The organism is Streptomyces sp. NPDC033165 (assembly GCF_055577965.1).
Window position 1 is genome coordinate 172,347 of the sequence record NZ_JBVIPK010000008.1, and the last position, 114,292, is coordinate 286,638.

Annotated in this window: 100 protein-coding genes, 1 tRNA gene and 2 pseudogenes (2 of these 103 only partly in view); 48 read left to right on the forward strand and 55 right to left on the reverse strand. The window is 72.1% G+C overall.

The annotated features are described in order from the left end of the window. From ACZ5WC_RS20570 to ACZ5WC_RS20635, 14 genes are all read right to left on the reverse strand, one after another. Positions 1-585: the 5' portion of an arsenate reductase/protein-tyrosine-phosphatase family protein gene (locus tag ACZ5WC_RS20570; protein WP_468542147.1), read on the reverse strand. It extends 57 nt beyond the left edge of the window; only the first 585 of its 642 coding nucleotides appear in the window; the start codon lies at positions 583-585; its stop codon lies off the left edge, out of view. Further along, positions 582-1,229 carry an L-threonylcarbamoyladenylate synthase gene (locus ACZ5WC_RS20575; protein ID WP_468542148.1) on the reverse strand — a complete coding sequence of 216 codons (648 nt, stop codon included), beginning with the start codon at positions 1,227-1,229 and terminating at the stop codon, positions 582-584. Before ACZ5WC_RS20575 ends, ACZ5WC_RS20570 begins: the two co-directional genes overlap by 4 nt. Before the next feature lie 52 nt (positions 1,230-1,281). After that, entirely contained in the window at positions 1,282-2,127 is an 846-nt protein-coding gene (gene prmC / locus ACZ5WC_RS20580; protein WP_096626842.1) for a peptide chain release factor N(5)-glutamine methyltransferase, read from the reverse strand. A gap of 54 nt (positions 2,128-2,181) precedes the next feature. Beyond that, on the reverse strand, positions 2,182-3,258 hold the full coding sequence (gene prfA, locus ACZ5WC_RS20585) for a peptide chain release factor 1 (RefSeq protein WP_096626843.1): 1,077 nt from the start codon (positions 3,256-3,258) through the stop codon (positions 2,182-2,184). 102 nt (positions 3,259-3,360) lie between these two features. Beyond that, positions 3,361-3,585: a 50S ribosomal protein L31 gene (gene rpmE / locus ACZ5WC_RS20590; RefSeq protein WP_019764351.1), complete on the reverse strand. Its 225-nt coding sequence runs from the start codon at positions 3,583-3,585 to the stop codon at positions 3,361-3,363. 167 nt (positions 3,586-3,752) lie between these two features. Further along, positions 3,753-4,856: an LCP family protein gene (locus ACZ5WC_RS20595; protein WP_468542149.1), complete on the reverse strand. Its 1,104-nt coding sequence runs from the start codon at positions 4,854-4,856 to the stop codon at positions 3,753-3,755. A 256-nt stretch (positions 4,857-5,112) separates the two neighbouring features. Beyond that, complete coding sequence (locus ACZ5WC_RS20600) at positions 5,113-6,882, reverse strand: trypsin-like serine protease (RefSeq protein WP_468542150.1); 1,770 nt, start codon at positions 6,880-6,882, stop codon at positions 5,113-5,115. Between the two features lie 205 nt (positions 6,883-7,087). Then, entirely contained in the window at positions 7,088-9,145 is a 2,058-nt protein-coding gene (rho, locus tag ACZ5WC_RS20605) for a transcription termination factor Rho (RefSeq protein ID WP_468542151.1), read from the reverse strand. 390 nt (positions 9,146-9,535) lie between these two features. After that, the gene (thrB, locus tag ACZ5WC_RS20610; protein ID WP_096626847.1) at positions 9,536-10,453 is read right to left on the reverse strand and encodes a homoserine kinase; all 918 of its coding nucleotides are present in this window, start codon (positions 10,451-10,453) and stop codon (positions 9,536-9,538) included. Positions 10,454-10,884: 431 nt separating this feature from the next. Continuing rightward, positions 10,885-11,955 (reverse strand): threonine synthase, encoded by a 1,071-nt coding sequence (gene thrC / locus ACZ5WC_RS20615; RefSeq protein ID WP_468542152.1) that lies wholly within the window; start codon positions 11,953-11,955, stop codon positions 10,885-10,887. A gap of 6 nt (positions 11,956-11,961) precedes the next feature. Further along, positions 11,962-13,251, reverse strand: a complete 1,290-nt coding sequence (locus ACZ5WC_RS20620; RefSeq protein ID WP_468542300.1) for a homoserine dehydrogenase — start codon at positions 13,249-13,251, stop codon at positions 11,962-11,964. A 99-nt stretch (positions 13,252-13,350) separates the two neighbouring features. Continuing rightward, entirely contained in the window at positions 13,351-14,742 is a 1,392-nt protein-coding gene (gene lysA / locus ACZ5WC_RS20625) for a diaminopimelate decarboxylase (protein WP_468542153.1), read from the reverse strand. 33 nt (positions 14,743-14,775) lie between these two features. Continuing rightward, positions 14,776-15,873, reverse strand: coding sequence for an ArgS-related anticodon-binding protein NrtL (gene nrtL / locus ACZ5WC_RS20630; protein ID WP_468542154.1), 1,098 nt, complete (start codon positions 15,871-15,873; stop codon positions 14,776-14,778). Between the two features lie 136 nt (positions 15,874-16,009). Further along, positions 16,010-16,423 carry a response regulator gene (locus tag ACZ5WC_RS20635; protein WP_468542155.1) on the reverse strand — a complete coding sequence of 138 codons (414 nt, stop codon included), beginning with the start codon at positions 16,421-16,423 and terminating at the stop codon, positions 16,010-16,012. Positions 16,424-16,608: 185 nt separating this feature from the next. Between ACZ5WC_RS20635 and ACZ5WC_RS20640 the strand changes: the two genes are divergently transcribed. Further along, positions 16,609-16,680, forward strand: a tRNA-Arg gene (locus tag ACZ5WC_RS20640). A 121-nt stretch (positions 16,681-16,801) separates the two neighbouring features. Here the strand turns inward: ACZ5WC_RS20640 and ACZ5WC_RS20645 are convergent. From ACZ5WC_RS20645 to ACZ5WC_RS20675, 7 genes and pseudogenes are all read right to left on the reverse strand, one after another. Then, positions 16,802-17,326, reverse strand: a complete 525-nt coding sequence (locus tag ACZ5WC_RS20645; RefSeq protein WP_468542156.1) for a hypothetical protein — start codon at positions 17,324-17,326, stop codon at positions 16,802-16,804. A gap of 158 nt (positions 17,327-17,484) precedes the next feature. Further along, positions 17,485-20,496, reverse strand: coding sequence for a trypsin-like peptidase domain-containing protein (locus ACZ5WC_RS20650; protein WP_468542157.1), 3,012 nt, complete (start codon positions 20,494-20,496; stop codon positions 17,485-17,487). Then, entirely contained in the window at positions 20,486-20,797 is a 312-nt protein-coding gene (locus ACZ5WC_RS20655) for a trypco2 family protein (RefSeq protein ID WP_468542158.1), read from the reverse strand. The genes ACZ5WC_RS20650 and ACZ5WC_RS20655 overlap by 11 nt, the downstream gene beginning before the upstream one ends. A gap of 79 nt (positions 20,798-20,876) precedes the next feature. Continuing rightward, positions 20,877-21,581 carry a RibD family protein gene (locus ACZ5WC_RS20660; protein WP_468542159.1) on the reverse strand — a complete coding sequence of 235 codons (705 nt, stop codon included), beginning with the start codon at positions 21,579-21,581 and terminating at the stop codon, positions 20,877-20,879. 9 nt (positions 21,582-21,590) lie between these two features. Continuing rightward, positions 21,591-21,989: a 6-pyruvoyl trahydropterin synthase family protein gene (locus ACZ5WC_RS20665; protein ID WP_468542160.1), complete on the reverse strand. Its 399-nt coding sequence runs from the start codon at positions 21,987-21,989 to the stop codon at positions 21,591-21,593. Between the two features lie 77 nt (positions 21,990-22,066). Next, positions 22,067-22,930 (reverse strand): annotated as a pseudogene (locus ACZ5WC_RS20670) (zinc-dependent alcohol dehydrogenase); the annotation flags it as partial. A gap of 372 nt (positions 22,931-23,302) precedes the next feature. After that, a complete protein-coding gene (locus ACZ5WC_RS20675) occupies positions 23,303-24,625 on the reverse strand; it encodes a serine hydroxymethyltransferase (protein ID WP_468542161.1) in 1,323 nt (440 codons plus the stop codon). A gap of 309 nt (positions 24,626-24,934) precedes the next feature. Between ACZ5WC_RS20675 and ACZ5WC_RS20680 the strand changes: the two genes are divergently transcribed. Next, complete coding sequence (locus ACZ5WC_RS20680; RefSeq protein ID WP_468542162.1) at positions 24,935-26,623, forward strand: hypothetical protein; 1,689 nt, start codon at positions 24,935-24,937, stop codon at positions 26,621-26,623. Here the strand turns inward: ACZ5WC_RS20680 and ACZ5WC_RS20685 are convergent. Continuing rightward, the gene (locus ACZ5WC_RS20685) at positions 26,592-28,382 is read right to left on the reverse strand and encodes a serine/threonine-protein kinase (RefSeq protein WP_468542163.1); all 1,791 of its coding nucleotides are present in this window, start codon (positions 28,380-28,382) and stop codon (positions 26,592-26,594) included. The genes ACZ5WC_RS20680 and ACZ5WC_RS20685 overlap by 32 nt on opposite strands. Positions 28,383-28,437: 55 nt before the next feature. Further along, a complete protein-coding gene (gene ku / locus ACZ5WC_RS20690; protein WP_468542164.1) occupies positions 28,438-29,637 on the reverse strand; it encodes a non-homologous end joining protein Ku in 1,200 nt (399 codons plus the stop codon). 76 nt (positions 29,638-29,713) lie between these two features. Between ku and ligD the strand changes: the two genes are divergently transcribed. The 10 genes from ligD (at position 29,714) to ACZ5WC_RS20740 (ending at position 41,202) form a co-directional block, all read left to right on the forward strand. Further along, positions 29,714-30,604: a non-homologous end-joining DNA ligase gene (gene ligD / locus ACZ5WC_RS20695; protein ID WP_468542165.1), complete on the forward strand. Its 891-nt coding sequence runs from the start codon at positions 29,714-29,716 to the stop codon at positions 30,602-30,604. A 271-nt stretch (positions 30,605-30,875) separates the two neighbouring features. Continuing rightward, positions 30,876-33,371: a HEAT repeat domain-containing protein gene (locus tag ACZ5WC_RS20700; RefSeq protein WP_468542166.1), complete on the forward strand. Its 2,496-nt coding sequence runs from the start codon at positions 30,876-30,878 to the stop codon at positions 33,369-33,371. Continuing rightward, a complete protein-coding gene (locus ACZ5WC_RS20705) occupies positions 33,368-33,691 on the forward strand; it encodes a zinc ribbon domain-containing protein (protein WP_468542167.1) in 324 nt (107 codons plus the stop codon). Before ACZ5WC_RS20700 ends, ACZ5WC_RS20705 begins: the two co-directional genes overlap by 4 nt. A gap of 159 nt (positions 33,692-33,850) precedes the next feature. Continuing rightward, positions 33,851-34,645, forward strand: coding sequence for a hypothetical protein (locus ACZ5WC_RS20710; protein WP_468542168.1), 795 nt, complete (start codon positions 33,851-33,853; stop codon positions 34,643-34,645). Then, positions 34,642-36,012: an ATP-binding protein gene (locus ACZ5WC_RS20715; protein ID WP_468542169.1), complete on the forward strand. Its 1,371-nt coding sequence runs from the start codon at positions 34,642-34,644 to the stop codon at positions 36,010-36,012. Before ACZ5WC_RS20710 ends, ACZ5WC_RS20715 begins: the two co-directional genes overlap by 4 nt. 94 nt (positions 36,013-36,106) lie before the next feature. Beyond that, the gene (locus ACZ5WC_RS20720; RefSeq protein WP_468542170.1) at positions 36,107-36,592 is read left to right on the forward strand and encodes an SH3 domain-containing protein; all 486 of its coding nucleotides are present in this window, start codon (positions 36,107-36,109) and stop codon (positions 36,590-36,592) included. A gap of 155 nt (positions 36,593-36,747) precedes the next feature. Beyond that, positions 36,748-38,163 (forward strand): FtsW/RodA/SpoVE family cell cycle protein, encoded by a 1,416-nt coding sequence (locus ACZ5WC_RS20725; RefSeq protein WP_468542171.1) that lies wholly within the window; start codon positions 36,748-36,750, stop codon positions 38,161-38,163. Further along, complete coding sequence (locus ACZ5WC_RS20730; RefSeq protein ID WP_468542172.1) at positions 38,160-39,617, forward strand: peptidoglycan D,D-transpeptidase FtsI family protein; 1,458 nt, start codon at positions 38,160-38,162, stop codon at positions 39,615-39,617. Before ACZ5WC_RS20725 ends, ACZ5WC_RS20730 begins: the two co-directional genes overlap by 4 nt. A gap of 26 nt (positions 39,618-39,643) precedes the next feature. After that, positions 39,644-40,720, forward strand: coding sequence for an amidase (locus ACZ5WC_RS20735; protein ID WP_468542173.1), 1,077 nt, complete (start codon positions 39,644-39,646; stop codon positions 40,718-40,720). Continuing rightward, positions 40,717-41,202, forward strand: coding sequence for a DUF3291 domain-containing protein (locus ACZ5WC_RS20740; protein ID WP_468542174.1), 486 nt, complete (start codon positions 40,717-40,719; stop codon positions 41,200-41,202). The genes ACZ5WC_RS20735 and ACZ5WC_RS20740 overlap by 4 nt, the downstream gene beginning before the upstream one ends. Positions 41,203-41,291: 89 nt before the next feature. On the opposite strand, the gene ACZ5WC_RS20745 is transcribed toward ACZ5WC_RS20740, so the two are convergent. Both ACZ5WC_RS20745 and ACZ5WC_RS20750 read right to left on the reverse strand, forming a co-directional pair. After that, positions 41,292-42,146, reverse strand: coding sequence for a hypothetical protein (locus ACZ5WC_RS20745; RefSeq protein WP_468542175.1), 855 nt, complete (start codon positions 42,144-42,146; stop codon positions 41,292-41,294). Between the two features lie 132 nt (positions 42,147-42,278). Continuing rightward, the gene (locus ACZ5WC_RS20750) at positions 42,279-43,394 is read right to left on the reverse strand and encodes a ferritin-like domain-containing protein (protein ID WP_468542176.1); all 1,116 of its coding nucleotides are present in this window, start codon (positions 43,392-43,394) and stop codon (positions 42,279-42,281) included. 202 nt (positions 43,395-43,596) lie between these two features. Here ACZ5WC_RS20750 and ACZ5WC_RS20755 point away from each other — a divergent pair, with 202 nt between their 5' ends. The 5 genes from ACZ5WC_RS20755 to ACZ5WC_RS20775 all read left to right on the forward strand — a co-directional run bounded on the left by ACZ5WC_RS20755 (position 43,597) and on the right by ACZ5WC_RS20775 (position 50,309). Next, positions 43,597-44,532 (forward strand): AurF N-oxygenase family protein, encoded by a 936-nt coding sequence (locus ACZ5WC_RS20755; protein ID WP_468542177.1) that lies wholly within the window; start codon positions 43,597-43,599, stop codon positions 44,530-44,532. 34 nt (positions 44,533-44,566) lie between these two features. Further along, the gene (locus ACZ5WC_RS20760; RefSeq protein WP_468542178.1) at positions 44,567-45,349 is read left to right on the forward strand and encodes a TetR/AcrR family transcriptional regulator; all 783 of its coding nucleotides are present in this window, start codon (positions 44,567-44,569) and stop codon (positions 45,347-45,349) included. A 4-nt stretch (positions 45,350-45,353) separates the two neighbouring features. Further along, positions 45,354-45,629: a hypothetical protein gene (locus ACZ5WC_RS20765; RefSeq protein WP_096626871.1), complete on the forward strand. Its 276-nt coding sequence runs from the start codon at positions 45,354-45,356 to the stop codon at positions 45,627-45,629. Positions 45,630-45,709: 80 nt separating this feature from the next. Further along, complete coding sequence (locus ACZ5WC_RS20770; RefSeq protein ID WP_468542179.1) at positions 45,710-48,967, forward strand: outer membrane protein assembly factor BamB family protein; 3,258 nt, start codon at positions 45,710-45,712, stop codon at positions 48,965-48,967. Positions 48,968-49,094: 127 nt separating this feature from the next. Then, the gene (locus tag ACZ5WC_RS20775) at positions 49,095-50,309 is read left to right on the forward strand and encodes a C40 family peptidase (protein ID WP_468542180.1); all 1,215 of its coding nucleotides are present in this window, start codon (positions 49,095-49,097) and stop codon (positions 50,307-50,309) included. A 66-nt stretch (positions 50,310-50,375) separates the two neighbouring features. Here the strand turns inward: ACZ5WC_RS20775 and ACZ5WC_RS20780 are convergent, their stop codons facing one another. Genes ACZ5WC_RS20780 through ACZ5WC_RS20800 form a run of 5 tightly spaced genes read right to left on the reverse strand, consistent with a single transcriptional unit; the run spans position 50,376 to position 56,608 of the window. Then, the gene (locus tag ACZ5WC_RS20780; RefSeq protein ID WP_468542181.1) at positions 50,376-51,611 is read right to left on the reverse strand and encodes a styrene monooxygenase/indole monooxygenase family protein; all 1,236 of its coding nucleotides are present in this window, start codon (positions 51,609-51,611) and stop codon (positions 50,376-50,378) included. Positions 51,612-51,662: 51 nt separating this feature from the next. After that, positions 51,663-52,313: a GTP-binding protein gene (locus tag ACZ5WC_RS20785; protein WP_468542182.1), complete on the reverse strand. Its 651-nt coding sequence runs from the start codon at positions 52,311-52,313 to the stop codon at positions 51,663-51,665. Further along, entirely contained in the window at positions 52,294-52,713 is a 420-nt protein-coding gene (locus ACZ5WC_RS20790; RefSeq protein ID WP_468542183.1) for a DUF742 domain-containing protein, read from the reverse strand. The genes ACZ5WC_RS20785 and ACZ5WC_RS20790 overlap by 20 nt, the downstream gene beginning before the upstream one ends. After that, positions 52,710-53,201: a roadblock/LC7 domain-containing protein gene (locus tag ACZ5WC_RS20795; protein WP_468542184.1), complete on the reverse strand. Its 492-nt coding sequence runs from the start codon at positions 53,199-53,201 to the stop codon at positions 52,710-52,712. Before ACZ5WC_RS20795 ends, ACZ5WC_RS20790 begins: the two co-directional genes overlap by 4 nt. After that, positions 53,198-56,608 (reverse strand): sensor histidine kinase, encoded by a 3,411-nt coding sequence (locus ACZ5WC_RS20800; RefSeq protein WP_468542301.1) that lies wholly within the window; start codon positions 56,606-56,608, stop codon positions 53,198-53,200. The genes ACZ5WC_RS20795 and ACZ5WC_RS20800 overlap by 4 nt, the downstream gene beginning before the upstream one ends. Positions 56,609-56,971: 363 nt before the next feature. On the opposite strand from ACZ5WC_RS20800, the gene ACZ5WC_RS20805 reads away from it, so the two are divergent. Further along, complete coding sequence (locus ACZ5WC_RS20805) at positions 56,972-57,763, forward strand: hypothetical protein (RefSeq protein WP_468542185.1); 792 nt, start codon at positions 56,972-56,974, stop codon at positions 57,761-57,763. Positions 57,764-57,799: 36 nt separating this feature from the next. Here the strand turns inward: ACZ5WC_RS20805 and ACZ5WC_RS20810 are convergent, their stop codons facing one another. After that, complete coding sequence (locus tag ACZ5WC_RS20810; RefSeq protein WP_468542186.1) at positions 57,800-58,282, reverse strand: MarR family winged helix-turn-helix transcriptional regulator; 483 nt, start codon at positions 58,280-58,282, stop codon at positions 57,800-57,802. A gap of 208 nt (positions 58,283-58,490) precedes the next feature. Between ACZ5WC_RS20810 and ACZ5WC_RS20815 the strand changes: the two genes are divergently transcribed. Continuing rightward, a complete protein-coding gene (locus ACZ5WC_RS20815; protein WP_468542187.1) occupies positions 58,491-59,285 on the forward strand; it encodes a polysaccharide deacetylase family protein in 795 nt (264 codons plus the stop codon). Between the two features lie 104 nt (positions 59,286-59,389). Here ACZ5WC_RS20815 and lon read toward each other — a convergent pair whose 3' ends face one another. Continuing rightward, positions 59,390-61,810 carry an endopeptidase La gene (gene lon, locus ACZ5WC_RS20820; RefSeq protein WP_468542188.1) on the reverse strand — a complete coding sequence of 807 codons (2,421 nt, stop codon included), beginning with the start codon at positions 61,808-61,810 and terminating at the stop codon, positions 59,390-59,392. Between the two features lie 156 nt (positions 61,811-61,966). Between lon and ACZ5WC_RS20825 the strand changes: the two genes are divergently transcribed. From ACZ5WC_RS20825 to ACZ5WC_RS20850, 6 genes are all read left to right on the forward strand, one after another. Beyond that, positions 61,967-62,779, forward strand: a complete 813-nt coding sequence (locus tag ACZ5WC_RS20825) for a nucleotidyltransferase (RefSeq protein ID WP_468542189.1) — start codon at positions 61,967-61,969, stop codon at positions 62,777-62,779. Between the two features lie 132 nt (positions 62,780-62,911). Beyond that, the gene (locus ACZ5WC_RS20830) at positions 62,912-63,625 is read left to right on the forward strand and encodes a spermidine synthase family protein (protein WP_468542302.1); all 714 of its coding nucleotides are present in this window, start codon (positions 62,912-62,914) and stop codon (positions 63,623-63,625) included. Positions 63,626-63,859: 234 nt separating this feature from the next. After that, complete coding sequence (locus ACZ5WC_RS20835; protein ID WP_096626884.1) at positions 63,860-64,597, forward strand: response regulator transcription factor; 738 nt, start codon at positions 63,860-63,862, stop codon at positions 64,595-64,597. Further along, on the forward strand, positions 64,594-65,670 hold the full coding sequence (locus tag ACZ5WC_RS20840; protein ID WP_468542190.1) for a HAMP domain-containing sensor histidine kinase: 1,077 nt from the start codon (positions 64,594-64,596) through the stop codon (positions 65,668-65,670). Before ACZ5WC_RS20835 ends, ACZ5WC_RS20840 begins: the two co-directional genes overlap by 4 nt. Before the next feature lie 282 nt (positions 65,671-65,952). Beyond that, positions 65,953-69,759, forward strand: a complete 3,807-nt coding sequence (locus ACZ5WC_RS20845; RefSeq protein ID WP_468542191.1) for a multifunctional oxoglutarate decarboxylase/oxoglutarate dehydrogenase thiamine pyrophosphate-binding subunit/dihydrolipoyllysine-residue succinyltransferase subunit — start codon at positions 65,953-65,955, stop codon at positions 69,757-69,759. Positions 69,760-69,870: 111 nt separating this feature from the next. Beyond that, positions 69,871-70,056 carry a DUF6104 family protein gene (locus ACZ5WC_RS20850; protein WP_003966321.1) on the forward strand — a complete coding sequence of 62 codons (186 nt, stop codon included), beginning with the start codon at positions 69,871-69,873 and terminating at the stop codon, positions 70,054-70,056. A gap of 60 nt (positions 70,057-70,116) precedes the next feature. Here the strand turns inward: ACZ5WC_RS20850 and ACZ5WC_RS20855 are convergent, their stop codons facing one another. Beyond that, a complete protein-coding gene (locus ACZ5WC_RS20855) occupies positions 70,117-70,947 on the reverse strand; it encodes a hypothetical protein (RefSeq protein WP_468542192.1) in 831 nt (276 codons plus the stop codon). Between the two features lie 152 nt (positions 70,948-71,099). Here ACZ5WC_RS20855 and ACZ5WC_RS20860 point away from each other — a divergent pair, with 152 nt between their 5' ends. Both ACZ5WC_RS20860 and ACZ5WC_RS20865 read left to right on the forward strand, forming a co-directional pair. Beyond that, the gene (locus ACZ5WC_RS20860) at positions 71,100-71,957 is read left to right on the forward strand and encodes a DUF4097 family beta strand repeat-containing protein (RefSeq protein ID WP_468542193.1); all 858 of its coding nucleotides are present in this window, start codon (positions 71,100-71,102) and stop codon (positions 71,955-71,957) included. 1 nt (position 71,958) lies between these two features. Continuing rightward, positions 71,959-73,011, forward strand: a complete 1,053-nt coding sequence (locus ACZ5WC_RS20865) for a PadR family transcriptional regulator (protein ID WP_468542194.1) — start codon at positions 71,959-71,961, stop codon at positions 73,009-73,011. A 28-nt stretch (positions 73,012-73,039) separates the two neighbouring features. On the opposite strand, the gene ACZ5WC_RS20870 is transcribed toward ACZ5WC_RS20865, so the two are convergent. The 6 genes from ACZ5WC_RS20870 to ACZ5WC_RS20895 all read right to left on the reverse strand — a co-directional run bounded on the left by ACZ5WC_RS20870 (position 73,040) and on the right by ACZ5WC_RS20895 (position 78,341). After that, positions 73,040-73,618: a Clp protease N-terminal domain-containing protein gene (locus tag ACZ5WC_RS20870; RefSeq protein WP_468542195.1), complete on the reverse strand. Its 579-nt coding sequence runs from the start codon at positions 73,616-73,618 to the stop codon at positions 73,040-73,042. Continuing rightward, positions 73,618-73,827 carry a sigma factor-like helix-turn-helix DNA-binding protein gene (locus ACZ5WC_RS20875; RefSeq protein ID WP_006127526.1) on the reverse strand — a complete coding sequence of 70 codons (210 nt, stop codon included), beginning with the start codon at positions 73,825-73,827 and terminating at the stop codon, positions 73,618-73,620. The genes ACZ5WC_RS20870 and ACZ5WC_RS20875 overlap by 1 nt, the downstream gene beginning before the upstream one ends. A 31-nt stretch (positions 73,828-73,858) precedes the next feature. Next, positions 73,859-74,398: a GNAT family N-acetyltransferase gene (locus ACZ5WC_RS20880; RefSeq protein ID WP_468542196.1), complete on the reverse strand. Its 540-nt coding sequence runs from the start codon at positions 74,396-74,398 to the stop codon at positions 73,859-73,861. Beyond that, positions 74,376-75,794: a cellulase family glycosylhydrolase gene (locus ACZ5WC_RS20885; protein ID WP_468542197.1), complete on the reverse strand. Its 1,419-nt coding sequence runs from the start codon at positions 75,792-75,794 to the stop codon at positions 74,376-74,378. The genes ACZ5WC_RS20880 and ACZ5WC_RS20885 overlap by 23 nt, the downstream gene beginning before the upstream one ends. A gap of 89 nt (positions 75,795-75,883) precedes the next feature. Further along, positions 75,884-76,852 carry a zinc-binding dehydrogenase gene (locus ACZ5WC_RS20890; RefSeq protein WP_468542198.1) on the reverse strand — a complete coding sequence of 323 codons (969 nt, stop codon included), beginning with the start codon at positions 76,850-76,852 and terminating at the stop codon, positions 75,884-75,886. 247 nt (positions 76,853-77,099) lie between these two features. After that, positions 77,100-78,341: an NAD(P)-dependent malic enzyme gene (locus tag ACZ5WC_RS20895; protein ID WP_096626892.1), complete on the reverse strand. Its 1,242-nt coding sequence runs from the start codon at positions 78,339-78,341 to the stop codon at positions 77,100-77,102. 524 nt (positions 78,342-78,865) lie between these two features. Here ACZ5WC_RS20895 and ACZ5WC_RS20900 point away from each other — a divergent pair. The 3 genes from ACZ5WC_RS20900 to ACZ5WC_RS20910 are packed head-to-tail and all read left to right on the forward strand — an operon-like array spanning position 78,866 to position 81,586. Continuing rightward, positions 78,866-79,828, forward strand: coding sequence for an ABC transporter substrate-binding protein (locus ACZ5WC_RS20900; protein ID WP_468542199.1), 963 nt, complete (start codon positions 78,866-78,868; stop codon positions 79,826-79,828). Positions 79,829-79,856: 28 nt separating this feature from the next. Beyond that, positions 79,857-80,825 (forward strand): amino acid ABC transporter permease, encoded by a 969-nt coding sequence (locus tag ACZ5WC_RS20905; protein ID WP_468542200.1) that lies wholly within the window; start codon positions 79,857-79,859, stop codon positions 80,823-80,825. Then, positions 80,822-81,586, forward strand: coding sequence for an amino acid ABC transporter ATP-binding protein (locus ACZ5WC_RS20910; RefSeq protein WP_096626895.1), 765 nt, complete (start codon positions 80,822-80,824; stop codon positions 81,584-81,586). The genes ACZ5WC_RS20905 and ACZ5WC_RS20910 overlap by 4 nt, the downstream gene beginning before the upstream one ends. A gap of 67 nt (positions 81,587-81,653) precedes the next feature. On the opposite strand, the gene ACZ5WC_RS20915 is transcribed toward ACZ5WC_RS20910, so the two are convergent. Then, entirely contained in the window at positions 81,654-82,427 is a 774-nt protein-coding gene (locus ACZ5WC_RS20915; protein ID WP_468542303.1) for a class I SAM-dependent methyltransferase, read from the reverse strand. Positions 82,428-82,559: 132 nt separating this feature from the next. On the opposite strand from ACZ5WC_RS20915, the gene ACZ5WC_RS20920 reads away from it, so the two are divergent. Further along, positions 82,560-83,180: a CGNR zinc finger domain-containing protein gene (locus ACZ5WC_RS20920; RefSeq protein ID WP_468542201.1), complete on the forward strand. Its 621-nt coding sequence runs from the start codon at positions 82,560-82,562 to the stop codon at positions 83,178-83,180. Here the strand turns inward: ACZ5WC_RS20920 and sodX are convergent. After that, positions 83,093-83,584, reverse strand: a complete 492-nt coding sequence (sodX, locus tag ACZ5WC_RS20925) for a nickel-type superoxide dismutase maturation protease (RefSeq protein WP_468542202.1) — start codon at positions 83,582-83,584, stop codon at positions 83,093-83,095. The two genes, ACZ5WC_RS20920 and sodX, sit on opposite strands and share 88 nt — an antisense overlap. Before the next feature lie 121 nt (positions 83,585-83,705). Here sodX and sodN point away from each other — a divergent pair, with 121 nt between their 5' ends. Beyond that, positions 83,706-84,101 (forward strand): superoxide dismutase, Ni, encoded by a 396-nt coding sequence (sodN, locus tag ACZ5WC_RS20930; RefSeq protein WP_096626899.1) that lies wholly within the window; start codon positions 83,706-83,708, stop codon positions 84,099-84,101. Between the two features lie 36 nt (positions 84,102-84,137). Here the strand turns inward: sodN and ACZ5WC_RS20935 are convergent, their stop codons facing one another. Together ACZ5WC_RS20935 and ACZ5WC_RS20940 are read right to left on the reverse strand one after the other, a co-directional pair. Further along, a complete protein-coding gene (locus ACZ5WC_RS20935; RefSeq protein ID WP_468542203.1) occupies positions 84,138-84,431 on the reverse strand; it encodes a hypothetical protein in 294 nt (97 codons plus the stop codon). A 297-nt stretch (positions 84,432-84,728) separates the two neighbouring features. Beyond that, complete coding sequence (locus ACZ5WC_RS20940; RefSeq protein ID WP_468542204.1) at positions 84,729-85,637, reverse strand: aldo/keto reductase; 909 nt, start codon at positions 85,635-85,637, stop codon at positions 84,729-84,731. A gap of 73 nt (positions 85,638-85,710) precedes the next feature. On the opposite strand from ACZ5WC_RS20940, the gene ACZ5WC_RS20945 reads away from it, so the two are divergent. The 8 genes and pseudogenes from ACZ5WC_RS20945 (at position 85,711) to ACZ5WC_RS20980 (ending at position 94,729) form a co-directional block, all read left to right on the forward strand. Further along, positions 85,711-86,703, forward strand: coding sequence for an ArsR/SmtB family transcription factor (locus ACZ5WC_RS20945; RefSeq protein ID WP_468542304.1), 993 nt, complete (start codon positions 85,711-85,713; stop codon positions 86,701-86,703). A gap of 177 nt (positions 86,704-86,880) precedes the next feature. Then, positions 86,881-87,672 (forward strand): annotated as a pseudogene (locus ACZ5WC_RS20950) (helix-turn-helix domain-containing protein); the annotation flags it as partial. A gap of 351 nt (positions 87,673-88,023) precedes the next feature. Further along, on the forward strand, positions 88,024-88,992 hold the full coding sequence (locus ACZ5WC_RS20955) for an alpha/beta hydrolase (RefSeq protein ID WP_468542205.1): 969 nt from the start codon (positions 88,024-88,026) through the stop codon (positions 88,990-88,992). Beyond that, entirely contained in the window at positions 88,985-90,169 is a 1,185-nt protein-coding gene (locus ACZ5WC_RS20960) for an acyltransferase family protein (RefSeq protein ID WP_468542206.1), read from the forward strand. The genes ACZ5WC_RS20955 and ACZ5WC_RS20960 overlap by 8 nt, the downstream gene beginning before the upstream one ends. 28 nt (positions 90,170-90,197) lie before the next feature. Next, entirely contained in the window at positions 90,198-91,562 is a 1,365-nt protein-coding gene (locus ACZ5WC_RS20965) for a sensor histidine kinase (protein WP_468542305.1), read from the forward strand. Then, positions 91,559-92,233 carry a response regulator gene (locus ACZ5WC_RS20970; RefSeq protein WP_468542207.1) on the forward strand — a complete coding sequence of 225 codons (675 nt, stop codon included), beginning with the start codon at positions 91,559-91,561 and terminating at the stop codon, positions 92,231-92,233. Before ACZ5WC_RS20965 ends, ACZ5WC_RS20970 begins: the two co-directional genes overlap by 4 nt. A 43-nt stretch (positions 92,234-92,276) precedes the next feature. Further along, positions 92,277-93,539, forward strand: coding sequence for a DUF1266 domain-containing protein (locus ACZ5WC_RS20975; protein ID WP_468542208.1), 1,263 nt, complete (start codon positions 92,277-92,279; stop codon positions 93,537-93,539). Beyond that, positions 93,536-94,729 (forward strand): DUF1266 domain-containing protein, encoded by a 1,194-nt coding sequence (locus ACZ5WC_RS20980; RefSeq protein ID WP_468542209.1) that lies wholly within the window; start codon positions 93,536-93,538, stop codon positions 94,727-94,729. Before ACZ5WC_RS20975 ends, ACZ5WC_RS20980 begins: the two co-directional genes overlap by 4 nt. 24 nt (positions 94,730-94,753) lie before the next feature. Here ACZ5WC_RS20980 and ACZ5WC_RS20985 read toward each other — a convergent pair whose 3' ends face one another. The 8 genes from ACZ5WC_RS20985 to ACZ5WC_RS21020 form a co-directional block, all read right to left on the reverse strand. After that, complete coding sequence (locus ACZ5WC_RS20985; RefSeq protein WP_468542210.1) at positions 94,754-95,635, reverse strand: SDR family oxidoreductase; 882 nt, start codon at positions 95,633-95,635, stop codon at positions 94,754-94,756. Then, on the reverse strand, positions 95,632-96,012 hold the full coding sequence (locus ACZ5WC_RS20990) for a DUF952 domain-containing protein (protein WP_468542211.1): 381 nt from the start codon (positions 96,010-96,012) through the stop codon (positions 95,632-95,634). Before ACZ5WC_RS20990 ends, ACZ5WC_RS20985 begins: the two co-directional genes overlap by 4 nt. 33 nt (positions 96,013-96,045) lie before the next feature. Beyond that, positions 96,046-97,611 (reverse strand): choice-of-anchor A family protein, encoded by a 1,566-nt coding sequence (locus tag ACZ5WC_RS20995; RefSeq protein WP_468542212.1) that lies wholly within the window; start codon positions 97,609-97,611, stop codon positions 96,046-96,048. Positions 97,612-97,752: 141 nt separating this feature from the next. Beyond that, the gene (locus ACZ5WC_RS21000; protein WP_468542213.1) at positions 97,753-98,751 is read right to left on the reverse strand and encodes an NAD-dependent epimerase/dehydratase family protein; all 999 of its coding nucleotides are present in this window, start codon (positions 98,749-98,751) and stop codon (positions 97,753-97,755) included. A gap of 237 nt (positions 98,752-98,988) precedes the next feature. Beyond that, positions 98,989-99,657 carry a DUF6304 family protein gene (locus ACZ5WC_RS21005; RefSeq protein ID WP_468542214.1) on the reverse strand — a complete coding sequence of 223 codons (669 nt, stop codon included), beginning with the start codon at positions 99,655-99,657 and terminating at the stop codon, positions 98,989-98,991. Between the two features lie 106 nt (positions 99,658-99,763). Then, positions 99,764-100,360 (reverse strand): GNAT family N-acetyltransferase, encoded by a 597-nt coding sequence (locus ACZ5WC_RS21010; protein ID WP_468542215.1) that lies wholly within the window; start codon positions 100,358-100,360, stop codon positions 99,764-99,766. A gap of 86 nt (positions 100,361-100,446) precedes the next feature. Then, a complete protein-coding gene (locus tag ACZ5WC_RS21015) occupies positions 100,447-101,490 on the reverse strand; it encodes a family 2 encapsulin nanocompartment cargo protein polyprenyl transferase (RefSeq protein WP_468542216.1) in 1,044 nt (347 codons plus the stop codon). Positions 101,491-101,580: 90 nt separating this feature from the next. Then, positions 101,581-102,987 carry a family 2B encapsulin nanocompartment shell protein gene (locus tag ACZ5WC_RS21020; RefSeq protein ID WP_468542217.1) on the reverse strand — a complete coding sequence of 469 codons (1,407 nt, stop codon included), beginning with the start codon at positions 102,985-102,987 and terminating at the stop codon, positions 101,581-101,583. Between the two features lie 177 nt (positions 102,988-103,164). Between ACZ5WC_RS21020 and ACZ5WC_RS21025 the strand changes: the two genes are divergently transcribed. The 5 genes from ACZ5WC_RS21025 to ACZ5WC_RS21045 all read left to right on the forward strand — a co-directional run bounded on the left by ACZ5WC_RS21025 (position 103,165) and on the right by ACZ5WC_RS21045 (position 107,604). Further along, entirely contained in the window at positions 103,165-103,611 is a 447-nt protein-coding gene (locus tag ACZ5WC_RS21025) for an RrF2 family transcriptional regulator (protein ID WP_468542218.1), read from the forward strand. Between the two features lie 116 nt (positions 103,612-103,727). Continuing rightward, positions 103,728-104,924 (forward strand): globin domain-containing protein, encoded by a 1,197-nt coding sequence (locus tag ACZ5WC_RS21030; protein ID WP_468542219.1) that lies wholly within the window; start codon positions 103,728-103,730, stop codon positions 104,922-104,924. 46 nt (positions 104,925-104,970) lie between these two features. Then, positions 104,971-105,894: a 1-aminocyclopropane-1-carboxylate deaminase/D-cysteine desulfhydrase gene (locus ACZ5WC_RS21035; protein ID WP_468542220.1), complete on the forward strand. Its 924-nt coding sequence runs from the start codon at positions 104,971-104,973 to the stop codon at positions 105,892-105,894. A gap of 343 nt (positions 105,895-106,237) precedes the next feature. Beyond that, entirely contained in the window at positions 106,238-106,651 is a 414-nt protein-coding gene (locus tag ACZ5WC_RS21040) for an ATP-binding protein (RefSeq protein WP_096626001.1), read from the forward strand. A gap of 23 nt (positions 106,652-106,674) precedes the next feature. Next, positions 106,675-107,604, forward strand: coding sequence for an RNA polymerase sigma factor SigF (locus ACZ5WC_RS21045; RefSeq protein WP_096625999.1), 930 nt, complete (start codon positions 106,675-106,677; stop codon positions 107,602-107,604). A gap of 77 nt (positions 107,605-107,681) precedes the next feature. Here ACZ5WC_RS21045 and ACZ5WC_RS21050 read toward each other — a convergent pair whose 3' ends face one another. Further along, positions 107,682-108,131, reverse strand: a complete 450-nt coding sequence (locus tag ACZ5WC_RS21050; RefSeq protein WP_468542221.1) for a hypothetical protein — start codon at positions 108,129-108,131, stop codon at positions 107,682-107,684. Positions 108,132-108,297: 166 nt separating this feature from the next. On the opposite strand from ACZ5WC_RS21050, the gene ACZ5WC_RS21055 reads away from it, so the two are divergent. After that, complete coding sequence (locus tag ACZ5WC_RS21055; RefSeq protein ID WP_468542222.1) at positions 108,298-109,266, forward strand: diacylglycerol/lipid kinase family protein; 969 nt, start codon at positions 108,298-108,300, stop codon at positions 109,264-109,266. Positions 109,267-109,585: 319 nt separating this feature from the next. Next, entirely contained in the window at positions 109,586-109,843 is a 258-nt protein-coding gene (locus ACZ5WC_RS21060) for a WhiB family transcriptional regulator (protein WP_003953983.1), read from the forward strand. 176 nt (positions 109,844-110,019) lie between these two features. Here ACZ5WC_RS21060 and ACZ5WC_RS21065 read toward each other — a convergent pair whose 3' ends face one another. Together ACZ5WC_RS21065 and ACZ5WC_RS21070 are read right to left on the reverse strand one after the other, a co-directional pair. Continuing rightward, a complete protein-coding gene (locus ACZ5WC_RS21065; protein WP_468542306.1) occupies positions 110,020-111,486 on the reverse strand; it encodes a sensor histidine kinase in 1,467 nt (488 codons plus the stop codon). 412 nt (positions 111,487-111,898) lie between these two features. Continuing rightward, positions 111,899-112,981, reverse strand: a complete 1,083-nt coding sequence (locus ACZ5WC_RS21070) for an SIS domain-containing protein (protein ID WP_468542223.1) — start codon at positions 112,979-112,981, stop codon at positions 111,899-111,901. A 274-nt stretch (positions 112,982-113,255) separates the two neighbouring features. On the opposite strand from ACZ5WC_RS21070, the gene nagB reads away from it, so the two are divergent. Next, positions 113,256-114,041, forward strand: coding sequence for a glucosamine-6-phosphate deaminase (gene nagB, locus ACZ5WC_RS21075; RefSeq protein WP_468542224.1), 786 nt, complete (start codon positions 113,256-113,258; stop codon positions 114,039-114,041). Positions 114,042-114,186: 145 nt separating this feature from the next. Here the strand turns inward: nagB and ACZ5WC_RS21080 are convergent, their stop codons facing one another. Further along, positions 114,187-114,292 carry the end of a glycoside hydrolase family 3 protein gene (locus ACZ5WC_RS21080; RefSeq protein ID WP_468542225.1) on the reverse strand. Its footprint extends 1,424 nt past the window's final position, so the window shows 106 of its 1,530 coding nt (coding positions 1,425-1,530); its start codon lies beyond the right edge, outside the window; the stop codon is at positions 114,187-114,189.

A 114,292-nucleotide genomic window follows, 5' to 3' on the forward strand; every position in this document is an offset into this window, starting at 1 on the left:
GATCTCGTCGCCGATGGAGCGGAAGAAGGTGATGGGCGCGCCGTAGGGGTCGTAGACCTCGTCCGCCTCGGCGGTCGGGGCCAGCAGCCAGCCGCGCAGCGCGGCGGCGGCGCGGACCAGGGCGCGGGCGCGCTCGACGACGCCCTCGTCGCGCGGGTCGGGCAGGGTGGCGGGGTCTATCGCCCGCACCAGCCGGGTGAACTCCTTGAGCGTGAAGGTCCGCAGGCCCGCGGAGTGGCCCATGGAGATGACCTGGGCGCGGTGGTCGCGGGTGGCGGTGAGGACCAGGTCGGCGCGGATGACGTGCTCGTCGAGCAGCTCGCGGCCGACGAAGCCGCTGGCGTCCGCGCCGAAGTCGGCGAGGACCACTTCGGCGTTGGCCTCCATGGGGGCGCCCTCATGGCCCCAGGTGCCCGCGCTCTCCACGATGAGGCCGCCGCTGAGGGGGTCGCCGAGGCGGTCCGTCAGGGCATGGCGGGTCAGCCGCTCAGTGATGGGCGAGCGGCAGACGTTGCCGGTGCTGACGTGGAGGATGCGGAAGGTGTCGGTCCGCCCTGCTATGCCACGCCCCTCGGGGGCGGTCAATTGGCCACCTCAAGGTCGGGTACCACCTTGCGCAGCTCCTCCGCGGAGACCGCGCCGGCTCGCAGCAGAACCGCGGTGGGACCGGTGACGTCGACGATCGAGGACGGCACGATGCCGGGCGTCGGGCCGCCGTCGAGGTAGACGGAGACGGAGTCGCCGAGCATGCCCTGGGCGGCGTCGCAGTTCTCCGGGGCGGGGTGTCCGGTGAGGTTGGCGCTGGAGACGGCCATCGGACCGACCTCGGTCAGCAGCTCGATGGCGACCGGGTGCAGCGGCATCCGGATGGCGACGGTGCCCCGGGTGTCGCCGAGGTCCCACTGGAGCGAGGGCTGGTGCTTGGCGACGAGGGTGAGCGCCCCGGGCCAGAAGGCGTCGACGAGCTCCCAGGCCTGCTCGGAGAAGTCGGTGACCAGGCCGTGCAGGGTGTTCGGGGAGCCGATGAGAACGGGGGTGGGCATGTTGCGGCCCCGCCCCTTGGCGTCCAGCAGGTCGTTGACGGCCTCGGAGCTGAAGGCGTCGGCGCCGATGCCGTACACGGTGTCGGTGGGCAGCACGACGAGTTCGCCTCGGCGGACGGCGGAGGCGGCCTCGCGCAGGCCCGTGATCCGGTCGGTGGCGTCGTTGCAGTCGTATCGCCGTGCCATCAGCCGGCCTCCTCAAACGTGTACGGGTACGGGTGGTGGTGCCGGGGGCGGATCACGGCATGGCCTTGCGGGCGGTGGCGAACCGGGGGCGCTTGTTCAGGTCGGGGTGGTCGGCGGCATCCGCCCAGCCCCGCTCCTCGGTGAAGATCCACGGAACCTGGCCGCCCTGGGTGTCGGCGTGCTCGATGACGACGAGGCCGCCGGGGCGCAGCAGGCGGTGGGCGGTGCGCTCGATGCCGCGGATGGTGTCGAGGCCGTCCTCGCCGGAGAAGAGGGCCATCTCCGGGTCGTGGTCGCGGGCCTCGGGGGCGACGTACTCCCATTCGGTGAGCGGGATGTACGGCGGGTTGGAGATCACCAGGTCGACCTGGCCGTCGAGCTCGGGAAGGGCGCTCAGAGCATCTCCGCGGTGGACGGTGACCCTGGACCCCTCGGCGTTCTTCCGGGTCCACTTGAGCGCGTCCTCGGACAGCTCCACGGCGTGTACGCGCGAGCGCGGGACCTCCTGGGCCATGGCGAGCGCGATGGCGCCCGAGCCGGTGCACAGGTCGACGACGACGGGCTCGACGACATCCATGGCCCGTACGGCGTCTATGGCCCAGCCGACGACGGACTCGGTCTCCGGCCGGGGCACGAACACCCCGGGCCCGACCTGGAGCTCCAGATAGCGGAAGAAGGCCCGCCCGGTGATGTGCTGGAGGGGTTCGCGGGCCTCGCGGCGGGCGATCGTCTCCCAGTAGCGGGCGTCGAAGTCGCTGTCGGGCACCTGGTGCAGCTCGCCCCGCTTCACCCCGTGGACGAAGGCCGCGAGTTCCTCGGCGTCGAATCGCGGTGAGGGGACACCGGCGTCGGCCAGCCGCTGGGTGGCCTGGGCCACCTCGGCGAGCAGCAGGTTCATCGCGGTTCTCCGTACGGGTTACGGGTGTGCGGGGCGGACGGTGCGTTCAGACACTCACGCGTTGGCGAGCTTGGCGGCGGAGTCGGCGTCGACGCAGGCCTGGATCACTGCGTCCAGGTCGCCGTCGAGCACCTGGTCCAAGTTGTACGCCTTGAAGCCGACGCGGTGGTCCGAGATGCGGTTTTCCGGGAAGTTGTACGTCCGGATCTTCTCGGAGCGGTCGACCGTACGCACCTGGCTGCGGCGTACGTCGGAGGCCTCCTGCTCAGCGGCCTCCTGGGCGGCGGCCAGCAGCCGGGAGCGCAGGATGCGCATGGCCTGCTCCTTGTTCTGGAGCTGGCTCTTCTCGTTCTGGCAGGAGGCGACGACGCCGGTCGGCAGGTGCGTGATGCGGACGGCGGAGTCGGTCGTGTTGACGGACTGCCCGCCGGGCCCGGAGGAGCGGTAGACGTCGATCCGCAGATCGTTGGCGTGGATCTCGACGTCGACCTCTTCGGCCTCGGGGGTGACGAGCACGCCCGCGGCGGAGGTGTGGATACGGCCCTGGGACTCGGTGGAGGGCACGCGCTGCACCCGGTGCACGCCGCCCTCGTACTTCATCCGGGCCCAGACGCCCTGGCCGGGCTCGGTGGCGCCGTTGCCGCCCTTGGTCTTGACGGCGACCTGGACGTCCTTGTAGCCGCCGAGCTCGGACTCGGTGGAGTCGATGATCTCGGTCTTCCAGCCGACGCGCTCCGCGTAGCGCAGATACATGCGCAGCAGGTCGCCGGCGAACAGGGCGGACTCGTCGCCGCCCGCGCCCGCCTTGATCTCCAGGAGCACGTCCTTGTCGTCGCTGGGGTCGCGCGGGACGAGGAGGAGGCGGAGCTTCTCGGTGAGCTCTTCGCGCTGCTTCTCCAGATCCTTGACCTCGGCGGCGAAGTCGGGGTCGTCCGCGACGAACTCGCGGGCGGTCTCGATGTCGTCGCCGGTCTGCTTCCAGCTCCGGTACGTGGCGACGATCGGGGTCAGCTCCGCGTAGCGCTTGTTCAGCTTGCGCGCGTTGGCCTGGTCGGCGTGGACCGACGGGTCTGCGAGCTTCTTCTCAAGATCGGTGTGTTCACCGATCAGTTCCTCGACCGCCTCGAACATGCGGGGGCTCCTGGTTGATGACGTCTACGGGCCTGCTGACCGGAAAAACGCCGGTCCCGACGCCCCCGGTGAGAGGGCGCCGAGAACCGGCGCAGTGGCTCGCTACTTGCTGGCGGAGCCGGCAGCCTTGCCGAAGCGGGCCTCGAAGCGGGCCACGCGGCCGCCGGTGTCGAGGATCTTCTGCTTGCCCGTGTAGAACGGGTGGCACTCGGAGCAGACGTCGGCACGGATGGTGCCGCCGTCGATGGTGCTCCGGGTGGTGAACGACGCACCGCAGGTGCAGCTGACCTGCGTCTCGACGTACTCGGGGTGAATGTCGCGCTTCAAGGTGTCTCCTAGTTTCGGGAGGGCGCCGGGTCGACCGCGCTGATTGCGCGTCCGTGAACCGGGGCCGACGTACCAGTCTGCCAGGACCGGCCGTATCTCCCAAAACCGGGGGCGGGCCGCAGGTATTCCCCCCGCACCGCCGCGTACGCTGCGTGACCGCTCGGCCGCTATTCGACGAGCTTCCCGGCCTCGCCCTTGTCCCCGGCGGACTTCTCGGTGGCCGATGCGGGTATCGGCCGGTCGTTCCTGAGGGCCGCCCAGACCTGCTTCCCGGCCTTCTCCTGGGGAAGGACACGGTTCGGGTCGACGGGGTCGTACTCCACCGGCAGGGTCACCATGTGCACGTTGTCCGCGCCGAGCCCCTTGAGGCCGTTGGCGAAGGAGCTGAGCTTCTTGACCGACCCGAGGCCGGAGTCCGTGGTGACGGCCTTGGTGGCGGCGTCGGCGAGGCCGAACAGCTTCTGCGGGCTGGAGAACACCCCGACGCTCTTCGCCTGTTCCATGAGCGCCTTGATGAACGCCTGCTGGAGCTGGATGCGCCCGAGGTCACTGCCGTCGCCGACGCTCTTGCGGGTCCGGACGAGTCCGAGTGACTCCTCACCGTTCAGGGTGTGGGTGCCCGGCTCCAGGTCCAGATGGCTCTTGGAGTCGTTGATCCCGGCCTTCGTGGTGATCTCGACGCCGCCGAGCTCGTCGATGAGCTCCTTGAAGCCGGTGAAGTCGACCTCGACGTAGTGGTCCATGCGGATGCCGGACATCGACTCGACGGTCTTCACCGCGCAGACGGGCCCGCCGACCTCGTAGGCGGTGTTGAACATCGCCCGGTGCTGGGCCGGGACCGGGTCGCCCGTCGTGTCGCTCGTACAGGCGGGGCGTTCGATGAGGGTGTCGCGCGGTATCGAGACGACGCTCGCGGACTTGTGGCCCTTGTCGACGTGCACGACCATCGCCGTGTCCGAGCGGGCCCCGCCCTCGTCGGCGCCGTACTCCCCGTTGTCACCGGAGCGCGAGTCGGAGCCCAGCACCAGGATGTCCTGCGAACCGTCGTCCACGTCGTCGGGACGGTCGGCACCGAGCTTCGCATCGATGTCGATGCTGGAGAGGTTGCCGTTGAGCGTCATGTACGCGTACCCGAGCCCGGCACCGCCGACGACCACCACCCCCGCCACCGACCAGGCCGCGACGGCCTTCGCACGGTACCGGCGGGAGGGCTTCCTCCGACGGCTGCCGGTGCCGCGTATGCGCCCCGCGCTCCTGCTCTGCTCGCTCACACGTCTCCCTCGGTCCTGCGCTCCGTTGCTCGTCGCTCCCGGGGCGCGATGGTTCCGGGAGGGTTTGTCATCTCTTGGTCAGACGGCGAAGCGGCAAGAAGGGTTGCACACAGGGCTGTGGCCCCCGTCGGAGGACGGGGGCCACAGCCCTGTGTGGTGCACGAGCGGGCATCCGCCGCTCACCTGGGGTTTCGTGCGGGGTGCAGCCGTCATGCGGGCTGCTTCTCGGCCGCCATCGATGTGGCCAAGGTCTCGGTCAGCCGAAGAGGTTGAACCCGTTCCAGCCGGTGCCGGCCTTCAGCTTCGGCCCGAAGGGCTTCGTCGCCGACCCGCTGCTCGGGTAGAACCACATCACACCCGCGCTGTCGCGGACAGTGATGTCGGCGTGGCCGTCACCTGTGTTGTCCCCGGTGCCGACGTACGCCGTGAAGTGCCAGCCGGTGCCGACCAGGACCTTGTTGGCGAACGGCGAGTTGACGTTGTGCCGGCCGGCGTAGAGCCACAGCTGGCCCTGGCGGTCCCGGGCCAGCAGGTCGGGGATGCCGTCGCCGCTGTAGTCGCCCTTGCCGAACAGTGTCAGCGAGCCCCAGCCGGAACCGGCCTTGGCCTTGGGCGCGAACGTTCCGTCACCATTGCCCGGGTAGGTGACCAGGGTGCCGGTGCTGTCAATGCCGACGAGGTCAGGGTTTCCGTCCCCGGTGACGTCACCGGGGAACAGGATGTTCTTGAAGGAGGACCAGCCGGTACCGATCTTCTTCTCGGCCCAGTCGGTCCCATTGAAGTAGTACCAGTAGAGATCGTTGCCCACGCGGTAGACGTAGTCCTGGTGGAAGTCCCGGTCCCAGTCCACCTGACGCACCAGGTTCGCCGCGCCCCAGTTGCCGAGGGCCGTCGAGGAGCCGAACGCCTTGCCGGTGGAGTAGTACTCGAACGCCTCGCCCTTGGACTGCCGGGCGAACAGGTCCGCCGTCGTGTCGTAGTTGAGGTTGGCGTCGTCCACTCGGGGGTTGATCTGCCCGAAGAACGAGCTGACCTTGGAGTAGACGCTGTACGCACCGGTGGCGACGCAGTCCCGCACACCCCACGAAACGACGCCCGCGATACGGCCGTTGACCACGAGCGGACCGCCCGAGTCACCGTTGCACGGCGATACGGTGCCCTCGTCCTGGCCCACGGCCGGGTCGCCCGCACACGTCATCTTCCCGGGCACGAACTCGGAGCCGTAGTAGGACGTGCACGTGGCGTCGGCGTTGATCGGCACAGTGGCCTTGCGCAGCGTCGGCGAGATCTCGTCGCTGGTGGAGGTCGTGCGGCCCCAGCCGTAGACCGTGGCGCGGGTGCCTTCCTTGTACAGCGCCGTCTGGGCGCCGGCGGCCGGCTGAAGCGTCTTGTACGGGAGCGAGGCCCCCAGCGTCAGCACAGCGATGTCGCTGCTCAACTCGGCATCGTCGTACGCAGGGTGAACCCACTGGCGCCAGACGCCGACGGCCTGGCCGCCGTTCAGGTTGCTGCCGACCGGCAGCTTGGCGGTACCGCCCACGACGGCACCGTTCTTGTTCCAGTCCAGCCCGTCCACGCAGTGCGCGGCGGTCAGAACCTTCGCCGGGGCGACGAGGGTGCCTCCGCAGAAGTAACTCTCATCGTCCGCCGTGCCGGAGGTCCCCTTGTCGTCGTAGTAGTGGAGCTGCACCATCCACGGCGCCTCGGAGATCGGCGCCTCCACCCCACCGATGATCTTCGGGTCCGCCGTGCGCCCGGGCACGGGGGAGGCGGATTCCGTTCCGCCCTCGGCGGCCCTCTCGGGCGCACCTGATGCGCCCTCCTCCAGCTTGGCGGCCGACCCCTTGATGGTGTCGAGCAGTTCCGCCTGCGGTACGTCGGACCGCTTCTGGGTGTTCTGCTTGCCCGGAAGCGGAACCGTGTCCGCGGCCTGCGCCGGGGCGGAGGCGAGTGCCCCTGCTCCCAGAGCGAATACGGCAGCCGCTACGGGGAGGGGGATAAAACCCCTCCGTCTGCCAAATGTCACAGGACTCCCCTCGATGAACACGGCACGTCACAGTGACGGCGCCGCGTAGATGCATGCGAAGGAGAGAGTTCTCCCACTGGTGAAACGACACAGTGGGCGTATAGAAAATACGTTCCCCCCCACCTACGGCTGCTGATGCTATAACGCAAAAGCGCCCCCGTCACCGAAGTAACAGGGGCGCTCGCGCGCAACAGCTGTCGCTGCGTCAGTCGTTGCCGTTGCCGTTGCCGCTGCCCGGCGTCGTCTTCTGGATCTGGAGCAGGAACTCCGCGTTGGACTGGGTCTTCTTCATCCGGTCCAGGAGGAGCTCGATGGCCTGCTGCTGGTCGAGTGCGTGCAGCACCCGGCGCAGCTTCCAGACGACCGCCAGCTCGTCGGTGCCGAGCAGGATCTCTTCCTTACGGGTGGAGGACGCGTCGACGTCCACCGCCGGGAAGATGCGCTTGTCCGAGAGCTTCCGGTCGAGCTTGAGCTCCATGTTGCCGGTGCCCTTGAACTCCTCGAAGATCACCTCGTCCATGCGCGAGCCGGTCTCGACGAGCGCGGTGGCCAGGATGGTCAGCGAGCCGCCGTCCTCGATGTTGCGCGCGGCGCCGAAGAAGCGCTTCGGGGGGTACAGAGCGGTCGAGTCGACACCACCGGAGAGGATGCGGCCGGAGGCCGGTGCCGCGAGGTTGTACGCGCGGCCCAGGCGGGTGATCGAGTCGAGCAGGACGACCACGTCGTGACCCAGCTCCACGAGACGCTTGGCGCGCTCGATGGCCAGCTCGGCGACGGTGGTGTGGTCCTCGGCGGGGCGGTCGAAGGTCGAGGAGATGACCTCGCCCTTCACCGACCGCTGCATGTCGGTGACCTCTTCCGGACGCTCGTCCACCAGGACGACCATCAGGTGGCACTCGGGGCTGTTGACCGTGATCGCGTTGGCGATGGCCTGGAGGATCATGGTCTTGCCGGTCTTCGGCGGGGCCACGATCAGCCCGCGCTGGCCCTTGCCGATCGGGGCCACCAGGTCGATGATCCGCGTCGTCAGGATGTTGGAGTCGGTCTCCAGACGGAGCCGGTCCTGCGGGTAGAGCGGGGTCAGCTTCTGGAACTCGGGGCGGCCGCGGCCGGACTCCGGCGCCATGCCGTTGACCGAGTCGAGGCGGACCAGCGCGTTGAACTTCTCGCGCCGCTCGCCGTCCTTGGGCTGGCGCACCGCGCCGGTGACGTGGTCGCCCTTGCGCAGGCCGTTCTTGCGGACCTGGGCGAGCGAGACGTACACGTCGTTCGGGCCCGGCAGGTAGCCGGAGGTCCGGATGAACGCGTAGTTGTCGAGGATGTCCAGGATGCCCGCGACGGGGATCAGGACGTCGTCGTCGGCCACCTGCACATCGCCGGCGAAGTCGTCGCGCCCGCGACGGCCACGGCGGTCGCGGTAGCGGCCACGGCGGCCGCGGCGGCCGCCCGCCTCGTCGTCGAAGTCGTCCTGCGGACCGTTGTCGCGGTTCTGCTGGCCCTGACCCTGGCCCTGGCGCTGCGGGCGCTGCCCGCCGCCGCCCTGCTGGCCCTGGTCGTCGCCCTTGCCGCGGCGGTCGCGCTGGCGCTCACGGCGCTCACCGCGGTCGCCACGGTCACCGCGGTCGCCACGGTCACCGCGGTCGCCACGGTCACGGCGGTCACCGCGACGGCCCTCGGCCGTGTCGGTGGCGGCCTCGGCCTTGGCGTCGCCCTTGGGCTCGCCCCGGTCCTCGGTCTTCTGCTCGGCCGCGGGCTCCGCCTTGGCCTTGACCTCGGTCTTCGCCTCGGTCTTGGTGTCGGGGCTGCCCGCCTGCGCGGTGGCACGGCGGCGACGGCGCTCGCCCGCGGGCTGGTCGTCGCTGGCCGGCTGACCGGGGATCTCGATCTGCTGCTGGGCCGTGGCCTTCTCGGCAGCGGCGGCCTCGTCGCCGGTGCGCGCCTTGGAGGTCGCGCGGCGCTTCGGCTTGCTCTCAGCCTCGGCGGGGGTCTCTGCGGCCTTGGGGGAGGTCTTGGGGGCGGCGGATCCGCCACCCGCCTGAGCCTCCTTGATGACCTCGATCAGCTGGCTCTTGCGCATCCGCGCAGTACCCCTGATGCCGAGGCCGGACGCGACCTGCTGCAGCTCGGCCAGGACCATGCCCTCAAGGCCGGTGCCGGAGCGGCGGCGCCGTGCGGTGGTGCCAGTGGCAGCACCTTCGGCGGGCGCGGCGCTGTCGACGTTCTTGTCGGCAGTCACGCCCATCAGATCGGTGGTGTCGCTCACGAAGGGTCCTTCCCTGGAGCGGACGTCGGCCTTCTGGCTCGGCGACCGGTTGTGCTGTCCGACTGCGGTCTGTTGATCTTGCTGGATCGCGGACCTTGCCGGGGCGGTGGTCCGCCGGGTACGGCGGAGAGACGAAACGTGCGGGGTCCGGCGCGAGATCCCCCTGCTCGGCCCACTCCTGGACGAGCGAGGGGTGTCGTGCCGGTTCCGGAGCGTGCTCGAAACTGCTCAGGCAGGCTGCTCTGGCAGTTGGGGAGGCTCCCGGAAGAATGGTGGTCCCGGAGGGGGACACGAAGCAACGCGCCTCAAAGACGTCGGTTGCAGACTTGAGGTTAACACTACCGGCTCCAACAAACATTCCCCCTCTCGCTCACCGGTAATCACATGCGGTTACGCGGCCAGCGGCAGCACACTGGCGCCCGGCCCGTCGAGGGCCAGCCGGTTCGCCGCCCAGCCCTCCCCCGCCAGTCGGGCGACCTTGTCGGCCGAACCCTCCTCCGTCAGCGCGAGGACCGTGGGCCCCGCGCCGGAGATGACCGCGGGCACACCGTCGGCGCGCAGACGGTTGACCAGTTCCACGCTCTCCGGCATGGCGGGGCCCCGGTACTCCTGGTGGATCCGGTCCTCGGTGGCGGCGAGCAGCAGCTCGGGGCGGCGGGTCAGGGCTTCGACGAGGAGGGCCGCCCGGCCGGCGTTCAGCGCCGCGTCGACGTGCGGGACGGTGCGCGGAAGCAGGCCGCGCGCCGTCTCGGTGAGCACCGGTCGTCCGGGCACGAAAACCACCGGAACGACGGAATCGGCAGGGTCCATCCTGATCGCGCGGGCCGCCCCGCCCTCCATCCAGGCGAGCGTGAACCCGCCGAGCAGACAGGCCGCGACATTGTCGGGGTGCCCCTCGATCTCGGTCGCCAGCTCCAGCAGGGCCGCGTCGTCGAGCCGGGCGTCGCCGCCTGTCGTCACGGCGCGGGCGGCGACGATTCCGGCGCAGATGGCGGCGGAGGAGGAGCCGAGGCCGCGGCCGTGCGGGATGCGGTTGGCGCAGACGATCTCCAGGCCGCGGGGCTGCCCGCCGAGCAGGTCGAACGCGGTGCGCAGGGAGCGCACGAGCAGGTGGCTCTCGTCTCGGGGCAGCGTCTCGCTGCCCTCACCTGCGATGTCGATGTGCAGCCCGGAGTCGGCGACCCGGACGACGACATCGTCGTACAGCCCCAGCGAAAGGCCGAGGGCATCGAAGCCCGGGCCCAGGTTGGCGCTGGTTGCGGGGACGCGCACCCTGACGGCGGCGGCTCGGAACGCGGGACCGGCCATCGGTCGGACGACTCCTTGTAAGGCAGCGGGGATGCAGTGCGGTGGCTCTGCGGCGGGGGTCTGCGGGATGGGGCGGTACGGAGCTGCACCGGGCGGTACGTGGGGTTTCCGGTGGTCCGCCCCGTGCTCGCCGTCACGGCTGCCGCACCACAGCGAACCGTCGGGCGGATGTCGGGCGGATGGGGTACAGCTTATCGAAGGAAGGTTCTGTGGCGACATAGGGCGCACAGGAGGCGCACGATGCGTGTCGCCCGCCTCCTATGCGCTCTCCGCCCCGAAAAGAGGGCGGTTGAGGTGGGTTGTCGCGGTTGACCGGGTCGGGTGACGCGACTGCCGGGCCGGGCGCGGACGGCGGACGGCTTGTCGCCCGGCCCTGCCCGGGCAGTCCGTCCTGACCTGCCCGGGCAGTCCGTCTGACCGGCCCGGACCGGTCAGACGAGCCCAAGCTTCTGCGCGGCGGTGGCCGCGTCGACCGGGACCGTGACCGGCTGCGGGGCACCCGCGACGGCCCAGTCGGGGTCCTTGAGGCCGTTGCCGGTGACCGTGCAGACGATGCGCTGGCCGGGGTCGACCTTGCCCTCTTCGGCGACCTTGAGCAGACCGGCGACTGACGCGGCCGAGGCGGGCTCCACGAAGACGCCCTCCTGGGAGGCCAACAGCCGGTACGCGGACAGGATCTGCCGGTCCGTCACCTCGTCGATGAACCCGCCCGACTCGTCGCGTGCGGCCAGGGCGTAGTCCCAGGAGGCCGGGTTGCCGATGCGGATCGCGGTGGCGATGGTGGAGGGGTCCTTGACGACCTCGCCGCGCACGATGGGCGCGGAGCCGGAGGCCTGGAAGCCCCACATGCGCGGGGTGTGCGTGGAGACGCCGTCACCGGCGTACTCGCGGTACCCCTTCCAGTACGCGGTGATGTTGCCCGCGTTGCCGACCGGCAGGACGTGGATGTCGGGGGCGTCGCCGAGCGCGTCGACGATCTCGAACGCGGCGGTCTTCTGGCCCTCGATACGGACCGGGTTGACCGAATTGACCAGCGCCACCGGGTAGTTGTCCGAGAGCGAGCGGGCCAGGGTGAGGCAGTCGTCGAAGTTGCCGTCGACCTGGAGGATCTTGGCGCCGTGCACGAGCGCCTGGCCCATCTTGCCGAGCGCGATCTTGCCCTGCGGTACGAGGACGGCGCAGACCATGCCCGCACGCACGGCGTACGCCGCGGCGGAGGCCGAGGTGTTGCCGGTGGAGGCGCAGATGACGGCCTTCGCCCCCTCCTCCTTGGCCCGGGTGATGGCCATGGTCATGCCGCGGTCCTTGAACGAACCGGTGGGGTTGGCGCCCTCGACCTTGAGGTGCACCTCGCAGCCCGTGCGCTCGGAGAGGACCTGCGCCGGAACGAGCGGCGTACCACCCTCACGAAGCGTGACGACCGGCGTCGTAGCTGTGACCGGAAGGCGGTCCCGGTACTCCTCGATGATGCCGCGCCACTGGTGGGTGCCCTTGCTGGTCATGGGTCCTTACTCCCCTTCAACACGCATGATGCTGGCGACACCGCGCACGGTGTCGAGCTTGCGCAGCGCTTCGACGGTCCCGGAGAGGGCGGCGTCGGGCGCGCGGTGGGTGACGACGACGAGGGACGCCTCGCCGTCCTTTCCCTGCTGGCGGACGGTATCGATGGATACGCCCTGCTCGGCGAAGACCGTTGCCACCTGGGCGAGGACGCCCGGCTTGTCGGCCACGTCGAGGCTGATGTGGTAGCGCGTGACGACCTCGCCCATGGGGCTGACCGGCAGGCGCGTGTAGGCGGACTCACCGGGGCCGGTGGCCTCGCCCAGTTTGTTGCGGCAGACCGCGACGAGGTCGCCGAGGACCGCGGAAGCGGTCGGGGAGCCGCCGGCGCCGGGGCCGTAGAACATGAGCTGACCAGCTGCGTCCGCCTCGATGAACACCGCGTTGTAGGCCTCGCGGACCGAGGCCAGCGGGTGGCTCAGCGGGATCATCGCGGGGTGTACGCGGGCGGTGACGGAGGCCCCGTCGGCGGCGCGCTCGCAGATGGCGAGCAGCTTGACGGTGCAGCCCATGCGGCGCGCGGAGGCGATGTCGGCGGCGGTGACCTCGGTGATGCCCTCGCGGTGCACGTCGCCGATCTTCACCCGGGTGTGGAAGGCGATCCCGGCGAGGATCGCGGCCTTCGCGGCGGCGTCGAAGCCCTCGACGTCGGCGGTCGGGTCGGCCTCGGCGTACCCGAGGGCGGTGGCCTCGTCGAGCGCCTCGGAGTAGCCCGCGCCGCTGGTGTCCATCCTGTCGAGGATGAAGTTGGTGGTGCCGTTGACGATGCCGAGCACCCGGTTGACCTTGTCGCCCGCGAGCGACTCGCGCAGCGGCCGCACCAGCGGGATGGCCCCGGCGACGGCAGCCTCGTAGTACAGATCGCGGCCGTACTTCTCGGCGGCGGCGTGCAGGGCCGCGCCGTCCTCGGCGAGCAGCGCCTTGTTGGCGGAGACGACGCTCGCGCCGTTCTCGAAGGCGGTGGTGATGAGTGCCCGGGCCGGCTCGATGCCCCCGATGACCTCGATGACGACGTCGATGTCGCCGCGCTGCACGAGCGCGGTCGCGTCGGTGGTGACCAGTGCGGGGTCGATGCCCTCCCGCACCTTGGAGGGCCGGCGGACGGCGACGCCGGCGAGCTCGACGGGCGCACCGATGCGCGCCGCGAGGTCGTCGGCGTGCGTCGTCATGATGCGCGCCACCTCTGAGCCGACCACTCCACAGCCCAGCAGCGCCACCTTCAGCGGACGCGTACGCATCATCCGACCTCGTTTCTCATCCATGCTCATGTGGGGACCAGTCTCACTCACCGGACGGGCGATTCTGTCACCCGTCCGGATCCTGAGATGACTATTTCATCAGCCGACATCGAGACGCAGAAGATCTTCCTCCGTCTCGCGCCGGACGATGACGCGCGCCTCGCCGTCCCGGACGGCGACGACCGGGGGGCGCAGGGCGTGGTTGTAGTTGCTCGCCATGGAACGGCAGTACGCCCCGGTGGCCGGCACGGCGATCAGGTCGCCGGGGGCCAGGTCGGCGGGGAGGAACGCGTCCTTGACCACGATGTCGCCGCTCTCGCAGTGCTTGCCGACGACCCGGACGAGCATCGGCTCGGCGTCCGAGGTGCGCGAGACGAGCGCGACGCTGTATTCGGCGTCGTACAGCGCGGTGCGGATGTTGTCCGACATGCCGCCGTCGACGCTGACGTACGTCCGCAGCCCCTCCAGGGGCTTGATCGTGCCGACCTCGTACAGCGTGAACACGGTGGGTCCGACAATGGCGCGGCCCGGCTCGACGGAGATGCGGGGGGTACGCAGATTCGCGGCCTCGCACTCGCGGGTGACGATGTCGCCGAGCGCCTTGGCGATCTCGTGCGGCTCACGGGGGTCGTCCTCGGAGGTGTACGCGATACCGAGGCCGCCGCCGAGGTCGATCTCGGGCAGCTCGACGCCGTGCTCGTCGCGGACCTCGGCGAGCAGCTGCACCACGCGCCGGGCGGAGACCTCGAAGCCCGCCATGTCGAAGATCTGCGAGCCGATGTGCGAGTGGATGCCGATGAGTTCGAGCCCGTCGAGGGCGAGCGCGCGGCGCACCGCCTCGGCGGCCTGCCCGTCGGCGAGCGCGATCCCGAACTTCTGGTCCTCGTGCGCGGTGGCGATGAACTCGTGGGTGTGGGCCTCGACGCCGACGGTGACACGGATCTGCACCCGCTGGCGGACACCGTGCCGCTGGGCGATGTGGGCGACGCGGACGATCTCCTGGAAGGAGTCGAGCACGATCCGCCCGACGCCCGCCTCGACGGCCCGCTCGATCTCGGCGACGGTCTTGTTGTTGCCGTGGAAGGCGATGCGCTCGGCGGGCATGCCCGCGTCGAGGGCGGTGGTCAGCTCACCGCCGGAGCAGACGTCGAGGTTGAGTCCTTCTTCGGTGAGCCAGCGGACGATCGCGCGGGAGAGGAAGGCCTTCCCCGCGTAGAAGACGTCGGCGTCCGGCCCGAAGGCGTCGGCCCAGGCCCGGCAGCGGGCCCGGAAGTCGCTCTCGTCCAGGAAGTACGCGGGGGTGCCGAACTCCTCCGCGAGCCGGGCGACGGCGATCCCGCCGACGGTGAGGGCGCCGTCCGCGTCCCGGGTGACCGTACGGGACCAGACCTTCTCGTCCAGGACGTTGAGATCGGCGGCGGGCGCGGAGTAGTGCCCCTCGGTCAGCACGTCGGCGTGGCGGGGTCCTGCGGGGTGTGCGGAGCGGCTCATCGTGTTCGTTCTCTCGGGTCTCTTCTGATCTCGTCAGAGATGTTCGGGCGCACGGATGCCGAGCAGGGACAGGCCGCCTGCCAGCACCGTCCCGGCGGCTTCGGCGAGAGCCAGCCGGGCGCGGTGGGCGGCCGAGGGTTTCTCGTCACCGACGGGCAGGGGCGGGCAGGAGTCGTGGAAGTCGAAGAACGCGTGCGCGACGGCTTCCAGCTGCCGGGCGGCCCGGTCGGGCGCACGGTGACGGGCTGCTGCGAGCAGGACGCCGGGATGGTCGGCGATGAGGTCGAGGAGGGGGCGGGCGGCGCTGTCGTACGGGGCGGGTTCCGTGTGCCCGGCGCGCTCGGCGTACGGGGCGGGCTCGGCGGTGAGGCCGAGGAGGGCGGCCCCGCGGGTGAGCGCACGGATTCTGGCGTGGGCGTAGCGCACCCGGAAGAGGGAATTGGCCTCGCCCTGGACGAGCAGTTCGGGGCCGAGGGCGGCGCGGTCGTGCCCGGCGGGCCGCAGGAGCCCCCAGCGGGCCGCGTCGGGCCCGAGCCGCCGCAGCAGCTCCGCAGCGGTGGCCCCGGCGGGGACGGGCCTGATCCCGGTGAGCGGTACGGGGGGCGTCCCGTGCGCGTCGACAGTGACGCCGAGGCGGGCCCAGTCCGGGTCGGGCGCCTCCTCGCAGCTGATCCGGACGCGGGCGCCCTGGGAGATGACGAGACGGCGCACGGCATGGGCGGTGACAGCGGCACGCACCTCGCGCGCGTGATGGAACTGGAGGATCTCGTCGCGGAGCGCGTCCCCGTGTCCGTACGCGAGGCCCTGTTCCCGGACGGCGTCGAGGAGGGCGCGGTGGCGCTCGGCCGTGGCGTCGAGGGTGAAGCTCAGGAACCCGGGGCCGGTGATCTCGACCCGCTCGATGCCGGGCTCGGCGGCGACCCGTTCCCGCAGGATGCGGGCGACCTCCAGGGCGGGCAGCGCGGCGGGCCCGGCCAGCTGGAGCGCGACGGCGCAGGCGTAGTCCCCGCTGCCGCCGGGCCGTGTCCTCTCCACTCGCACGCGCGCGGGCACGGGCGCGCGCAAGGCGTCCTCGTCGACCGCGCGGCGCACGGCGTGCAGCACGGTCCGGGAGAGGTCGGCGGGGGTCACGGGACAAGCCTAGGTGAGATCGGGGGGCACTACGCGACCGGTTTCGCCATATGGTCAGCCGGACCCGGACTCGCCGAGGGACCGGCCCGGACCCGGGCTCGCCGTACGGCCGGCCCGATCCGGATGCGCCACAGGGTCAGCCCGCGGTGCTCCCCGCCCGCCCGGCGCCGCGCCGCCCCTCCACCGGGGGCCGGTCCTCGCCGGTCACCAGCCGGTGCATGATCCGCACCAGCTCGCTCGGCTCGAACGGCTTCGCCAGGAACGCGTCGACCCCGGCCGCCACGCCCGCGTCGACCTCGAACGGCGTGCAGGCGCTGATGACGGCGATGGGAAGACGGCGGGTCCGGGGATCGGAGCGAAGGCGGGTCGCGGTCTCCAGTCCGTCCAGCCGGGGCATCACGACGTCGAGGGTGACGGCGTCGGGGCGGACCCGGTGGACCAGGTCCAGGCACTCGACACCGTCGGCCGCGGTCACGACCTCGAAACCCTCAAGTTCGAGATTGACCCTGATCAGCTGCCGGATGACCTTGTTGTCGTCGACAACAAGCACGCGGCCGTACGCCCCTGACACCCTTCGAGAGTAGGGCGGCCGGAGCGGCCGCGTCCGGCTTTTGTCCACTTCCGCCCCGGACGAGTGGCCTCCGCCTCCGCCGACCGGCGCGACGGAATACCTGTTCACGGACACCCCGTCGGAGCTGGTAGTGTTTCACCCGTCGCAGAGCACGACAGCGACACGCCCCCGTAGCTCAGGGGATAGAGCATCGGCCTCCGGAGCCGGGTGCGCAGGTTCGAATCCTGCCGGGGGCACTTCCGGATTGAAGAACCGGACCAGCAGAGGCTGGTCCGGTTTTTTCGTGCGCTCCGCGCCCTTGCCGAGCGGAACGCACCGAGGTGGGCGGTTCAGCACTTCCCGTTCGGTACTTTCCGGTCAGTACTTTCCATCGACCGGGATCCAGCCGGACCAGGCCTCAGGCTGGTAGAACTTGCCGGTGTCGCCGTCGTAGCGCAGAACGCGAAGACGCACGTTCCCGGTCTCCCGGTAGTCCTTGTCGCAGCCCGCCCAGGTGTTCACGCCGAGATTGTTGACGCAGACCTCCTCGGCGCGCCCGTAGTCGGTGTAGACGCCGACAGCCGCGGACATGCCGTCCTTCTTCGTGTCGCCCGCCCAGACGATGTCGCCGTTGTGCTGGAAGCACCCGCTGGAGCCGTAGGCGGCGGTGGAGCCCAGGCAGGTGTCCGAGGCCGTAGCGGCCATGGCCGCTACGGCCGGTCCTGCTGCCGGTCCAACTGCCGGGGCTATGCCTTCGACGACCTTCACGTCCGCGGGCATCTTCACTTCCCAGGGGCTCTCCGGTGCCTCGTCGGCCAGCGCCGGTGTCGCGGTGACGGCCGAGAGCGCCAGTGCCGACGCACCGGCGAGAACGCTCAACTTCGAGCACCGGTCTTCCCGCATGCTTCACTACCCCCGCGCCTGACCCCTGTCGCAAGATCAGCAGTTGTCAAAGGTGAACAGACCACATGTGAACAGAGTGTGAGAGTAGGAGATCGCTGTGACGGATGGAAGGGGCTTCCGTGACGCAGGTGCCCCATGGTGCGTCTGCGGCTGCGATCTCAGGCGTCGCGCTGCGGTCCGGCTGCCGGGGCGGCCCCGTCCGCCAGCCGGTCGGCGTGCTCGGTGAGCCAGGCGGGGGCGATGACTTCGGCGTTGCCGTCCAGAGCGGCGGCCGCCCGGTTCAGGGCGGCCGCCGCCTTCCGCGGCGCGAGGGGGCGGGCATGAGCGGCCTCGGCCAGGGAGCGGGCCGCCTCCTCCTGAGCGGAACCGGCGATCCGGAGGACGGTCGAGGCGCGCTCGGCCGTGTCGGCGGATTGCCCATGGCGGCCGTCGCACCAGTACGCCCAGGCGAGATTGAGCAGGCAGACGCCCTCGCCCCGGGGGTTCTCCATCAGTGAGGCCTCGTGGCAGGCCTCTTCGAGGACCGGGATTCCCTGGGCGGGGACGTCGAGGGCCAGGAATGCGATGCCCTGCGCGTTCAGTGCGTAGGCGATCGCCTCCGGGGTGCCGGAGGCCCGGTAGGCCCTGGCCGTCTCGGCGCCTGCGGCGATGGTGTCCTGCCAGCGGCCCAGGGTGAGCAGGGCGATGGTGCGTGCGTTGCCGGCCCGTGCGGTGGTGAGCGGATCTCCGCTCGCGTCGGCGATCGCGGCCAGCCGGTCGGCGCCCTCCAGCGCGCGCTCACCGTCGCCGAGGTAGCTGTGGGTGAGGCTGAGGGAGAGCAGGGCGTGCGCTTCGCGCTCGGTGTCGCCGAGTTCGCCCGCGAGCCCGGCGGCCCGGGTGAGCAGTTCGACGGTGGTTCCGAGGTTCCCGAGCTGCCGGTGGGCGTCGCCGAGGCCGAACAGGGCGTTCTGTAGCGCGTACCGGTCGCCGAGGCGTTCGGCGAGCTCCACCGCTTCGGTGAACAGGTCGACCGCCTGCTCCATCGGACCGGCGCTGAGCCTGGCGTGTCCGTAGGCGACGGTGTGGGCGAGGCGTACCCGCTCGTCGCCGATGTGGCCGCGGACGGTGAGGTGCATCGAGACCGCGGAGAGGACGGAGCCGTGCCAGACGAGCCATTCGCTGATCTCGTTCAGCACGCGTGCGGCGGCGTCGTGGTCCTCCGCGCGCACCAGGTGCTCGAACTGCCGCCGGTGCGGTTCGAGGTCCTCCGGCGACCGCCATGCGTCGTCGGGGCGGCGCTGCCCCGCGTACCAGGCCGCGAGCCGTCGTTCCACTGTCTGCCTCCCGAGGGGACCGTGCGAGGGCATCTGGGCGTAGGCGAGGTCGGCGTCCATGGGGTGCAGGGCGAGGGTACGGCTCGGCCGGTCCACGGAGACCAGGTGCATGCGCACGAGGGAGGTGAGGGCGGGGGTCACCGGCAGGTTCGGGTCGAGTCCGGCGAGGATCTCCTCGACCGCCGCCTGCTTCACGGGGGTACGCAGGGCGGCAAGGACTCCGAGGACCGCACGTGCCTGCTCGTCGAGGCGCCGGTAGCGGTCCTGGGCGAGGTCGGCGACGACGTCGTGCCGGTGCGTGAAGTCCTTCAGGACGTCGCTGAGCGTGGGCAGCAGCAAGGTGTCTCCGGCGACCGCGCCGACGAGGAGTTCCAGGGCACGTGGCACACCGTGGACGCGGACCGCGGCGTTCAGCAGTTCGTCGTCGGACAGGTCGGCGATGCCGAGGCTGCCGTCCCGGTCGAGTTCGCGCAGCAGGGCTGCCGCCTCGGCGGATCCGAGGCCCTTGGAGAGCTCCACCTGCGCGGTGAAGCGCCGCAGTTCGGGCGCGAGGCGTACCGGTAACTGGCTGGTGACGAGGAGACGCGGGGTGCCCCGGGTCCGGAACAGCCAGTCGAGGAAGACCGCGAGGCCCTCGTCGGCGATGCTGCCGTCGTCGTGGAGCAGGTCCTCCAGGTTGTCCAGGAGGATGACGATCAGGCGCCCGCCCATGGCAGCGTGCAGCTGGTCCAGCCGGTCGTGGACCATCCCGCCGGCGGACCAGACCTCGCGCAGACGCGCTTCCCGCTCGGGGCCGAGCAGGCGGGCGCAGTCGAAGAAGAGGCGATCCAGGGATATCCCGGTCGTGCGGGTGGAGAGGTTGACCAGGCCGGACGGGACCGGTCCCCGGACGGTTCCGGGCCATGCGCCGCGGTCGAGGAGGTCCATGACCTTCGCGGCGAGCGCGCTCTTGCCGATGCCGCGCCGCCCGATCACTGTCACCATGCGGTTGGCGGGGTCGCTCAGGTGGCCCGCGATCAGGTCGGTCTCGTGGGTGCGGTTCTTGAAGAGCTCGATACCGTGCGCCACCGGCACCCCCACCACCCGTACCTCGGGCTCGGGGTCCCTGTCACCGGGCGGCCCCACCGACTCCCCCGCCACCGCGAAAGGCAGGTCCGCCGGCGCGGGGAACCCGGTGAGCCGGGCGAACTCCGCACGGTCCGGGGCGGCGAGCCGGCGCACGGCCTGGTCGAGACGGACGGCGGTGAGCCTGCCCGTACCCTCCCAGCGGTGGTGTTCGGCAACGACGCCGACGATGCGGCTGCCCGCCCACACCGCGGCGCCGGACATGCCTGCCCAGGGCGACACGTCGGGGTCGGGGTCGGCGCCGGCCGGTGCCACGGTCATCTCCAGCGTGCCCGTACGGAGGTTGGAGAGCGCCGCGACCGTCCCGTCCGCTTGGTGCAGTTCACGGAAACGCACACCGTCCGGCCGACGGCGTCGCTTCCACAGCGGGAACCCCGCGGCGTGTACGACGAACACCCCGTGCCGGTCGTCGGCGATGCGCCCGAAACGCGCCGGAGCGATGTCCGCGTCCGCGGGGGCGGCCGCCGGTGACGTGAGACTCAGTACGGCGAGATCGCTGGTTGCGTCGGCCCAGGCCACGGCCGCCGGGGCCGACCATTCACCGGGCCGGTCGGCGTCGCACCGCACGACCACCTCGGTCGCGTCGGCGACCACGTGGGCAGCCGTGAGAACGACACCGGCGGAAATCCGGTAGCCGGAGCCGCGCCGCCTGCCGCTTCCGGTCCTGACGATGATCTCCGCGAGCCGATGCGGGTCAAGGCCGCCCCCACCGTTCCGGGGGTCAGGCCTCATCAGGCAGCTCGGCGCCGGAGATCAGCACGGGGTTGTCGGGCGCGTCGCCGCGCACCGGCTGGAGAGTGAGCGTGATCCGCTGCGTGGTCATGTGGGCGGCACGCGCGGAACTCTGCGCGTCGAGGACCCAGAACCGGACCTTGACTCCCGGCTCCAGGCTCCGTTCCACCCCCACGGTGAGTTCCAGCTCCAGCTTCTCCGCCTGGAAGCGGATCCCGTCGTCGTCCCCCGCCTCCATGGCCCGGCTCAGCTCACTCCGCAACTGGGTGATGACATCCGCCAGTTCCACCGCTTTGCTCATGACCGTCCCCCGTTCCGCCTGTGGCAGGCCGCCCGTACGCTCCGCGATCATACCTACGGGTCGTCAACTACGGGCGCGGTCAGCCGACTTCGGAGCCCTCGACGGAACGTTCCTTCGGGGCGTAGCGCAGCAGGGCCACATCGCCGACGGCACGTGCGTCGACCAGCCTCATCCGGGCCGTGGGCCCTCCGGGGTACGGAGCGGGCCTCAGGAACACCGGCGCCGCGGCCTCTCCCACCAGAAGGGGGGCGACGGCGAGGTGGAGTTCATCGGCCAGGTTCTGCGCCAGGAGTTGGGTATGGACCATTCCGCCTCCTTCCACCAGGAGCCTTTCCACACCACGTCGGCCGAGTTCGTCGAGGACGAGGGGCCAGTCGAGAAGGGGGCCGGTGCTGACGACGTCGGTGAGAGCGCCCAGGGTGCGGCGGGCCCGGGCCAGTGCACCGTCCACCGTGAAGACCAGCTTCTCCCCTCCGCAGCTCCAGAACGCCAGGCTCGCGGGCAGCTCGGCGGATCCGCTGACCGCCACTTTCAGCGGGTACTCCGGTTTCCCGGCCGCCTTGCGCCGGGCACGCCGTTCGGCGTCCGCCACCAGGAGGCGCGGGTTGTCCCTGCGCAGGGTGTTGGCGCCGACGAGGACGGCGTCCGCGGCGGCCCGCTCCTCGTCGACACGGTCCAGATCCCGGCGGTTGGAGAGCACGAGCCGGTCACGGGACGCGTCGTCCAGGCGGCCGTCCACGGAGACCGCCGCCGACAGCAGCACGTACGGGCGGGCGGCCGTCATCGCGGGCCGTCAGAGCGCACGGCGGTAGTCGGCCCACGCGATGTGCGATTCGTGGAGCCGCACGGTGAGACCGGTCAGGCCGCGGGCACTGGCGCCGAGGGCTCCGCCGGCTATCCGGGCGGCGAGACGGTCGGCCATGACCTTGGCCAGGTACTCCGTCGTGGTGTTGACCCCGGCGAAATCGGGATGGTCGTCGAGGTTCTGGAAGGAGAGCGTCCCGACGATCCCGCGCACTTCCCTCGCGGCCAGATCCATGTCGACGACGATGTTGTCCTCGTCCAGCTCGGGGCGCTCAAAGGTCGCGTCGACCAGGTACGTGGCACCGTGCAGGCGCTGCGCGGGGCCGAAGACCTCACCACGGAGACTGTGGGCGATCATGAGATGGTCCCGGACGGTGACGGTGAACATGGACTCTCCAAGAGTGTCTCGTCGGCATGGCCGGCAACTCCGGCCGAGGGGAAAGCGGCGCCGGGGTGCTGAGGGCTGTAGCGGATGCGATGGCAGAGTCCGGGCAGCCGGCCGGCGGTGATCTCGGCCATCACGCGCGGCAGTTCATCGAAGTCGGACTCGCCGGTGATCAGCGCGTCGAAGACCGGGTCCCGCAGCAGATCGAGTGCCAGGGCAAGCCGGTCTCCGGTGGTGTACCGCCCCCGTCTCCCCGGCGGGACGGCGCCGACCTGGCTGCTCCGCAGCGTCAGGCGCCGGGAATGGAAGAACTCCCCGAGCGGCAGGGTCACCGGCTGGTCCCCGTACCAGCTCAGGTCGACCACGCAGCCCTCGGAGGCGAGCAGTTCGAGCGAGCGCCGCAGCCCGGACTGGGTGGCGCTGGCGTGGAAGACGAGATCGCAGTCACCCGTCGCGTGTACGGGAGCGGCGAACTCGACGCCCAGCGCTGCGGCGACCTCCGCCCGGGCCGGGTCGGTGTCGACGAGCTGGACCCGGACGCCGGGGAACCGGGCGAGAAGCGCCGCTACGGAGCAGCCGACCGCGCCCGCGCCCACGACGGCCATGCGGTCGCCGACCCTCGGCGGCGCGTCCCACAGGGCGTTGAGTGCCGTCTCGACGATCCCGGCCAGCACGGCGCGCTGCGGCGGGACACCGTCGGGTACCGGGGTGAGGGCCGCTGCCGGAACCCGGAAGCGGGTCTGATGCGGGTACAGGCTGAAAACGGTCCGGCCCCGCAACTCCGGGGGCCCGGCCTCCACGCGGCCGACATTGAGGTACCCGTACTTGACCGGGCCGGGAAAATCCCCTTCCTGGAAAGGCGCCCGCATGGCCGTGTACTGGCTGGCGGGTACCCGACCCTGGAAAACCAACGACTCCGTGCCCCGGCTCACGGCCGAGTACAGGGTCTGGACTACAGCCTCTTCATCATGCTGGCGGGCTGGCGGGCTGGCGGGCTGGCGGGCTGGCGGGCTGGCGGGCTGGCGGGCAGGCGGGCAGGCGGGCAGGCGGGCAGGCGGCGGGAAGTATTTCACCCTGCCCCGGGGCCATGACCCAAAAGGAGCGCACAAGGCTCAACATGGACAATCCTCTGCTACAGCACTCTGCTACAGCGGCCCGCCTCGGCCCGCCGACATCCCCCGGCGGCTGGAACCTCCGCGCGGTGGTGATGCCGCCACTCCCCGGCATGGACAGTTCTCGCGATCCTAAACGATCAAATACCGGCTCCCATCCGGCACATGACATGGCGAACCCCGCACCGGGAACGACTTGCCCGGTCAGGCCATCGGCAGTCCCGGCGCCGGGTGGGTGTCCATCAGCTCCTTCACCTCGGCGCGGATCGTGGTGAGTGCGGCCTCGTCGCCCGTGCGGGCCGCCTCGACGGCTGTGTCGATCCACATGGCGACGGTGGCCATGGCGGAGGCGGGCACTCCGCGGGAGGTCAGGGCGGGGGTGCCGATGCGGATGCCGGAGGGGTCGAAGGGCTTGCGGGGGTCGTAGGGGACGGCGTTGTGGTTGACGACGATGCCCGCGCGGTCGAGGGCCTGGGCTGCCGCCTTGCCGGAGACGTCCTTGTTCGTGAGGTCGATCAGCAGGAGGTGGTTGTCGGTGCCGCCGGAGACCAGGTCGAAGCCGCGCGCGGCCAACTCCTCGCCCAGCGCCCGGGCGTTGGCCACGACCTGGTGGGCGTACGCGCAGAAGCCGGCGGTGGCCGCTTCACCCAGGGCGGCCGCGATGGCGGCGGTGGTCTGGTTGTGCGGGCCGCCCTGGAGGCCGGGGAAGACCGCGCGGTCGATGGCGCGGGCGTGTTCGGCCGTGCTGAGCAGCATCGCGCCGCGGGGGCCGCGCAGGGTCTTGTGGGTGGTGGTGGAGACGACGTCCGCGTGTCCGGCGGGCGAGGGGTGGGCGCCGCCCGCGATCAGGCCCGCGATGTGCGCGATGTCGGCGACCAGTACGGCGCCGGTCTCGCGGGCGATCTCCGCGAAGCCCGCGAAGTCGATCGTGCGGGGTACGGCCGTTCCGCCGCAGAAGATGAGCTTGGGCCGCTCGGCGCGGGCCAGGTCGCGGACCTCGTCCAGGTCGATCCGGCCGGTGTCCCTGCGGACTCCGTACTGAACGCCCCGGAACCAGCGGCCGGTGGCCGAGACGCCCCAGCCGTGGGTGAGGTGGCCGCCCATCGGGAGGGACATCCCGAGGACCGTGTCGCCCGGCTGGAGGAAGGCCAGGTAGGCGGCGAGGTTGGCCGGGGAGCCCGAGTACGGCTGGACGTTGGCATGATCCATCCCGAAGAGGGCCCGGGCGCGGCGGATCGCCAGGGTCTCGACCTGGTCGATGATCTGCTGGCCCTCGTAGTACCGCTTGCCGGGGTAGCCCTCGGAGTACTTGTTCTGGAGCACCGTGCCGGAGGCTTCGAGTACGGCGGCCGAGACGTAGTTCTCGCTGGGGATCAGGCGCAGGGTGTCGGCCTGGAGCCGTTCCTCCGCACCGATCAGGGCGGCCAGCTCCGGGTCGGCGGAGATGAGGGCCGGATGGCGGGGCGCGGGCGCGGTGGTGGCGGAGGGGACGGCAGAGGGTGCGGTTGCCGGGGTCCGGGTGGTCAAGGAAGGGGTCCTTCCGGGTCGGCCGCGCGATGCGGCGTGGACCCGGATGCCCAGGCGGACGGCTCTCCGGAGATGACGCCCCGGGCGGGCCCGGGGTGTGCCGCTTCCTCGTGGTCGGTTCCACGGAGCGCCCCTGCCCGGGGCACGCGCCAGTCGCGGCGTTGGGCAGTTTAGAGGATGAGCCGTCCGGCCCGCGGCCCGGCGACGCGCCAAGGGGCCGAGGTGGCGGTGGCGGATTCTGTGCGTGGCCGGGGACGGAACCGGGCAGAATCACGGTGGCGTGTGCGGCTCGACGGTGGGGGGACCGTTATGGAGTCCGGTGATCAGCACGGGGTTGCGGGACATGCGGGACAGGGGGCCTCGCCCGGGCTCGGCGGGGCGGTCCCGCCGCCGCCTTCCCACGCACCTGATGCCGGGCCGCCGCCCGACGGGGCCGGCCTGCGGGCGGTTGCCGCCGGGGTGCTCAATCTGGCCGGGCTCGGGCTCGGTTACGCCCTGTCGGGGCGCTGGGGGCGGGCGGCCGGGTGCTGGGCGGCGACGACTGCCCTGCTGTTCGTCGCGCTGCCCGCCGATCCGGACGGGGTGCCCGGGGGCGTACTCGTCGGCTATCTGGCCGTGCTCGTGCTCGCCGCCGCCGACGGGGCCCGGATCGCCCGGCGTTCGGCACTGGGCGGGTCGTGGCGGCCGGTGCTGGCGGCCGGTCTCGGGGTGGTGCTGCTGGCCGTGCCGGCGGGTGGGGCGGTGGTGTACGGCTCCGCGCGCGACGAGGCCCGGGAGCAGATGCTGCTGGAGCGGCTGGAGGACGGGGACCAGCGGGTCGCGGCGGCGGCGCGGCAGCCCTTCGGGGCGGCGAAGGGCGGGTACGAGGAAGCGCTCGGCGTCTATCGCGCGCTCGCCGAGGACCACCCGGGCTCCCGGGCCGCCAAGCTGCTCCCGGACCGCCTGAAGGCGTACTACGACGCTGTCTCCGCCCCGTACGCGAAGAAGCGGCACTGCGAAGCCGTCGAACCGTTGACCTATCTGCGCACCCTGCCGCACGCGGTCGGCGAGAAGCTTCTCGGGACCCTGGCCGCCTGGCCCGACGAACCCCTCGCCGCCTCGCTGTACGGGTGCGGGGTCTCGCGCCTGGGCGCTGCGGGCGGAGGCAGCGGCGGGGGCGGTGCGGAGCTGGGCGAGTTGCTGCGTACGTTCCCCGAGTCCGCGCCCGCCCAGCAGGTCGGACCGGCGATCAGCAAGCGGATCAAGGCACAGGTAGCGGCGTTGAAGGGCGCCGAGCCGTGTGCGGCCACGGCGGTGCTGCGCAACCTCGGCAGCACCGCGGCCGGGCTGCCTTCCGACCGGGTGAAGGCGTTGCGCGCCGATGCGGACAAGGGTGTGGTGGACGGGGCTTACGCCTGCGGGGTCGATCAGTTCAAGGACAGGAGGTTCGGGGACGCGCGAAGGACGATGACGGACTTCGCCCGGACGTACAAGAGCGACGAGCGGGTGCGCCGGGCGCGGGACATAGCCATCGCCGCCGAGATCGCCGACGCCCGGCCCCCGGCGGGCAAGCGGTTGCCCCCGCAGGGCCGCCCCGGGGGTGCCCGGATGGAGCTGGTCATCAGCAACGACGCGCCGAACGCGGTCGAGGTGCTCTACACCGGCCCGGTCACCGGCACCGTCTCCCTGAAGGCCTGCGACGGATGCAGGCGGTACAGCGGCGCGGCCGTCGGCGCGCGGCAGGCTTGCCGGACGAGCGGCAGAAGCTACCCGAAGGCACGGCTGCGACTCCCGGCCGGGGACTACCACTTCCTCTACAAGCACGGCACGGGCGCCACCGCCCGGGTGGACAGCTACTCCGCCGGATCGAAGGTCCGGCCCGGCTACACGTACACGAGCTGCACCTACGTCATCGAGCGGAGCCCCTTCGGCCTGGACCTGCCCGTGCTGCCGGACCCGGTCCGGCCGGTGTCGGTTCCCCGGGGCGTCAGCCCTTCGGGCGCGGGCTCTTCTCGATGACCCGCCCGTCCAGGTGCGCGGTGAGGAAGGCTCCGCCGTGTGAGTCGGTGACGTAGACGCGCAGCACCGGACGGTCGTCGTGGAAGGGTGACGAGGGGTCCACGATGACGTAACGGCTCTCCGGCTCCGGGATGTTGAGCGTCCGCCCCGCCGTGCGCAGGAGGGCGGGCAGCGCGTCCCAGTCGACGGAGTTCAGGTCGACCGTCGTTTCCCCGGACGTCAGCGTGCCGCCCAGCTCGTCGTTCTTCGCCTGGCCGTCGCGGTAGCTGAACCGGTCGTAGAGGCGGGAGTTGGACTTCAGCGGCGCCTCGGCGGAGGCGTGTTCGCCGTGGAGCGTGAAGTCGGTGACCTTCGTCCCGCCCATGAGCGGCTTCAGCGCCTTGATCGCCGCCCGCGCTCCGTCCGGGGTGAGCAGGTTCTCGGGGGTCTCCGATTCCTCGCCCCCCTGGCGATCGTCGCCGTCGCCTTCGTCGTCGGTGACCCCCTCCGGCGTCGGGTTGGCGGCCGGGGGCGTCTCCTTCGAGCCGTCCGCGGGGGCGCCCGCGGTGTCACGGGGGCGGTCGCCGCCGTCGGAACCGGAACGCCCGAAGGGCAGGACGTCGCTCGTCCAGAGGACCACGCCCGCGAGCACCAGGGCCGAGACGACGGACGAGGCGGTGACAGCCATCCGGGTGCGGCGCCGACTCCGCCGTCTGCGCTCGTCCTCGGTGAGGACGGGAACGGCAGCCGCGTACGGCTGCTGGTAAGGGTTGCCCGGTCGGTAGGGGTTGTTCGGTACGGGCGCGGGGGTTGGCGGGAAGCCGTACGCGGGCGGGACACGGCCATCCGGCACTCCGGGCCCGGCGGGCGCGGGCCGATCGCGCACCGGCTCCGTCGGCGTCGGGCCGGGGGCCGGGGCCGGGCTCCCGTCACCGGAACCGGTGCGGGCGGCCTCGGCCAACAGGGCGTCCAGGGAGTCGGCGTCCGGGCGGGCCGCGATGTCCCGGGTCAGGAGCGCGCTCAGGACCGGGGCGAGGGACCCGGCCCGTACCGGCGGCGGGATCTCCTCGTCGAGGACGGCGGCCAGGGTGGCCAGGGTGGTGGCCCGGCGCAGCGGGTGGCGGCCCTCGACGGCGACGTACAGCATCATGCCGAGCGACCAGAGGTCGGATGAGGGGTCGCCCTCGGTGCCCCGGATGCGCTCGGGGGCTATGTAGTCGGGCGAGCCGATGAGGGCGCCGGTGGCCGTGAGGCTGGTCGACTCCCGGATCGCGGCGATGCCGAAGTCCGTGAGGACGGGGCGGCCGTCGGTGCGCAGCAGCACGTTGGCGGGCTTGACGTCACGGTGGTGGATGCCGGAGGCGTGGGCGGCGCGCAGGGCGGAGAGGATGCCGCGCCCCAGTTCGGCGGCCTCTGCCGGCTCCACGGGTCCGGCGGCGAGCCGGTCGTGGAGGGAGGAGCCGGCCACCAGCTCCATCACGATCCATGGGTAGCCCTCCTCGCCGGGGTCGACGATGTGGTGGACGGTGACCACGTTGGGGTGGTCGAGGCGGGCCAGCGCGCGGGCCTCGCGCAGCACGCGGGCGCGCAGGTTGCGGGCGCCCTCGGGGTCGTACTCCGCGAGGTTCGGGTCCGGCGGCCGCACCTCCTTGAGCGCGACGTCCCGGTGCAGGGCCATGTCCCGGGCCCGCCAGACCATGCCCATGCCACCGCTGCCGAGCCGCTCCACCAGCGTGAAGCGGCCGTCGATCACCCGTCCCGAGGGAGACTCTGCGCTCATGCGCCGTAGCGTACGGGTGGACTGTGACAGCGGGGCGGCGGGGCGGGGTCCGCCGTCAGGCCGAGGCGCGTTTGCGGGAGGAGGCGGATGTCTTCCTGGTGGTGCCCCCGCTCGAAGAGCTCGAAGAGGACGCCGACGTCTGCTTCTTGGCCGTGGTCTTCTTCGTCGTGGTCTTCTTCGCCCCGGTCTTCTTCGCCGTCGGCGTGGACGTCTTCCCGGTGGTCTTCCTCGGCGTGCTCTTCTCCCCCGCCTTCTTCGCCGTCGACGTGGACTTCTTCGCGCCGGTGGACTTGGGGGCGGACTTCTTCGGGGTCGTGGAGCCACTGGAGCGGGTGACCGTCTTGCCGGTCGGCGTGCGGTGCGTGGTCTTCTTCGCGGACGTCCTCTTGATGGGGTGGACATCGGCCATGCCGCCCTTGCCCTCGCCACCCTCGCCACCCTCGGCGCCCTCGGCCCCCTCGGCCTCGTCACCCTCACCGCGGGACTCCTTCGCCGCGCGGACGCTGTTCTCCAGGGCCGCGATCAGGTCGATGACCTTGCCGCCGCCGGAGTCATCGGACGCGGCCGGCCGCAGGGTCTCGCCGGAGGCCTTCGCGGCGATGAGCTCCTCCACCGCCTCCCGGTAGTCGTCGTGGAGGCTGTCCATGTCGACCTCACCCAGGGTGTCCATCAGGGCGTCCGCCAGGTCGAGTTCGGCGTCGCGGACGGTGACGTCGCTGTCCGGGGCGACACCCTCGGGTGCGCGGATCTCGTCGGGCCAGAGCAGGCCGTGCATCGCGATCACGTCGTCGACGACCCGGAGCATCCCGAGCCGTTCGCGGCCGCGCAGGGCGTACTTGGCGAGGGCCACCTTGTTGCTGCGCTTGAGGGCCTCGCGCAGCAGGGTGTACGGCTTGGCGGCCGGGACGCCGTTGGCGGAGAGGTAGTACGCCGCGTCCATCTGGAGCGGGTCGATCTGGTCGGCGGGCACGAAGGCGACGATCTCGATGGTCTTCGCGGTGGGCAGGGGGAGCTGGGCGAGGTCCTCGTCGGTGATCGGGATCATGGTGCCGTCGGCGTCCTCGTACGCCTTGCCGATCTCGGCGGCGGACACCTCTTCCTCGTCCAGTTCACAGACCTTGCGGTACCGGATCCGGCCACCGTCGGCGAGGTGAACCTGCCGGAAGGAGATCGAGTGGTTCTCCGTGGCGTTGACCAGCTTGATCGGGATACTGACCAGCCCGAAGGAGATCGCGCCGTTCCATATGGACCTCACCGTTCACCCCTTTAACCGTTTTGACCAGGAAGACTGTTAAGCGCGTTAAGTAAGGTTTTCGTGTGATTCTTATCGTATGACGCCGATCACCGACGTGGAGGGGCGACGGGTCTCGCTCAGCAATCTCGACAAGGTGCTGTATCCGGCCACCGGGACGACCAAGGGCGAAGTGCTGCACTACTACGCGGCCACCGTCGCCGGGGCGGTCCTGTCGCATCTGCGCGACCGCCCGGTGTCCTTCCTGCGCTATCCGGACGGGCCCGACGGGCAGCTGTTCTTCACCAAGAATCCGCCGCCCGGTACGCCCGCCTGGGTGGCCACGGCCGCCGTTCCCCGGAGCGAGGACCCGGCCGCCCGGCAGGTGATGGTGCAGGATCTGGCCTCGCTGATGTGGGCGGCCAACCTGGTGGTGGAGTTCCACACCCCGCAGTGGCGGGCGGACGCTCCGGAGATCGCCGACCGGATGGTCTTCGACCTGGACCCCGGCTCCCCCGCGACCGTCGTGGAGTGCTGCACGGTGGCGCTCTGGCTGCGGGAGCGGCTCGCGGCCGACGGGCTGCCCGCGTACGGGAAGACGTCCGGGTCCAAGGGGCTGCATCTGCTGGTCCCGCTCACGCCGACCCCCTCCGGCGAGGTGTCCGCGTACACGAAGCGGCTCGCCATGGAGGCGGAGGCGACCCTTCCGGAGCTGGCCCTGCACCGGATGAAGCGCGCCCTGCGGCCGGGGAAGGTCTTCGTCGACTTCAGCCAGAACGCGGCGGCGAAGACGACCGCGACGCCCTACACCCTGCGCGCCAGGCCCGAGCCCACCGTGTCCGCCCCGGTCACCTGGGACGAGATCGCGGACTGCCGGGAGGCCGGTGCCCTGGTGTTCCGGGCCGGGGACATGGGCGGGCGGCTGGAACGGTACGGAGATCTCCTCGCCCCCCTGAATGATCCGGAACAGGCGCGTCCACTCCCGGGGTGACCCCCTGGGCGGGTCCAAGTGAGCCCGGGGGGCGCGGATTGCCCTGTGGCGGTCCCTCGTTCACAGCGACCTCACAGCCGAATCGTCTTGACCTGGTCATGACCTGGTTACGGCGTGAGGAAAGGCCGCAAGTGGCGGGTGGATTGTCGGACCCGTGGTGCACACTCTGCGCAGGCGCTTTCTGCGGGGCGCGCCGAAGGGGTGTGACGGACGGGCGCGCCGCGAGGGCGTGCCCGTCCGGGCGCTGTCGTGGTCGTGGGGAGGGGATGGCGTGTTCTCGGGGATCGATGAGGTCGACTGGGCCTCGATGGAGCATGCCTACGGGCCTGCCGACGATGTGCCGGAGCTCCTGAGGGGGCTCGCGTCGGACGATCCGGCGGAGCGGGAGACGGCGCTCGACGGCATGTACGGCGCGGTGCACCACCAGGGCGATGTATACGCCTGCACGCTGGCATGCATCCCGTTCCTCTTCGAGCTGGTCGTGGATCCGGGCGTGCAGGACCGGGGCTGTGTCGTCGAACTGCTCACCAGCATCGGGGGGTTCGACCTCGACGAGGACGACGAGGACGAGATCGACGAGGACGAGATCGAGGGCGCCGCGAACTACGCGATGGCGGCGGCCGCGGTCACCGCGGGCGCCGGGGTGTTCTTCGAGCTGATCGCCGACGAGGACCCCGGAGTGCGGCTCGCCGCCCCGCTGGCCCTCGCCACGCTGCACCGGCACCCCGTGCGGGTCCTCGCGCTGCTGCGGGAGCGGCTGCCGGTGGAGCCCGACGAGGAGGTGCGGCTCGCGCTCGTCGAGGCCGCCGGGCGGGTCGCGCTGCGGCACCGGCCGCTGGCGGGCCGGGTGGCGGAGTGGCTGAACGGGCTGGCGTCCCGCGCCCACTCGCCGGGTCTGCGGCTCGCGGCCCTGGCCCAGCTGGCCCGCTGCTCGCCCGATGTCCTGCCCGGTGATGTGGTGCCGGTGGTGTCGGGGCTGCTGCGCGAGATGCGCGCGGCACCCGAGGCACCCCCGGTGCCGACGGAGTGCGCCGCCCCGGAGACGAACGGTGCGGGGGAACCGGGGAGTGTGCGGGACCTGGACGACACAGGAGACCTGGGCGACACGGGGGACCTTGGCGACACGGGGGACCTGGGCGGTGGGCGAGCCCCGGACTCCGCACCGGAGCCCGGCCGGGAGGCGGGTGCCGAAGCCGGGACCGTTGCCGGGGCCAAGGCCGAGGCCAACCCCGGGTCCGGGACCGCATCCACAGCCGGGTCCGGGGCCGGGTCCACAGCCGCACCCGGGTCCAAGCCCGGGCCCGGGGCCGCAGACGGGCCCGGCTGTGGCCCCGGGCCCGCAGACGGCTCCGGGGCCATGGACCAGGACCCCGACTCCGAGCCCGTGGCCGCATCGGACGGCTGCCGGGGCGAGCAGGTCGCGGCGCCGACGCTCGTTGGACAGCTGCGGGCCCTGTCCGCTCAGGACAGCGCGGGGCGCGGCACCCCCTGGGCCGCCGATCTGCTGCGCACGCTCCACGTGGGCCTCGACGACCGGGTGGGCGACCGCACCGCGCTGCTCGCCGACCAGCTGCGCAGCCCCGACCGCTGGCAGCGCATCGACGCCGTACGGATGAGCGGCGGGCTGATACGGGCCTGGCGCGGCCCCTACGAGGAGCTGGTGGCGCTCGTCGGCGACCAGTTGGGCGACCCCGAGCCCCGGCTGGCGGAGGCCGCGTGCCATGTGCTGGAGGAGCTGTTCCGCCTCGCGGCCCCCGCGGCGGACGCCCTGGCCGCCCGGCTGGCCGCCGACCCCGGCGGCTGGGTGAAGGCCTGGGCCGGCGGCCCGCCCGGCCTCGGCTCCACCGTGAAGGCCCTGGCCCGCCTCGGCGACCCCCGTGCGGTGCCCGCGCTCGCGGCGGCCCTGGAGCTGCCCCAGGTGGCGCACGACGTGGGGTTCGCGGTGGGCCACCTCGGGGCGGCGGCCCGCCCGCTCGCCGGGGCGCTGCGGCACAGGCTCGCGGAGGTGGAGCTGGACGAGGGCGCCTACGACCGGGCGAGCCCGCTGCTGGCCGGGCTGACCGCGCTGCGCGCCGGCGAGGCGGCCCCCGAGGTACTGCGGGTGCTGCGCGGGGCGCCGGCGTACCGGGGCGATTGGCTGCGTACGGCGGCGCTGCGGGCGCTGGCCTCGTTCGGGCCCGCGGCGCGGGAGGCCGTCCCGGAGCTGCGGGCGCTGATCCGCCACCCGGGGACGGCCGCGGCGACGGAGGCGGCCGAGGCGCTGTGGGCGGTCTCCGGGGACACCGGGGCGGTGCTGCCGGTGCTGATCGAGGGCCTCCAGTCCGACCAGGTGCACGACCGGCGGGCGGCGGCGGTGGCGTTGGGGGCCCTCGGGCCGCGCGCGGAGGTGGCCGCGCCCCGGCTGCGCGGGCTGCTGGCCCACGACGAGCTGTGGCTGCGCGTGGACGCGGCGATCGCGCTGTGGGAGGTGTCCGGACGGCCGCGGGAGACCACCGAAGTGCTGCTGGCCGCCTGGGAACGCAGCCGTCATGTGCGGGTCCGGGTGGCAGAATGCCTGGCGCGGATGGGACCGGTCCCCGGAGGGTCGGCCGCGGCACACGTCCTGCACACCGAACTCGCCTCCGTACGCCGTCACAACGCGATGGACGGCGGGTACGGCAGCCACGACATCCACGAGGACGAGAAGCTCCTGACGCTGTGCCGACGCGCGCTCCGGCAGACGGGGCGCGGCACGGGACGAGAGACGGGGAAAGGGACCACGGCATGATCATTTTCGGCACCAAGGGCTACCTCCACCAGCTGGCCATCCTGACGATGGTGTGCGGCTGGTGCGGCAATCCGGCCGCGCACACCCTGCGCAAACGGGTCACGAAATTCACGCTGTTCTTCGTGCCGCTGTTCCCCTTCTCGACGAAGTTCGCCACGCAGTGCACGTTCTGCGGCGGGGAGCAGCAGATACCGCAGGAGCAGGCCGACCAGCTGCTCGCGCAGCACACGGCCGGGCAGGACGGCCGACTGTACGGCCAGGCCCAGCAGCAGCCCGGTTTCACGCCTCCGGGCCAGGGCGGGAATCCTTACCAGCGCTGAGCCCCGGCCCGTACCGACGACGAACCGAGGCGTCACGTAGGGGCATGAAGTGGGCATTGCGTACGATCCTCCGATTAGGGTGTGAGCCCCCCTGTCGTCCGCGCGGTCCGGCGGACGCCCGTGAGCCCGTCGAGCCCCGCCGGAGAGGAGGCGAGCCCCTTGCGCCCGTATCGCGTCCCGTCGGCGGCCCGCGCCGCGTGCGCCGTAGCCGCGCTCGCCCTGCTGTCCGGCTGCGGTGCGGCGGGCGGCCTGGAGAGCGCGGGGGACGCGCCGTCGGCCGTCGAGCCCAAGCACCTCTGGCCGGAGCTGCCGCCCGCCTCCTCCGCCCCGTACGACTACGGGGAGGGCGAGACGGCCCGCATCCCGGGGATCCGGGTGCCCGGGGGCGATGTGCGGCGGCTGGACCCGGTCGCCGTGGCGCAGGCCGGGCTGAAGGCCAGGACGAACCGGGACAGCGGCCTGGACGAGCTGCCGGACGAGACCGTCCGGCAGATCCGCGCCTGCCGCACGGCGCCCGACGACTGCCCGGTCCTCCCTCCGTACTACCGCGACCTGACCGGCGACGGCAGGGACGAACTGGTGCTCGGCATTCGCATGCCCGACCAGCAGCTCGCCGTGCGCGCCTATATGCCGGACCGGGGCGGGCTGACCCGGATCATGTCCGCCTACGACGCCGTGATCAGCGTGGAGCTGGCGGGCCGGGACGTGATCATGCGGGCCCCCTCGGTGATCCCGGGGTACGAGTACCGCACCGCGTGGTCCTGGGACGACCGGCAGCGCGCGATGCTGCCCACCCGGGACGAGATCCTGCGGACGCCCGAGCACCGGAAGGGCCCGAGGACCCCGAAGGCGACACCCACACGGACCCCCTCGCCGACGCCGTCCGCCACCGATGCTTCCGCCCCTACCGCTGCCTCTGCCACGACCGCCGACGCCCCCACGGAGACGCGATGAGGAGGCGCGGGCTCCGCTCCCCCTCCTGGGCCGCGGGCCTCACCTGGAAGTCCGCGGTCTTCCTGACCGTCATGTGCTGCACGCTGGCCGCGCTCCTCGGCGTCCTGGTGCACACCGCGGTGACCCGGCAGACGGTCGGCCACGCCCGCGAGAAGGCGCTGGAGCGACTGGAGGTGGTCACCGACGCGTACGAGGCCGGGGAGCCGCTGCCGCGGGGCTCCGGCATCGACCCGCCGGGCCTCCCCGCCTCGCTGCGCGCCCTGGCCGCGGGCGGCGAGCGGGGCACCATCGTGGCGGACGGCCCGCACCGCCCGGGCGACCCGGACGGACAGGGCGGCCCCGCCATGTGGGCGGCCGGCCCGGCGGACGGGCGGGCGCTGGCCACCTGGACGGACTACAGCCACAGCGCCCGCACCATCGGCGGGCTCGACCGGGCGATCATCGGCTCCTCGCTGCTGGCCATCGCCGCCACCCTGCTCGTCGGGCTGTTCGCCGTCGGCCGGGTGACCCGCAGGCTCCACCAGAGCGCCCGGGTGGCCCGCCGGATCAGCGCGGGCGATCTCGACGCCCGGGTGAACGACCCCCGCACCGCCCGCCCGGTCCGCGCGCAGGACGAGGTGGCGATCGTGGCGGGCGCACTCGACACGATGGCCTCGACGCTCCAGCGCAAGCTCCAGACCGAGCAGCGGTTCACCGCCGATGTGGCGCACGAGCTGCGCACCCCGCTGACCGGCCTGTCGGCCGCCGCCGAACTACTGCCGCCCGGCCGCCCGGCCGAGCTGGTGCGCGACCGGGTCAGGGCGATGCGGGCGCTGACCGAGGACCTGCTGGAGATCTCCCGCCTCGACGCCCGCACGGAGCAGGTCGATCTCGCCGTGCACGATCTCGCCCCGCTGGCCGAACGGGTCGTGCGCGCCTCCGGCACCGACACCGAGGTCCGGGTGACGGGCGCGGCCCGGGTGGAGACCGACCGGCGTCGGCTGGAGCGGGTGATCGGCAATCTGGTCGCCAACGCCCACCGGCACGGGGCCCCTCCGGTGGTCCTGAGCGTGGACGGCGCGGTGGTGACCGTGAGGGATCACGGGCCGGGGTTCCCGGCGTATCTGCTGGAAGGCGGGCCGCAGCGGTTCCGTACGGAGGGGGCGGGCAAGGGCCACGGGCTCGGGCTGACCATCGCGGTGGGCCAGGCCCAGGTCATCGGCGCGCGGCTGGAGTTCGGCAATCCGCCGGACGGCGGCGCGCTGGCCCGGATGACCCTGCCGGAGTACGTGCACCTCGGCGAGGAGGAAAGGGGCGGGGAAGCCACCGGCGGTGACGCCCACGGTGACCCGGACGGCTCACACGAAGGCCCTCCTCACCGAACGTGACGCGTTGCGGACCCTCTGTGGCGAATTTAGCGTGACCAGGGCGAGCCCAGCTCGTGTCCCCCACGGTTCCCCTTCTCTTTCGCATGGAGGCAGCATGTCCCCCCTGTCCCGCCCCTCGCGCTTCCGCCGGCTCGGCCTGTGCGTCGCCGCAGGCACCCTCGCGGCGCTCACGGCCGGCGCCCCCGCCGCCCTGGCCGCGGACCCCCAGCCCGCCGGGCAGCGCGCCGAGGCCACCGCCCCGGACCCGACATCCGACGAGCTCTCCGCGTCGGCCCTCCAGCGCGAGCACGAGGCCCGCCAGGAGGCGCAGGGGCAGGGGCAGGCCAAGCCCCAGAGGCCCAAGCGGACCTACAAGGGCCGGGTCATCGCCAAGCCCTACCTGCTGCTCCGCGACAAGCCGACCCGCAGCAGCCGGATCGTCGGCTCGGTCGAGCACGGTGCGGTCGTCCACATCTTCTGCAAGACCAAGGGCGACAACGTCGACGGCAACAACCGCTGGTACCTGCTGACCGACGGCACCTGGGCCTGGGGCTCGGCCCGCTACATCGAGAACATCGGTGCCGCGCCGCGCTGGTGCTGACCCCCCCTCACCCGCACGTCCGTCCGCCCGTCGGGCCCGGCTCCGCAGCCGCCCGCCCCACGGGCGGACGCAGGCGTCCCGGCGCCGGGCGACGAGGACATCAGGAAGGTGTGACATAAGGGAAATACAGCGCACCTCTTGCTACGTTGCGGGGCATGACCGCAACGACGGCGGATGCTCCCCCGCCCGAGCTACGCCTGCCGAAGCGGCGCGGGGTGGAGCTCGTCCTTCTCGTCGCGGCCGTCCTCATCTCCGTCTACGGCTACGCGGCGGTGGGCCTGGCCCGCAACGGGGCCGTGCCCCCCGATGTCGCCGGATACGGTGCGGGGCTCGGCATGCTCGCTCTGCTCGCCCATGCCGCGGTCCGCTTCCGGGCCCCGTACGCCGATCCGCTGCTGCTGCCGATCGCCGTCCTGCTCAACGGTCTCGGCCTGGTCCTGATCTACCGGCTCGACCTGGAGACCCCGAGGGACCAGGCCGCGCCCACCCAGCTCATCTGGTCCACGCTCGGCGTCGCGCTGTTCACCGCCGTCGTGGTGCTGCTGCGCGACCACCGGGTGCTCCAGCGGTACGCGTATCTCTCGGTGGCCACCGCGCTCGCGCTGCTGATCGTGCCGATCTTCTTCCCGGCGGTGAACGGGGCGAAGATCTGGATCCGGATCGGTGGACTCTCCTTTCAGCCCGGCGAGTTCGCCAAGATCCTGCTGGCGGTGTTCTTCGCCGCCTATCTGGCCGCCAACCGCAACGCGCTGGCGTACACCGGCCGCAAGGTCTGGAGGCTCCAGCTGCCCGCCGGGCGGGTGCTCGGGCCCATCGTGGCGATCTGGCTGCTGAGCGTCGGCGTGCTGGTGCTGGAGCGCGATCTCGGCACCTCGCTGCTGTTCTTCGGACTCTTCGTCATCATGCTGTACGTGGCGACCGGCCGGACCGGCTGGATCGCGGTCGGGCTGCTCCTGGCCGCCGCCGGGGCGTTCGTCGTCGGCTCGTTCGAACCGCACGTGCACGGCCGGGTGCAGGACTGGCTGGACCCGTTCGCCTCGATCGACGCGGGGCGGGGCCCCGGCCAGCTCGCCCAGTCGCTGTTCGCGTTCGCCGCGGGCGGCATGCTCGGCACCGGGCTCGGCGCGGGCCACTCCATCCTCATCGGCTTCGCCGCCAAGTCCGACTTCATCCTGGCGACGGCGGGCGAGGAGCTGGGACTGAGCGGCCTGACCGCCGTCTTCCTCCTCTACGCGCTGCTCGTGGCGCGCGGCTACCGGGCCGGGCTCGCGCTGCGCGACCCGTTCGGGCGGCTGCTCGCCATCGGCCTGTCGTCGATCCTGGCGCTCCAGGTGTTCGTGATCGCGGGCGGGGTGATGGGGCTGATCCCGCTGACCGGGATGGCGATGCCGTTCCTGGCCCAGGGCGGGTCGTCCGTCGTCACCAACTGGATCATCGTCGCCCTGCTGATCCGGGTCAGTGACGTCTCGCGCAGACCGCACCCGGAGCAGGTGGAGACCGGGGTCATCGCGACGGCGTTGGAGAACGGGCCAGAAGCCGGGGCCGGAGCCGGGGAGGAGGACGAGCGGTGATCCGCTACATCCGGCGGGCCGCCGCCTTCTGTCTGCTGCTGCTCGTGGCGCTGCTCGTCAACGCGGCCCGCGTCCAGCTCTTCGAGGCCGAGGAGCTGAACGACAACCCCGCCAACCGCCGTGGCGCCATCGCCCGTTACGACCAGGCGCGCGGCGACATCCTCGTCGGCGACCGGCCCGTGACCGGCAACCGCAGGACCGGCGAGCAGCTCGACTACGAGCGCACCTACCGGAACGGCCCGCTCTACGCCCCGGTGACCGGATACGCATCGCAGACGTACGGCACCACGCTCATCGAGAACGCCGAGGACTCCGTCCTGTCCGGTACGGACTCAGCTCTGACGCCGCTCCCCTTCTGGAACGACTTCACGCGGAGCCGGCAGCCGGGCGGCAATGTGGTCACCACCGTCAAGGCGTCGGTGCAGCGGGCCGCTTACGACGGCCTGCGCGGGCGGCGGGGCGCGGTGGCCGCCCTGGAGCCGTCGACGGGCAGGATCCTGGCCCTGGTCTCGGCCCCCTCGTACGACCCCGAGCGGCTCTCCGGCACCGGTTCGGCCGTCACCGAGGCGTGGACCCGGCTGAACGCGGCCAAGAGCCTGCCGATGCTCAACCGGGCCATCCGGCAGACCTATCCGCCCGGTTCCACCTTCAAGATCGTGACGGCGGCGGCGGCCCTGGAGTCCCAGGTGGTCACCGACCCGGACGCGCCCACGGACACCCCGTCCCCGTACGTCCTGCCGCATACGAGGACCACCCTGCCCGACGAGTCGCGCGGCTGCGAGAAGGCCTCGCTGGCGGATGCGATCCGGGCCTCCTGCAACACCGTGATGGCCCACCTGGGCGTGCGGGTCGGCCTGGCGGGGATGGCGGAGGCGGCCGGGAAGTTCGGCTTCAACGACTCCGGGCTGCGCATCCCGTCCGGGGTGGCCAGGAGCAACTTCGACACCGACATGAGCGAGGACCAGCTGGCCCTGTCCTCGATCGGGCAGTTCAACACAACCGCGACCCCGCTCCAGATGGCGATGGTGGCCTCGGCGGTGGCGGGCGGCGGCGATCTGCGCCGCCCGCATCTGGTGGACCGGGTGACCACGCACGACGGGGACACCGTCCGGCAGGAGGGTTCCCGGCCGTACGAGCGGGTGATGAGCCCGTCGACGGCGGTGCAGCTCCAGCGGATGATGGTCGACACGGTGGAGAACGGCACCGGGTCGAACGCGGCGATCGACGGGGTGCGGGTCGGCGGCAAGACCGGAACGGCCCAGCACGGAGTCGACAACTCCGGCATTCCGTACGCCTGGTTCATCTCCTGGGCCGAGGCCCCGGGCTCCGGCCGCCCGGCCGTCGCGGTCGCCGTGGTCGTGGAGGACGCCTCCGCCGACCGGGCCGACATCAGCGGCGGAGGCAGCGCGGCCCCGATCGCACGGGCGGTGATGGAGGCGGCGCTGGAGGAGTGACCCGCGCTCTCCGGGAAACTGGGGGCATGACACCGAGACCGTCCGCCGTGGCGCGGGCCCTGGAACGGATCGGGCGACTGGACCCGGCGCTCAACGCGTTCATCGAGGTCTGGCCGGACGAGGCGCTCGCCCGTGAGCCGGAGGCACGGGAACTTCCGCTGGGCGGGCTGCCGTTCGCGGTGAAGGGCCCGGCGGGCATCCGCTCGTACGCGGCCCGCCGACTGATCGCGGCGGGCGGGGTCCCGGTCGGCGCGACCTCCGTCCCCGGCCCCGGGACCCGCTGGCAGACCTGGGGACAGGGCGCCCACGGCCGTACGGTCAACCCGTGGCGGGCGGACCGGACGCCGGGCGGTTCGTCGGCGGGCTCGGCGGTGGCGGTCGCGACGGGGATGGCGGAGCTGGCGACGGGCAGCGACGGGGCCGGGTCGGTCCGCATCCCGGCCGCCTGGTGCGGGGTGTTCGGTCTGAAGACGACGAACGGGCTGCTCCCCTCCCCCGACCGGTCCGGGCTCGCGTCGCCGGGCGTACTGGCCCGGTCGGCGGCGGCCGCCGAGGGGTACCTGCGCCATGTGCTGGACGGGTACGAACCGCCCTCCGCGCCTTCTCTCCCGCTGCCCGCCGTGCACAGCGACGACCTCGGCTTCGCGGACGTGGACCCGGAGGTGTCGGCCGTGGTCCGGGCAGCGGTGGACCGGCTCGTCGCGGCGGGGACCGTACGCCTGCTGGACACCGGCTGCGAACTGCTCGATCCGGCGCGGGCGTGGCCGGCGGTACGGGGCGGGGCGCCCGGGGACCCGGGGGCCGTGGCGGTGCGGCGGGCGAACGACGCGCGGCTGGACGCGCTCTTCGCCCGTGCGCCCCTGCTGCTGACCCCGGTCACGCCGAACCGGCCGCATGGGCACGAGGGCCCGGGCGACCTCTACTCCACCGCCCTGACCTGGGCGTTCAACCTGAGCGGCCACCCGGCGGCGAGCCTGCCCGCCGGGTTCACCGGGGACGGCTGCCCGGTGGGGCTCCAGCTGGTGGCGGCGCGGGGGGCGGACGTCTCGCTGCTCGGAATGGCCCACGCCGTGGAGAGGACTCTGCCTACCGTGCGGTCATGACCTCTATCGAGACAGAAATCAGCAGCGGAGAACACGAGTTGGCTCAGGTGAACATCTCACGGCTCAGGTTCCCGCTGGATTCACCCCAGTTGAAGGACTTCGTCGATGGCCTGGACCCGGTGAACGCGGTCGCCGACGCAGCCGACGGGTTCCTCTGGCGACTGCGCTCCGACTCCGGAAACGCCACGGACGTCCCGGTCTTCGGGGACGACTGGTTGATCGTGAACATGTCGGTGTGGCGGGACGTCGAAGCGCTCACCGCCTTCATGTACGCCGGGCGGCACCGGGAGCTGATGAGCCGGCGCCGGGAGTGGTTCGAGCAGATCCGGGAGGCGATGACCGCCCTGTGGTGGGTGCCGGCGGGGGAACGCCCGACGGTGGCGGACGCCGAGGAGCGACTGCTGCACCTGCGTGAACACGGCCCGACCGAGCGAGCGTTCACCCTGCGCACCCGCTTCCCGGCACCGGCCGGAGTGCACTGATCGACGACGGATGGACGGGCGGCCGGTCGGTCGGTCGGTCGGTCGGTCGGCGGGAGGCTCCGGCTCCCCCTGCCCGGACCGCGGGCAGGTCAGCCGATCGGCCTGCGGGCTTCCTCCCGGACCTCGGCGGTCTCCGCCGCGGCCTCGGCCAGGTCGATGGACCGGGGAGACTTGAGGATGCTCTCGGGCCGGATCAGCGCGACCATCGCGGCGGTGTTGTCGTCACCCCAGGCACACATCGGGATGTTGGCGACACCGACGCCCTCCTTCGACTGCACGACCTGGCACTCGATCGTGATGTCGTACCCCGTCGGCGTGAACTTCTTGGGCGGCACGACGAGCTTCGCGCCGTCGCCCTCCGCCGCCCCTTCCATGATCTTGCCGCGCATGAATCCGGGGCTCGCCAGGCGTCCGTGCATCCCGGAGAGCACCAGGACCCCGCCCTTGTCCGAGCCGTACTGCGCGACGATCGCGTTGGCGTCGCGGATGCTGGCGTCGGGGGTGTCCTCGATCTCCTTGCCCTCCGTCTCCGAGAGGTCCTGGGTGAGGCTGAACTCGCCGTCCAGCAACTGCTTCTCCACACGGAGTTCGTACTCCGCCTCCGGGTAGACCAGGTCGGAGCCCTTGTCGACGAGCTGGGTGACGCCGAAGACGATGCCGCCCGCCACGAGCAGCGCGCCGACCGCGATGCCGACGATCAGCCCGGTCTTCGTCTTGCGCGGCGGCTGCGGACCCTGGGGCGGCCAGCCGCCCGACCCCGGCCCGCCGCCACCGGGTATGCCGGGCTGCCCCCAGCCGCCCTGCTGCGGCGGGGCCGGGGGCTGCTGCGGGTGACCGTAGGGCTGTTGCGGCACGGACCCCGGCGCAACCGGCGGCGGACCGTAGGGGTTCTGCGGGGACGGCGGCCCGTAGGGGCCCTGCGACGGGTTCGGCGGGGTGGTCATACGCTCACGGTACGACACGTTTGCGAACGGAATTTCGATGCGGTCGACATCGGTACCGGGTCGAGAGAATCCCCCCGCGCGAAAGGCCCGCCCCATCGGCTCACCCCGACGCCCCGCGCCGGCACCCGCCGCTCAGGCCGCGTCGGCCGCCGCCCCCTCGCCGATCGCCTCCGCCACCTCCGCCACCCGGGCCCGCTCCTCGGCGGCGAAGCGCTCGCGGTCCAGTTCCTCGGCTATCTCCTCGTCCTGCGACATGAGCAGGTCCAGGTTGGAGTCGCCGAGTTCGAGTACGCCCATGTCGACGTACGCCTTCTGGAGCCGTTCGCCCCACAGGCCGATGTCCTTGACGCACGGGACGATCCGGCTGAACAGCAGCTTGCGGAAGAGCTGGAGGTACTCGGAGTGCTCGGAGAGCTCCTTCGCCTCCTGCTTGCCGATGCCGAAGTTCTCCAGGACCTCGACGCCGCTGAGCCGGTCGCGCATCAGGTAGCAGCCCTCGATGACGAACTCCTCGCGCTCGCGCAGTTCGGCGTCACTGAGCTGCTTGTAGTAGTCGCGCAGCGCCATCCGCCCGAAGGCCACATGGCGGGCCTCGTCCTGCATGACGTACGCGAGGATCTGCTTCGGCAGCGGCTTGGTCGTGGTGTCGCGGATCATCCCGAAGGCGGCCAGCGCCAGGCCCTCTATCAGGACCTGCATCCCGAGGTAGGGCATGTCCCAGCGGGAGTCACGCAGGGTGTCGCCCAGCAGGCCCTGGAGGTTGTCGTTGACCGGGTAGAGCATGCCGATCTTCTCGTGGAGGAAGCGGCCGTAGATCTCCGCGTGCCGGGCCTCGTCCATGGTCTGGGTGGCGGAGTAGAACTTGGCGTCCAGGTCGGGGACGGACTCCACGATCCGCGCGGCGCAGACCATCGCGCCCTGCTCACCGTGCAGGAACTGGCTGAACTGCCAGGAGGTGTAGTGCTTGCGCAGCTCACCCCGGTCGTGGTCGGTCATCTTCGCCCAGTGCGGGGTGCCGTAGAGCGTGAGCACCTCGTCAGGGGTGCCGAGCGGGTCGGTGGGGTCGACCTCCAGGGACCAGTCGATGCGTTTGCTGCCGTCCCACTGCTTGTCCTTGCCCTTCTGGTAGAGGGCGAGGAGGCGTTCGCGGCCGTCGTCGTAGTCCCAGCTGAACCGGGCGGATCCGGTGGCGGGGACCTGCCAGATCGGTTCGGCAGGCGGGGTGGTGTAGAGGTCATGTGTGGACACGGACGGCTCCTTCGCCTCGACTGGCTCATAAGTTCCGTGACACCGGCGGTAGTTGAGCGTGCCCACCCACCGTCTCCCCAGCAGGTTCACACGTTGGTAGACAGCGGGTCAACAAGTCGTCCGCAAGGGATTGACGGGCTTGCTGACGAGCAGTCTCATAAGAGATGACTGCCGGTAACCCCCAGCGTGAGGTGCTCCCGCCATGACGACCGCGACCGATCGCGATATGACCCTGCTCCGTGACGCATTCGGGCCGCTCCGCGACCGCGAGCAGATCGCCGCGCGGCTGCTCGCCTCCTCGGCCAGACACTCCTTCGACCCCGACACCGAACTCGACTGGGACGCGGCTGTCGAGGAGGGCAAGTGGTTCTGGCCGCCGGAGCTGCTCTCGCTCTACGGCACCCCGATGTGGGACCGCATGCCGGAGGAACAGCGTCTCGACCTCTCCCGGCACGAGGCTGCCGCGCTCGCCTCGCTCGGCATCTGGTTCGAGATCATCCTGATGCAGCTGCTGGTCCGGCACATCTATGACAAACCCGTCACCAGCAACCACGTCCGCTACGCGCTGACCGAGATAGCCGACGAGTGCCGGCACTCGATGATGTTCGGCCGCATGATCGACTGGGGCGGCGCCCCGACGTACCCGGTGCCGCGCCTCTATCACAACCTGGCGCGGGTCCTGAAGACCGTCTCCACCACCCCCGGTTCGTTCGCCGCGACCCTGCTCGGCGAGGAGATCCTCGACTGGATGCAGCGCCTGACGTTCCCGGACGACCGGGTGCAGACCCTGGTGCGCGGGGTGACCCGCATCCATGTGATCGAGGAGGCCCGGCACGTCCGGTACGCCCGCGAGGAGCTGCGCCGCCAGATGGTGACCGCCCCGCGCTGGGAGCGCGAACTCACCAGGGTCAGCTGCGGCGAGGCGGCCCGCGTCTTCTCCGTCTGCTTCGTCAACCCGCAGGTGTACGAGAACGTCGGCCTGGACCGCCGGGCGGCCGTGGCCGAGGTGAGGGCGAGCGGCCACCGCGCCGAAGTCATGCAGACCGGCGCCAAGCGGCTGACGGACTTCTTCGACGACATCGGGCTGCTGAACGGCGTCGGCCGCAGACTGTGGCGAAGCTCCGGGCTGCTGGCCTGAAGCGGTGCGGGCCCCAGGCTTTAGTCTCGGTGGCATGACGCCCACCGCCGCAGTCCCGCCGCCCCGTGCGACGTACCGCAGGCTCAGTGTCGAGGAGCGCCGCGCCCAGCTGCTGCTGGCCGCGCTCGGCCTCTTCGCGCACCGGGCCCCCGACGAGGTCTCGCTCGACGACGTGGCGGTGGCGGCCGGGGTGTCCCGGCCGCTGGTCTACCGCTACTTCCCCGGCGGGCGGCAGCAGTTGTACGAGGCCGCGCTCGGCTCGGCGGCCGACGAGCTGAAGCTGTGCTTCACCGAGCCGCCGGAGGGCCCGCCCACCGAGCGGGTCGCCCGGGTCCTGGACCGCTATCTGCGCTTCGTCGACGAGCACGACACCGGGTTCAGCGCCCTGCTGCGCGGCGGCAGCGTCGTGGAGACCTCCCGTACGACGACGATCGTGGACGGGGTGCGCCGGGCGGCCGCCGACGAGATCCTGCGCCATCTGGGACGGATCGGCGGCGCGGGAGAGGCGGAGCAGCCCGCCGGGCCGCGGCTGCGGATGATGGTGCGCAGCTGGATCGCGGCCGTCGAGGCCGCCTCGCTGATCTGGCTCGACGACGGGAAGCGGCCCGCCGCCGCCGAGCTGCGCGGCTGGCTGGTCGACCACCTCATCGCCCTCCTCGCGGCCACCGCCGCCACCGACCCGGAGACCGCGTCCGTGGTGAACGACCTGCTCGTGCTGGAGACCGCCGGGGGACCCGCGGGACAGCTCGCGGAGCGGGTGATTCCGGTCGTTGCGGAGGCGGCGCACCTGCTGCCCGCGGCGGCTGCGTCAGACTGACCCGGTGAAGAGCGAGAACACCCCTTTCCGCGGCGGCCCCCTGGACGGCCGGGTGCTGCCGATCCTGCTGGGCCCGACCGGCCATCCGCCGAAGTGGTACGAGGTCCCGGTGCCCTCCCCCGACGGCGGCCCGGCCACCGTGTACGCGTACCAGCGCGTCCCGGCCGGGTACACCAGACGCCTCGGCCTCCAGCGCGGCTGGGTGTACGAGTACGTTCCCGGGGGCCGCGAGCGCCGTACGCTCAAGTGGCCCTGGTCGAAGCCCCCGGGCCGCGGCTGAGTGGCGGACGGGCCGCGCTTCGGCGGAGGCCCTAAGATCGACGGTCAGGTGCCGAGGGACGGTCACAAGGGGGGTGCGCCATGGAGGCGCTGCGTCAGGACGATCCACGCCGCTTCGGCCGCTTCACCGTGCTGGCGCGTCTCCACGAGGGTGCGAGCGCCGTGCAGTACGTGGCCCGGGACACGGAGACCGGTGAGTCGGCCGTGGTCACCGCCGCGCGCCCCGCGCTGGCCGCCGTGCCCGCCTTCCGCCGCCGCTTCCAGGCGGAGGCCCGCACCGCCGAACGCCTGGCGGGCGGCTGGGTGACCCCGCCCCTGGAGACCGGTGCGGACGAGGACGAGGCCCCGGAACTCCTGTGGACGGCGGCGGGTTACGTCCCCGCGCTGCCGCTGGCCGAGGCGGTCGGGATCGCCGGACCGCTGCCCGAGCGGGCCCTGCGGATACTGGGCGCGGGCATCGCCGAGATCCTCTCCCGGGTGCACGCCGCCGGGTCCGTGCTCCAGGGCCTCGCCCCCGGCACGGTGCTCCTCGCCGAGGACGGCCCCCGCCTCACCGCGTTCGGCCCGCTGGGCGCGGCGGCCTCGGCGGAGGCGCGGCCGGGCGGCCAGCTTTCGGTACGGCTCGGCTATCTGACGCCCGAGCAGATCGAGGGCAAGGAGGTCTCCGCCGCCTCGGACCTGTTCGTACTGGGACTGCTCCTGGCATACGCGGCGACCGGAGCGACCCCGTTCACGGCGGGCCCGCCCGAGGAGGCCGCCCGCCGCATCGCCGAGGACGAACCGGAACTGGACGCCGTACCGGAGCCGTTGCGCGAGCTGATCACGTCCTGCCTGGCGAAGGACCCGGCCGAGCGTCCCACCGCGGGCACGGTCGCCGCCGAACTGGCCCTGGAGGGCGCAGCGGGCCTCGCCCACGGCGGCTGGCTCCCGGAACAGCTGGCGGCGGCGGTCACGGACCAGGAGGCGCGGGTGCGGGCACTCGGGGCGCCGGAGGGGAAGGCCTGGCAGGCGGGGAAGGGCGAGGCTGCGGAAGGGCCCGGCGCGGGTACCGATGACACGGAGGGCCCGGCCGCTGCGGAGGCTCCGGCTCCTACGGACGGCCCGGCCGCTACGGGCGGTCCAGGCGGTACGGACGGTCCTGACGCCGACGCGCCCCGGGAGGCCGAGGAGGCCCGGGAGGCCCAGGAGCCCAAGGAGGTCGAGGAGCCCGGCGAGGCCACGGAGGCCACGGAGACCGCCGAGACCGGCGAGGCCACGGAGGCCACCGACGCCCCCACAGCCACGCCAACGGCCACCCACTCCGGTTCCGGCTCCACCACCAACACCGGCTCCGCCACCACCAACACCGACACCGACACCGACACCGACACCGAAGCCTCCACCGAACCCGCCCCCACTCCTGGAATCCCTGGTATGTCCGCAACCCCCACCGAACCCGAGAACGCCCGACCGGAGGCCCCCCGGCCCGAGGACGCCCGACCCCAGGACGCCCGACCCGTGGACACCCGACCAGAGGCCCCCCAGCCCGAGGACGCCCGACCCGAGGACCCCCGCAAGGCCCTCGTGCCCCAGGACGCGCGGCCGCTTCCCGCGCTGGCGAAGGGCCCCACCGCCGCACCGGCACCGGCGACCGCCACCGCGCCCCCCGCAGCCACCCCCGTGGGCGACGGGGACAGCGGGGCCAACGGAGACATCGGCGAGGACCGGGGCACCACGCGCTTCCTCAACACCGGGCCGCGGCCGCCGCAGAACGACCGCCCGACCACCCAGCTCGCCGTCCCCCACGAAATGACCGCTCCCCCGGGCACCCCCCACCCCCCGGCTCCCCAACTGCCCGCGGCACCCGCCGCCCCGCAGCAGCCGAGCCACACCCACACCCAGGGCGGCCCGGCCCCCTACCCTCCGGCCGCCCTTCCGGCGCTCCCCGCCGGGCCCGCAGGTCCGGGAGGCCCGGGCGGGCCCGGCGGTGGCCCGATGGTGTCGCTGCCCCTGCCCCCCGCCCCTGCCCCCGCGCCCGACCCCGCCACCAGCCGCCGGACCCTGCTGACCATCGCGGCCGCGGCGGTCGGCGGACTGGTCGTGGGCGGCGGTGCGGTTGCCGCGCTCGGCTCCGGGGACACCGCGGCGGCCACGGACGACAAGCCCGCGCCGAAGCCCCGCCGTACGCTGCCGGGGCAGGCACCCGAACCGCGCTGGATCTACCGGCACCCGGCCTCCGAGTCCGCCCCGCGCACCACCGCGCTGTGGCGGGACCGGCTGCTGGTGGTGACCAGCGAGAGCCAGGCGAGCGCCGTCGACCTGCGGACCGGGAAGCGGCTGTGGCAGCGCGCCGACGCCGCGAAGGGGCAGGCCGCGCTGGCCGCGGGCGATGAGTTGTGCTTCGTGGCCACCCCGACGGAGTTCCTGTGGCTGTCGCCGGAGGACGGCACCGTCGTGCACCGGCTGCGGTACACGGACGGCTTCACCGACCTGCCCGGCCTGGCGGTCGGGCGGCTGGCCGGGCACTCAGGCCCGGTCGTCTGGTTCACCGGCTCGCACACGGTCACCGTGGAGGCGCCGAAGCCCAAGAAGGGCGAGAAGAAGGCCAAGGACAAGGAGGTCGTCCAGGCGTACTTCTTCGCGTACGACATCGTGCAGCGCAAGGAACTGTGGCGTACGCCCGTACCGGCGGGCCGAGCCCCGGGCACCCCCGTCTACCGGGTCATCGGGGAGCGCTCCACCGACATCCTCGTACGGCAGGAGTCGGTCACGCTCACGCCGGCCGAGGTCAAGGCGGCCAAGGGGAAGGGCTCCATCCGCTCGTTCGACCAGAAGACCGGCAAGCTGCTGGGGACGAAGCAGTACGGCACGGCCTCCCCCGTCGCGGGTATCGCGGGCGACGAGGACGGGGCGCTGTTCGCGGCGGTCGGCACCGACCTCCAGGCCTTCGAGACGGACACCACGAAGCCGCTCTGGCGGGTCGCGGGCAGCCCTGGTTCGGTCTTCGGCACCCCCATCCTCGCCGGACCGCTGATCCACACCACCGAACGCACCCGGCAGGTCGGCGCGGTGGAACGGGAGACCGGCCGGCTCGTGTGGCGCCGCTCCACGGAGGTGCCGGGGATCGGGAACGCCCCGTCCATCACGCTGAGCGCCAGCGAGAAGACCCTGATCGCCGCCGACGCGATCCAGGTCACGGCGTTCTCGGCGGCCGACGGTGAGCGGCTGTGGAAGTTCCAGGACATCGGTGCCACCGACCCGAAGGGCGGGACGGTGATCGCGCCGTACCGGACCCTCACGGTCGGCAAGACCGCCGTCGTCCAGCGGGACAAGGTCTTCTACGCCTTCCCCGTGGTCTGAGGCCCTCCCCTCCCCCACCGCCGTCCGGGGGATTCCTCGGACGGCACGCCGCGCAGTGCTTGCATCACCCGACACCGAGTGACCGGATTAATCGGATTAATCCACTTTTGGTCACGGAGGTGATGTCGTGTCAGGCAGGCTCCTGCGCGCGGTCTGTACGACCGCCCTCACCGCGGCGCTCACGGTCTCCCCGGCCATCGCCGCACCCGCCGAGCCGGACCCCGTACCGTCCGACGATTCCTCGTCCGCATCCCTCGTCGACGCCGAGACCGCCCTCGCCGCTCCCGAGGCCGGGGCACCGAGGAATGTCGCCACCCTGCTGCGCGAGTTGCAGACCCTCTATCAGGAGGCGGAGGAGGCGAGCGAGGCCTACAACGCCACCGCCGAGAAGCTGAAGAAGCAGACCGCGCGGGCGAAGAAGGTCGACTCCGACCTGACGAAGGCGCGGGCCGCGCTGGAACTCAGCCGTGGCGACGCCGGGCGGCTGGCCCGGGAGCAGTATCAGGGCCGCACCGACTTCTCCGCGTTCCTCCAGCTGCTGCTGGCCCGGGACCCGTTGCGGGCCATGGACCAGACCCATGTCATCGAGCGCGTGGCCGCGGGCCGTGCGGCGACGGTGGACCGGCTGACCGAATCGGCCCGGCGCACGGACTCGCTGGCCTCCGCGTCCCGGAAGGCGATGGACCAGCAGAAGAAGCTGGCCGCGCGGCAGAAGAAGCAGCGCGACGCCGTGCGCGGCAAGCTGAAGCAGGTCGAGGCCCTGCTCGCCACGCTCTCCGCCGAGCAACTGGACCAGCTGGCCGGTCTTGAGCAGCAGGGCGTGGCGGCGGCCCAGCGCGAACTGGTCGCCTCCGGGGCCCTCAGCTCCACCCGGCCGCCCACACGGCAGGGCGGCGACGCCGTGGCGTACGCGATCCGCCAGATCGGCAAGCCGTACGTGTGGGGCGCGGAGGGGCCGAGGTCCTTCGACTGCTCCGGGCTGACGTCCCGGGCCTGGTCGTCGGCCGGACGGCCGATCCCGCGCACCTCGCAGGAACAGTGGAAGCGGCTCCCGAAGGTGCCGCTCTCCTCACTGCGCCCCGGCGACCTGGTGGTCTACTTCCCGAAGGCGACCCATGTGGCGCTGTACATCGGCAACGGCCTCGTGGTGCAGGCGCCCCGCCCCGGTACGGAGGTGAAGGTCTCCCCGGTGGCGTCGAACCCGCTGCTCGGGGCCGTCCGCCCGGACCCCGGCGGCGTACCGCTGTCCGCGTACACGCTCCCGGAGCTCCCCGAGGGCGCCCGCGACGGCTCGGACACCGGGTACGGCTCGGACACGGCACCGGACCCGGCACCCGAATAGGCTCCCGGCGGCCGGACCGGCGGTGCGGGCCCGGCCGCCGAAGCACACCCGCTGGTCAGGAACCTTTCAGGCGGCGGAGACCGAGGCCAGGTACGCGTTCGTCTTCTCCGGCTCGAAGAAGAAGTTCTCGAAGTCCGCCGGGTCGTTGAACCCGTTGGCGAAGCGGTCCGCGACGGGCTGGAGCTGACCGGCCGCGCCGATCAGGTTCAGCACGTGCTCCGGAGGGACGCCGAGCATCGCGTTGGTCCACTTCACGGCGTGCTGGGCGGTGTCCCAGTAGCGGTCGAAGGCGGACTGCATCCACGCCGCGTCGAACTCCTTGTCGCCGTGCTCGATGATCGAGTTCAGGTAGGAGTCGGCGCACTTGGACGCCGAGTTGGAGCCCTGGCCGGTGATCGGGTCGTTGGCCACGACGACGTCCGCGACGCCGAGGACCAGACCGCCGCCGGGGAGCCGGCCGATCGGCTTGCGGACGGTGGGGGCGTAACGGCCCGCGAGGGTTGCGTTGGCGTCGGTCAGCTCGACCCTGGTGGCGCGGGCGTACTCCCAGGGCGTGAACTTCTCCATGAGCTCCAGCGTCTTCGCGAGGTGCTCGGAGGGGTCCCTGATGCCCTGGAAGGCGTCCAGCGGGCCGCCGGGGATGCCCTCCCAGAAGAGGATGTCGGCCCGGCCGGAGGTGGTGAGAGTCGGCATGACGAACAGCTCGCCGACGCCCGGCACCAGGTTGCAGCGGACCGCGTCGAACTCCGGGTGCTCCGGGCGCGGGCCCATGCCGTGGACGTAGGCGACGGCCAGTGCCCGCTGCGGGGCGTCGAACGGCGAACGGGCCGCGTCCCGGCCGAACATGGAGACCAGCTCACCCTTGCCCGCCGAGACCATCACCAGGTCGTAGGTGCGGGAGAAGTAGTCCAGGTCGGAGACGGCCGCCCCGTGGATGACCAGCTGCCCGCCACGCTGGGCGAAGGTCTCCATCCAGCCCGCCATCTTCACGCGCTGGTCGACGGACTGCGCGTACCCGTCCAGCTTGCCGACCCAGTCGATGGCGCGCGAGGAGTCGGGGGCGGCGACGGAGACGCCGAGGCCCTCGGCCCTCGGGGCCTGGGACTCCCAGAAGTTCAGCTGGTAGTCCCGCTCGTGCTGGAGCGCGGTGTGGAACATGACCTGCGTCGACATGACCCGGCCCGTGCGGATCTCGTCGGCCGTGCGGTTGGACATGAGGGTGACTTCGTAGCCTCTGGACTGAAGGCCCAGGGCCAGCTGGAGCCCGGACTGACCGGCTCCGACTATGAGTATCTTCCGCATCGCGGCTCTCCGTTGTCTCTGGTTCGAGGCGGTCTGGGCGGTCTGGGCGGTCTAGGCGGGGGTGACGTCGAGGGCGTGGCCGACCAGGGCGAGGAGCGACTCGACGACCGTGATCCTGTTGCGCGCGTCCATGATCACTATCGGTACCTGCGGCGGTACGGTCAGGGCCTCCCTGACGTCCTCCGCCTCGTATCCGGGCGTCCCCTCGAAGTGGTTGACCGCCACGATGTACGGCAGCCCGCAGCTCTCGAAGTAGTCGAGCGCGGGGAAGCAGTCCTCCAGCCGCCGGGTGTCGGCGAGGACGACCGCACCGATCGCCCCGCGCACCAAGTCGTCCCACATGAACCAGAAGCGCTGCTGACCGGGCGTGCCGAAGACGTACAGCACGAGGTCGTCGTCGAGGGTGAGCCGGCCGAAGTCCATGGCCACCGTCGTGGTGGTCTTCCCGGGCGTCGCGGAGAGGTCGTCGGTCTCCTCGCTGGCCTGCGTCATCAGCGCTTCGGTCTGGAGCGGGGTGATCTCGGAGACCGAGCCCACGAACGTCGTCTTGCCGACGCCGAAGCCGCCCGCCACCACGATCTTGGTGGCGGTGGGTGCGCGGGTGTGGTCGAGCTGCCAGGCCTGGAGGGATTCCTCCGGCTGGTCCCGGGGCCCCGGCTGGCGCGGGGCGAAGAGCGGCGCCTCAGAGACGGCGGAGTCCATTGAGCACCCTTTCGAGCAGTGCGCGGTCGGGCTGACCGGTGCCGTGCCCGGTCCCGTACACGCGGATCTTTCCCTGGTCGGCCAAGTCGCTGAGCAGCACCCGGACGACTCCGAGCGGCATCTTCAACAGGGCCGAGATCTCCGCGACCGTACGCATCCGGCGGCAGAGTTCGACGATGGCCTGGAGCTCGGGCATGACGCGCGAGACGAGGTTTCCGTTGGTGAGCTCGCGGCGCTCCTCGGGTGCTTCGAGGGCCGCGACGAACGTCTCGACGAGCAGGACGTGCCCGAAGCGGGTGCGGCCGCCGGTGAGGGAGTACGGGCGGACCCGGGCGGGGCGCCGGTCGGCGCCGCGCCCGGGGAGACGCGGGGCGGGCTCGGCTGCGGCGGCGGTCGTCACTGGGCGCTCTCCATCGATGTGCGCAGCTCGCTGCGGAGTTCGGGGGTGAGTACGTGTCCGGCCCGGCCGACGAAGAGGGCCATGTGGTACGCGACGACGCTCATGTCGCAGTCGGGGGCGGCGTGCACCCCGAGCAGGGAGCCGTCGCTGATCGACATGACGAAGACGCTGCCCTCGTCCATGGCGACCATCGTCTGTTTGACGCCGCCGCCGTCCATCAGTTTCGCGGCGCCGACGGTCAGCGAGCCGATACCGGCGACGATGGTGGCGAGGTCTGCGCTGGAACCCTTGGGGCCGTCCGACGTCCCGGCCGCCGGTCCGGCCGCCTTCGCGCTGTGATGGCCGGGGTCGGAGGAGAGCAGCATCAGGCCATCGGACGAGACGACGGTGACCGAGTGGACCCCTGGCACCTCCTCCACGAGATTGCTCAGCAACCAGTGAAGGTTCCGGGCTTCGGTACTCAGCCCGAATGTGCTGGGCGCAGTCAACTGCGTGCCTCCTCGACTGTGTCCCCCGTCTCTTCGTTCCGGCCGTCCGTGCGGCGGCCGCCGGTCTGGTCGATCCGTGCGGTGCTGGTGGTGTGAATGGTGCTCGTGGTTCTGGTGGACTCGGCGATCTCGGCCTCGACGTCGCGTCGGCCCTCTTTCGCCGCTTGGTGGAAGCTGCCGAGACGGCGGCGGAGATCGTCCCTGTCGATGCCGCCGGTGCGGGTGCCTCCGGTGAGCCCGGCGGGAGAGCCCTCGGGCCGGACGATCCTGGGCGTGCGCTTGGGCAGCCCCTTGTCCGTGACCCGCTCGCCCTCGGGGCGACGGGGGCCGGGGACGACATCGGCGGAGAAGGCCTCAGGGTGAGAGGCCTCGGCGTGAGAGGCCTCGGCGTGAGAGGCCTCGGCGTGGGGAGCAGGGCGGAACGCGGGGCCGTCGTCCGGGCCGCCCTCGGCGGGCCGCTCGTGGCGGTCGGGGCCGATGGCGTACGGGTCGGCGGGCTGCCGCGTGGCCGTGGGGGTGGCCGGGGGCCTCGGCAGGCGGACCTGCATCGTGATCTCGGAGTCCGATTCGGCGGGCGTCTCCGCGTCGGAGCCGGGGCCAGTTTCGGCGCCCGCGTCGGCGTCCGGTTCGGCGCCCGCGTCGGGCGTGGGCCGGGCCTCCGCTTCCGGCTCCGACTCCTGCTCCTGCTCCGGTACGGGCGCGGGCTCCGGTACGGGCGCGGGCTCCGGTACGGGCGCGGGCTCCGGCCCACGCTGCGGCTCCGTCGGGGCGTTCTCGCGGATCGCGCGCTCGGCGGCGGCGATGATCGGGTCCACGGCGGGCTGGGGCTCGACGGCCTGCTCGGAGACGAAGCCGGGGTCGGGCTCGGACACGGGGTCGGGCACGATCACCGGCCCGGGCTCGGACACGGGGCCGGGCTCGGACACAGGGTCGGGCACGATCACCGGCCCGGGCTCGGACACAGGCCCGGGCTCGGACACAGGCCCGGGCTCAGCGCCGGAGACCTCTTCGCAGACCTCCCCGGAGGCCCCCTCGAAGGCCTCTGCGGAGACGTCCACGGGCGCGGCCGTCGTTCCGGCTTCCGGCATCGGCTCGGCAGCCGCCTCGGCCTCCGTAGCCTCAGCCGTTTCCGTCGTTTCCGTGGCGGCCTCAGCCCTCTCATCAGCCGTCGGCGCGACCGGCGAACGGCTCGGCAGGGCGTTGGAGTTGGCCTCGGCCACCGACCCCGGCAGGTTGAGCGCCGGGCCGTCGCCCGGCAGTTGCACGGCCGGCGGCGAGGCCGCGGGCAGGGACTTGGGCAGCAGGGTCTGCGGCAGGACGACGACAGCCGCCACTCCACTTCCCTTCTGCTCGCGCAACTGGACCCGCACTCCGTGCCGGGCGGCCAGCAACGACGTCACCTGGAGCCCGAGTCCGGCGCCGGTCATGTCGATGTGCCGCTCCCCCGGCTCGAACGAGCCCGGGTCGGCCAGCCTGGCATTGAGCTCGCCCATCCGGACCGTCGACATGCCGATGCCCTCGTCGGACACGGAGAGCATCACCTCGCCGGTCTCCAGGAGCCAGCCGGACAGCTCGACATGGGAGTCCGGCGGAGAGAAGGAGGTCGCGTTCTCCAGGAGTTCGGCGAGGAGGTGGCTGAGGTCGTCGGCCGCGAATCCGGCGATCTGGGCGTGCGGCGGCAGGGACTGGATGGTGACCCGCTCGTACCGCTCGATCTCGCTGACGGCGGCGCGTGCCACGTCGACCAGCGGGATCGGGCCGGCGTGGCTGTGGCCGTGGTCGGCGCCCGCGAGGACCAGCATGTTCTCGCTGTGGCGGCGCATGACCGTGGCCATGTGGTCCAGCTTGAACAGGGTGGCGAGGCGCTCCGGGTCCTGCTCGCGCTCCTCCAGGCCCTCGATCACGCCGAGCTGCCGCTCGACGAGGCCGAGGGTGCGCAGGGAGAGGTTGACGAAGGTGTGGTGGACCGTGTTCTTGAGCTGTTCCAGCTGGGTGGCCAGCTCGGCGGTCCGGTCCTGGAGTTCGGACCGCTGCTGGGCGAGGGACTCGCGGCTCTTGATCAGGCCGGAGCGCTCGGTGCTGAGGCTCTCGACGCGGCCGGTGAAGTCCTGGTGCAGGGCGGTGAGCTTGCCGTGCAGGGTGTTCATCGACCGGACGACCTGGGCGAACTCGTCGTTGCGGCCGGTGTAGCGGACCGGTTCGGCGGTCTCGGGCTCCTCGGCGAGGCGGGCGGCGCCGATACGGAGGACGGCGAGCGGCTGGGTGAGGGTGCGGGCGACTGCGGTGGAGACGCCGACGGCGAGGAGGAAGCAGCCGCCGAGCAGGGCGATGCTCAGTTCGAGCGCGGTGACGTCGTCGTCGCGGAGCCCCTCCAGGTGCCGGACCTGGCCGGTGGAGAGGGCGGACTCGACGCTGCGCATCCGGTCGACGCGGGCGGAGAGCGCGGCCTCCAGCTTCTTCGGGCTGACCCTGCGCTCCGCCTCGGACAGCTCGGGGCGGTCGGTGAGGCGGGTGAGGTACTTCTCCGCGTCGTTGACCTCCGGGCCGGTGACGGTGGCGGAGAGCTTGTCGCGGGCCGACGGGTTCGCCGCCTGGTCGAACTCGGCGAGCGAGGCCAGCTCGCGTACGCGGGCCTGCTGGGCGGCGGCGCTCAGCTCGTCGCGTTCGCGGTCGGCCCGGGCGGCTTCCTCGTCCTGGGTCCGCACGGGCAGCCCGGTGAAGGGGTCGGTCTGCGGGGCCGTGGGCTCGGGGCTCGGCACGGCGAGCGCGGCGAGGAGGAGCCCCCGGGTCGCGGAGGCCTGTTCGGCCGCGCCGCCGAGGGTGAGCGGGGCCCGGGTGGCGTCGGCGGCGCGCGGCGGGGTCTTCCCGGCCAGCTCGGCGGCGATGCCGTGCAGCTTGGCGATGACATCGGAGTACGCCTGGTGGGCCTCCAGGGCCGTGCCCTTGCCCGTCAGCGCGTCCCGGCGCAGGGAGGGGATCGTGGAGAGGTCGCGGCGCAGGGCCGCGGAGGCCGCCTCGTGGATCTCGTCGATCTGCTGGTCGACGCGCGTGGCGCGGGCGGTGCGGGCGGTGCGGTTCTCCGCGGCGTCTTTGTCGCCCTCCTCGCCCCGGCCGTCGGCGATGTACGCGGTGACCGCGTCGCGTTCGTCGGCGAGGGAGTGCGCGAGGGTGACGGCCTGCTGGTTCAGCTCGGCGAGGGTGACGAGCCGCTGGGACTCGGTCAGATCGGCGGAGGCCCCGAGCACGGCGGGCGCGCCCGCCGCCAGGACGATGACGCCGACGACCGCGACTCCGGCGACCAGTCGGCTGCGCACCCGCACGGTCCGCCTGTCGGCGCCGGGCGCCGGAGGCGTCACCCCGGAACCGTCGTGCGTCGTGCCCTTGCTCCGCGGCCGCTTCTTCTGCACCGGTGCTCGCAATCTCGACTCGTCCACCCTTGAAGCAGAGGTGACGCACGGTCACACAGAGGGGCGCCCCGCTCCTGGTACGGCTTCTGACCATTCCAGTGCTTTTGAGAGGGGGGCGCGCATCAACCGCTCCGCCACTCGAACGAGTGAACATCACTCTTGAGTTGGCGAACAAGTCTCCCCCGGTGCGCCCCTGACCATGCGTGGACGATGGGGTGGAACTTCCGCTCCGGCTTTGGCAGGATGCCCGCCCGCACGTGTTCGGAGTCTCTCCTTCCGGCCCCTGAGGCCCTGTTGACCTGCTGGTACAAGCCAATGCGGCCGGGGTGCGGGTCCCGTGAAGGCGTCGTGGAGACTGACGTCATGCGCATCGAACTGGCCACCGCCCCCGGCAGTCCCGAACGCCCCAACGAGGACTGGGTCTCGGCCGCTCTCCCCGCGTCCGGTCAGGGCGGCACACTGGTGCTGCTCGACGGCGTCACTCCGCCGCCGAAGGAGCCCGGTTGCGTACACCCGGTTCCGTGGTTCACGGCCCGCCTGGGCGGCGCGCTGGTGGAACTGTCCGGTTCACGCCTTGATCTGTCCCTGACCGAGGTACTGGCCGAGGCCATCTCCCGTACGGCCGACGCCCACCGACCCACCTGTGACCTTTCTCACGTGCGTACTCCTCAGGCGACCGTGGTCCTGGCGCGTTGGGGCGAACACGCGGTCGAGTACCTGGTGCTCTCGGATTCGGTGTTGCTGCTGGAGGCCCCGGACGGCTCGGTCCGCGCGGTCCTCGACGACCGGCTGGACCGGCTGCCGCCGGGTTCGCTGGCCTCCGACGAGATCGCGGACTCCACGGTGCGCAACAAGGAGGGCGGGTTCTTCACGGCTGCCGCCGATCCGTCGGTGGCGGTGCGCGCGGTGACCGGCAGCGCCCCGGCCTCCGAGGTCCGCGCCCTCGCCGCACTGACGGACGGGGCGAGCCGCTGGACGGAGATGTTCGGCGAGGGCGACTGGGTGGCCGCGCTGGAGCGGCTGCGGAAGCCGGGGCCGCAGGCGCTGATCGACCGGGTACGGGAGCTGGAGACCGCCGACGCGGGGGCCGGGCGCGCGCGGCTGCGGCGCGGCAAGGTGCACGACGACGCCACGGCGATCCTGGTGGAGCTGTAGGGGCCTTTCGGCGCGGGGCCGGCCCTCGGCGCGGGGTCAGCTTTCGGCGCGGGCGTTCAGCTGGTGCAGCAGCCGGGCCAGCTCCGCCACTTCGGCCCGGTCCCAACCCGTCAGCTTGCGTACATAGCGCTCGCGGCGGGCATCCCGGACGCTGCGGAAGCGGGCCAGGCCTTCGTCGGTGAGGTGGACGAGCCAGGCGCGGCCGTCGGCCGGGTCGGGCTCGCGTACGACCAGGCCGAGGTTCTCCAGGGAGTGCAGCTGACGGCTCATGGTGGCCTTGCCGACGCCGAAGTACGCGGCCAGCTCGGTGGCCCGCTGCCGGCCCGCCGACTCCAGGCGGACGAGCAGCCCGTAGGCGGCGGGCTCCAGCTCCGGGTGGACCTCCCGGGCCATCTCGCCCGAGCTGGCCCGCGCCCGGCGCAGGAACACGGCCAACTCACGCTCCAGCGCCAGGAATTCGTGGTCCACGCCGCTTCCGGCAGCCACGCCCCGCTCCGGCTCGCTCTCACTCCCGCGCACGCCAGCACCCCCTCTACGGCTCTCTGCCGATGAAACATGTCGCCGCGGGTGGTCGACGCCGCAGCTCGGCCAGTATTTCGCAGGATGCCCGGGAGGGGGCCGACGGCGGCGGCGCGACCCACTATGCACTCCATGTATACGCACTAGGTATAGTCCTCGGCGTACCGCACGGCTGTGCGGGATTTCCCGCACGGAGGAGTGCTTCGCCATGCCCGAAAAGACGCCGCTGTCCGAGGTGCCGTCGTCAAAGACGCCATTGCCCGGGAAGCGGTTGGCCGCGGCTCTGGTGGCGGCGCTCACACTGACGCTGAGCGGCTGCTCGATGGACACGACCGCGCCGGGCTCGGCGCGCGGGGAGGCGGCTTCCGACGCCAAGGGCGCGTTCGGGCCGGTGGACTGCCGCGAGGCCAAGTGCATCGCCCTGACCTTCGACGCGGGGCCGGGAGAGGACACCCCCGAGCTGCTGGACATCCTGAAGGAGAAGAAGGTGCACGCCACCTTCTTCCTGCTGGGCAAGCACCATGTCGTCAAGCACCCGGACACCGTGCGGCGCATCCAGGACGAGGGCCACGAGGTCGCCAACCACACCTGGACGCACAAGATCCTGACCGACCACGACCCGGACGAGATACGGACCGAGCTGGAGAAGACCCAGAAGGCCATCGAGAGGATCACCGGCGAGCGGCCCCGGCTGATGCGCCCGCCGCAGGGCCGCACGGACGACGAGGTCAGCAAGGTCAGCAAGGAGCTGGGGCTGTCGCAGGTGCTGTGGAGCGCCACCGCGAAGGACTACTCGACGAACGACTCCGCACTGATCCGGAAGCGCATCCTGGACCAGGCGAGCAAAGACGGCATCATCCTGCTGCACGACATCTACAAGGGCACCGTCCCCGCCGTGCCGGGCATCATCGACGCACTCCAGAAGGACGGCTACACCTTCGTGACCGTCCCCGAGCTGATGGCCCCGGCCGAGCCGCAGCCGGGCACGATCTACCGCCCCTGAGCGGCCCCCAGACATGCGGAACGGCCCGCCCCCGCCGGTATGCGGGAAGCGGGCCGTTCCGTACGCCCCGTACAACGCTCGGGCCGTACGCCCCGTACGACAGCTCAGGCCGCGGCCGGGATCCTCTCCTCCGCCGGGGCCGAGGCCGGGGTGAGGGCGATCTCCAGCACCTGGCGGACGTCGGTGACCGGCCGGACGTCCAGCTTCTCCAGGACCTCGGCCGGGACGTCGTCCAGGTCGGCCTCGTTGCGCTGCGGGATCACGACGGTCGTGATGCCCGCGCGGTGGGCGGCCAGCAGCTTCTGCTTGAGGCCGCCGATCGGCAGCACCCGCCCGGTCAGCGACACCTCACCGGTCATCGCCACATCCGTACGGACGAGGCGTCCGGAGAGCAGCGAGGCCAGGGCGGTCGTCAGGGTGATACCGGCGCTCGGGCCGTCCTTGGGGACCGCGCCCGCCGGGAAGTGGATGTGCACTCCCCGGTCCTTGAGGTCGGCGACCGGCAGCTCCAGCTCCGCACCGTGCGAGCGCAGGAAGCTCAGGGCGATCTGCGCCGACTCCTTCATGACGTCGCCGAGCTGACCGGTCAGGGTCAGTCCGGAGGCCCCGGTCTCCGGGTCGGCGAGCGACGCCTCGACGAAGAGGACGTCACCGCCCGCCCCGGTCACCGCGAGCCCGGTGGCCACGCCCGGCACCGCCGTGCGGCGCTCGGCCGGGTCCTGAGCGGACTCGGGCACATGGTGCGGACGCCCGATCAGACCGCGCAGGTCCGCGTCGGTCACCGTGAACGGCAGGTCGCGGTCGCCCAGTTCGTGCTGGGCCGCGACCTTGCGGAGCAGCCGGGCGACGGCCCGCTCCAGATTCCGTACGCCGGCCTCGCGGGTGTACTCGCCCGCCAGCTTGCGCAGCGCCGACTCCTCCAGGATGACCTCGTCCTTCTCCAGGCCCGCCCGCTCCAGCTGGCGCGGCAGGAGGTGGTCCCGGGCGATGACGACCTTCTCGTCCTCGGTGTAGCCGTCGAGGCGGACCAGCTCCATGCGGTCGAGCAGGGCCTCCGGGATGGCTTCGAGCACGTTGGCCGTGGCGAGGAAGACGACGTCGCTGAGGTCGAGCTCGACCTCCAGATAGTGGTCGCGGAAGGTGTGGTTCTGCGCGGGGTCCAGGACTTCGAGGAGGGCGGCGGCCGGGTCGCCCCGGAAGTCGGAGCCGACCTTGTCGATCTCGTCGAGCAGGACGACCGGGTTCATCGAACCGGCCTCCTTGATCGCCCGCACGATCCGTCCGGGGAGAGCGCCCACGTACGTGCGCCGGTGACCGCGGATCTCCGCCTCGTCCCGGACACCGCCGAGTGCGACGCGGACGAACGTGCGGCCCATGGCGTGCGCGACGGACTCACCGAGCGAGGTCTTGCCGACACCGGGCGGGCCGACGAGGGCCAGTACCGCGCCACCGCGGCGACCGCCCACCACGCCCAGCCCCCGGTCGGCACGCCGCTTGCGCACCGCGAGGTACTCGGTGATGCGCTCCTTCACATCCGCGAGACCGGCGTGCTCGGCGTCCAGGAGCGCCTGGGCGCCGCGGATGTCGTAGGCGTCCTCGGTGCGCTCGTTCCACGGCAGTTCGAGGACGGTGTCCAGCCAGGTGCGGATCCAGGAGCCCTCGGGTGACTGGTCGCTGGCCCGCTCCAGCTTCTCGACCTCCTTGAGCGCCGCCGTCCGGACGTGCTCGGGCAGCTCGGCGGCCTCGACGCGGGCCCGGTAGTCGTCGGACTCGTCCTCAGGGTCGCCGTTGAGCTCGGAGAGCTCCTTGCGTACGGCTTCCAGCTGGCGGCGCAGCAGGAACTCGCGCTGCTGCTTGTCGACGCCCTCCTGGACGTCCTTGGCGATGGACTCGGCGACATCCTGCTCGGCGAGGTGCTCGCTCAGCCACTGGACGGCGAGCTTCAGCCGGGCGACCGGGTCCACGGTCTCCAGGAGCTGGACCTTCTGCGCGGTGGAGAGGAACGGCGAGTATCCGGAGTTGTCGGCGAGCGCGGAGAGGTCCTCGATCTGCTGGACCCGGTCCACGACCTGCCAGGCGCCGCGCTTCTTCAGCCAGCTGGTGGCGAGCGCCTTGTACTCCTTGACCAGCTCGGCCGCCGATCCGGGCAGGGGGTCGGGCACGACGACGTCGATCACGGTCCCCTCCACCCAGAGCGCCCGCCCCGGACCACTGGTCCCGGCCCCGATCCGGACCCGGTCACGGGCCCGGATGAGCGCACCCGGGTCGCCGTCCGAGAGGCGCCCGACCTGCTCGACGGTACCGAGGACACCGGTCCCCGTGTACGTCCCGTCGATCCGCGGGACCAGCAGCACCTCGGGCTTGCCGCCGTCGGGACGGGCGGCGGCCTGCGCGGCCTCGACGGCGGCGCGCACCTCGGTGTCGGACAGGTCCAGCGGCACCACCATGCCGGGCAGGACGACCTCGTCGTCGAGCGGCAGCACGGGCAGGTCGATCGGTGTGAACGCCTTGGACTCGCTAGTCATGATCTCCCCTTCGGCAGGCAAGTTGAGCTATGTGGACTCAATGCTCCTGAGCCGCCGAATGTTCCCATGGGCCTGTTCGCTCTCAGCGATCACGCGCAGAGGGGGCGGGGCCGGGGCCGGGGACCGCCGCTCCGGCCTTTCCGGCACAGTGCTCGGATGAACGGAAATGGCCTCGCCGGGGACGGCACGATCGCCCGCGAAGGAAGCCTCGACCGCGTCGCGGACACGTTCGCGCCGGTGGTCGCGGATGCCCGCTCCCGTATCGCCGAGGCGTTCGGGAGCGAGCGGCTGCACAGTGCCTACCTGTACGGGAGCGTTCCGCGCGGGTCGGCTGTTCCCGGGCGCTCGGACCTCGATCTGCTGCTGGCGCTGCGCGGGGAGCCGACGGACGCGGACCGCGGCGACGCCGACGGCGTCGCCGCCGCGCTCGACGCCGGCCACCCGGCCATCGACACTGCGGGCATCCTGCTGGTCCGTGCGCGTACCGCACTCAGCGAGCTGGAACGGCACGACCTCGGCTTCTTCGTCGCCTGCCTGTGCACCCCGCTGCTCGGGCCCGACCTCGCCTCCGTCCTGCCCCGCTACCGCCCCACCTCACTGCTGGCCCGCGAGACCAACGGCGATCTCGCGCTCGTGCTGCCGCGCTGGCGGGCGTCGGCGACGGCGGAGGACCTGGCCGACGCCGACCGGGCGCGGCTCTGCCGACGCATGGCCCGGCGGCTCGTCCGTACCGGCTTCACCCTGGTCATGCCCCGCTGGGGCGGCTGGACGAGCGACCTGGAGGAGTCCGCCGAGGTGTTCGGCCGCTACTACCCGGGGCGCGCGGCCCAGATGCGTACCGCCGCCGCGGCCGCGGCCCGTACCGCTTCCCCCGACCCGGGCCTGCTCCGCCTGTTCCTCGACGACCTGGGGCCCTGGCTGGCGGCCGAGTACACGGCGGTGCACGGGAGGAAGGCGCCTCGGCCGTGAACCGGACGCGCCCAGGGCGGGGCGGGCGGCCGCAAGGCTTTGGCGTTCCGCGCGGCCCGCAGGACAGGATGGACGGGCACCGACTGCCACGACCGGAGACCGGAGAGCCACGACATGTCCGCGACGTCCGCGATGACCGCGATGACCGCCCCCGATGGATCGATGCCGGCGCGTTCCGCCGACACCCCCGTCACCCTCGACCGCCGCGACGGGCCGTTCGGCGAGGTCGTGCTGCGGGAACGCGGGGAGCACTACGAGATCATCGCCAACGGCTGTTTCCTGATGGACACCTCCGACGGGCGCTCCGAGCGGCTGCTCATCGATGCCGCGCTGGATGCCCTGCCCGCCGGCCGGACCGGCCCCTCCGTGCTGATCGGCGGGCTGGGCGTGGGCTTCTCGCTGGTGCGGGCCGCCGAGCAGGGACGCTGGGGGCGGATCGAGGTCGTGGAGCGGGAGCAGGCGATCATCGACTGGCACCGGGACGGGCCGCTGGCGCGGATCTCCGGGGCCGCGCTCGCCGATCCCCGCGCCGCGATCCTGCACACGGACCTGGTGACTCATCTCCGCACGACCACGGAGCGTTACGACGCTCTGTGTCTGGATATCGACAACGGGCCCGACTGGACGGTCACGGAGGACAACGGGAGCCTCTACTCCCCCGCCGGACTCGCCCACTGCCACGACCGGCTGACCCCGGGGGGCGTGCTCGCCATCTGGTCCGCGCAACCGTCCCCGGCCTTCGAACAAGCATTGCGGAATGCCGGGTTCAGCGGGGTTGGGGCCGAAGAGGTGGCCGTTGCCCGAGGTGTGCCCGACGTGGTCCATCTCGCATCGAAGGGTCTCTGAAGCCCCGACCCGGTATGCGCGGCACGGCACTGGCACAGGTCATCCGGTACGAGCCCGACGATCCGGCCGCGCGCCCGGCCCGAACGCGCACCGACGGGGCAACACCCTGCGTAGCCGGGAGCCCTCCGCTGCCTTTACGCTGCTGACCGGCACACGGGTTCACCCACGAAATCCACGAGCGAAGACCGTGCCTCCGGGGGGATGCCTCCCGCGAGAACGGACAGGGGCGGGGCGATGGAACAGACACACACCACCCACAACGGCGTCGCGGCCACCCCGGGGGCTCAGCGCCGGGTGCTGGTGGTCGAGGACGACCCCACGATCGTGGACGCCGTTTCCGCCCGGCTGCGGGCGGAGGGCTTCCTGGTCCAGACCGCGCTGGACGGCCCCGCGGCCGTGGACGCGGCCGAGGCCTGGCAGCCGGATCTGATGGTGCTCGACATCATGCTTCCCGGCTTCGACGGCCTGGAGGTCTGCCGCCGGGTGCAGGCCCAGCGCCCGGTGCCGGTGCTGATGCTCACCGCGCGCGACGACGAGACGGACATGCTCGTCGGACTCGGCGTCGGTGCCGACGACTACATGACCAAGCCGTTCTCCATGCGGGAGCTCGCCGCCCGGGTGCATGTGCTGCTGCGGCGGGTGGAACGGGCCGCACTGGCCGCCGTCACCCCGCGCAGCGGGATACTGCGGCTGGGGGAGCTGGAGATCGACCACGCGCAGCGCCGGGTCCGGGTGCGCGCCGAGGACGTCCACCTCACGCCGACCGAGTTCGACCTGCTGGTCTGCCTGGCCAACACCCCGCGGGCGGTGCTCTCCCGGGAGCAGCTGCTGGCCGAGGTGTGGGACTGGGCGGACGCCTCGGGCACCCGCACGGTCGACAGCCACATCAAGGCGCTGCGCCGGAAGATCGGCGCGGAGCGCATCCGTACCGTGCACGGGGTGGGTTACGCCCTGGAGACTCCGGCGCCATGACCTGGCCAGGGCCCGGGATGCGGCCCTTCTCGATCAAGGCCAAGCTGGGCACGCTCGTCGTGGTCTCGGTGTTCATCACCACCGGACTGCTGATCGTCGCTCTGCGGACCCGGACCGAGTTCCAGTTCATCACCGTGTTCTCGGTGATCGCGACACTGCTGATCACCCAGTTCGTGGCGCACGGCCTCACCGCGCCGCTGGACGAGATGCGCGCGGTGGCCCGGTCCATCTCACACGGCGACTACACCCGCCGGGTGAGCGGCGCCGGGCGGCGGGACGAGCTGGGCGACCTGGCCCAGACGATCAACCGCATGGCGGACGACCTGGAGGCGGAGGACCGGCACCGCAAGGAGCTGGTCGCCAATGTCTCGCACGAGTTGCGCACCCCCATCGCGGCGCTGAGAGCGGTGCTGGAGAACGTGGTGGACGGGGTGTCCGCCGCCGATCCCGAGACGATGTGCACGGCGCTGAAGCAGACGGAGCGGCTCGGCCGGCTGGTGGAGACGCTGCTGGATCTGTCGCGCCTGGACAACGGGGTCGTCGCACTGAAGGCACGCCGGTTCGAGGTGTGGCCGTACCTCTCGGGCGTACTGAAAGAGGCCAATCTCGCCGCCTCCCACCGACGCCTGCCGTCGGGTTCGGGCAATCACTCCCGTACGGACGTCCATCTGCATCTGGACGTCTCGCCGCCGGAGCTCACCGCGCACGCGGACACCGAGCGACTGCACCAGGTGGTCGCCAACCTCATCGACAACGCGGTCAAGCACAGCCCGCCGCACGGCCGGGTCACGGTGCTGGCGCGCCGCGGGGCGTATCCCGAGTCGCTGGAGCTGGACGTCGTCGACGAGGGCCCCGGCATCCCGGAGGCGGAGCGCCACCGGGTGTTCGAGCGCTTCAACCGGGGCCAGGTGCCGTCCCCGCACGGGCCCGGCAGCGACGGCGGTACGGGGCTGGGGCTCGCGATCGCCCGCTGGGCGGTGGATCTGCACGGCGGACGGATCGGAGTGGCCGAATCCGTTCGTGGCTGCCGCATCCAGGTCACCCTTCCGGGAATCCCCGAGCAGCGCGGTTGACGACGACGTTGACATAGGGTCGAACCGGAAGGGCACGTTCATACGTGCCATGCCAGTACGGGATCTCCAGGGGATACGGTCGGACGGCCGTACCCACGGTCCTGCGTACCCGGAGTGCAGTGGAACCTCGCTTGTTTCCCGCCATTTCCTGCGCCGAAACCCGCCTTCCGATGTGATGTGCACGACGAAGCACCGGCCCGGCCTGCAAGGAACGGTCAGGGGGGCGTAGCCTTGATTTCCGCTGTCCATCACCTTGTGAAGCGGAAGAGGGCGGTTGCCGCCGTGTCGTCTCAGTCCCCCAGTAACTCAAGCGTCTCGACCGACCAAGCCAGCCCGGGCACCAACCCGGCCGCTGCGTTCGGCGCCAATGAATGGCTCGTCGACGAGATCTACCAGCAGTACCTCCAGGATCCCAGTTCGGTCGATCGCGCCTGGTGGGACTTCTTCGCCGACTACAAGCCGGGCACGTCCGGCACGGCGGACAAGCCCGTTCCCGGCGCCGCAGCCTCGGGGGCTGCGGTGACCGCCACCACCCCCGCGCAGGCCGCACCGGCCGCTCCCGCAGCCGCTCCGGCTCCGGCGAAGCCCGCCGCCGCTGCTCCGGCAGCCCCGGCGAAGGCGGCTCCGGCCAAGCCCGCCGAGCCCTCTCCGGCTCCGGCTCCGGCCCCGGCGAAGCCCGCTGCCGCGCCCGCCAAGGCCGAGGAGTCCACCGAAGCCCCGGCCGGCCCGGAGTACGTGACGCTGCGCGGCCCCTCGGCCGCCGTCGCGAAGAACATGAACGCCTCGCTGGAGCTGCCGACGGCCACGTCCGTCCGCGCGGTCCCGGTGAAGCTGCTCTTCGACAACCGCATCGTCATCAACAACCACCTCAAGCGCGCCCGTGGCGGGAAGATCTCCTTCACCCACCTCATCGGGTACGCGATGGTGCAGGCCCTCAAGGCCATGCCGTCGATGAACTACTCCTTCGCGGAGAAGGACGGCAAGCCGACCCTGGTCAAGCCGGAGCACGTCAACCTCGGTCTCGCCATCGACCTGGTGAAGCCGAACGGCGACCGACAGCTGGTCGTCGCGGCCATCAAGAAGGCCGAGACGCTCAACTTCTTCGAGTTCTGGCAGGCGTACGAGGACATCGTCCGGCGCGCCCGCATCGGCAAGCTCGGCATGGACGACTTCACCGGCGTCACCGCCTCGCTGACCAACCCCGGCGGCATCGGCACCGTCCACTCGGTGCCCCGCCTGATGCCCGGTCAGGGCCTCATCATGGGCGTCGGCGCGATGGACTACCCGGCGGAGTTCCAGGGCACCTCGCAGGACACCCTGAACAAGCTCGGCATCTCGAAGGTCATGACGCTGACCTCGACCTACGACCACCGGGTCATCCAGGGCGCCGCCTCCGGCGAGTTCCTGCGCGTCCTCTCCCAGCTGCTGCTCGGCGAGAACGAGTTCTACGACGAGATCTTCAAGGCGCTGCGCATCCCCTACGAGCCGGTCCGCTGGCTCAAGGACATCGACGCCTCGCACGACGACGACGTCACCAAGGCCGCACGGGTCTTCGAGCTGATCCACTCCTACCGGGTCCGCGGCCACGTCATGGCCGACACCGACCCGCTGGAGTACCACCAGCGCAAGCACCCCGACCTGGACATCACCGAGCACGGCCTCACCCTGTGGGACCTGGAGCGGGAGTTCGCGGTCGGCGGGTTCGCCGGCAAGACGATGATGAAGCTCCGCGACATCCTCGGCGTGCTCCGTGAGTCGTACTGCCGCACCACCGGCATCGAGTTCATGCACATCCAGGACCCGAAGCAGCGCAAGTGGCTCCAGGACCGGGTCGAGCGCCCGCGCCCCAAGCCCGAGCGCGAGGAGCAGCTGCGCATCCTGCGCCGGCTGAACGCGGCCGAGGCGTTCGAGACGTTCCTCCAGACGAAGTACGTCGGCCAGAAGCGGTTCTCGCTGGAGGGCGGCGAGTCCGTCATCCCGCTGCTCGACGCCGTCCTCGACTCCGCCGCCGAGGCCCGCCTCGACGAGGTCGTCATCGGCATGGCCCACCGCGGCCGCCTGAACGTGCTGGCGAACATCGTCGGCAAGTCGTACGCGCAGATCTTCCGGGAGTTCGAGGGCAACCTCGACCCGCGCTCGATGCACGGCTCCGGGGACGTCAAGTACCACCTGGGCGCCGAGGGCACCTTCACCGGTCTGGACGGCGAGCAGATCAAGGTCTCGCTGGCCGCCAACCCCTCGCACCTGGAGGCGGTCGACCCGGTCCTGGAGGGCATCGCCCGCGCCAAGCAGGACATCATCAACAAGGGCGGCACGGACTTCACGGTCCTGCCGGTCGCGCTCCACGGCGACGCGGCCTTCGCGGGCCAGGGCGTCGTCGCCGAGACGCTCAACATGTCACAGCTGCGCGGCTACCGCACCGGCGGCACCGTGCACGTGGTGATCAACAACCAGGTCGGCTTCACCGCCGCCCCGGAGTCCTCGCGCTCCTCGATGTACGCCACCGACGTGGCGCGCATGATCGAGGCGCCGATCATCCACGTCAACGGCGACGACCCGGAGGCCGTGGTCCGCGTCGCGCGGCTCGCCTTCGAGTTCCGGCAGGCGTTCAACAAGGACGTCGTGATCGACCTCATCTGCTACCGCCGCCGCGGTCACAACGAGGGCGACAACCCGGAGTTCACCAACCCGCAGATGTACACCCTGATCGACAAGAAGCGCTCGGTGCGCAAGCTCTACACCGAGTCCCTCATCGGTCGCGGCGACATCACGCTGGAAGAGGCCGAGCAGGCGCTCCAGGACTTCCAGGGCCAGCTGGAGAAGGTCTTCGCGGAGGTCCGCGAGGCCACCTCGCAGCCCGCCGCCCCGCACGTCCCGGAGCCGCAGGCCGCGTTCCCGGTGACGCTCGACACGGCGGTCTCCTCGGAGGTCGTCAAGCGGATCGCCGAGTCCCAGGTCAACATCCCCGAGTCGATCACCGTCCACCCCCGTCTGATGCCGCAGATGCAGCGTCGCGCGGCCTCGGTGGAGAACGGCACGATCGACTGGGGCATGGGCGAGACGCTGGCCATCGGTTCGCTGCTGATGGAGGGCACCCCGGTCCGGCTCGCCGGCCAGGACACCCGCCGCGGCACGTTCGGCCAGCGCCACGCGGTCCTGGTCGACCAGGTCACCGGCGAGGACTACACCCCGCTGCTGTACCTCTCCGAGGACCAGGCCCGCTACAACGTCTACGACTCGCTGCTCAGCGAGTACGCGGCGATGGGCTTCGAGTACGGCTACTCGCTGGCCCGTCCGGAGTCGCTGGTCATCTGGGAGGCCCAGTTCGGTGACTTCGTCAACGGCGCGCAGACCGTCGTGGACGAGTTCATCTCCTCGGCCGAGCAGAAGTGGGGCCAGACCTCCGGCGTCACGCTGCTTCTGCCGCACGGCTACGAGGGCCAGGGCCCGGACCACAGCTCCGCGCGCCCCGAGCGCTTCCTCCAGATGTGCGCGCAGGACAACATGACGGTCGCGATGCCGACCCTGCCGTCGAACTACTTCCACCTGCTGCGCTGGCAGGTGCACAACCCGCACCACAAGCCGCTGATCGTCTTCACCCCGAAGTCGATGCTGCGTCTGAAGGCCGCGGCGTCGAAGATCGAGGAGTTCACCTCCGGCGGCTTCCGTCCGGTGATCGGGGACTCGACGGTCAAGGCCGAGGACGTCCGCAAGGTCGTCTTCTGCGCGGGCAAGCTGTTCTACGACCTGGACGCCGAGCGCGAGAAGCGCGGCGACACCGAGACGGCGCTCATCCGCCTGGAGCGGCTGTACCCGCTGCCGGGTGCGGAGATCCAGGCCGAGATCGCGAAGTACCCGAACGCCGAGAAGTACCTGTGGGCCCAGGAGGAGCCGGCGAACCAGGGTGCGTGGCCGTTCATCGCGCTCAACCTGATCGACCACCTGGACCTCGCGGTCGGCTCGGACGTGCCGCACGGCGAGCGCCTGCGCCGCATCTCGCGGCCGCACGGCTCGTCCCCGGCGGTCGGCTCGGCCAAGCGTCACCAGGCGGAGCAGACGCAGCTGGTCAACGAGGTCTTCGAGGCCTAGGACCACTGGCTGACGAGCTGTTCGTACGTCACCGGAGACCCGGTTCCGCACCTGTCGCGGAGCCGGGTCTCCGGCGTTCCGGGCTGGCGCGGGCCTCGATATCCTTCTCCCATGTACTTCACGGACCGTGGCATCGAGGAACTGGAGAAGCGGCGCGGCGAGGAGGAGGTCACCTTCGAGTGGCTCGCCGAGCAGCTGCGGACGTTCGTCGATCTCAACCCCGACTTCGAGGTGCCCGTCGAGCGCCTCGCGACCTGGCTGGCACGGCTGGACGACGAGGACGACGAGGACGCGTAACCCTCGGAACGCGTAACCCTCGGAACGCGTAACCCTCGGGACGCGTAACGCCGGGGCGGTCTACCGTTCGGCGCCCGTCCTGGCACGTTCGTACGCGAGTCCCAGCGCCCCCTGCGCCAGCAGCAGCGCCCCGGCCGCGGCCCAGCCTCCGCTGCGGCGGCGGGCGCCCCACAGCAGCAGCGGGAGCCCGGCCGCGAGCTCGACTGCGGCGACGGCACGGGCCCGGGGGCCGCGCACCCACGGGCCCACCCGGGTGCTCTCGACCGCGTCGAGTTCGACTCGTACGGCATCCCGCCACCCGGCCCACGCGACGCGTTCCGTGCCGGGCCGGGCCTCGGCGACGCTGCGCAGCCGGTCCGCGCTCGCGCCGGGCGTGAGCCCGGCGGGCAGGGTCAGTCCGGTGCGGGTGAGGACGGCGAGCAGCCCGCGCAGCCGGGCATCGGCGTCCGCGTCGGGGTCCGGGCGGCTCAGTTCCTCCAGTGCCTGGAGGTCCAGCACCGGGTCGAGGCCGAGCCGGGCCGCGAAGGTGCGCATGGCCTCGTCCTCGCCCACCGGGGTGCCGTCGCCGAGCCAGACGTAGCCCACGGGGCGGCGGAATCCGGCGGCGAGGGTGTACCCGGCGCGGTCGACGTCCCACCACAGGGCGAGCACGGGCCAGGCGGAGCCGACGGCGAGGGCGGTCGCCCAGCCACCGAGGACCCGGTCCACCGGCTCGGCCGCCTCCTGCCCCGCTCCCCCGGTCCGCCAGGGCTTCCCCTCGGGCACGAGCACGGACCACTCCTCGCCCGCCCGGGTCAGCAGCATCTGCTCGCGCAGCAGATGGGCGAGCGGCCGTACGGTCCCGGGGTCGGCCCGGCACAGCAGGAGCGCTCCGGTGGATGTCGCGTTCATGGCTCACACGCTAAGGCAATTTGCCCTGGTTCGGTGCTCTTCATTCCGCCCCGTGCCCCCTTGACCGGCCTTGACTTCACCGATCCGCGATATATCGTGTCGTGTAACGAGACGCGATATGTTGCGTCGCCGCTCTCCGGGAGGTCACATCCATGGCTGTGTCGACGTGGGCCATCGCCGAGCCGCAGAGGCTGACCTTCGACGATCCGGTGACCGCGCTGAGCGTGCGTGTCGTGGACGGCACGGTCAACGTCGTCGGGACCGACGACCCGGTGGCCCGGCTGGAGATCTCCGCGATCGAGGGCCCGCCGCTGATCGTGACCCAGGAGGACGGCCGCCTCACCGTGGCGTACGAGGATCTGCCCTGGCAGGACCTGCTGCGCTGGTTCGACCCGAAGGGCCGCCGCCGCAGCGCGGTGGTCTCCCTGGTCGTACCGGCCGCCTCCTCGGTGGAGGTCGGGGTGATCGGCGCCGGGGCCGTCGTCTCGGGCATCACCGGGCGTACGGAGGTCCGGGGCATCACCGGCGACTCCACGCTCGTCGGGCTGACCGGCGCGGTGCGCGGGGAGTCCGTGTCGGGCAGCCTGGAGGCGCAGCGCGTCACCGGGGACCTGCGCTTCCACTCGGTGTCCGGTGATCTGACGGTGGTCGACGGGGCGGGGACCTCGGTCCGGGCCGAGTCGGTCAGCGGTGACATGGTGCTGGACGTCGACCCCTCCGGGAAGCCGACGGACATCAGGCTGACCACGGTCTCCGGCGGGATCGCGATCCGGCTGCCGCACCCGGCGGACGCGAGGGTCGAGGCGAACACCGCGAGCGGGACCGTCTCCAACGCCTTCGAGGACCTGCGGGTCGGCGGGCAGTGGGGGACGAAGAAGATCACCGGCACGCTGGGCACCGGAACGGGGACCCTGCGGGCGACGACCGTGTCCGGTTCGATCGCCCTGCTGCGCAGGCCGCCCGCCGAGGACGACGCGTACGCCGCCGAGCCGACCGGAAAGGTCATCTGACATGCCTCCCGTATTCGCCCACGGCCGACTGCGGCTGTACCTCCTCAAGCTCCTGGACGAGGCGCCCCGCCACGGCTACGAGGTCATCCGCCTGCTGGAGGAACGCTTCCAGGGCCTGTACGCCCCCTCGGCGGGCACGGTCTACCCCCGGCTGGCCAAGCTGGAGGCCGAGGGGCTGGTCACCCACGCCACAGAGGGCGGCCGCAAGGTCTACTCGATCACCGAAGGCGGCCGCGCGGAGCTGGCGGGCCGCAGCGGCGAACTGGCCGATCTGGAGCTGGAGATCCGCGACTCGGTCTCCGAGCTGGCCGCCGAGATCCGCGACGACGTACGGGGCGCGGCGGGCCGGCTGCGCAGCGACATGCGGGCGGCGGCCTCCGAGTCCCGGCAGGGCGCGGGCTCCACAAGCGGCAAGGCCGGGCAGTCCTCCCCGTTCGGCGACTTCGCGGACTTCGGCAGCCTGGGCGATCTGGGAGACAGCGAGGCCTGGCGTTCGGCCAAGGAAGAGCTGCGCCGGGCGAAGCAGGAGTGGATGGAGCAGGCCCGCCGGGCGAGGGACGAGTCCCGGCGCGCCCGCGAGGACGCCCAGCAGGCCCGCCGTCAGGCCAAGGAGGCCCAGGACAGGGCGCGCGAGCAGATGCAGAACGCCGCCCGCCAGGTCCAGGAGCACTTCGCGCGGGGCGACTGGCCCTCCGGTGTACGGGAGGGTCTGGCCGAGATCACCGGCCAGCTCGGCGGCTTCGCCCGGACCGGCGCCTGGCCCCCGTTCGGCAGGCCCGAGCCGGACGGACCGGGGTCCGGGCCCGGGCCCGGGTCGGCGGCGGCCCCCGACGACACCGCATCCGACTGGGGCAAGGACACGCCGGCCACAGGCGACCCGGTGCGCGATCTGGACCGGCTGCTCGACCGCTTCCGCGACGGCATCCGCGACGCGGCCCGCGACCACGGAGTGTCCGAGGCTCAGCTGTCCGAGGCCCGCCGCCACCTGGGGGCGGCGGCGACACGGATCGAGGCGCTGCTGACGGCGGAGGACGAGGAGAACCAGAAGGGGTGAGGGGTGAGGGGTCCCCACCCCTCACCCCTCACCCGGCCTCGGCGTATCCCTGGCCGTCGGCCCCGGGCCCGTACAGCGCTCGGTGCACGCTCGTGTACGTCGCCCCGTGCTCGGCGAGGACGTCGGCGACGGTTCCGGGGGTCGCGGCGAGGGCCAGGAGGAGGTGCTCCTCGCCGATGAACCGGTCGCCGCGTCCGAGGGCGACCCTCAGCGACTTCTCCAGGATGCCCTTCGCCCCCGGGGCGAAGGGGCGGTGCCCGGACCACCACCGGCGGCTGCGCCGGCCGGTGTCGAGCGCGCCCTCGCCATGGGTCCCCTCGACCCGGTCCACGACGGCGTCGACGTCGATCCCGATCCTCGCGAGGGCGTCGGTGTCGGCCTTCGTCAGCCCGCCGCGCCGCCGGGCCTCGGTGAAGGCGGCGTCCAGGGCGGCGCGGCGGCCGTCCAGCCCGAGGGCGGCAAGGGCGAAGGAGGCCCGGCCGCCCTCCTGTTCCAGCAGCGCGATCAGCAGGTGCTCCTCGGTGACCGAGGCGGCCCCGGCCCGCTCCGCCCGGGCCACGGCGCCCTTCACGGTCGCGCGGGCCCCTCGGGTGAATCGCTCGAACATCAACGCCTCCCGTACTTCTTGTGCACGGCCTGCCGACTGACGCCCAGCTCGGCGGCGATCTCCTGCCACGACCAGCCCTGCACCCGCGCGCTTCGCACCTGTACGGCTTCGAGCTGCTCCAGCAGCCGCCGCAGCGCGGCCACCGCCCGCAGTCCGACACGTGGGTCGCGATCACCGGCGCGTGCGGCCAGATCCGTTGCTTCGGTCATGGTGTCAACCTGCATGGACACCTGCCTCTCGTCAGTCAAAGTTGACATCATCGTCCGCCAGGCGGGCGTGCCGTTCGATGTCGTAGCGGACCCGGCCGTAGCGCAGCTTGGCGCGCTCGATCCCTTCGGGTGCGAAGCCCGAGCGCCGGGCGACCGCACAGGATGCCGGGTTGTCGGTGCGGTGGCCCAGCTCCAGCCGGTAGAGGCCGAGGTCGCCGAAGGCCCAGCGCGCCAGCGCCCGCGCCCCGGCAGGCGCGACGCCCCGGCCGCGCGCCGCCTCCGTGGTCCAGTAGGAGACCCAGCCCGTGTCATGGGTCCGGTTGACGGCCTGAACGGCGACACAGCCCAGGGCCTCGCCCTCCTCCCCCACGACGGCCCAGGAGTAGCCGGTCCTGGCCCCCCGTTCACGCGTGCGGTCCGCGATCCAGGCCAGCGCCCCGGCCCGGTCGGACACGGGCCGGTCGGTCTGGCGGTCCATCTCGGCCGGGGCGAAGGCACGGAGCACGGCCGACGCGTCGGAGGGCAGCCAGGGGCGCAGCAGAAACCCTTCAGGGGTGGTCAGTTCGTCCATGCGGACCACCTTCCCGCACGGTCACCTCCACCCGCACGCCGGGCCGGGCGACCACCAGCAGCCGCCCGCCGTGCCGGGCGTCCCCGAGCACGCGGGCGGACCCGGCGACGGAGACCCGCCACCCCCGGACGGACGGCGGGAGGGACAGCTCCGTGACCCCGGGGCGGGCGGCGGCCCGGTAGTCGAGCCGGTAGCGCCGGCGCTCCGCGTCGTACGTGTCGGAGCGGACTGCGCCCGCGACGGCCGGGGCGTAGGGGGTGGCCGTCTGCTCCTTGTTCGTGCGGAAGCGGCCGCGCTCGTCGAGAGCGCAGTAGCCGCCGCCGTAGCACCAGACGTATCCGGCCCAGCCGGAGCTGTAGCGGTTCAGGGAGGCGACGGCCTCGCGGTAGAAGCGGCCCATGTTCGGCAGGGCGTTGTTCAGCGGCCCCCACTCACCCACGACCACGGGCATCCGGTACCGGGCCGGGTAAGCGGTGACGGCGGCCTCGTACGCCTCGATCCAGCCGGCCTCCGGGTCGTAGTCCGCGCCCGCCTCCATGGCGGTGTTGTAGAAGTGCGGGGCGTACACGGTCCGGTTGTCCTCGATCCGCCCCAGCCCCGTGGGCACGCCCTCGCCGACGATGGGGGTCGGCTCGACGAACAGCCAGGTGGAGCGGTCCTTGGCGCGGATGGCGCGGGCCAGCCGGTTGTACATCGGGGTGAGGTGCTCGGCCTCGATCCTGCGGGCGGCGGTCGGCAGGTCCTCGCCTTCGCGCAGCTCCCCCATCGGCTCGTTGATCAGGTCGTAGCCGATCACCGCCGGGTGGCCGCGGAAGCGCTCCGCGAGGACCTGCCACATGGCGGCCTGGGCGCGCCGCAGGTCGGGGTCCTCGTAGAGGTGGGTGAAGGCGCGCTGGACGGCCGGTTCGAAGTACTCGGAGAACCAGTCGTCGGGGTTCGGGGTGAACGGCAGCCCGTCGGTCCTGGTGGCCCAGGCGGGGATGCCCCGGTGACCGAAGGCGGGCCCGAAGACGTCCTGGTGGGCGTCGATGAGGACATGGATGCGGTGCTTCTGCGCCCAGCCCAGGATGCGTTCGATGCGCCGGAGGTAGCGCTCGCTGTACTGGCCGCGCCGGGGCTCCAGGTCGTCCCAGAAGACCAGCAGCCGGGCGAAGTTGAAGCCGCCCGCCCGCAGGTCGCGGAAGTGCCGTTCGGTGATGGCGGTGAGTGCGGCCTCGCCGCGGTTGGCCTTGTCCTCGACGTTCCAGCCGCGCAGGGTGAGGGTGCGGCCGCGCTCGTCGGTGAGCGGCGGCACGGAGTGCTCGCGGGACTCCGGTGCCGGTGCGGGTGCGGGGCGCGCCGAGGCGGCGGGGGCGAGGGCCCCCGCCGCGAGCACGGACGCGACGACAACTGCCATGAGTGCTCTGCCCATTCGCATGGGCCCGATCCCATCAGCAGAACTGACGATCCATCAAGAGTTGGTTACCGACGAGTTGGTGTGCGCCCTCACTCCGTGGGGCGGAGCACGATCTTCCCGAACAGGTCGCCGGACTCCAGCCGCTGGAACCCTTCCCTGGCCCGGTCCAGCGGCAGCACCTGGTCGATGACCGGCCGTACCCCCGTGGCGGCACAGAAGGCGAGCAGGTCCTCCAGCTCGTCCTTGGAACCCATGGTGGAGCCGACGACCTTGAGCTCCAGGAAGAAGATCCGGGTCAGCTCGGCGTGCGCGGGCCGGTCTCCGCTGGTGGCCCCCGAGATGACGAGGGTGCCGCCGGGACGCAGCGACTTCACGGAGTGGGACCAGGTGGCGGCCCCGACGGTCTCGATCACCGCGTCCACCCGCTGCGGGAGCCGGGCGCCGGGCTCGTACGCCTCCAGCGCACCCAGTTCGACGGCCCGCTCCCGCTTGGCCTTGTCCCGGCTGGTGGCGAAGACCCGCAGCCCAGCGGCCTTCCCGAGCACGATCGCCGCGGTGGCGACCCCGCCGCCCGCGCCCTGGACGAGCACGGAATCGCCGGGCCGCACTCCGGCGTTGGTGAACAGCATCCGGTATGCGGTGAGCCAGGCGGTCGGCAGGCAGGCGGCTTCCTCGAAGCTGAGCTCCTTCGGCTTGGGCAGCACGTTCCAGGTGGGGACGGTGACCTGCTCGGCGAAGGTGCCCTGGTAGCGCTCGGTGAGGATGGAGCGTGGCTCCTTCGGCCCGACGCCGTGTCCCGACTGTCCGATGACGGAGTGCAGGACGACCTCGTTGCCGTCCTGGTCGACGCCTGCGGCATCGCAGCCCAGGATCATCGGCAGCCGGTCCTGCGAGAGCCCCACGCCCCGCAGGGACCAGAGGTCGTGGTGGTTGAGGGAGGCGGCGCGGACCGTGACGGTGCTCCATCCGGGACGCGTCCCGGGAGCCGGGCGCTCGCCCAGCTCAAGTCCGTCGAGAGGCCGGTCGGGATCGATGCGGGCTGCGTAGGCGGCGAACATGGCTCGACGATAGGCGGGGCGGGGCGACGGCGTAACCGCCTGCGGGTGTGACGCACGCCAACTGGCCGCGCGCCCGCGGTCCGAGCCCTCCAACGGCCGCGTTCGAGCCGGAGGGGCCGAAAGGAACGGGCGGAGCCCACACAGACGGGCCCGCGCACTCAAGCCCGTCCGCGGCCGATGAGGAATGGGCGGGACCCGCACAGACAGGCCCCGCCCACCGAGCGCCGCACAACAGCGCAGCGCGGACTCAGCGCCGCGCCACGCCCTCCGCGCGAGCCGCCGCGGCCACGGCGGCGGTGACCGCCGGGGCGACCCGCTCGTCGAACGGCGACGGGATCACGTAGTCGGCGGCCAGCTCGTCGCCCACGACGTCCGCCAGCGCGTTCGCCGCCGCGATCTTCATGCCCTCGGTGATCCGGGAGGCCCGGACCTGGAGCGCACCGGCGAAGATCCCGGGGAAGGCCAGCACGTTGTTGATCTGGTTCGGGAAGTCCGAGCGCCCGGTGGCCACGACGGCCGCGTACTTGTGCGCGACCTCCGGGTGGACCTCCGGGTTCGGGTTGGCCATCGCGAAGACGTACGCGCCGGGGGCCATCGAGGCCACCGCCGCCTCCGGGACCGTACCGCCGGAGACGCCGATGAAGACGTCCGCACCGGCGAGCGCCTTCTCCAGCGAACCGGAGATGCCGGCCCGGTTGGTCAGCTCGGCCAGTTCGCGCTTGACGTCGGTGAGGTCCTCGCGGTCGCGACTGACGATGCCCTTGCGGTCGGCCACCGCGACATCGCCGATGCCCGCCTCCAGCAGGAACTTGGCGATGGCGACACCCGCCGCGCCCGCGCCGGAGATGACGCCGCGCAGGTCGCCGAGCGTCCGCCCGGAGAGCTTGGCGGCGTTACGGAGGGCGGCGAGGGTGACGACTGCGGTGCCGTGCTGGTCGTCGTGGAAGACCGGGATGTCCAGCCGCTCCTGGAGCTTGCGCTCGATCTCGAAGCACCGGGGGGCCGAGATGTCCTCCAGGTTGACCCCGCCGAAGGAGGGGGCGAGCCGGACGACGGTGTCGACGATCTCGTCGGCGTCGGTCGTCGCGAGCGCGATCGGCACCGCGTCGACGCCGCCGAACTGCTTGAAGAGGATGGCCTTGCCCTCCATCACGGGGAGGGACGCCTCGGGCCCGATGTCGCCGAGGCCGAGCACGGCGGTGCCGTCCGTCACGACGGCCACGACCTGGGACTTCCAGGTGTAGTCGTGGACGAGCTCGGGGTTGTCGGCGATGGCGCTGCACACTTTCGCCACGCCGGGCGTGTACGCCAGGGAAAGGTCGTCCTTGTCCCGGATCGGGACGGTGGCCTGCACGGCCATCTTTCCGCCCCGGTGCAGGGCGAAGGCCGGGTCGAAGGGCTCGTCGGCCCCGGTGTCCGTCGCGCTCGTGCGCTGGATGCCGCTGTCAGTAGTGCTGTCGCTGCGAGGATTGACGATCTCCGCTGCCATGGTGTTGACCCCTTAAGTCTTCATCGTTTGAGGGTGGCCACTCCTGGTTGAGGAGGGGTGGGCGGGCACCGCGTACGCGCCCCGCACCGGGCGGTTGGCCCGCCCCGGCAGGGTGAGGTACGTACGCGCGGGCGCGCCGCACACGCGCCCTGAGCCCCGGATGAGGGGTGTAAACGTCTTTCTTACCGGACCAACCCTGTTACGCACGAGTCCATTCCGATGCGGTGACGTGACTCATAGTCGAATATCTGGACAAGTCGGCAAACCGGTATAAATGCCGTCCACCAGTCGAGACGCACCGAAGATTCTCCGGCAGGGAGACCGAACCCCCGCAGAAGGTCCGGGCATGACGTACCGGCCGTTGATGTTCGGGGGTCGCCCGTTATCCGATTTTGACATGACGAGACCCCTGAACGGGCCAGTCCGAATGGCAGGATGCCGTCATCACACAAGGTGGCGACACCCGAAGGTGCGTGCCAAGCCGCCCATCAGCACCTCACCCTCACCTGCCGGAGGATCCCGACATGACCGCAAGCACCACGCGTCGCACGACCGCCAGGACCCGGATCGCGGCGGTCGGCGCCCTCGCGGTCGCCGGCTCCCTGCTGCTCACCGCCTGTGGCGACCAGACCGACAGCTCCTCCCAGGAGAGCGGCAGCGGCAAGGAGACCAAGAGCGGTGCACCGCTCTTCGCGAAGCTGCCGGAGAAGTACCAGAAGTCCGGTGTGATCAAGGTCGGCACGAATGCCGAGTACGCCCCGATGGAGTTCGTCGAGAACGGAAAGATCGTGGGCGTGGACCCCGATCTCGCCGAGGCCCTCGGCAAGCAGCTCGGGGTGAAGTTCGAGTTCACCTCCGGTTCCTTCGAGGGCCTGATCACCGCCCTGAACACCGGGCGCCACGACATCGCGATGTCGTCGATCACCGACAACAAGCAGCGCCAGGAGGGCCTGGACGAGTCGGGCAAGAAGCTGGGCAAGGGCGTCGACTTCGTCGACTACTTCCTCGCCGGTACCGCCGTGTACACGAAGAAGGGCAACCCCGAGGGCCTCAACTCCATCGAGGACCTCTGCGGGAAGACCGCCGCCGTGCAGCGCGCCACCACGTACGAGAAGGCTCTTCAGACGCAGTCGAAGGCCTGCACGGACGCCGGCGAGAAGGCCATCAAGATCCAGGCCTTCGAGAACGACACCGAGGCCCAGACCCGGGTCAAGGCCGGCGGCGCGGTCGCCGGGGTCAACGACTACCCGGTCGCGGTGGACCTGGCCCGCAAGGCCGACGGCGGCAAGGCGTTCGAGGTCGTGGGCGAGCAGGTCGACGCCGGCCCGTTCGGCATCGCCGTCAACAAGGACAACACGGGTCTGCGCGACGCCCTGAAGGAGGCCGTCGACGCGATCATCGCCGACGGTTCGTACCAGAAGGTGCTCGACAAGTGGGGCGCCGGCACGGGAGCGATCGACAAGGCCGCCATCAACGGCGGCAAGTGACCGGACGCTTCACCGAAGGGCAGTCACGATGACTGACAAGCTCGACAAGGCACCCGTCGGCTCACCGGCCGGCCAGGTGCCCGTCTCCCGGGCCGCCACCACGGCCCCGGAGTACATCAAGGCCATTCCCGTCCGCCATGTCGGCCGCTGGATCAGCGGCGCCGTGGTCATCGGCCTCCTCGTCGCCCTCGGGTACGCCTTCTCGCAGGGCAACATCCAGTGGCACGCCGTGGGCGACAAGCTGTTCGACAGCACCGTCGTCGCCGGTGCGGGCCGCACCCTGCTGATCAGCGTCCTCGCGATGGTGCTCGGTGTGATCCTCGGCGTCGTGCTGGCCGTGATGCGGCTCTCCAAGAACCCGGTCACCAGCTGGGTGGCCTGGCTGTACATCTGGTTCTTCCGGGGCACCCCGGTCTACGTACAGCTGCTGCTCTGGTTCAACCTGGCGCTGATCTTCCCGGTCCTGAACATCCCGTTCATCTACAAGGACGAGATGACGGACGTCATGACCCCGTTCATGTGTGCCCTGCTGGGGCTCGCCCTGAACGAGGCCGCCTACATGGCGGAGATCTGCCGCGCCGGCATCCAGTCGGTCGACGAGGGCCAGACCGAGGCGTCGCACGCCCTCGGCATGACCCAGGCGAAGACCATGCGCCGCGTGGTCCTGCCGCAGGCGCTGCGGGTGATCATCCCGCCGACCGGCAACGAGTTCATCAACATGCTGAAGACCTCCTCGCTGGTCTACGCGGTCACGTACAACGAGCTGCTCCGCTCCACCTCGCAGATCGGCTCCACGTCGTACGCGGTGATGGAGATGCTGTTCGTCGCGTCCATCTGGTACATCGTGATGACCAGCGTGTTCAGCGTCGGCCAGTACTACCTGGAGCGCCGCTACGCCCGGGGCTCGCTGCGCTCGCTGCCGCTCACGCCGTTCCAGCGCGTCAAGGCCAACCTCGCCTCGTTCAGCAACCGGCCCTCCGGAGGTGTCTCCGCATGACCACCCCCATGGTGAAGGCCGAGGGCGTCCACAAGTCCTTCGGCGCCGCCCACATCCTCAAGGGCATCGACCTGGAGGTCGCCCCGCGTGAGGTGTTCTGCCTCGTCGGCCCGTCCGGCTCCGGCAAGTCGACCTTCCTGCGGTGCATCAACCACCTGGAGCAGATCAACGCCGGCCGGCTCTCGGTCGACGGCGAGCTGGTCGGCTACCGGCAGAAGGGCGACAAGCTCTACGAGCTCAGGGACAGCGAGGTCGCCCTCCAGCGGCGGGACATCGGCATGGTGTTCCAGCGCTTCAACCTGTTCCCGCACATGACGGCCATCGAGAACGTCATGGAGGCTCCGGTCCAGGTCAAGGGCGAGGCCAGGGCCGTGGCCCGCGCCCGTGCCGAGAAGCTGCTGGACCGGGTGGGCCTCGCCGACAAGACGAAGAACTACCCCTCCCAGCTCTCCGGCGGCCAGCAGCAGCGCGTGGCCATCGCCCGCGCGCTGGCGATGGAGCCGAAGCTGATGCTCTTCGACGAGCCGACCTCGGCCCTTGACCCGGAGCTGGTGGGCGATGTCCTGGACGTCATGCGCGGCCTGGCCGAGGACGGCATGACGATGATCGTCGTCACCCACGAGATGGGCTTCGCCCGCGAGGTGGGCGACGCGCTGGTCTTCATGGACGACGGTGTGGTGGTCGAGTCGGGCCACCCGCGCGATGTCCTGACCAACCCGCAGCACGACCGGACGAAGTCGTTCCTGTCGAAGGTGCTGTAGCCGGCTGAAGCGGAGAGGGCGGTACGGACACGGGTCCGGACCGCCCTCTCGCTCGTTTCGCGCCCGCCTACTTCACGGCGAGGACGAGGCTGTCCGACGGCGACGCCCACACCGCCCGGGCCTCCCCGAAGCCGGAGGCGAGCAGGGTGCGGGCGTGCCAGTCGGCGGAGGGCATGTCGCCGTCCGCGTGCTCGCCGTAGATCTTGAAGCGTTCGGCGGTGGGGGCGGCGAGGACCGGGTCCTCCGCGGCGACGGCCCACCACTCGGCCCAGTCCAGTGCGCCGCCTGCCTTGGCGCGGTCCATCGCGGCGTGGCGGTGGGCTCGTTCGGCGGCGTTGATCCGGGGGGTCGCCGGGTCGATGGTGCGGTCGGCGTTCATGAAGACCCCGCCGTCCCGGACGAGCCCGCCGAGCTGCCCGTAGAGCGTGGCGAGCGGCTCGCTGTGGAGCCAGTGCAGGGCGGTGGCGGTGAGGACGGCGTCGTACGAGGTGTGGGGCAGCCGGGTGGTCCAGTCCGGGTCCTTGAGGTCGGCGGTGACGAAGGCGACCCGGTCATCGCCCTCGAAGGTGCCGCGGGCGATGGCCAGGAGCGCGGGGTCGAGATCGACGCCGGTGCTCGTGGCGCCCGGGAACCGCTTGAGGAGCCGGTCCGTGATACTTCCCGTACCGCACGCGAGGTCCAGCACCCGCGGTTCCGGTCCGACGACCGCCTCGACCATGTCCAGCATCACCCGGAACCGCTCCTCGCGGTCGGGCATGTACCACTCCTGCTGCCGGTCCCAGCTCTCCTGCCAGGACCGCCAGTCGGTGCCCGTAGCCGTCTCCGTCACGTCAGCCTCCATGTCGTACCCGTTCACGTAACACCGGTACGCGGTACCCGTTACGCCCTGCCCGTTGCGTAATACCTGTTCGCACACACCGACCATTACACTGGTCGGCACCCCGACTCTAGACCGACGCCGTAAGGACTACAAGTGGAACTGGCCTCTTACTCGGACTATGCCGTGCGCCTGGTCAACACCGAAGAGCCGGCCCGCAACAAGGACACACTCACCTCCGTCGACGCGGTCCGGGAGCTGTTCGGTGACAGCCGGCAGGCGGCGCGGCGGGCGACGGACTCGGACGTGACCCGGTTCCGTTCCGTACGGGCACGGCTGCGCGCGGTCTTCGAGGCGGCCGACGACGGCGAGGAGACGCTCGCGGTCGACCTGCTCAACTCGTTGCTGCTGGACTTCCCGGTGAGCCCGCAGATCTCCGGGCACGACTTCCGGGACGAGGACGGCAGGCCGGACTGGCACATGCACCTGGCCGACCACCCGTCGAACGCGACCGCCGGATACGCGGCCATCGCGGCCATGGGCCTCGCCTTCCACCTCACCGGGCACGGGGTGGACCGGCTCGGCCTGTGCGAGGCGCTCCCCTGCCGCAACGCCTACCTGGACACCTCCACCAACCGGTCCCGGCGCTACTGCTCGGACCGCTGCGCGACCCGGGCGAACGTGGCCGCCTATCGCGCCCGCAAGCGCGAGGAGGCGGAGCGCACCGGCCGCAGCGCGGAGAGCGCCCAGCCCACCACCGCGGTCACCGACCGCTGACCCTTCGCCAGGGGCCGGTAGCGGGCCCGCACCCGGGCGAGGACCAGCTCCGCGGGAACGACCCCGTAATCCGTGCTGTCCCCACCCGCGAAGGTGTTGTCGCCGCGCACCCACCAGCCGCCGGGCCGCCGTTCGGTGGCGCGCTTGACCACGAGCAGGTCCTGCTGGAAGGGGTGCCGCAGGATCACCACGTCACCCGGGCGCACGGGCACCCCGTACTGCACCAGCAGCAGGTCCCCGTGGTAGAGCGTGGGCACCATCGAGGGCCCCGTCACCTCCACCACCCGCAACGGCCGCCGCCCGGCCCGCCCGCCTCCGGACACCCGTCCCCGCTCCGGCACCTCTGCCACCTCCCGGTCCTCCTCCGGCACACCGTCCCGCGTACCGCGTTCCGCTCCGTACATTCGGCCGACGGCCCGATTCCCGCCCCGGACTTTTGACCTAAGCCCCTGGGGCAGCCACGGAAAGCGGCGCTCCACGGAGTAATGTCCCACCTGAGAAGACGATCACGAGGAGGACAGCTCCATGCTTTCCCGCCTGTTTGCCCCCAAGGTGAAGGTCAGCGCCCACTGCGACCTGCCCTGCGGCGTGTACGACCCGGCCCAGGCCCGCATCGAGGCCGAGTCGGTCAAGGCCGTCCAGGAGAAGTACCAGGCCAACGAGGACGCGGACTTCCGCACCCGCGCGGTCCTGATCAAGGAGCAGCGCGCCGAGCTCGCGAAGCACCATGTCTCGGTGCTCTGGAGCGACTACTTCAAGCCCCCGCACTTCGAGAAGTTCCCGGAGCTGCACCAGCTGATCAACGACACCCTGAAGGCGCTCTCCGCGGCGAAGGGCTCGAACGACCCGAAGACGGGCCAGAAGGCTCTGGACCTGATCGCCGAGGTCGACAGGATCTTCTGGGAGACCAAGAAGGCTTGATCCACGGTTGGGCCGTCTGACCTGTGGTTCCTCTGGTCAGACGGCCCACCGGCCCGCACCCGGCCCGCAGGCCGCCGAGAACGGCGTCCATCGCGGACCGGGTGCGGTCTTCTTCGCCCGGCCGCAGATGCGCGCGGAGGCGAAGACGTGCCGCGGGTCTTGGGTGACCAGGTGCGGCAGCTCGACGGGGCTGCGGCCCTCGCACTCGGCCGACTCGTTCCCCTCGGCCTGAAGCGCCTTGCGGGCGCGGTTCCACTCGGTCCACCAGCACTGGCAGTTGACGCCTGTCCCTCCTTCGGCAGCGGGCCTGCACGGAGGTCGTCTCGTCACTGGAGACGACGTACTCGTCCGCGCCCGGCGCGACTCCGTCGAAAGTGCGGGCATACAGGTCAGGGACCCGCTGGGCCTTGATGCGGAAGGCGGGGTCGCGGATGAGGTTCCAGGACTGGTACTGCCAGTGCTTGAGCGCGTCCGTGCGAAGCCGGCGGCGCACGGTGGACGCCGAAACGGTGTCGATGATCCCGCGCGGTCAGCTCGGCGGCCCTCAGGGTCATGGGGCGGGCGGCGGGAGCAGGCAGGGCACAGGCCGACCAGCAGAAGGGGATCACAACGCCATGGGGGCCCTGCTCATGCCGTCTCCTGGTGGAGGGTGTCCAAGGCGGTGAGTTCTTCCACCGACAGGCGCAGGGAGCCGACGGCGACGTTCTGGGCGAGGTGGTCGAGGTTGCCGGTGCCGGGGATGGCCAGGACGTGGGGGCCCTGGTGCAGTGTCCACGCCAGCCGGATCTGGGCTGCGCTCACGCCATGGGCGCGGGCGATGGCGTGCACCTCCGGGCTGTGGTCGGTGGTCGCGCCCCCATCGCGTCCGGTGCCGGCGATCGAGTAGAACGGCACGAACGCGATGCGTTGTTCACCGCAGATGCCCATGAACTCCTTCTGCTCGGGCGATGCGCCGATGCCGTACATGTTCTGGACGCAGACCACCGGTGCGATGGTCTGCGCCTCGGCGAGGTGGTGGGGGCGGATGTTGGACAGGCCCAGGTGCCGGATGAGTCCGGCTTCGCGCAGTTCGGCGAGAGCGCCGAAGCGTTCGGCGATGGAGTCGGTGCCGACGATGCGCAGGTTCACCACGTCGAGGTGGTCGCGTCCGAGCTGGCGCAGGTTCTCCTCGACCTGGCCCCGGAGTTGCCCGGGGGCGGCGTGCGGCAGCCATTGGCCTGAGGGGTCGCGGCCCGGACCGACCTTGGTGGTGATGACGAGGTCGTCCGGGTAGGGGGACAGTGCCTGGTTGATCAGCTCGTTGGCCGAGCGCAGCGGCGAGAAGTAGAACGCGGCGGTGTCGATGTGGTTCACGCCGAGTTCGACCGCGCGGCGCAGCACACTGATCGCCTGGTCGCGGTCCCGTGGAACGGCGTCGGCCGCGAATGCCTCGCCGTGCTGCGTCAGGCGCATCGCGCCGAAACCGATCCGGTTGACCGTCAGGTCGCCGAGCTTCCAGGTGCCCGATGCCGCCGCGGTGATCGTTTGTGAGGTCATGCCGGGATGATCTCCGCGCGGTAGGCTCGCCCGCCATTGATTCATACATGCCTGAATCCATTGAGGAGCGCTCATCGTGGCAGAGCTGGTGTTCTCGACGAGCGATCTGGCGCAGGTGCGGTTCGCCGTCTCACCGATGTGGGAGGTCGCGCCCAGCTTCCGGCTGCTGAGTTCCGCCGCCGCGCATCCGGTCCACCGGCCCTGGGCCGACCAGGTACGCCCGCGTATGGTGGCCGCCGGACTGGACCGGGGCTGGCTCTGCGAGCTGATCCCGCCCGCTGGCGGCTACGTCCCCGACTTCCTCAACCCGGCCCCCGTCGGCCCGGCCCCCGCCCCGGCGGCGGAGCGGGACGCGATCCGGGCCGCGCCCGCCGAACGGGTACGCCAGGACCTCGACCACCTCGCCCGCCACCAGGGGAACCTCGGGCCCCGGCTGCGAGCCCTGCACAACGACCCACAGGGCCTTCTGCCCAAGGTCGCAGAAGAGCTCGAAACGTACTGGGAGCTGGCACTGGCCCCCTACTGGGCACGAATCCGGGCAGTCCTGGACGCGGACATCCTCCACCGGGCCCGCCTGGCCGCCGAGTACGGCGCCGGCTACCTCCTCAATGACCTGCACACGTCCCTGAGCTGGGACGACAACGCGCTCCGGATGACCCGCCGAAAGCAGCCGCTGACCCGCACGACGGCAGGCACGGGGCTGCTGCTGATCCCCTCAGCCTTCACCGGACCAGGGTTGCGCACCCGAACGACGCCGCCGGACCCGCCCCAGCTCGCCTATCCGGCGCGCGGCGTCGGCTCACTTTGGACGAAGCACCCCGTCACCCGGACCGACACCCTCTCCGCCGTACTCGGCCGCTCGCGGACCCTGCTGCTGACCGAGTTGGAGATCCCGGCCTCCACCACACAGCTGGCCCACCGCACCGGGCTCTCCCCCGCAGGGGTCTCCCAATACCTCACCGCACTCCGCGACGCGGGCCTGGTCAGCGCCCACCGCGCCGGCCGCTCCGTCCTCTACGCCCGCACCACCGCAGCCGAAACCCTCCTCCGAGCCGCCTCCGCCTGACGTCACGTCAACCCCCGAAGGGTCCACGGAGCCGACCACTTGGTGTCCGCGCCATGACCAAGCGGGGCGTCCGGACGCGTCGGTCAGCTCGGTCGGCGGTCCTCTGCTGTGGCCGGCCGACGAGCCGTGGCCCGTCTGCACCGAGCCGCACAAACGCAGCCGCGGGTACCACGTCGCGGAAATCCATCGCTGGAACCCGACCACGGACTCGACCACCTCGCGCATGCCGACACGGTGATCGTCCCCGGCTGGGCCGACACCGACCGCGAACCGCCCGTGGAGCTGGTCCAGTCGGTGCGTGCGGCCCACACGGCGGGCGCCCGTGTGGTTTCGCTGTGCACGGGCGCCTTCGTCCTGGGCGCTGCGGGGCTCCTCGACGGCAGGCGCGCCACCACACACTGGGCCCACACGCGGGAACTGGCCCGGCGCCATCCGGCGGCCACCGTCGATCCGGAGGTCCTCTACGTCGACGACGGCGACGTCCTCACCTCCGCGGGCAAGGCTGCCGCCATGGACCTGTGCCTGCACCTGGTCCGTCTCGACCACGGCTCGGCGGTCGCCAACAGGATCGCCCGGCGCCTGGTCGTCCCGCCGCACCGCGAGGGCGGTCAGGCCCAGTTCATCGCCACCCCGGTCCCCGAGCCGGGCAGCCACCCCCTGAGCGAGCTCTTCCCCTGGGTGCTGGAGCGGCTGGACCAGCCGCTCACCGTGGAGGACCTGGCCCGCCAGGCCGGGATGAGCTCACGCCACCTCGGCCGCCACTTCAAGCACCTCACCGGCACCACGCCCCTGCGATGGCTTCACGCCCAGCGCATCCGCCATGCCCAGGAACTGCTGGAGACCACCGACGCCGGCGTGGACACCATCGCCGCGTCCGCCGGGATGGGCACCGCCACGACCCTGCGCCGCCATTTCCACCGCATCGTCGGTGTCCCGCCCGACACCTACCGCCGCACCTTTCGGCCCTGAAGGTGTAGTTCCGGAGCCGTTCCGGCCGAGGATGCCGTCGCCGCGCCGGACGCGTTCGGCGTCGACCGGGCTCATGTGGTGGGGACGTCGACGCCCTCCCGCCGGGTGCACGACCCGCTCGCCGCGGCCATCCTGGAACGCGCCTGCCCCCCTCGCGCCCGTCGAACGAGAGGAACTGCCGACCCGCCGCGCCATGGCGGAACGGGAACTGACCCCACCACGCCTGCCCCGCGTCACACCTGAGAGCTACGTCGAAGATCCACTCCGCAGCGGGACGTCAACTACCGCACCCCGCCCATAACTTCTGTACCGGAATCACACAATGTCCCTGGTACGGAAGGACCTCGCCCCATGGCGGACCGCCCGCGCAGACGCCGTCTGCGCCGCACCCTGCTCGCCGCCCTGGTCACCTTCGCGGTGGCCGTACCGGTCTCCGGCGCGGCCCGGCCCGCCGCCGTGCCCGCCCCCGCGCCGACCGCGCTCGGGCCGTTGCGGGACGCGGGCCCGGCGGCGCTGGCGGAGCGGTACGCGGTCGGGCGGCAGGACATCCTGGCCGCCGAGCGGGCGGCGGCGGGGCACGGGGACCTGAAGCGGGCGGCCACCCTGCGCGCGATGGCCTCACCGCGGCGGCAGTTCCTCTCGTTCGACGGGCGCGACGGGGGGCGGAGCGTGGAGGTCGTCGGGGAGCTGGCCGCGGCTCGGCGCGTCGCCGTGCTGGTGCCGGGGGCGGGCGTCAGCCTCGACGCGTACGGGCGGCTGCGGCGCGGGGCGGTGGCGCTCCAGCGGGAGTTGGGGGACGGCGGGGCGGTCCTCGCCTGGCTGGGGTACCGCACGCCCGCCACCGTGAGCCCCGCCTCGGTGACCGGCGGACGGGCCGCCGAGGCCGCGCCGGGGCTGCGGGCGCTGGTGGACCGGCTGGCCGCGGTGCTGCCGGGTGCCCGGATCACGCTGCTCTGTCACTCCTACGGTTCGGTGGTCTGCGCCCGGGCCGCCTCCGGGACGGCCGCCGACGCTCTTGTGCTGTACGGCAGCCCCGGGGTCGGGGGCGCGGATGCCGACTCCCTGCGCACCGGTGCTCGGGTGTGGGCGGGGCGGGGTGGCGGCGACTGGATCGCCCGGGTGCCCCATGTGCGGGTGCGGGTGCCGTTCGTCGGAGCGGTGGGGTTCGGGACCGATCCGGTGACGGAACGGTTCGGGGCGGAGGTGTTCGACGCGGGCGGCGGGGGCCACAGCGACTATCTGCTGCCCGGGTCGCGGTCCCTGACGAACCTCGGCAGGATCGTCTCCGGCCGCGCCCCGCTGGAGGCCCCCGATGCGTGAGGCGGTGCGTCGGCTCGTCGACCGAGTCGACGCCGCCACTCCGCCCGGCCGGGACCGGGGCGTCGACGCCCTGCGGGCGCTGGCCGTCCTCGGTGTGGTGGGCGGGCACTGGCTGGTGACCGCGCTGGTCGCCGACAGCGGCACCGTACGCGGCGCGAGCCCGCTGGCCCACCTGCCGCAACTCGCCCCCGTATCCTGGGTGTTCCAGACCCTCGCCGTGTTCTTCCTGGTGGGCGGGCAGGTGGCGGCCGGGAGTTGGGCCTCGGCCCGCACAAAGGGCGTCCCCTACAGGACGTGGGTGGGCGGTCGCCTCGCGCGACTGTTCCGGCCGGTGGCCGCGGTCCTCGTGGTGTGGTCCCTCGCGGCGTGCGCGATGCTCGCCTCGGGGGTCGGTGAGCCCACCGTGCTGACGCTGGCCAAGCTGGTCTGGTCGCCGCTGTGGTTCCTGCTGGTCTTCGCCGCCCTGACCGCGCTGACCCCGCTGGTGGCACGACTGCACCCGGCGTGGCCGCTCGCGGTGGTGCTCCACGTCGACCTCGTACGCCTCGGACTCGGCGGGCCTCGGGAGCTGGGGTGGGTCAACGTGGCGGCGGGCTGGCTGGTGCCGTACTGCCTGGGGGCGCTGGTGGCGCGGGGCGGACTGCGCGGTCTGACGAGCCGTTGGGCGCTGCTGCTCGGCGGGGCGGCGGCGGCCGCGGTCCTCGTCCGGTGGGCGGGCTACCCGGCCTCCATGGTCGGGGTGCCCGGCGGCGCGCTCTCCAATCTGGACCCGCCGAGCCTCGCCGCCGTCACCTTCGGCCTCGCCCAGTGCGGGGCGGCCCTGCTGCTGCTGGGGCCGCTGCGCCGGGCTCTGCGCAGGCCCGCGGTCTGGGCGGCGGTGGCGGCGGTGAACCTGTCGGCGATGACCGTCTTCCTCTGGCACCAGACCGCGATGATCGTCGTCACGGCGAGCGCGCTGCTGGCCGCCGGTGAGCCGCTGCCGGGGCTGCACACCGTGCCCGACGGCACCGGCTGGGTGCTCGCCCGGCTGCTCTGGCTGCCGGTGTTCGCGCTGGCGCTGCTGGTGTGCTGGGCGGCGTTCCGGGGTTACGAACAGGGCGGACGGCGTACGGGCGGGGGCTCCCTCCTCGTACGGGAGTCCTGCCCCGGGCGGAAGGCGGAGGTGCGTCGTGCCTAGTCTGAGGGCGAGTGGAGCCGAGGGGGCGGTGGGGGCGGTGACGTCATCGGGGGCGGTGCGCCTGCGGGCCGCGGTGCGCCGGGCGCCGCGCGCCCTGTACGAGGAGTTGTGGGCTGCGCCCGCCGACCGGGTGCCGCGCATGGGGGAGCCCGGATCGCCGGTGTGGCGGCCGGTGTTCCTGGTGCTGCTGGTGATCATCGCGGTCGGCGTCACGGTGATCCGTACCGTCGAACTCACCCCGCACGGGGCCGCGGTCAGCGGCCTGGCGGTGCTGGTGGCCACCGCACAGTCCGCGGCGCTGGTGGCCGGGATGATCCGTCCGGTGGGTGCCTGGTGGGCGGCGACCGCGCTGGCGGTCGTGGCGGTGCTGGTCACCGTGGCCGCCGCTCCCCCGGACCACCTGTACCCGTGGCTCAAGGGTCTCCCCGTGAGTCCCGGGGTCCTGTATCCCACCCCCTTCGCAGGAGCGGCGCTACAGGGCGGCGCCCTGTTCCTGCTGGCGCTGCGGGTCCGGCCCCGCCGCGCGGTGGCGGCGCTGGCCCTCTCGCTGGCGACGGCGCTGTTCGTCGCCCTGCGCACGCCGCCGCTGCCGCATGTGAGCCCGGCCGCGGCCGCGCTGGTGCTCACCACCGCCCTGGTCCTCGGCACCGCACTGCGCAGCCTGCGCCTGGCCCGTAAGGACCTCGTCGTCCAGGCCGAACTGACCGCCGAGGAGCGGGCCCGGCGCACCCTCCTGGAGGAGCGCAACCGGATCGCCCGCGAGCTGCACGACGTGGTCGCCCACCACATGTCGGTGATCTCCATCCAGGCGCAGGTCGCCCCGCATCTGGTGGAGGACCCGTCCGACGAGCTCAGGGAGAACCTCACCGGCATCCGCGAGAACGCCCTCGAAGCCCTCGCCGAGCTGCGCCGGGTGCTGGGCGTCCTGCGCTCGGAGGACGCCCCCGCGCGCGACGCCTCCCGGCACGCCCCGCAGCCGGGCCTCGACGGGCTCGACGGCCTCCTCGCCACCGTGCGCTCAACCGGTCTGGCCGTCACCCTCACCACGACCGGCGAACCCCGCCCCCTCCCGCCCGGCGTCGAGCTGTCCGCGTACCGCATCGTGCAGGAGGCCCTGAGCAACGTGATGCGCCACGCGCCCGGGGCGAGCGCCCGGGTGGAGATCGGCCACCGCACGACCGGGCTGACCGTACGGGTCACCAACACCCCGCCGGACCGCCCCGCCGCCCCCTCGCCCGGCATCCGCCACGGTCTGCTCGGGATGCGCGAGCGCACCGCGATGCTCGGCGGCGACCTGGCCACCGGGCCCGCACCCGACGGGGGCTGGGAAGTCACCGCGGTCCTGCCCACCGCCGCCACCACCACGACCGCCACCGCCGAGGACGCCCCATGACGCCGCCCATCCGTGCCGTGATCGCCGACGACCAGGTGATGGTCCGCCAGGGCTTCACGGTGCTGCTCAACGCCGAGCCGGACATCGAGGTCGTCGGCCAGGCCGTCAACGGTCTGGACGCCGTGGCCAAGGTCGCCGAACTCGCCCCGGACGTCGTCCTGATGGACATCCGGATGCCGGAGCTGGGCGGCATCGAGGCGACCCGGCGGATCACCACCGCCGAGGGCTCGACGGTGAAGGTCCTCGTCCTGACCACCTTCGATCTCGACGAGTACGTGTACGAGGCGCTGCGCGCGGGCGCCTCCGGCTTCCTGCTCAAGGACGCCTCCGCCGACGAACTCGCCCATGCCGTACGGGTGGTGGCGGCGGGCGACGCACTGCTCTCGCCGAACATCACCAAGCGGCTGATCGTGGAGTTCTCCCGGACGGCAGAGGCCCCGCGGCCGCCCCTCAAGGCGCGCGTCGGGGATCTGACGGAGCGCGAGACGGAGGTACTGGCGCTGATCGCGGGCGGCCTGTCGAACGCCGAGATAGCCCGGGAGCTGACCGTCGCCGAGCAGACGGTGAAGACCCATGTGGGCCGCATCCTGGTCAAGTTGGGCGTCCGCGACCGGACCCAGGCGGCGGTGTTCGCGTACGAGTCGGGGCTGGTGCGCCCGTCCGGCCACTGACCACCCGGGGCCGGCGCGCGGACCGTTTCGTAGGATCGCCTCCGTGACGACGGGGAACGCGGCAGAGACAGCGGGCGGCCGGGCGGTTGCGCCCGCGCACGAGGCGTACCGGCCGCATCCACCGTCGTACGCGGGGACTCCTCCCCCTCCGCCGGCGTCCCCGCCCCCCGCTCCGCCCACCGAGGTCGAACGCGAGCTGTCCGCGGCCGTCGCGGGCGGCAGCGCGGAGGCCGTCCTCGACGTACTCGCGCGCACCCGGCTGTACGTGCTCGTACCCCGGCTGCACGCGGACATCCCGGACTGGACGCCCCCGCTGCCCACGTTCCGCGACGAGGCGACCCGGCGGATCTGCGTACCGGTCCTGACTCCGGGGATGCTGCCGCCCTGGCACCCGGAGTGGGTGTTCCGGGAGGTGGGGCTCGGAGGGCTCGCCCGGATCTGGCCGTACGACGCCCGCCGCCTCGCCGTGAACCACGGCACCCCGTACACCGCGATGGTCGCCGCCGGTCACCGTCGGCTGCGGGGCTGGCACCAGGCGGACGAGCGTTCGGGCGGGCCGCGGCAGGGCGTCCTGGTCACCGACGGCGGCGGACCGCTGCACGGGCCGCTCGCCCACGGTCTGGCGCTCGGCGCCCATCTCGCCGTGTCCAACGGCCTCGTGTGGAACCGGCTGGGCGCGGTGTACCAGGACTACGCCGCGGACCGGGCCATGCTGCGCAGGCCCTGGGGCATCCCGCACCGGGCCGAGTTCCGCGACCGGCTGGGCTCCCTGATGAAGTACCAGCTGGTGGGGCGCGTCCCGGAGGCCGTCCTGCGCACCCGGCACACCCTGGCGGCCCGGCTGGGCCGCACGCCCGGCCGGGAGGAGTGGTCGCAGGCGGTGGACCGGGCGCTCGCGGCGCGTGACGGCCACGACCGGGCGGAGGCGCAGCGGGCGCTGAACCGGTTCGTACGGTACGAGGAGCGGTTCCGGGCCGACGGGGTCCTTGCCCCGGACGGCCGGGTCGACACCCTCGCCGCCTTCGATCTGGGGCGCGCGGTCAACGTCGTACGGCTCGCGCTGGGCGCCCGCTACACCGAACCGCAGGAGGCCGGGCAGGACGTGTTGCGGCTCGGCGCTCTCGCCCGGGAGGCCTACCGCTCCTGGGACGCCTTCTCCCTCGGCTATCTGCTGGCCCGGCTGGTGCACGGTGACGACGAGGACGGCACGCCCGGCCAGGAGCGGATGTACCGGGAGGCGCTCGCCCAGCACCGCGCCCTGACCGAGGACCCCGCCGGCCCCTACCGGAACATCCCCTGGTCATGAACCCGAACCGCCCCACCGCGCCCCCGGCTGCCCCGGCCCCCTGGACGCCCGCCCCCTGGGTCCCGCCCTCCGAGACCGAGCAGCTCCTCCACGAGGCGGCGCTCCGCGGCGACCCGCGGGCCCAGCTGGCGGCGCTGGCGGGGGCCGAACTGTACATCCCCGCCCCGCGCGCCGAGGCGGACGCCAAGCCGGACACCATCACCTGGCGTGCGCACCACGACCCGGCGGGCTTCGTCTGCCGGCCGGTGCTCACCCGGGGCATGCTGCCCGCCTGGCATCCGGACTGGGTCTTCCACGGGGTGTCGCTGCGCTGGGCCGCCGAGTTCGGCTGGTCCGACCCGCGCGTGTTCCTCGGGGTCAACGTGGGGACGCCCGGGCAGCTGCTGCTGCCGACGTCCCCGACGGACCTGGCGCTGTGGCAGCGCGCGTACGCGGAGAACGACCGCCTCCCGGAGAACCGGCTGCTCGCGCTGCGGCACGGTGCGCTGCACGGCCCGCTGGCGTACGGGCTGGCCTGCGGGGCGCATCTCGCGATCGGGAACGCGGTGCCGTGGAACGAGGTCGGGACGGTCTACCGCGAGTACACCACCGAGCGCGGTCAGCTGCGCGACTCCTGGGGCATCACCGGCCACGCGGAGTGGCGCGAGCAGCTGGACGCCCTGCTGGAAGCCCGTAACAGCCCGCCGGAACCGGACTTCGTGCTGCGCACCCGCGAACAGCTGGCGTCCGCGCTGGGCCAGCTGCCGTCGGCCGATCTGTGGCGGGAGACGGCCGCCGGTCACGCCCAGGACCTGGGGGCCGCCGCCGACGTGGTGAAGGGCATCGAGAACCTCGTACGCCGGATCATGCGCTACGAGGCCCGGTTCCGCGCGGACGGGCTGCTGCCGCCCGACGGCCGGGTGCGTACGACGGTCGCCTACGACTACGGGCGGGCGGTGAACCTGGCGCGCTGGGGGCTGTCGGCGCGCTACTGCACCCCGGCGGACGCGGAGGCGGCGATCGTCCACGCGGGGGCGCTGAGCAAGTCGGCCCACTCCTCTTGGGAGGAGTTCTCGGCGGGGTACGCGCTGGGGCGGGTGCTGCGGTTCGACGAGGAGGAGTACGGCCCGTTCTACGAACAGAACGTCCTCGCCCACCGGCTGCTGGCGGAGAGCGAGGGCAGTCCGTGGCGCCACATCCCGTGGCGGTGAGCCGGAGCCGTCCGGCCGGTCGGCTCAGCCGGCGGGCAGCAGGTGGCGGTAGCTGTCCGGGTTCTCCGCCAGGTACTGCGCGAAGCTCTTGGCCGGGTGGCCGGTGAGCTGGGGCACGGCGTCCGACACGGCGGCCAGTTCGCCGCGCGCGATCGCTTCGTACGAGGTGACCCACCCGGCCACCTCCCAGTCCTCGGCCCCGTGGCCGGCCCGGGAGGCGTAGGCCTCCTCGCGGGTCTCGGGGACGTAGGTGACGGTACGTCCGGTGGCCCGGCTCAGCTCCTCGGCGGCCTCGGCGAGGGTGAACGCCTCGGGTCCGGTGAGGTCGTAGGTCCTGCCGTCGTGGGTGGTGCCCTCGTCGAGCAGCACGGCGGCCGCCGCGTCCGCGATGTCCTCGTGGGCGACGGCCGCGACCCGCCCGTCGCCGCCCGGTCCTCGCAGCACGCCGTCGGCCCCGGTCATCGCGGGCAGCCCCGCCAGATACCAGTTGTCGCGCAGGAAGGTGTGGCGGACCTCGGCCGTACGGATGTGGGCCTCGGTGTCCCAGTGGTCGCGGGCGAAGGTGAACGTGGCGTCGGGCGCGGCGCCCTGGAAGGACACGTAGACGATCCGTTCCACGCCCACCGCCACGGCCGCGTCGATCGCCGTGGTGTGCTCGCGCACCCGGTAGGGGCTCTCGTGCGCGGAGACCAGGAACAGGGTGTGCGCCCCGTCGAGGGCCCGCCGCATGGCCTCCGCGTCTCCGTACGCGGCGGCGGGCGCGCGGTCCGCGCCGGGCAGGTCGGGCAGGCGGGCCGGGTCACGGCCGAGGAGCCGTACGGGTACGCCGGTGCGGGCGAGGCGCCGGGCGACCCGGCCGCCGACGGCTCCGCTCGCTCCGGTCACGGCGGTCAGGGGGCCGATCACTGGGGTTCGTCTTCCTCTCGTTGTTCTCTCCGTGCCAGGGGTTCTCCATGCCAGGGCCGCACCTCCACGACCGCACTCACCGGGAGCGGTCCGTACAGGTGCGGGAACTCCTCGCCGCCGGGCCTCATCGCCTCGTACCGGACGGGGGCGGCGAGGCGGTCGGGGTCGACGACCAGGACCACGAGGTCCCGGCCGTCGTCCCCGTCCCCGTCCCCGTACAGCATCCGGGCCACACCGGGGAGCTGGTGGGACAGCGAGAGGTGGATGAAGCCCTCCTCCTGGAGGGTGCGGCCGCGGGTGGACATCTCGTACGTCCCTGTCCCGCGGGCCGCCTCCCACAGAGGTGCTTCGGCGAGGTGCAGCAGCGGTTCGGTCATCGGACCACGCTAGCGGGCGCTGCCCCGCGCCTGCTAGAAGGTGCGGCGACGTGCCCTGCGCGTGGCCACCAGGACCGTTCCACCGGCGGCCACCAGCGCTGCCGCGATGGACCCGATGATCCATTCACCGCCACGGGAGCCGGTGTCGGGCAGCTCGCCCGGGTGGCTCGGCGAGTGAGTGGGGTGCGGGGTGTGGTGCGTGGGGGTGGGCGTCGGGTCGGTCGGGGTGGGGGTGGGGTCCGTCGGCGTCGGCGTCGGGTCCGTCGGGGTGGGAGTCGGGTCCGTCGGCGTCGGCGTCGGGTCCGTCGGCGTGGGAGTCGGGTCCGTCGGCGTCGGCGTCGGGTCCGTGGGGGTTGGCGTCGGGTCCGTCGGCGTCGGCGTCGGGTCCGTCGGGGTGGGAGTCGGGTCCGTCGGCGTCGGCGTCGGATCGGTCGGCGTGGGAGTCGGGTCCGTCGGCGTCGGCGTCGGGTCCGTCGGCGTGGGAGTCGGATCGGTCGGCGTGGGAGTCGGGTCCGTCGGCGTCGGCGTCGGGTCCGGTGTGCAGGTCGGCAGGTCGCCGTCGAAGGGGTACGCGTGGATCTCCTGGCCGCCCGACGCGCCCGCCGAGGTGTGGGTGAGCGAACCCGCCGTGTAGAAGCGGCCGTTGGTGCCGCTCATGCTGAGCACGGTGGTGCTCGTCGGCTGGCCGACCAGGACGCTGCCCTCGAACTGGGCCGGACCGGTCAGCGACAGGTCGGTGGCGTCCGGGAAGTTCCACAGCAGGTTCTCGCGAAGGCCCTCGTTGGGGAACGAGCCCATGAACGTGGCGACGCTGCGGGTGCCCCCGTAGACGTTGACGAGGACGGTCGCACCCTCGGGGATGCCGTTGAACACGAACCCCGTGTTGCCGCCCGCCTCCGACTCCAGGTCCGCGTCCACGTCGAAGATCTGGATCGCGGACGTACCGTCACCGGTGAACGTCATGACGTCACCGGCCTTCTGCCATGTGCCCGTCGCCTCCCGGTGGTCGTCGCCGTCGTACGCGTAGCAGTGACTGGCCTCGGTGAGCTGCGGGCGCAGCTCGGTGTACGGGGCGGCCGCGTCCTCGTCGAAGCGCGGGGCGGTGGTGGGGTTCACCGTGCCCGTGAGCTCACCCGCGTACGCGACGCGGCCGGAGTGCGCGCCCTCCTCCGCGAGGAGGCGCTCGCCGTCGGCGATCGTGACGTCCCCGCCCGCCGTCAGGTAGTCGGAGCCGTCCGGCGGCGGCACCCGCGAGCCGACACCCGCGATGCCGACGTTGTAGATCTGCGAGACCCCGTCCCGCTTGTCCATGTCGAACCGGCCGAGGGTGACGACCTTCCCCTCCGCCTCGGCCGCCGCCTCCCGGACCAGGAAGTCGCCGCCGACGTAGACGTTGATGTTGCTGTCGAAGTTGGTGACCGGGCCGTTGTTGGGATCGTTCCAGCTGGACGGGCAGGAGCTGCCGAGGCAGGGTCCCAGTCCGCCCGGCAGCGGATCGGCACCCGCGGCCGGGGCCAGCACGCCCACCATCGCCGCGGCCGTGGCCACTGTCACTGCTGCCCGGATTGCGTTGCCGCGCCTGCGCGCCTTCTGTTCCATGCCGCGCAATATGCATCTTTAATGCTTAGTCATTTTGTATGACACGCCGGTTTCGCTCTGTTCCGTAGGCCTATGGGAGGTTTTTGGCGCACGACACGCGCAGGGGAACCACGGCAACCACGGAACCCGCGGACCGGTGCCTCAGAGAGCCAGCAGCTTCGCCTCCAACCGGGGGTCGAGGCCCACGGCGGGGCGGTCGGGGCGCTGGGGAGCGACGCCGCCCCGCTCGCTCAGCCAGGTCCAGGTGTCCGCGACGGTCTCCCCGGCCGGCCGGCAGCGCAGCCCGGCGGCGTGTGCCTTGGCGTGGCCGCCCCGGTGCATGGTGTCGTACAGCTCGCCCGGCGGGAGCCAGATCGGCAGGTCGCTCCACGGCTCGGCCCCGGCGGCCAGCAGGACGTCCGGACCGGTCCAGCGCAGCTCGGCGTCGGACGCGGTGACCGCGACGCAGGCGTCCAGCAGCTCGCCCATGGTGGTGTGGCCGGGGCGGCTGACGGTGTCGTACGGGCCGTTCAGCCCGCGCGCCGCCGCGTCCAGGAGCCACCGGGCGAGATCCCGGGCGTCGATGTACTGGAGCCCGGCCGTACGTGGGCCGGGGGCGATCACCGGGCCGCCGCGGGCGATCCGCGACAGCCACCAGGGCAGCCGGCCGACGTTCTCGCCGGGGCCGATGATCAGCCCGGCCCGCGCCAGCAGGGCCCGGTCCCCGAAGGCGTCCAGGGCGGCCAGCTCACCGCCGCGCTTGGCCGGGCCGTAGGGCACGTCCCCGTCCTCGTCCGGCGAGGCCCCGGCCAGCAGGGGGCTGTCCTCGCCCAGCCCCGCGGGGGTCGGGTAGGCGTAGACCGAGCGGCTGGAGACGTACGTGTAGTGCCCGGCCCGGCCGGTCAGCAGCCGGGCGGCGTCCCGTACGGCGGCGGGCGCGCCGCTCCAGGTGTCGACGACCAGGTCCCAGGTCGCACCCCCGTCCGCGAGCGCCGCGAGCCCGGCCGCACCCGCGGTGCGGTCCCCGGTCAGCGCGCGCACGCCGGGCGGGGGCGCGTGGTGGCCTCGGTGGAACACCGTGACCTGCCAGCCCCGCTCCAGCGCCGCGCCGGTGACCGCCCGTCCGACGAACTCCGTACCGCCCAGCATCAGAAGCCTCATGCGACGAGCCTGCCCGCACGGACGCGCCCCGGTAACCCCGGCACGCTGTCAGCAGAACGGGGAACCGCCCGGCAGACGCCGCATGTCAGGGCGTGCGGGCCCAGGAGTGCGAGCCCGCGCTCGGGGCGCACGCGCCCGGGGCACGGCCGCACAGGTCGCGATGTACGGGCCAGGGGCCCGGCCGCACACCACGGCCTGCACGCCGGGAGAGTGACGGCGGCTGAAAGGCCCTGTCCGTCAGGCGAGTTCCAGGGGGAAGGCGCCCCGGTGGCCGGTGCCCGCGCCGTCGACCGGGCGCGCCTCGAACTCCCGGCAGCTCCACACCTCCTGGACGAACCCGGACCGCTGGTCCCACAGGTCCAGGACATCGTCCTCGCCCGCCGCGCCCCGGTAGGCCTCCTTGGCCCCCCGGAAGCAGGCGAGGCCACCGGACAGGCCGCGGCCGGGCGCCGGGAAGTAGTCGGAGAAGGCGCAGGCGATGCAGGTCTGGAGGCGGATGCCGTCCGGGAGGATGCGCTGGACGGCGGCCAGGGCGGCGGCGAAGTCGCTCTCGGCGCGGGCCGACTCGTAGACCGCGCCGTCCAGATGGAGGGCGAGGTGGAGGTCCGGGTCGGCCCGGCGCAGCGAGAGCAGGCAGCTGAGCGTGGCGTGCCGGAGCGTGCCCGCGACGAGGACGGGCAGCGGCAGGTCCCACTCCAGTACGCAGTCGGTGAGTGCGCCGTCCGCGAGGGCGACCATCCCGCTCTCCGGCGGCATCCCCGCGACCGGGGCCAGGTCGTCGAAGCTCTCGCCCTCGAAGTCGACCCCTCGGATCCGGATGCGGAACTGCTGTCCGTCCGTGGTGAGGACGACGGCGTCGGAACCCCTGCGGTCCCGGTACCAGCCGGCCCACGACTCATCTGTCATGGGCAGGGACTGTAGCCCCTGACCGAGCCGTGCCCGACCCCTGCCCGGCCTCTCGGCCCGAGCCCTCTGCCCGGCACAGCCCCGGCAGCCGTCCGGGCCGGGCGGTTCAACCCGTACGGGGCTCACGCCACATGGGCCACATGTGCGGCCCGTCCGGCAGGTCGACGGTGCGGCCCAGGAAACGGAATCCGAGCCGCTCGTACAGCGTCCGGCTGCGGGCGCTGCTGGCCTCCAGATACGCGGGCACCCCCTCCCGGTCGCAGCGTTCCAGCTCCGCACCGATCAGCTCCGCCCCGATGCCCTCCCCCTGACGCTCGGGCCGGACGCCGATCATCAGGAGATAGGCGTGCGCGCGGTCGTGCGGGTGGACCGCTCCGGTGAGCCTCCCCACCAGCTCGCAGCGTTCGTTGCCGGGGTCGGCGGTCCGCCGCATGAGCGCGGGCGTGGGGTCTTCCTCCTCGGAGGCTCCGGCGGGCACCGGCAGCCACAGGGCCACCGCCGCGTCGCCCTCGGCGATGTCGATACGCCCCTCGGCGAGGGCGACGTCCACGAAGACGCCGAGGAACCTTCCGTGTACCGCCCGTCGGTGGGCCTCGTCCGGGAACACCCAGCTGCTGACCGGGTCGTGGTGGAACGCCTCTTCCATGACCGAGACGACCCGGGCCCTGTCCTCCGGTTGCGCCTGCTGTGTCCGTATACCCATGACCGGCTGCCGCTCCTTCTGCTGTTCGCTCCAACCAACCTCCGGAATACTAGAGTTGATAGGGCGGAGCCGGTCATGGCGGTCGGTCAGCTGGTGCGGCGGGTGACGAATTCGGCCAGGGCCAGCAGGTCGCCCGCGGCGCTCGGGTCGGGGACCGCCCGGGAGAGGTGGTGGACCGCGCGGGCCATCCGGTCGGCGGCGCAGACCTGGGCCCAGTCCCGGCCGCCGGCCCGGTCCACCGCGTCGGCCGCCCGGTCGACCTCGGCGGAGGTGCTCATGGGTCCCCGGTAGAGGGCGGCGAGCTCGGCGGCGGCCGGGGTGCCGGAGGTGAGGGCGGCGACCACGGGCAGGGACTTCTTGTGGGCGGACAGGTCGGCCCCGACGGGTTTGCCGGTGCGCTCCGGGTCGCCCCAGATGCCGATCAGGTCGTCGATGAGCTGGAAGGAGAGCCCCGCCTCCCGTCCGAAGCCGTCCATCGCCCGGACCGCCCGGTCCTCCGCTCCGGCGTAGAGGGCGCCGAGCGCACAGGCGCAGCCGAGCAGGGCACCGGTCTTGGCGGTCGCCATCGCGAGGCATTCGTCGAGGGTGACCTCGTCGGGGCCGCGCTCCTCGAAGGCGCAGTCCGCCTGCTGGCCCGCGCACAGCTCGATGACGCAGGAGGAGAGGCGGGCGGCGGCGCGGGCGGCTGCCGGATGCGTGTCCTCGGCGAGCAGCCGCTGGGCGAGGGCGAGCATGGCGTCGCCGGTGATGATCGCGTCCGGGATGCCGAAGACCGCCCAGGCGGTGGGCCGGTGCCTGCGGGTGGTGTCCTCGTCGATGACGTCGTCGTGGAGCAGGGTGAAGTTGTGAGCGAGTTCGACGGCGACGGCGGCCCGCACCGCCCGCTCGGGATCGCCGCCCAGCGCGCGGGCGGCGGCCAGCACGAGGGCCGGCCTGATGGCCTTCCCGGCCTGCCCGGCGGCGGGGGACCCGTCGGCGTTCTCCCAGCCGAAGTGGTACATCGCGATCCGGCGTATGCCGCCGGGCAGCGACTCCACGGCCGATCGCAGATGGGGGTCGACGACCGCGCGGGTGCGCTCCAGCAGCGCCGCGGCCTCGTGCCCTTCCGTCGCTGCGTCCGTACTGGTCATGGTCACGGTCACTCCTGGGGCGAGGCGATGGGTGCGGACCCGGGGGTCCGGGCGGCAGCGGCCGCCCGGACCCCCGGGGTGAGCTCGACATCAGCGCCAGCGGCTGACCTCGACGTTCTCCAGCACTCCGAGGGCGTCCGGCACCAGAATGGCGGCGGAGTAGTACGCCGTCACCAGGTAGGAGATGATCGCCTGCTCGTCGATCCCCATGAAGCGGACCGAGAGGCTCGGCTCGATCTCGTCGGGGATGCCGGTCTGCTGGAGGCCGATGACCCCCTGCTCGGCCTCGCCGGTCCTCATGCAGATGATGGAGGTGGTGCGGGCGTCGGTGACGGGGATCTTGTTGGACGGGAAGATCGGCACTCCGCGCCAGGCGGGCACGTGGTGGCCGCCGATGTCGATGCTCTCCGGGACGAGCCCACGCCGGTTGCACTCGCGGCCGAAGGCGGCGATGGCCCGCGGATGGGCGAGGAAGAGCTTCGATCCGCGGCGGCGCGAGAGCAGTTCGTCCATGTCGTCCGGGCTGGGCACCCCGTCGTGCGGCTGGAGCCGCTGCCCGTAGTCGCAGTTGTTGAGCAGTCCGAACTCCCTGTTGTTGATCAGCTCGTGCTCCTGGCGCTCGCGCAGCGCCTCGACCGTGAGCCGCAACTGCTGCTCGGTCTGGTTCATCGGCTGGTTGTAGAGATCGGCGACCCTGCTGTGCACCTTCAGCACCGTCTGGGCGACGCTCAGTTCGTACTCGCGCGGAGCGGCGTCGTAGTCGACGAACGTGTGCGGGACGACGGCCTCGCCCACGTGCCCGGCGGAGAGGTCGATCTCCGCCTCGCCGTACTTGTTGGTCCGCTGCTGCGGGATGGAGAGCAGTCCTGCGAGGTGGCCGCGCAGTGATTCGGCGCGCTCCGCGAGGTTGTACACATCGGCGCGGCTCAGGGTCAGCAGCGTGCACGCGGTGACAGCGCGGGCGGTGTACTCCCAGACGGCATCGCCGTCGATCAGACTGTGGTCACCGAAATACGCGCCGTCGGCGAGGACCCCGAGCTCCATCTCGTCCCCGTAGGGTCCGGAGCCGATCTTCTGGACCTTGCCGTGCGCCAGCAGATAGACCCGGTCCGCCGCGTCCCCCGAGGCGGCGAGCACCTCCCCCGCGGCCACGTCCCGCTGCTCGCACCTGCGGGCGAGCTCGGCGAGCACCTCCTCGTCCCCGAAGTCCCTCAGAGCGGGCAGCTCCCCCAGCTCCGCGGGGATCACGGCCACCCGGTCCCCGGTCTGGACGAAGGTCACCCGGCCGTCACCGACCGAATAGCTGAGCCGACGGTTCACCCGGTACGTACCGCCTTGTACCTGCACCCACGGCAGCATCTTCAGCAGCCACCGCGAGGTGATCTCCTGCATCTGCGGCGCGGACTTGGTGGTCGTCGCGAGGTTCCGCGCAGCCGCCGTCCCCAGACTCTGCTGCGGCGGCGCCTGCGTGTCGCGAACCTCTTCACCAACGGACATCTGACGTCCTCTCGATCATGGGCTGACCTGCGAGGAGAAGCCTTTCAGCAGGGGACTCCGCACGCCATTACACAAAAGAGTGTGACTAATCGGCCTCCGGTCGGGGCACGTTGCTCCTCGTCGCCGCGCGGACCAAGAAATTCGCATCATGCATGCCACTTATCTACGGTGGGGCTCATGCGGCTGACGAGATTCACCGACGTGGCCCTCCGCGTCCTCATGCGCCTCGCGGTCACCGAGGGCGGAGACCCGCCGACCACCCGCGAGGTGGCGGCCACCATGCGGGTGCCGTACACCCACGCCGCGAAGGTCGTCGCCCGACTCCAGCACCTCGGCCTCCTCGACGCCCGCCGCGGCCGGGGCGGCGGGCTCACGCTCACGACGGCCGGACACTCCGCGTCGATCGGCTCACTGGTGCGGGAGCTGGAAGGGGCGGAGGAGGTCGTCGAGTGCGAGGGCGGCACCCCCTGCCCGCTCCGCTCCGCCTGTCGGCTGCGCGACGCGCTGCGCCAGGCCCAGGAAGCCTTCTACGCCTCACTGGACCCGATCACCGTCACCGACCTCGTCGCCGCCCCCACGGGCCCGCTGCTACTGGGCATCGGCAGCGCCCCACCACCGGACTGAGCCCGGCCCGCCACCCGACCGAGCCTGGCTGACCGGCACCCCTGGGACGTACCCGCGCCCGAGGGTCTCCTCTCCCCAAAAATACGCATCTCACATTCCAATAAGGAGCTCCTTCCATGCTCTCCGACCGGTCCGCCGCCACGGTCCGCGCCACCCTCCCCGCCGTCGGCGCGGCCATGGGCGACATCGCGGACCTCTTCTACAAGAAGCTCTTCGCCGCGCACCCCGAGTTGCTGCGGGACCTGTTCAACCGGGGCAATCAGGCCTCCGGCGACCAGCGACGGGCCCTGGCCGGTTCCATCGCCGCGTTCGCGACCCAGCTGGTGGAGCGGCCCGGCACCCGCCCCGACGCGATGCTGAACCGGATCGCCCACAAGCACGCCTCCCTCGGGGTGGCCCCCGAGCAGTACGAGGTGGTGCACACCCACCTCTTCGCCGCCATCGCCGAGGTCCTGGGCGACGCGGTCACCCCTGAGGTCGCCGCGGCCTGGGACGAGGTCTACTGGCTGATGGCGAACTCCCTCATCGCCACCGAGGAGCGCCTCTACGCCCAGCAGGGCGTCCTGGCGGGCGTGGTGTGGCGGGAATGGGAGGTCGCCGCCCGCATCGAGGAGACCGAGGACGTCGCCACCTTCCGCCTCCGCCCGGCGGACGGCGGCGACGCCCCAGCGTTCCGCCCCGGCCAGTACGTCTCCGTACAGGTCGAGCTTCCGGACGGGGCCCGCCAGATACGCCAGTACAGCCTGTCCTCGGCCCCCGGCTCCCCGCTGCGCTCGATCACCGTCAAACGCGTGCGCGGGGCCGGCACCCCCGACGGCGAGGTCTCCCGCCACCTGCACGAGCACACCCGCGCGGGCCACCTGCTGAGCCTCTCCGCCCCCTACGGGGACCTGGTGCTCGACCACTTGGACGCACCGCTGCTGCTGGCCTCGGCGGGCATCGGCTGCACCCCCATGCTGTCGATGCTGGAGCACCTGGCCGAGGAGGGCCACGACCGCCCCGTCACCGTGGTGCACGGCGACCGCTCCCCCGCCGACCACGCCCTGCGCACCGACCACATCCGGCTGACGGAGAAGCTCCCGGACGCCGAGGCGCACTTCTGGTACGAGGCCCCGGATGCGGGGCACCCGGCGAACCGCACGGGGCTCGTCGACCTGAACGGCATCACCGTACCGCCGGGCACCCACGCCTATCTGTGCGGTCCGCTCCCCTTCATGCGCGCGGTCCGCACCCGGCTGCTGGAGGCGGGGGTCCGCCCGGCCGACATCCACTACGAGGTGTTCGGCCCGGACCTCTGGTCGGCCGCTCCCTGAAGCGGCGGAGAGGCATCCGAAACCACGAGCGGGCGACAATGGGCAGGTGAACCGCCCGCCCGGCCTCGACGCCCTTCTGCACCCCCAGGTGCCCTCCCCGCTGCAAGCGGTCCGGGACGAGCGTTTCGCGCGCCGCGGAGTGCGGCTGTTCCTCAAGAGGGACGACCTGATCCACCCCGACCTGCCGGGCAACAAATGGCGCAAGCTCGCCCTCAACCTGGCGGCGGCCGCCGGGCGCCCCGTGCTGACGTTCGGCGGGGCGTACTCCAACCACCTGCGGGCCACCGCGGCTGCCGGAAGGCTGCTGGGCTTTCCCACCATCGGCGTCGTCCGCGGCGACGAGCTGGCCCGCCGGCCGCTCAACCCGTCGCTGGCCCGGTGCGCGGACGACGGCATGCGGCTGCACTTCGTGGACCGTACGACGTACCGCGCGAAGGCCTCCCCCGAGGTCCTGGACGGCCTGCTGAGCCGGTACGGGGACGCGGTGGTCATCCCGGAGGGCGGGAGCAACGCGTTGGCTGCTCAGGGCTGTACGGCGCTGGGGCGCGAGCTGGCCGGTGAGGCCGATGTGGCTGCCGTGGCCTGCGGGACCGGCGGGACCCTCGCCGGTCTCGCCGCGGGTCTGGCCCCCGGGCAGCGGGCCCTCGGCATCCCCGTGCTGCGCGGCGGCTTCCTGGGCGAGGCCGTGGAGCGCCTTCAGCGCGAGGCGTTCGGCGGACCGGTCGGGAGCTGGTCGCTGGACGAGCGCTTCGCCTTCGGCGGCTACGCCCGTTCCACCCCGGAGCTGGAGGCCTTCGCCGCGGACTTCGAAGACCGGCACGGGCTGCCCGTGGAGCGCGTCTACGTCGCGAAACTGCTGTTCGCGCTGACCGCACTGGCCGAGGAGGGGGCGTTCCGGCCGGGCACCCGGGTGGCCGCCGTCGTGACCGGCACCCCGGAGGCCCCGACCGCCCGGAAGTCACCCGACTGACCGCCGCCCCGCTCGGACCGAACACTTCCAGGCGAACGGACACCCCGTGACGCGGAGCTTCGAGGCGGGCGGGAGCCGGCGCCGGTGCTTCGGGGACGGTTCGATCGCCTGACGTCTGGGTACGTCAATCCGGCGCCGGTTCTTCGTAATTGGAGGCCGCAGACCCCTAGCCACTGTGCGTACCCATATGCCTACCATGAGTGACGGTCGGGGACTGGGGTCCGCGTCACACGGCATCATGGATCCGATAGCGTCGCCAAGCCAAGAACCGTCGACGGACCGCATGGCTCCGGGCCACCCTTCCCGGAACCTCGAAAGAGTTTGTGCCACCTTGGAGGTGAGGGTGTCCCAGATCGCAGGCGAGCCCGGGAATCAGGACTTCGTGGAAGTCCGGCTGCCCGCTGCGGGTGCCTACCTGTCGGTGCTGCGAACGGCCACGGCCGGTCTCGCAGCGCGTTTGGACTTCACTCTCGACGAGATCGAGGATCTTCGTATCGCGGTCGACGAGGCCTGCGCGATCCTGCTTCAGCAGGCCGTGCCGGGCTCCGTCCTCAGCTGCGTCTTCCGCCTCGTCGACGACTCCCTCGAAGTGACGGTGTCGGCCCCCACGACGGACGGCCGGGCGCCCGAGCGCGACACCTTCGCCTGGACGGTGCTCTCCGCACTGGCGGGCAAGGTCGAGTCCACGGTCGCCGATGACCGTACGGTCAGCATCAGCCTCTACAAACAGCGCGGCGCGGGCCCCGGGCCGGCGTGAGCGACGGGAACGGGGACGGTCCTGTGCGGGACGAGACGATCCGACCCGGGGTGGTGCGCCCAGCAGGCATCCCGGAGCAACAGGCCCGGCCGCATCCGGTGGACGGAGCGGACGGGCCCGAGAGCCTCAACGTCGCGGTGGAGCAGCAGTCGCAGGCAGAGCGGGCGGGCCAGATGAGCGAGCACGGGCACCACGATCCACACGACCGCAGCGGGGCGCGGGCCCTGTTCATCGAGTTGCGGGAGCTGCCCGACGGCTCCGCGGAGAAGGCCGAGCTGCGCAATCGGCTGGTGCGCATGCATCTGCCGCTGGTCGAGCACCTGGCCCGCCGCTTCCGCAACCGCGGCGAGCCCCTGGACGACCTGACCCAGGTCGCCACCATCGGGCTGATCAAGTCGGTGGACCGGTTCGACCCGGACCGGGGCGTGGAGTTCTCGACGTACGCGACCCCCACGGTGGTCGGCGAGATCAAGCGCCACTTCCGGGACAAGGGCTGGGCGGTGCGGGTGCCGCGCCGCCTCCAGGAGCTGCGGCTTTCGCTGACCACGGCCACCGCGGAGCTCTCCCAGCAGCACGGCCGCTCACCGACCGTGCACGAGCTGGCCGAGCGGCTCGGCATCTCCGAGGAGGAGGTGCTGGAGGGCCTGGAGTCCGCCAACGCGTACAGCACGCTGTCGCTGGACGTGCCGGACACCGACGACGAGTCCCCCGCCGTCGCGGACACCCTGGGCTCGGAGGACGAGGCCCTGGAGGGCGTGGAGTACCGGGAGTCCCTCAAGCCGCTCCTGGAGGACCTGCCGCCGCGGGAGAAGCGCATCCTGCTGCTGCGCTTCTTCGGCAACATGACCCAGTCGCAGATCGCCCAGGAGGTCGGCATCTCGCAGATGCACGTCTCGCGGCTGCTGGCCCGCACCCTGGCGCAGCTGCGCGAGCGGCTGCTCGTCGAGGAGTAACGCCCGGGGTGAGGAGCAGCCCCCCTGTAGTGGCCCCAGTGGTCCCAGTGCTCCAGTGGTCCCGGGCCCTGCCGGGCTCAGGCGTCGGGGGTCCTCGCGGGTCCCCGGCGGATGCCCAGGATCTCGGTGGTCGCCGGGTTCAGGACGAGCACCAGACCGGTCACGGCGACCACCGCGAGGACGATCCCGGTGGGGATGAGCGCGCCCTGCGACCGCAGCAGCGTCCAGGCCACCGGCAGCGCCATGATCTGCGTGATCAGCGCGGGGCCCCGGCTCCAGCTGCGCAGCAGCATCAGCCCGCGGGCGGCGAGCAGCGGAATGGCGCCCAGGGCGATCAGGGTGATACCGACCGTCTCCGCCTGCTGCGTGCTTTCGAGGCGGCCGAGCAGCCCCATGGCCAGCAGGTAGATCCCGCCGATGGCGAGCGCCGCGCCTTCGAGGGCGTTGATCCCGGCGAGGACGGTGATCCTTCGCGGGCGCTCCGTCACGGCGGGCGAGGGGGAGGACGAGGTCGCTTCAGTGCTCACGCCCTTCAGGTTGGCATCCCGGAGGGCCGGAAGTGAAGCCGGGGTGCGCGGCCGCCCTCCCCGTCCCGTACGCGGGAGGAGAGCGGCGGTCACGGGGCGTCACCGGCGAGGAGCACAGCGAACCGGGACTACTGGACCGAACCACCCGGTAGGTAGGCTGGCGGGCATGCGCGCACTCCTCGTGGTCAACCCAGCTGCCACCACCACCAGTGCGCGCACCCGTGACGTGCTGATCCACGCGCTGGCCAGCGAGATGAAGCTGGAGGCGGTGACCACGGAGTACCGGGGGCACGCACGGGATCTGGGGCGGCGGGCCGCGGACAGCGACGACATCGACCTGGTGGTCGCCCTCGGCGGCGACGGCACGGTGAACGAGGTCGCGAACGGGCTGCTTCACCGGGGCCCGGACGTGGACCGCCTGCCGAGGCTCGCCGTGGTTCCCGGCGGCTCCACCAATGTCTTCGCGCGCGCCCTGGGGCTGCCCAACGACGCGGTCGAGGCGACCGGCGCGATCCTGGACGCCCTGGAGAACCAGACCGAACGCACGGTCGGCCTGGGGCTCGCGGCCGGCACTCCGGGCACCGAGGACGAATCCGTCCCCGAACGCTGGTTCACTTTCTGTGCCGGTCTCGGCTTCGACGCGGGAGTGGTCGGCCGGGTCGAACAGAAGCGCGAGGGCGGCAAGCGGTCGACGCACGCCCTGTACGTACGCCAGGTGGTGCGGCAGTTCCTGAACGAGGCCCACCGGCGGCACGGGACGATCACGCTCGACGTGCCCGGCCAGGACCCGGTCACCGACCTCGCGCTCTCCATAATCTGCAACACCGCACCCTGGACCTACCTGGGCAATCGTCCGGTCTACGCCTCACCGAAGGCCTCCTTCGACACCGCGCTGGACGTCCTCGGACTGAAGCGCCTGTCCACTCCGGCGGTGGCTCGTTACGGCACCCAGCTGCTCACATCGAGCCCCGAGAAGGGGCCGCGCGGCAAGCACGCCGTTTCGCTGCACGACCTCACCGACTTCACCTTGCATTCAAAGGTCCCACTGCCCTTCCAGATGGACGGCGACCACTTGGGACTGCGTACGAGCGTGACGTTCACAGGCGTACGCCGTGCACTGCGTGTGATTGTGTGAGTGGAAGGGCCGAAAGTCCTTTAACTCGAACGTTTGGACTGGCCCCCACCCCTTAGAAGTGCGGCTGTGACCTAGTCGACACCGAGGAATCAAAAAAAACTTTCCAGAAGGGGTTGTATCCGCCGCCGAGGTTTGCGAATCTCTACATGGCGATCGGGACGGCCCGCAACACCGGCCTCCACTGAGAGCCAGAACCCCTCCTCACCTCACAGACCACACCCAGTTCATCTGGGAGTCGGCCCGTCATCTGCGGGGGGATTCGTGAAAGCGTTCACATTCACAAGCAACAAGCGTGTAATACCAAGGAGAGGTAGCAGCCATGGACTGGCGTCACAACGCCGTTTGTCGTGAGGAAGACCCCGAGCTGTTCTTCCCCATCGGCAACACCGGTCCTGCGCTGCTGCAGATCGAGGAAGCCAAGGCTGTCTGCCGCCGCTGCCCCGTCATGGAGCAGTGCCTGCAGTGGGCGCTTGAGTCCGGTCAGGACTCCGGCGTATGGGGTGGCCTCAGCGAGGACGAGCGCCGTGCGATGAAGCGCCGCGCCGCTCGCAACCGGGCGCGTAACGCCAGCGCCTGAGCGACCCCCGCACCAAGCCTCAGCCCGGCGGCGCGTACAGAGCGTACGCACAGCCCCGCCTTCGAGTCGCAGCGCGCAGTACCCCGAAGCGCATCGCAACGTGAGCACCACGGAGCGGGCCCGGACCGTCACCACGGTCCGGGCCCGCTCTGCTGTGTGCGCTCCCGCGCCCACTCCTACTTGTCGCCCCGGACCGGGAGGTCCAGGACCACCTGGGTGCCGCGCCCGGGGGCCGGGACCATGCCGAACACACCGCCCAATTCCCCCTCCACCAGCGTCCGTACGATCTGGAGGCCCAGGTTTCCGGCCCGCTTCGGGTCGAAGCCCTCGGGCAGTCCGCGGCCGTCGTCGGTGACCGTGATCAGCAGCCGCCCCTCGGCCGGCGATCCGCCGCGCACGGCCGAGACCTCCACCGTCCCGTGGTCGGCCACGGCGAACGCGTGCTCCAGGGCGTTCTGGAGAACCTCGGTCAGCACCATGGACAGCGGGGTGGCGACCTCGGCGTCGAGGATGCCGAAGCGTCCGGTGCGCCGACAGGTCACCTTGCCCGGGGAGATCTCGGACACCATCGCGATGACCCGGTCGGCGATCTCGTCGAACTCGACGCGCTCGTCCAGGTTCTGGGAGAGCGTCTCGTGGACGATGGCGATCGAGCCGACGCGCCGGACGGCCTCGTTGAGCGCCTCGCGCCCCTGCTCGGAGTCCATCCTGCGGGCCTGGAGGCGCAACAGGGCGGCCACCGTCTGGAGGTTGTTCTTCACCCGGTGGTGGATCTCCCGGATGGTCGCGTCCTTGGTGATCAACTCGCGTTCGCGGCGGCGGAGTTCGGTGACGTCCCGGAGCAGGACCAGCGAGCCGATCCGGGCCCCCTTGGGTTTGAGCGGGATGGCCCGCAGCTGGATGACCCCGCCCGCGCACTCGACCTCGAACTCGCGGGGCGCGTAACCGCTGGCGACCTTGACCAAGGCCTCGTCCACCGGCCCCCGGGAGGGGGCCAGTTCGGCGGTGACGGTACCGAGGTGGTGGCCGACCAGGTCGGAGGCGAGGCCGAGGCGGTGGTAGGCGGAGAGGCCGTTGGGGCTGGCGTACTGGACGATCCCGTCGGCGTCGAGCCGGATCAGCCCGTCGCCGACGCGCGGGGAGGCGTCCATGTCGACCTGCTGGCCGGGGAAGGGGAAGGCCCCGGCGGCGATCATCTGGGCCAGGTCGGACGCCGACTGGAGGTAGGTGAGCTCCAGCCGGGAGGGGGTGCGCACGGTGAGCAGGTTGGTGTTACGGGCGATGACGCCGAGCACCCGGCCCTCGCGGCGTACGGGGATGGACTCGACCCGTACGGGCACCTCCTCGCGCCACTCCGGGTCGCCCTCGCGCACGATCCTGCCCTCGTCCAGCGCGGCGTCCAGCAGCGGACGGCGGCCGCGCGGCACCAGGTGGCCGACCATGTCGTCCTGGTAGGAGGTGGGCCCGGTGTTGGGGCGCATCTGGGCGACGGAGACGTACCGGGTGCCGTCGCGGGTGGGGACCCAGAGCACGAGGTCGGCGAAGGAGAGGTCGGAGAGCAGCTGCCACTCCGAGACCAGCAGGTGGAGCCACTCAAGGTCGGTGTCGCTCAGAGCGGTGTGCTGGCGGACGAGGTCGTTCATGGAGGGCACGGGTGGAGCGTACCTGGGGTTACCGCGCGTGTTCGAACCGAACGGCCCGCCCGGCCGTGCCAAGCTGCGGGGCATCGGGTGAAGGCCGATGGACAGGTGTGGTGCGGGGCCGGAGAATGTCGTGCACACGGATGGAGTCGTGCACACGGATGGACACGGGCAATTGGTCTAGTCCACAATGAGTTCACAAGACCCCGCTCTCCCCGCACAGGAGAGCGGACCGAGGCACCGGCGCTCTCTGCCCTGACCGCGCAAGGTGCCTCATGTGGCCGACGGCACCGCACACCGCCGGCCAGGCAGCTCCGGGCTGCGGTGCCGGGCGGGCTGAGGGTCCCGCTCTGGCGCCGCGGCCCGCGGGTGTTCTCGGGCGCATCACCTGCGGGGCACTATCGCCTCCCGGCTCTCAGCGGGTCTCGGTGACCTTGGCCAGGGCGCGCGGGGCGTCCGGGTCCTGGCCCCGGGCGATCGTCACCTCGTACGCCAGCATCTGGAGCGGCAGGATCTCCAGGACCGGCTGCAACTCCTCCGGAACCCCGGCCGTGGGCAGCGAGAAGCCCGCCGACGCCTCCTCCACCTGAGCCTTGGGGCCGACCACGAACAGGTCCGCGCCACGGCCCCGCAGCCGGTCCAGCACCGGCTGGAGGGCCTCGCCACCCCGGCCGTCGGTGACCACGGCGATCACCGGGGAGATGTTGTCGACCATCGCCAGCGGGCCGTGCAGCAGATCCGCGCCGGAGTAGGAGAGAGCGGGGATGTAGCTGGTCTCCATCAGCTTCAGCGCCGCTTCCTTGGCCGTGGGGTAGCCGTAGCCGCGCGAGGTGATCACCATGCGTTCGGCGAAGCGGTAGCGGGAGGCCAGCGCCTTGACCTCGGCGCGGCGGCCGAGGATCGCGCCCGCCAGGTCGGGCAGGCCGGCTGCGGCCTTCGTACCGTCCACCCCGGCGAGGCCCTCCACGAAGAGGTAGAGGGAGAGGAGGGACGCGGTGTACGTCTTGGTGGCCGGGAGCGCCTTCTCCGGGCCCGCCAGGATGTCGATGTGGTGCTCCGAGACGGCAGCGAGCGCCGAGTCCGGGTTGTTGGTGACGGCGAGGGTGACGGCCCCGGCGTCCCGGGCGGCCCTCGTGGAGGCCACCAGGTCCGGCGAGCCGCCCGACTGACTGACGGTGACCACCAGGACGTCCCGCAGGTCGGGCTTGGCCCCGTAGGCCGTCGTGGTGGACATCGAGGCCAGTCCGCAGGGCAGCCCGAGCCGGATCTCCAGCAGGTACTTCGCGTAGAGCGCCGCGTTGTCCGACGTACCCCGGGCGGTGAGCAGCACGAACCGGGGCTTCTTGGCGGCGATCTCGGCGGCGACCTCGCGGATGCGGGGCGCGCCCTGTTCGAGGATGCGGCGCAGCATCGCGGGCTGCTCGGCCATCTCGCCGGACATGATGCGGCCGGGCTCGTCGCCCTGGCCGCTCCGGTCGGCCGGTGGGGTGGCGGACATGTGGGGGCCTCCCTGCGCTGTCGGCTGCGGTGTCGGCGTACGGGCGGTGCGGCTACGCAGGCGCGTCCACGGGGGTGCGCGATCCGTTCCGTACCGGACAAGTCGACCAGGCATTGCCGAGGCCCGCCAGCGGGCCGGGGCGGGCGGGCCGGTGGACGCACGAGTGTGCGGGCCGATGGGCGGACTGTTCACCGTACGGCCGCCCGATTCTGCTAAATTGGGAACTTGATTGGTCTATACCACCGGCTCCCCTAGTCAGATCGGCAGGCACAGCGTGGAAGTTGTCATCGTCCCGGACGCCACGGCAGGCGGCGAACTGATCGCGGAGGCCGTCGCAGCCCTGCTCAGCCGCAAGCCCGACGCCCTGCTCGGCGTTGCCACCGGCTCGACTCCGCTGCCCATCTACCGTGCGCTCGCCGCGAAGGTCGCCTCCGGCGCGGTAGACGCGTCGCGCGCCCGGATCTGCCAGCTCGACGAGTATGTCGGACTGCCCGCGGGCCACCCGGAGTCGTACCGCTCGGTGGTCCTGCGCGAGGTCGTCGAGCCGCTCGGGCTGTCCGAGGCGGCCTTCATGGGCCCCGACGGCTCGGCCGAGGACGTCCAGGCCGCGTGCGAGGCGTACGACCGGGCGCTGGCGGAGGCGGGCGGCGTCGACCTCCAGCTGCTGGGCATCGGCACCGACGGGCACATCGGCTTCAACGAGCCGTGCTCCTCGCTCGCCTCGCGCACCCGGATCAAGACGCTGACCGAGCAGACCCGGGTCGACAACGCGCGGTTCTTCGACAACGACATCGACCAGGTGCCGCACCACGTGATCACCCAGGGCATCGGGACGATCCTGGACGCCCGGCACCCGATCCTGCTGGCCACCGGCGAGGGCAAGGCGGAGGCCGTCTCCCAGACGGTGGAGGGACCGGTCGCCTCGATCGTGCCCGCGTCGGCGCTCCAGCTGCACCCGCACGCGACGGTGGTGGTCGACGAGGCGGCGGCGTCGAAGCTGAAGCTGGCGGACTACTTCCGGGCCACGTATGCGGCGAAGCCGTCGTGGCAGGGGCTGTAGGCCCCTGGCGGTACGGCGAAGGGCCGGGGCACCGTGGTGGTGTCCCGGCCCTTCGCCGTGTGCCGCCCGTCCGGCGAGAGGCTTTGTCCTCGATCGCCGGACGGGCTTGATCCTGCCGCCGGAGGCTTTGACCCGCCGCCCTGGCTCAGGGCTTCGTGTCCGTGATCGCCTCCACCGCCGCCTCGCCGCAGACGCGCGCCGCGCCGTGGGTGGCCGCGTACAGGGCGCCCCGGGGCTCCGACTGGGGCAGG

Coding starts and splice junctions, on each gene's coding strand:
- ACZ5WC_RS20575 (WP_468542148.1), bottom strand. CDS start 1,229: ATGGCACGGCGATACGACTGCAACGACGCCACCGACCGGATCACGGGC.
- prmC (WP_096626842.1), bottom strand. CDS start 2,127: ATGAACCTGCTGCTCGCCGAGGTGGCCCAGGCCACCCAGCGGCTGGCC.
- prfA (WP_096626843.1), bottom strand. CDS start 3,258: ATGTTCGAGGCGGTCGAGGAACTGATCGGTGAACACACCGATCTTGAG.
- thrB (WP_096626847.1), bottom strand. CDS start 10,453: ATGGCCGGTCCCGCGTTCCGAGCCGCCGCCGTCAGGGTGCGCGTCCCC.
- thrC (WP_468542152.1), bottom strand. CDS start 11,955: ATGACCAGCAAGGGCACCCACCAGTGGCGCGGCATCATCGAGGAGTAC.
- ACZ5WC_RS20620 (WP_468542300.1), bottom strand. CDS start 13,251: ATGCGTACGCGTCCGCTGAAGGTGGCGCTGCTGGGCTGTGGAGTGGTC.
- lysA (WP_468542153.1), bottom strand. CDS start 14,742: ATGAGCCGCTCCGCACACCCCGCAGGACCCCGCCACGCCGACGTGCTG.
- ACZ5WC_RS20645 (WP_468542156.1), bottom strand. CDS start 17,326: ATGCGGGAAGACCGGTGCTCGAAGTTGAGCGTTCTCGCCGGTGCGTCG.
- ACZ5WC_RS20650 (WP_468542157.1), bottom strand. CDS start 20,496: ATGAGGCCTGACCCCCGGAACGGTGGGGGCGGCCTTGACCCGCATCGG.
- ACZ5WC_RS20655 (WP_468542158.1), bottom strand. CDS start 20,797: ATGAGCAAAGCGGTGGAACTGGCGGATGTCATCACCCAGTTGCGGAGT.
- ACZ5WC_RS20660 (WP_468542159.1), bottom strand. CDS start 21,581: ATGACGGCCGCCCGCCCGTACGTGCTGCTGTCGGCGGCGGTCTCCGTG.
- ACZ5WC_RS20665 (WP_468542160.1), bottom strand. CDS start 21,989: ATGTTCACCGTCACCGTCCGGGACCATCTCATGATCGCCCACAGTCTC.
- ACZ5WC_RS20680 (WP_468542162.1), top strand. CDS start 24,935: ATGGAGTCCGGTGATCAGCACGGGGTTGCGGGACATGCGGGACAGGGG.
- ACZ5WC_RS20685 (WP_468542163.1), bottom strand. CDS start 28,382: ATGAGCGCAGAGTCTCCCTCGGGACGGGTGATCGACGGCCGCTTCACG.
- ligD (WP_468542165.1), top strand. CDS start 29,714: ATGACGCCGATCACCGACGTGGAGGGGCGACGGGTCTCGCTCAGCAAT.
- ACZ5WC_RS20705 (WP_468542167.1), top strand. CDS start 33,368: ATGATCATTTTCGGCACCAAGGGCTACCTCCACCAGCTGGCCATCCTG.
- ACZ5WC_RS20715 (WP_468542169.1), top strand. CDS start 34,642: ATGAGGAGGCGCGGGCTCCGCTCCCCCTCCTGGGCCGCGGGCCTCACC.
- ACZ5WC_RS20720 (WP_468542170.1), top strand. CDS start 36,107: ATGTCCCCCCTGTCCCGCCCCTCGCGCTTCCGCCGGCTCGGCCTGTGC.
- ACZ5WC_RS20725 (WP_468542171.1), top strand. CDS start 36,748: ATGACCGCAACGACGGCGGATGCTCCCCCGCCCGAGCTACGCCTGCCG.
- ACZ5WC_RS20735 (WP_468542173.1), top strand. CDS start 39,644: ATGACACCGAGACCGTCCGCCGTGGCGCGGGCCCTGGAACGGATCGGG.
- ACZ5WC_RS20740 (WP_468542174.1), top strand. CDS start 40,717: ATGACCTCTATCGAGACAGAAATCAGCAGCGGAGAACACGAGTTGGCT.
- ACZ5WC_RS20745 (WP_468542175.1), bottom strand. CDS start 42,146: ATGACCACCCCGCCGAACCCGTCGCAGGGCCCCTACGGGCCGCCGTCC.
- ACZ5WC_RS20755 (WP_468542177.1), top strand. CDS start 43,597: ATGACGACCGCGACCGATCGCGATATGACCCTGCTCCGTGACGCATTC.
- ACZ5WC_RS20760 (WP_468542178.1), top strand. CDS start 44,567: ATGACGCCCACCGCCGCAGTCCCGCCGCCCCGTGCGACGTACCGCAGG.
- ACZ5WC_RS20770 (WP_468542179.1), top strand. CDS start 45,710: ATGGAGGCGCTGCGTCAGGACGATCCACGCCGCTTCGGCCGCTTCACC.
- ACZ5WC_RS20780 (WP_468542181.1), bottom strand. CDS start 51,611: ATGCGGAAGATACTCATAGTCGGAGCCGGTCAGTCCGGGCTCCAGCTG.
- ACZ5WC_RS20785 (WP_468542182.1), bottom strand. CDS start 52,313: ATGGACTCCGCCGTCTCTGAGGCGCCGCTCTTCGCCCCGCGCCAGCCG.
- ACZ5WC_RS20805 (WP_468542185.1), top strand. CDS start 56,972: ATGCGCATCGAACTGGCCACCGCCCCCGGCAGTCCCGAACGCCCCAAC.
- ACZ5WC_RS20815 (WP_468542187.1), top strand. CDS start 58,491: ATGCCCGAAAAGACGCCGCTGTCCGAGGTGCCGTCGTCAAAGACGCCA.
- lon (WP_468542188.1), bottom strand. CDS start 61,810: ATGACTAGCGAGTCCAAGGCGTTCACACCGATCGACCTGCCCGTGCTG.
- ACZ5WC_RS20825 (WP_468542189.1), top strand. CDS start 61,967: ATGAACGGAAATGGCCTCGCCGGGGACGGCACGATCGCCCGCGAAGGA.
- ACZ5WC_RS20830 (WP_468542302.1), top strand. CDS start 62,912: ATGACCGCGATGACCGCCCCCGATGGATCGATGCCGGCGCGTTCCGCC.
- ACZ5WC_RS20835 (WP_096626884.1), top strand. CDS start 63,860: ATGGAACAGACACACACCACCCACAACGGCGTCGCGGCCACCCCGGGG.
- ACZ5WC_RS20840 (WP_468542190.1), top strand. CDS start 64,594: ATGACCTGGCCAGGGCCCGGGATGCGGCCCTTCTCGATCAAGGCCAAG.
- ACZ5WC_RS20850 (WP_003966321.1), top strand. CDS start 69,871: ATGTACTTCACGGACCGTGGCATCGAGGAACTGGAGAAGCGGCGCGGC.
- ACZ5WC_RS20855 (WP_468542192.1), bottom strand. CDS start 70,947: ATGAACGCGACATCCACCGGAGCGCTCCTGCTGTGCCGGGCCGACCCC.
- ACZ5WC_RS20860 (WP_468542193.1), top strand. CDS start 71,100: ATGGCTGTGTCGACGTGGGCCATCGCCGAGCCGCAGAGGCTGACCTTC.
- ACZ5WC_RS20865 (WP_468542194.1), top strand. CDS start 71,959: ATGCCTCCCGTATTCGCCCACGGCCGACTGCGGCTGTACCTCCTCAAG.
- ACZ5WC_RS20870 (WP_468542195.1), bottom strand. CDS start 73,618: ATGTTCGAGCGATTCACCCGAGGGGCCCGCGCGACCGTGAAGGGCGCC.
- ACZ5WC_RS20875 (WP_006127526.1), bottom strand. CDS start 73,827: ATGACCGAAGCAACGGATCTGGCCGCACGCGCCGGTGATCGCGACCCA.
- ACZ5WC_RS20880 (WP_468542196.1), bottom strand. CDS start 74,398: ATGGACGAACTGACCACCCCTGAAGGGTTTCTGCTGCGCCCCTGGCTG.
- ACZ5WC_RS20885 (WP_468542197.1), bottom strand. CDS start 75,794: ATGGCAGTTGTCGTCGCGTCCGTGCTCGCGGCGGGGGCCCTCGCCCCC.
- ACZ5WC_RS20890 (WP_468542198.1), bottom strand. CDS start 76,852: ATGTTCGCCGCCTACGCAGCCCGCATCGATCCCGACCGGCCTCTCGAC.
- ACZ5WC_RS20895 (WP_096626892.1), bottom strand. CDS start 78,341: ATGGCAGCGGAGATCGTCAATCCTCGCAGCGACAGCACTACTGACAGC.
- ACZ5WC_RS20900 (WP_468542199.1), top strand. CDS start 78,866: ATGACCGCAAGCACCACGCGTCGCACGACCGCCAGGACCCGGATCGCG.
- ACZ5WC_RS20905 (WP_468542200.1), top strand. CDS start 79,857: ATGACTGACAAGCTCGACAAGGCACCCGTCGGCTCACCGGCCGGCCAG.
- ACZ5WC_RS20910 (WP_096626895.1), top strand. CDS start 80,822: ATGACCACCCCCATGGTGAAGGCCGAGGGCGTCCACAAGTCCTTCGGC.
- ACZ5WC_RS20915 (WP_468542303.1), bottom strand. CDS start 82,427: ATGGAGGCTGACGTGACGGAGACGGCTACGGGCACCGACTGGCGGTCC.
- sodX (WP_468542202.1), bottom strand. CDS start 83,584: ATGTACGGAGCGGAACGCGGTACGCGGGACGGTGTGCCGGAGGAGGAC.
- sodN (WP_096626899.1), top strand. CDS start 83,706: ATGCTTTCCCGCCTGTTTGCCCCCAAGGTGAAGGTCAGCGCCCACTGC.
- ACZ5WC_RS20940 (WP_468542204.1), bottom strand. CDS start 85,637: ATGACCTCACAAACGATCACCGCGGCGGCATCGGGCACCTGGAAGCTC.
- ACZ5WC_RS20955 (WP_468542205.1), top strand. CDS start 88,024: ATGGCGGACCGCCCGCGCAGACGCCGTCTGCGCCGCACCCTGCTCGCC.
- ACZ5WC_RS20960 (WP_468542206.1), top strand. CDS start 88,985: ATGCGTGAGGCGGTGCGTCGGCTCGTCGACCGAGTCGACGCCGCCACT.
- ACZ5WC_RS20970 (WP_468542207.1), top strand. CDS start 91,559: ATGACGCCGCCCATCCGTGCCGTGATCGCCGACGACCAGGTGATGGTC.
- ACZ5WC_RS20980 (WP_468542209.1), top strand. CDS start 93,536: ATGAACCCGAACCGCCCCACCGCGCCCCCGGCTGCCCCGGCCCCCTGG.
- ACZ5WC_RS20990 (WP_468542211.1), bottom strand. CDS start 96,012: ATGACCGAACCGCTGCTGCACCTCGCCGAAGCACCTCTGTGGGAGGCG.
- ACZ5WC_RS20995 (WP_468542212.1), bottom strand. CDS start 97,611: ATGGAACAGAAGGCGCGCAGGCGCGGCAACGCAATCCGGGCAGCAGTG.
- ACZ5WC_RS21000 (WP_468542213.1), bottom strand. CDS start 98,751: ATGAGGCTTCTGATGCTGGGCGGTACGGAGTTCGTCGGACGGGCGGTC.
- ACZ5WC_RS21005 (WP_468542214.1), bottom strand. CDS start 99,657: ATGACAGATGAGTCGTGGGCCGGCTGGTACCGGGACCGCAGGGGTTCC.
- ACZ5WC_RS21010 (WP_468542215.1), bottom strand. CDS start 100,360: ATGGGTATACGGACACAGCAGGCGCAACCGGAGGACAGGGCCCGGGTC.
- ACZ5WC_RS21015 (WP_468542216.1), bottom strand. CDS start 101,490: ATGACCAGTACGGACGCAGCGACGGAAGGGCACGAGGCCGCGGCGCTG.
- ACZ5WC_RS21020 (WP_468542217.1), bottom strand. CDS start 102,987: ATGTCCGTTGGTGAAGAGGTTCGCGACACGCAGGCGCCGCCGCAGCAG.
- ACZ5WC_RS21025 (WP_468542218.1), top strand. CDS start 103,165: ATGCGGCTGACGAGATTCACCGACGTGGCCCTCCGCGTCCTCATGCGC.
- ACZ5WC_RS21030 (WP_468542219.1), top strand. CDS start 103,728: ATGCTCTCCGACCGGTCCGCCGCCACGGTCCGCGCCACCCTCCCCGCC.
- ACZ5WC_RS21055 (WP_468542222.1), top strand. CDS start 108,298: ATGCGCGCACTCCTCGTGGTCAACCCAGCTGCCACCACCACCAGTGCG.
- ACZ5WC_RS21060 (WP_003953983.1), top strand. CDS start 109,586: ATGGACTGGCGTCACAACGCCGTTTGTCGTGAGGAAGACCCCGAGCTG.
- ACZ5WC_RS21065 (WP_468542306.1), bottom strand. CDS start 111,486: ATGAACGACCTCGTCCGCCAGCACACCGCTCTGAGCGACACCGACCTT.
- ACZ5WC_RS21070 (WP_468542223.1), bottom strand. CDS start 112,981: ATGTCCGCCACCCCACCGGCCGACCGGAGCGGCCAGGGCGACGAGCCC.